Here is an 85195-nt window from a genome sequence, read left to right on the forward strand (position 1 = left end):
CCGGGCACTCGTTCGCTCACGTCGCAACGTGAGGCGTTCAAGCAACGTCTGCACGTACCGGTCGGCGAGGAGTTGGTTCTGATTGAGTGCCAGCCGAACACCGCGACGTATCCGTGGGCGGCGACCATCGAGTTCAATCCGAATCCGTATTTGCGCAAGGGCGAGAAGGCCATTGCCCAGCTCAGAAGCTTTTTCCGCTTCCTCTTCGGCTACGACGCGCAGCGTATCCTGTCGCATGCCTTCATATCGGTGCTGCACGTGAATATCGACTACAACATCAACCCGCTCGAAGGGACGCTGGTCAGCGCAAAGGGAAAGCGCAGCGGCGCGAAGGTGATGTACGACTTCGACGGTCACGGTATCCTCGGATCACTGTATGTCGGTGTGCTCAATTCTGATCGTCGGCTTGCCATCTATGACAAGGCAGCCGAAGTCCTGCACCGCAAACTGGGGCCGGACGCCAACAAGATACTCGCGGCGCTCGCGTCGGATGACAAGTGGGATATCGAGGTGAGCAAGCTGAAGGAAAAGTTGGAGACCCCGGCCCGCTGGCGTCTGGAGGTGCGTTGCAAGCGCAAGCCGGAGGACGCCGTTCCTGTTTCGCTAATCAGTGAGTTCGCATCGTGCTTTGACGGTATCCGCTTCCTCCATCTGCCGACTGACGTCCATCCCTTTAACACGTCGCTGGGTCGCCTGTTCATCACAAGCGCGCGTCAGAACGGTATTCCCCTAGCGCTGCGGGCACTCGACGAGAATGAGCGTCGCCAGTTCAACCGCAAGCTCAGCCAACTGCAGGACGTGGACTGGTTCAATGCTGAATTGTTGCGCGACGCTATCGTGCAGGTCATTAACAGACTCTCGCCACTGTTCGCACCACCGCAGGGTCGGTTGCAAGTGACACGCACCGGCGAGGATGGATCGGCACGGGGAAAGCAGTCGGTTCGCGACGAGCAGCGCCGGTTGCGACCGCAGCTATAGGAAGACCATCGTCTTATATCTTGTGTCAGCGGCGTTCACAGGCGTGGCTGACCGAACGACAAGCGGTATCTACAGAATGCGCAGATTGCGGATACGTCCGATCTGCGGCGAGCGCTGCCGGATAAGATCGGTGAGGAATTCGGGCAGTAGAGCACGCGGTATGGTCGCGGGCACGTCCGTGACCAGCTACGACGGCACATGGACGATGAAATCGTTCGGCGCGCTCGCGAGGCTGTGCTCGTAGGAAACGTTATAGTCCAAGATGGCCCTGAATCCAGTCTGGCTGCAGTGTGACCGGGCTTGCACAATCGTTGCCCAGAAGCTGCCTCCATTATTACATTGCCGGGAGATTGCCGACGACTGACTATTCTGGAGAAGCCTCGGTAAAATGGCGCGCATTGAACAGGGGGCACAGTGCGGAAACTCATTTCGTTGATCTTGCTGGTTGCGTCGGCAACGGCATTTTTCCCAACTACTGCAGAAGCGCATTCGCGTGTCATCTGCAAGCGCGTCTGGCATCGGGGACATCTGGTTCGCCGCTGCCGGTCGGTGCCGCCGCCGCACCATCGTCGACCACCGGCTCACCATGCAACATATGTTTGAGATGGTTCGAGTGGCGATGCATCGAATCTAGCGGCGTCTCCTGTCGCCTGAGTTTGGCTTGCTATCGAACGCGATTATCCAACTCCCATGATCGTCAACTTCCACACGGACCCGGTCGAACTCGACTTGGTCTGCACCGATCTCACGAACGACGGCGTTGTCGTAATCGAAACGACACGTCCGAATTTCAAAAACATTGCTTCGGCGGTCATGCAACGCATGACGGAATGTGTCCTTCCTTTATCAGTCGAAGGCATGGACCGCGACTGGCATCACTACCTGATCAATAACGACGTCGAGAGCTTTGAATCGTTGATAACAAGCGGGCGCGTCGCACAGGCTGTCGTGAAATGGCAAGCCGCCGCTTCGCCAATGCCCTACAGCACAAGAGTCTGACGCCGCGACGCGCTGTGCCGCAATTTGGGGATGGACACCGACTCGAAGTCGGTGGACGCAGGCGTCGCAGCCGAGGATGACAAGAGCGCCATTACCTGGGCTGTCTGAATGAATCTCGCGTCGGCCGGGGAAGTCACACTTTACTAGCACGGACGTTCGCAAGCGATTCATCGCGAGAGCGTCGGCCGGTGCAACTCGACATGCAGGGGGAGCGCAAAGCAGCCACTACACTGATGAAACGGCTCCCGACTGTGGCGAATCCACCTGACGCTGAGACAGCACCGAAATCTTTGCGGCACGAGGTCCGCATTGTCTTGCGCCCCAAAGGCGCTCAGGGTAACAAAGACAGCGAAGAGGGTTCGCTGCCTCGGGAGCGTAATATTGCACCTTGCCGCTGCAGCCGCAATCCGTTGCACTTTGTCGACAACCATTCCGCCGCTACGCTCGATTCGATGCGGCTGACGTCGGACCAGGTTCGGCCAATTTCGGCCAGGAAGAGACAGTCGACATCGTGGCCTAGCTCGTTGACAATCGCCGTGGATTGAACGATCCAGAGTCCAAACGCACAACCAAGAATTGAACAATCGGGCAACGCAAGAATGACATCCCAAGCAGAAGTCTATTTGCAAGATTTTCACCGGCGTCGGGCAGGAGCAACGCGCCGGGCCTTTGGCAATCTTCCTGCGCGGTCGACGCATGCAGAATACCCGTCTTCCTATCATGCGCTGGCAAAACGGGTGCCGAATGATGGTATGTCGCGCACCGAGCTCGATCTGGCATGTGGTGATGGGCCACTGCTGCAAATTCTGAACGATCGGCGCAACGCAGGAACGAAGTTGATCGGCCTCGACATGAGCGAGGGCGAGCTGAGCGCTGCTCGGGCGGTGCTGCCGCCGGACGTTCGATTGATCAATGAGCGCGCGCAAGAGTTGTCGCTCGATACCGACTCGGTCGACTATGTTCTGTCGCACATGGCTTTGATGTTGATGGACGACATAGAGCAAGTCATTCGTGAAATTCGTCGGGTATTGCGTGAAGGCGGTAGTTTCTCAGCTGTCGTCGGGCGTGCCTTTCTGACCGAGGAAGTCGGGGAGGTCTTTTTAGACGTATTCAAGCCAATTGCGAAGGCGAACCTGACGCACCTACCGCTCGGTGACGCGCGCACACGCAGCGAAACCGGTTGGAGCGAACTACTCCAGCATTGTTTCGTTAATGTAGCCTTCGAAAACATCGAAATTGACTGGACGCCTACGCCTGAGCAGTTATGGTTGGACATGTTGGACACTTACGATGCAGACAGGATGTCGGAAGCAACGCGCGCACAGTTCAAGGGCGAACTATTGTCGGCGTTCGCGCCCATGCAGCGCGAAGACGGAACGCTAAAGACGGGATGGGGGCTGCGTCTTGTCCAGGCCAGTGCTGCCTAACGGCCAGGTTCGGCCGTTCGACATCGACGTATGAACCGTCGACAATTCGGTTCGTCGCCTATATCGACATTAGCCTGGCCATCCAGTCAATGACGGGTACGAATCCAGGAGGAGTCTTCTGTGGCATGCGCTCGATGCGAGGACCTATGCGTTCGATATGCGATCAGGCATCCGCGCGAGCTACGTAAAGCGATACAGATTGCAGCGGAGAACGTCGCGGATAGAACAGTTGTAGAAGTAATTCCCGACAGCCCTTGCGTCTCCGTCTCATTCGACAAACTCGCGGCGGGTGCCGCATGGGACGACTACGTCGAGTACCATTTTCGCTGCCTGCATTGCAATGAAGCTTTCTGGTTGCACGCGGAAACGTATCACGGCAGCGGTGGCTACTGGGAACCGAAAGACGAAGCGTCGATACGTGACAACATCACCAACTAGTCGCGAACGATCACTGGGAGACAATCGACAGCGGTGGCGAGATCGTTACAATCGACCTTCCACAGACCCGGTACTTGGCACGGACACGGACGCTTGCGATGACTGAAAAATATCGACTCAGACTCATGTTCGAGTGGGGCGGTGGTTGTATTTGGGTGGGAGACGACGCTACTCGCAGCGCATACGGGGTGGGTCCGATTGAGGACTCGCTGCCGCTGGCTGACGAGACGCGCAGAAAGCTTGCGGAAATGACTGCGTGGCATGACCTATCGCTCAACTGGGAATACCCTCCAGACCCCGGACCGTGGGACGCGTACGAGTACGAGCGCTTTGACGCGACCGCGGCCGCGATGCGTGATCATCTTCAACAGGAACTGGGGGACTGCTTCGCTATCGTCTACGAGAGATTGGGGGTTCATGAGGGACGCTCCAAGGATCGGTAGCCTGGGAGCAGGCTGGACCGGAAGCTCGCCTTTCCGCGAATGACCGCTTCAGAGAAGGGCGGCTGTCCCTTTTGGGTCGGTTTGGTGCGTTGGCCGTCGGGCTCTGTGCGGCCGGGATCGGCCGTTCGACATTGCCGGCCGGATCGTCGACAATTCGGGGGGCGGGAGCGGGTGACGCTATCTCGTGTCTCGGAAACAGGCCGATGACAGAGGTTCGCGTTGACGGGCGAGGAACATGCGGCCAAATTGCGCGCCACGATTCGTAGAAGCTTGCGCGGGAACAAGCTGATCGACCCTGCGCAAGGAAAAAAACTTTCACAACATTTGTGTACAACGGGGTCAAGGATGAACTGGTTACCGGCACTCATGACAAGTGACGTCGTCGACGAAACCTATGGCGGGGTCAAGCACCCAATTTGCTGCGAACTTAGCCGTATCCGCATCGTCGCCCTACGGAAGATTTGGAACCCGACGTGCCGCTTAGGAGCAGCAGCATGACGTTCCGATCTCTGGTGGACGCGCTGCTCGGACGCAAGCGGCAGGAACCATCAACCCGCTCGGTTCAACACGTCGCAGTCACCCCAAGGCTAAGCCAGCAGTTTGAACTTCCGGCACAATGGGCCTTGCAGCAGGAAGATGAGCACATCGCCGTTTTCCGCAACGCGGTGGGCGATGTGCTGACGATCAACTTCTTTATGGCCGTGCCCGACATCGGGGCTCCAATCGACGACGTTGATGCGCTGCGTGCGTTTTACCGTCACACAACCGAGGCTGCCGGTCTCGCCTTGGTTGAGACGGAGCTGGCACAACTAACCACATTGAGCGCCGTGCGCACCCTGTTCAAGGCGCGAATGGACCCGATACATGGTTTCGCCTTTGTCGGCTCCTACACTCTGCCCTTTGCCGACCGCTCTTACGTTATCAAGGTACAAAGCGTCGAGCAGGGCGTCACCGGTATGCGCGAAGCTGCCATTATGGTTCTGATGGGGCCACCAGAGATCGACGAAATAACAGGTGAGTTAATCGGATGGACTCAGGACCCATACGACCCAGGCTATCGTGCTGAGTTCATGCGCAACCAGGCCGATGAGCAGAAGTTTGACGCCCAGTTTCCCGACCATCCTCTGAGCAAAGTTCGGCGCTATCTGGCGGAGCTTGAATCTGGCGTACGTGTCGATCCTGCCATTCGTGGACTTCAACCATTCTCCTATCCAGCACAAGAGCATTGAAGGGACGACACGTCCGCACCGAGTAAGTATGGGGGCAGCTGCAAGTATGTCCGCGATGTCCGCAGATCGACCCAGTATTGGTATATCGAGCAGGCAAAACGGCCGGCTATTCATGCGAAGCATTGGAATTCCTCGTCCTCAGATTGTCCGCTAACGGGAAAGCCAGGTGACCCTTCCGGGTCGATCACGGGCCTTCAAGAAATACCGGTTCGCAGATTCTCGTAGCAGAAACTGTGAAGCATGTCCTTGCACTTTGTCCGGAAGCATATCCTTGCACTCGCGGCAAAAAGATGCTCCCTGTTTCAACACACCACAAATATTACAAAGTCCATTCAATTTCGCATGCGAAATTCGGTTCGTTGCCGGGGTTCGGGCGTTTCGGACCGCCCCACGGCCCCGTCCGCCCCTTCCGAGCGGCTCCAGGGGGCCATTCCGGCCCGATTTACCCTGTTTTGTGCGCCGAAGGAGCGACTGATCCGCCGTCCGGATGCCGTGAAAGCCGGATAGATTGTTATTTTTGTAAGAAATACGCGACCAACCCTCCCAATTTATGGGTGGTGCGGAGCTTCCGAAATGGGATATTTGTGCTAGGATCACCAAAATTCTGCGATTTTTGGCGTATTTTTTACGAAAAATTGCGATTTTTTGCTGATGAAGTAAGTGCCTGCTCGACGGTCGCCCACCACGCAGACAACGCAGAAATTCACGCCTCGCCGCACGGATTTCCAGCTGTTTTGGCTTCACCGTCAGGCATGACCTCGGAGCGACATCTGTCCTTTCCCGGATGTGCCTGATCGCCATGCTGTCGCGGTCGACAAAGCGACGTTCCGCATCGTCTCGCTGCACCCAGTTTCGCCACCTCGCGCATCCGTTTGATTCCCCTGTTTTTCGCCGGGCTAACGCCTGTCCATCCGAGTCCATCCGGAAGCACTCGCTCGCCTGCACTTTTCGGAGACCGACCATGAATTTAGAAGCCTCGCAGGGTGTCCTGTCACACCCGTTATTTCCTCTCGGCCGCCTCCTGGCGACTCCCGGCGCGATTGATCTGCTCGACCGGACCGGCACGAACGCGACCAGCCTGCTGCATCGTCATCAGTGCGGCGATTTCGGAGACCTCTGTGCATCCGATGTTCAGGCCAATCGAGACGCCATTCTGATCGGCGCGCGCATCCTGTCGTGCTACGAAATTGACACACGACGGGCGCCGGTCTGGATAATCACAGAATCGGGCCGTCGCGTAACAACGATTCTTTTGCCGAGTGAATATTAGGATGCCTAATGTTTTCACGCAAAAACTACTGTCGAAGGACCCGAATATTTACTGCTCGCAAGGCGAAATTTCGGGCGGCTGTGCCACCCATGCAGCAGCGGCGGCGCTGAGCGTCCTGGGCATCATCGGCAAGCCCAGCCGGATATCGAACCCGCGATGCGAGACGAACGCGCGGCAGTTCTGGCTGAAGCTGAAAGACGTCTATACGGATGGCATTGGCCTGCAGGAACTTGGGCAACGGCTTGAGGAACTGGATTTCGGGCTGACTTTTGCCCACGTGGCCGGTCCTCACTACCGCGTGCTCGACTTCACCCGGACCGCCTTGCAGAAGGGACGACCGGTGATTCTAAGCTTTGCTCCGCTTAGTTGTCCCCGACAGCAACATGCCGTACTTGCGACAGGAACAGAAGGAACGATGATGGCGCGCCGCTTCGTACCCTCGGCGATCCTCATCACGGACTCTTCGCAGTCTCACCCAGGAATTGCGCCGCATAACGCCCGTCTCGAATTTTCGCCGTATGCCAAACGAGAGCGCAGCGGCCAGTACGTCACCACATGGGAACGCTACCGGATCACGCTGGCCGCCGCCATATCCTTACGGCTTGCGGGATCAACACGACGGGACTGGAAGCCGCCGTGACGGTGCAGTGACAACTCTGGCGGGCGACTATTCTCCCCGCGGCAGCGCCTTCATGGGTTGCTCTAGGACGCGGTCAATAAACTCGTGCGGATCGGCCTCCAAGGCGACTAGGACATCCAGCAACTCGATCACGTCGAGACGCCGCCCGCCGCTCTCGTATCTGGATACGTACGTTTGCGTTCGGTCAAGCCGCTCAGCTACGGCCTGCTGGTGCAAGCCACGCTGCTCGCGTAGCTCCCTGAGTCGGGCGGCGACTGCCTGGTAACGGTGATCATGGATGGGATGGACCATAGCGCAAGTCTAGATGCGCATTTAGAATATGCTATATACGCATATGATATGTTCGATAAAGGAAGAAGCATGAGGGACCTGACGATGATCTGGCTGTGTGCGGCTGTGTCTGCCGCCCTCGGCATCGCGCTCGACATGCGCCGGTTAAAAGTCAACCGGGTGGGGTTATCTGCTCCCGGCTGGGCTGTGGTGTGTGTCTGTGCGGGCGCTTTTGCAGTTGTGGCGTACCTGATCCTGCGCCGCCGCGTCTGGCGAAAGCTGATCGACGCGGCGTGGCGGTTTGTTGGCGACAGTTCGTATGCCATTGACGTCCGGCGCGAACGGCTTCACGCGCTGTGGCACTGCGGACTTATCGGCGAAGCAGCGTTTCGGGCATGCACGCGCACGCTCGATGCCCAGCACCGCTCGACCGTGAACTGATTACTGTTCGTTTTTTGTTTGTCACGGCTCGTCCAAGCTCCCGTTCCTAGATGTGGTCTGTGTATGCATCTCAAGCAATAACTTTTAACCAAGGGAATCGTCATGAAACTTTCACGTGTATTTCCGCTTGCCATCCTGTTTGCGGTCCCTGCCGTGCACGCGCAGATGAACCCGATTTTTAGCGCTCTGCAATCAGTACAAAGCGCGATCACGCAAACCAGACAGTTACTACCGCCGACGGCCGGAAGCGGTGCGCAGGGTTCGCAACCAGTCATGAATGAACAGGAAACGCAGATGTACAACGCCAGAAAGGCGGCAGACGCGCAAGCGCGACAACAAGCTCAGGACGACAGCGAAAGAATAACGGCTGCGGATCAAGCGCAGTACCAGGCGCAGAGACAACGCGCACAGGCCGCAGCTAAGCGGGCGTCCGACGAAGATGATGCAGAAGCGCTAGCGGTGGAGAACGCGAGCATCCGGCGGGATGCAGAACGTCAACAGCGGGCGACGGCGGAAGCCCAATCGATGCCGCCTCTGTGTCCGGGTCTGGATATCCACAAGCTCGGGATTGGCGGCTTTTTCGTGGCTTGCAAGAACAAGGGAGCGACCGAACCACAAATGCTTGCCCGTCTCGGCGCTCTTCCGATGATGCAGCAGGCGCTATACACCGACATAATTCAGGATATCTATGAAAATAACGTAACTGACATTAAGAAGGGCAATGCCATCGCTGCGTACGATACCCGGTGCACAGCGCAAAACAACTGCCAGCGGATCGCCTGGTGACACTTCGGCTGCGCATGTTTCACCCCGCGTTTACCCACTGGCAACGGCGAACCCGATCAATTTGAGCCCGGCTGCGTAGCTAATGAACAGACCCGCCTTTAGCACGCAGGCGCAACGACAAATTCAAGTCAAAGCGAATCAATCATGGAAAATCCATTCAACCCCGGATACTGGACCGAAGGCGAATTAATGACGTTCGGATTTGGCAAGATTGGCACGAACGTCCGCGTCGCCAAAAACTGCACCATCATCGGCATGCCAAACATTTCGTTCGGCGACAACGTGCGGATAGATGGCCCGACCGTGATGTCCGCGTCGGGCGGATACATAAAAATCGGCTCGCACGTTCACATCGGCGGCATGGCGTTTCTGGCTGGCGGCGGCGGCATCGAACTGGCCGACTTTTCTGGTTTGTCTCAAGGCGTCCGCATATACAGCACGTCGGACGACTACTCCGGAGGCGCGCTGACGAATCCAACCGTGCCGAAAGAATATCTCAACGTCAAGATTGCGCCGGTCCACCTCGGACGCCACGTCATCATCGGATCCGGGACCGTGATATTACCGGGATGCACGATCGGTGACGGCACATCGGTCGGCGCGATGTCGCTCGTAACGAAAAGTCTTGAGCCGTGGGGCGTTTATTTCGGAGCCCCCGCCCGACGCCTTCGCGCCCGCTCAAAACGACTGCTCAAACTCGAAGAGGAGTTTAAACAAAAGCCCTAGCAGCGCTGTTGCGCTCGAAATTGTTGCGGGTATGGCGGCTTCGGCCCCGAGCGCAAACCGCCCGTCCTGCTAATGGATGGCAAGTCACGGTCATTGGGCGAGGGAGACTTTACGTGCAGTCGAAGTCAGTCAGCGATGATCTCCTCCTCTTTTCCAATCGAGTTTTGTCAGGCGGTCAATGTGGAAGTCGGATATCCGTCCTCGGTCGTGGCCGGCGGCAATCGCGCCATCTCTTCAACGCCTTCCCGCTGGCGATTGTCGCGATGGCAGGGCGAGTAGCCATTCGCCTCTGAGATTCTCCCTGGCTCGCATGTCCGATCCGCGTTCTTGTGAACATCAGAATGGCGCTCCATAAACACGCATCCTATTGCTGGATGCGCGCGTCCTTCAGCAATCCCGCTACCAGACTGGCAGCCGCCTTTTCTAGTGCTATCGTTTGTAACTGCTGCCGAATCGCCCCCTTTGCCTGATCGAACGTAGGGACTTCCGTTGGCCGCCGTGCATCGAGCTTCACGAGCACGCGTGCATTGTCGACAACGATCGGCACAGACGTAACGCCACCAGGAGGTAGTTGCACCAGCGCCTGTGCTATCGGTAACGGCACACCCTGAGTATGTCCGTCAGCAACGGGCGTTCTGAAGCTGACCCAAGCCAACTCGCCCCCGACTGACTTGCTCGGCGCAATGCTGTACTCCCGGGCGAGCTGGTCGAATGCCACGCCGGATTTCAGCTTTCCAAGGACGAGAGCGGCCGTTGCGTCATCCGCAACCGAAATGATTCGGGGCTTGTATTCATCCTTGCCGAGCGACGCGACGATCTGATCGTACTGAGCCTTTACCTGCGCATCCGTGACCGGTTCCGGGTGTACGTTTTCTTTCAGGAAGAGCGCCGTTTCGGTGTTCGCCTTCGCCGCGTTCATCGCCTGCGTCACCTCGGGCTTCGTCCCATAGTGCCGTTTCTCAGCTTCCTGTCGGAACAACTCGAGTGCGACCAACTGCGATGTCAACGTCTTGCGCAGTTGCGGCGTGTCAGCCTGGCGCGATTGAAGAACGGCTTCGTCCAGCTTCGCCTGCGGGATCGCGACACTATTGACGATCGCCACTATTCCGGCCGGCATCGTCGCCGGGCCTGCGGTCGTCTGTGCATCTGCGACCGTTTGAGCCGAGACGGCTGCCGACGCCACCAGACAGGACGCGAGCATTGCATGCACCACCGTCAGAATCGTGAAAGGGGAAGTTCGTTTCATGCCTAGTAATTCCAGTTGAGTGTTGCAAGGACAAGTGTCGCCTTGGGGCCAAGTGCAGCCGGCTGCGTGAGCGCCCGCCCGACCAGCGCCTCCGCAGACAGCATCTGCCGATGCCATAACCACTGCCCGCGCAGCCCTGCTCCCGCACCGGCCAGTGTCGGGAATCCCGGCAACGCAATGAGGCTCGCTTTTCCGGCATCTATAAAAATGTACGGTTCGATTCGACCGTCGTGCCATGCGGGCGTATTCACCCACGCGACCTCGTTACGCGAGTACATGCCCCGGTCGCCCGATATCTCACCCGAGCGGAAACCGCGAACGGTATCCATACCACCGAGATACAACTGCTCGGAACCATAGAGCGCGACGTTCGTGAACTGACCGCTCAAGGTGCCGCGATAGACCAGTGCCGCCCGGCCTAACTTGGGAAGAGGAACAGTGAACGATGCCGTCGCATCCAGCTTGGTGAACTGGCTATGCGCGTCGTCACGGCCTATCCCATGTGCGTCGTGATCCGCTTCTAACCACGGCAACCCTTCCGAGACACCGGCGTCGAACGTGATATTGCCGGGGGCATCGTTCAGCACGAATTTGCGCAACCAGTTGCCGCCAATACGAAGTACCGCAATGTGCTGCGGATTCAATTCAATGTCGTTGATTTCGCGGTCGGTGCGTCGCCATGACAACGTGGCGTCGAGATTCGCAATGCCGGCCTGCGTGCGATCCAGCGTGTAGTTCCAGCCGAGAATATGGCTCAGCGTGCGCCCGTACATCAGCGCGCTCGTGCCGACTAGCTGCTGATATTCGGAATCCGAGAAGGTATAGCTGAATGTGTGACGGCCATAGGGCATCGCAAACGAACCAACGAACGCATTGCTGTCCTCGCTGTCGAGGAAATTCAGACTGATCGACTCCTGCAAACCGATCAGGTTGTCCGCTTCCACACCCGCCCGGTAGCGGGTTATTCCAGTCACAGCGCTGCCGTAATTGTCGACGCCCAAGGTGTAGTAGAGGCGGTCGCCCGGCCGGTTGTTGATCGCGACAATGGAATCTCCCGGCGATTGACCCGGCAGAATCTGGATTTCAGCCTGATTGCGCCGTAGCCGGTTGATCTGGGATACCCCCTGATCAATGTCGCCAAGGTTCAGCGCGTCGCCAGGCGCTGCCGGAAATGCCCACTCCGATCCCGCGTCTGTCAGGAGTCCACCACCGGCCGACTGTTCGTCCTTTTTGAGCCGCTGGCCTAACGGCTTGCCGTTCAACGTATAGCCCGCGATGCGGCCTACTTGAACTCTAATGTTCAATACGCCCGACTCGAGATTCTGCGGGCCGAGAAACGCACGCGTCGTGATATAGCCGGACGATACGAACGCATCCGTCAATCGCTTGAGCAGTACATTCAGACGATGCGAACCAAGCGAGTGACCGACGAACGGTGTCACGATTGCGTCGATACGCTTTTGCGCAAGCACGGTATTGCCGTCCACCGTGATGCGGTTGATCGTAAAAGCGGGTCCCGTCTCTACGATCTGATCGACCGGTGTGTCGGGAGGAACGTCGAGCGACCCCTGCGAAGCCGGTTCCGGCAGCGCGATGGATGCGGGCGGCTGATTCAGTTGCCGCTGCGTAGCCTGCTCGCGCTGCTGGTCGATGATCAATTGCGCGGGGTCCTGAATCGGTCGTGCGAACGGCTGGGGTTGAGCGGGCGGCGGTGGCGTCTGCGCGTGGACGGTGACGCTATGCACGAAGACGAGTGCAACTGCGCGCGCTATCCCCGCGCATTTCAGGCGCGGTCTGGTCGATACGGACTGCATCAATGCCACCACCACGTCGTCATGCCGAGATGCTGGCCGATCTGAACAGGTGTCGTCGCGGGCGCGCGGACCGTCGTTATGCCGCCGCTTGACGAGACGCCGTTGCTACCGTTGATATAACCGCCATCGATTACGGCGCTGCCGACTAACGAAACCGAGCCGTTTGCCGTGAAGCCTCCGCCAACATCGCTCGCGATGATCTGCGCCCACGTGCTGCCGAAAAACGCCTTGAAGCCACGGCCCTGATTGATCGCCGAGTAACCTGTTACGCCTTGTGCGTATGTCACCGGCGCCGTCACGTTAAGATTGCCGCCTGCAAAAACATTCCCCCCGATGTTGCGCGCGACGGTCCCCGCGGAAATGGCAATGTCCGTACCGGACTGGATCGTGCCGCCATTAGGCATCACATTGCTCGATGCGCTCGCATGACAGAATATCCAGCAACTACGCGAAAAACTGGCCTGGCCCGAAAACACCGCCGCGTTGGTAAAGGCCTGCTGAGCGGTAATCGATATGTTTCCCTTATTCGATTGGATCAAACCACCGGAGTTGGTGACGTTTCTGCCCGAGACCGTGACCGAGCCACCGGTCGACGCGATATAGGCCAGTTGAGCCGGTTGCACGACGGTGCCGTAATCGACGTCGAAGCCGCTGGTGTTATGCGTGAAGAGCACAAAACTACCGCCCGTACGCGAGTACGCAACCGGCTGACCGCTGTTCGTGCCGTCGGTGTGATCGATGATGTTCGAAACGTCGCCTTGCGCGGTCACGCTCGTTTTGTCGTTCGCGAGGATGCGGGCGTTCTCGTTGGTGATGTTGCCTTGCGCGCTTAGCGACGTTTGTCCATTCGCCGCGAAGACGACGCCCAGATTCGCTGCGCTCGAACCATTCAGGATGTTGCCTGTGGCGCTCAAGGTCACATCGCCGCCGACCGCTGCCCCGCTCGCGCTGATCGCGCCGGCCTGGATCAGGCTGCCGGTGTTGGAGATGTCGCCGGTACTGGTCAGCTTGATCGCGCCGTTTTGCGCGCTGAGTGTTGAGCCGCCAGTGGCTTCGTCGGCTAACGTAATGCCGTTCGCGCTGAGCGTCGTGCCATTTGCGGCGGACATCTGCGCGCCCTGCAACGAGAACGCACCGGGCGTGGTGACCTGAATATTGTTTTCGGCCTTGATCGATCCGTCGATTACGCCAATGTCACCAAGCGACGACACGATGACGTCGCCCGCGCTTGCGTATATCGAGCCGAGATTGCGAACGCCCGCGCCTTTGTCGGTGACGATGAGTTGGACACGGCCACCGGTCAGTCCGCCTAGTGCCGTGATATCGACGGCCAATGCTGAGTTAGCCGTGCCGGGTGACGTCGTGCTGACGAGCCAGTCGTGGTTGTTGTCGCTGGGGGATAGGCTCGTGTCGTAGGTATTCGTGCTGTCACCGATGATTGCTCGCACGCCGCCTGTCGAGGTCGTGAAGTCGTTTTTTACGGGGCCATTCACCGATAGCTGTTTGGCGATCAGGTCGAGATTGACGAGTGTGCCGCTCAGGCCGCCAGGGCCGATGGTAATTGCGCCGCGGCTGGTAGTTAGCACAACGTTGCGTTGGGTCACGCCGGGAGCTGGTACGAGATCGTTGAAACTAACCTGGCCGGTCGAAAGAACGACGTGACCTGCGTTGATGAAGCTGCCGCCGTCGATCGTGATGCCGTTCGGGTTCGCGAGAATCACGTTGGCACGAGGGCCCAGCACGTTGATGTCGCCCTGGATCAGCGAGGGGTTCGTGCTGGTCACCTGATTGACGATCGTGCGCGCGTTGATGCCGACGTTGTTCAGATCGGCGCCGGCTTTTGACACGTTGAATGACGTGTAGGTGTTGTTTGAGACGCCGCCGATTGTGGGAGCAAGGTTGACGGTTTGGCGGCCCGCTGCAGACGTGGTGACGGTCGTGGCTGTGCCGCCGTCGGAGACGATGCCGGCGGCGTGGGCTGCAGTTGTTGCGACTGTGAAGGTTGCGTCAACGGCGATGACGAACAGTAGGTGGGATAGGCGTGGTAAATGCCTCATTCCTCGAATGCTGGTGTTCAAGTGCTTCCTCAATTTTTGATCTTTTATTCACTGAGCGCGGTCTTTTCGCCGCTCTGTGGCGCGTCGCAGGAAACGTCATTGGGCTCCCGCTTACGCCAACCGGGCTCGTGGCCCCGCTGTTTGTGGCAACACAAACAGCCGACCTAACCGTAAATTGCGCCTCAAGTTGATATAACCGGGCAAACCCCGAAGCGAGTCGTGACCACGTAAGATTCAAGCCCGTTTCGCTCCGGGATGATCTTCAAATGCTTTCCGTCTTCGAAGTTCAATGTCAGCACTGACTCGTTATCGATTTCGGCGCTTCCTACCGTGTGGTTTAGATATTCAAACAGAAGCGAGCTGTCCGTGGCCTGCTCTCCGTGCCCATGGCGAACGTTCCCTCGCTCAATGCACTGGAACGTGCACTGCACGAGCACATGTGCCCCGCTTGCAAAAAGCAGTATCAGCGAACCGATCCCAACGGTTACTCCTGTCAGGATTGTTGCGCAGAATTCCGCCAAGTCCTTTTCCTCAATCATCCTCGACCTCTCATCGCGTAGGCGGCATCGTGTTGGGCGGCAGCGGGACATGCGTCTGGCCCCTTGGACCAGTTCCACCTGTCGCGGGATTTATCGGCTGCCCGTTTTGGATGGAGACCCAATAGCCATTCTCAAGCCCGGGCACTGGCGTCGACCCGGGCGGCATCACCCGAATGTACGTGCTTCCGGGAGCACTGGGGTCCGTTCCCGGAGGATAGTAAATGGTACTGCCTGGCGTTCTACCAGGTTGGCTGACCCAATCGGAAGGAATCACCGGACCCTGAGCGGGATTTGTGAGCGGCTGAAGGTTCGGCGGTACTTTGGGCCCACCAGCCGCCGTGTTTGTGGCAACTCAACCGAACAGACCCGCAACCCAACTCCTCACGAGGCCACAAGCGTTCCATCGTCTCCAACCCAAATCACACCAGGCATACTGTAAAGATAAGCGATCAAGTCCAGATCATCCTCGTCGCGTGCGTCCTGTGGCCATTGAGCACGAAGCTGCGCGACTATCGCCTCCGGGGAGTCATTCCACTGCGCTTCGTCATCATGAATCGTAAACCGTGGATGCGGGTTCTCTGGCGACACATAACAGTCTGCCCCCGGAGCAATGAACTTAATCTTCCCAGTTCTGAGAAGGTGCTCGATCAACCAAAAGAACGCCGCCTTGTGTTGCTCGAATGAAAGCGCTGGATTCCATCCGCCGATTGCGCTGAACAAGCCTGTAATCCAGAGGCCGAACGAGTCTTGGATAATTTCATCAATATGTTCGATCGGGCTCACGGCTTACCTCCCTTGAGGAATTTGATCTCAGGATTGTATGTTGTCCCCACCGCCCCCTTCGGGACATCGATCGTCCAAGCCGAACCCGTTTGGCCCGAAGAAGAGGAAAAATCACGCAATGTAAAGTTCCCACTCGGGGTCTTCACTACGTAGATCGTCCCTTTCCCAGGAATCGCCTGCGCCGCCGGTAGCTCCGGCGAGCCAGTCAGTTCCATGAAATATTGCTGAACCTGCGCATCCGTTGCGCCTTTGAACATCGCCGCGTTACCGGTGTTAGGCACTTCGGTGAACGTAGTCCCGCCGATCTGTAGCGTTCCCGGCTCGTTTGATGAGAAGAGCTTCGACGCCTGTTGAAGTGCAGACGCGCTGTTTGTGGCAACACACCTGCAGTACAACGCCGAGATTGATTCGTTACCGATGCCCCTATTGCCACGTCAATACAATCTCCGACTGTCCTCCGCGAGGGTCACACGCTGAGACAATAGTTCCCCAAGAGAATACATACATCGCCTTCCGAGAATCCTGGACCTGTGGAGCACCAAACTCGCTTAGGAGCACTCTGTCGTGAAGCTTTTTGACGTCCTCCGGATTAGTGATGCCTGACTCACTCAGCGCAAAATGGACTCGCTTCAGTTCGTCATTGAAAAAAGCCAATGCAAGATTGGAATTTTTCCCGAGAAGGGTATGCGGGCCGCTAGTTAAAAATTGCCAGCCGGTCTGCATATCAAAAACCTGACTTATCGACATGCCCATGGCTCGTAGCTGTTGAGCGCGAACGTCGCGAGCGAGTAGAGGTCCGCTGCTCAGGTGCACCGACCCATCATGGATGTCTATTTCATGTGCCATCACATTACTTTTTAAACGGGATTGAAAAGATCGGTTTCAGCGAATTTTGGAAATCCGGTATGAAGAGTTGCGGTGCGCCTCCTGCACCAAACTGGGGGTTCGCTGTGGTTGCAGAACTGTATGCCGCTGGAGTGCTTCCAGTGACTTGATAGATCGTCACGCCGCTTCTGTACGGAGGATACGCTGGATTTGTCAGATTCGGCTGAATCTGCAAGGCTCGATAGTAGTCTGCAGCTGTACCGTTGGTGCCGTTGAGCCCATTAAGCGTCGTGTAGTACGCCGATTGCCCCGGAGCGGCCCCGACGACATATGTACCCTTCGAAAGAGTCACGTCAGTATAGCTATCGACGCCAGGATAGGCGCCACTTCCTTGCCAAGCCTGTGCTTGCTTTGACGGACTTGCCGTTTGAGCATTTCCGTTGTTTGTGGCTCCAGCGGCCGCTCCTGCGGCCGTTCCCTTGCCGACCGTTGGAACGTCATCGGTCCCTATCGGGTCAGCCGCCCCGCCGCCTGACGGAACAATGGAGACGGTGTTCTTTTCGCCTTCGTTCTCATGTCCAGGCTTCGCAGCGTTGTTCTCATCTCCGATACCCGGATGCTGCGTCGCGTTATTCAGTGCTTCGTTTTCGGCGGATATCGCCGCGCCGGTTGCGTTCTGCCCAAGCGCACCCGCCACGCCACCGCCAGCGATCATCGCAACCGCGGTCACTAGCGCGGTCTGCTCCGGCGTCAGTGGCGCACCCGTTGGATCAATCTGCCCAATTAGATAGGACGAGATGATCGCACTCGTCGCCCCGCCAATGGCACCACTTGCACACCCGGTTCCTACGGCCGCACTGGCCGCACACCCTAACGCAGCATGCGCCAGCCAGTAGCCTGGCGTTCCCACCTGGATCGGCGATCCTTCAATGTTGGCAGCATTACCGATCGCATAAGCCCCCGCCGCCGCTACATCGGCCACGGCACTATTGCGCAGGTTCGTCAGAAAACTCCCGCCGCCCAACGCCGTTTGCACACCCGCCTGAACCGTCGCTTCACCCGCAATCGCCGCACCCTGTGCAAGCACCGTGCTCGCTGTCACCTGCCCCGCCTGCGGCACCAGCGCATTGCCAACGCTCTGCACACCCGCCAGCGATGCCAGGCTATCCTTCGAAGCTGTCCAAGTCCATCCTGGGGTACCGTCGCTGACCGTAATACCGTTCGTCAGCCCCGCGGTCACAAACGCCGTAGCGCCAGCTACAAGCATCGAGTTGAGACTGAACGTGCCGTTTGCGGCCTGCCCCAGCGCACTGCTCGTCATCCCCGCGATACCCGCCGACAGCGCGATATTTCCCAACCCCGCTGACACTGCATCCATCGCGACGCCTTCGGCCGTCGTCGTGGCAGCCGTACCGGCGGCAAACGTGCTGCCCACGGTCGCGCCCGAACCTATGACAGCCGATGCCGCTCCGGCTGTCATAATCGATGCGACCACCATCACCGCCAGCATCCCGATCGTCTGGAACATCCCCTCGCTGTCCGCCAGCGACGTCACACTCGTATGCAGATCGTTCTGCACCGTCGACTGCGTAAAGCTGCTGCCCAACTGCGCCTTCAGCGCGGCCAGTTGCTGCTGCGTCCCCGCCGCGTCAACCGTGCCATCCGCATTGAGCTTCTGCAGTACGCCACCGATCTGGTTCACCGCATCGACATTCAACTGGTAATTGCCAGCCGACATGAACCCGCCCTGTTGCGCGACGGTGCCCGTAGTCGTAATCAGCTCGTAGAGATCGGGGATGTAGGTGCTCTGCGTCCCAATGTCCGTCGACCGCTGCTGGTTCGTCAGCGAACCGGCGTTGACCGTCAACGTATCCGTCGCCGTGATCGAGCCGGTATTCGTGATCGATCCACCGTTCGACGCGGTGAGCGTGACGTTCTGCCCGCTGATCGTCCCGTCGTGCTGAACCACTGCATAGTTCTGCGGCAGATACACCTGCGGCATCAGCGCATCAACCGTCGGACAGCTCGCCGTCCCGGTGGCGGTACATCCCGGCTCAGGCACGCTCTCTTCGACATACCAAAGCATCGGCTTGTCGAGTGCGGCAATCTGGCCCTGCGTCAGTGCCGTGCCAAGCGCAATGTTGTTCGCCTCGGCATACTGGATCGCGTTACCGTACAGCGCTTTCTTTTCCTGGTCCGTGACGGACGACTGTTTCGTGTTGTCGTAAGACAGCCCACTCACGAAACTCGCCTGCCCTGTCTGCGCCAACGCAGCCTGCTGCAGCAGCTGATTTTCGGTAAACGGGTCGTAGTAGAACTGTGTGGTATTCGGCTGCAGGCTCGCCGGCAGATTGGCCAGCAACTGGCTCGGCCCGATGTTGCCCATTACCAGTGAAGCCGGGCTGTTGACCAGATAGCTGACGTTGGGGGCGCCGCTTGTGGCAGACGCGCCGGTCGCTACCGTAACGCCCGGCGATACAGGCGTCGACGGAGAACCCAACTCCAGGGCTGGGGCGGTAATCGACCCTGCTGCATTGCCGGGAGCAGTGACGCCTGCGGACGTGCTGCCCGCCGTGCCCAACGATCCGCTGGAGCCGGCTGCGATGCCACTTGCGACACCTGATGCGCCGGCCAGACCGCTTCCGATGGTCACGATACCGCCAGCCAGAATCGCCGCGTTTGACGCAACAACCGGCGTGCCCACGGGGCCGAGTGAGATGACCTGATTCGAGCCGGTCGGCTGCGGCGTATAGACAGCCGGCGATGTCAGACCGTTGACCAGCGTTGCACCCGTCAAAGCGACCTGCTGTCCCAACACGTTGCCGGAGTTCTGCAACTGGCCGCCAGCAGTCACTGATAGCGACGGTGCCTGGATCGTGCCCGACAGGCTCCTGTATGGCGTCGGTGGCTGAACATTGTCGCGACCACTGTGGTAGGCGCTACCGAACAGCGACGCGCAGTTCGCAGCCGTTGCGCAACCGAAGTTGTCCGGTGGGATGGAGGCGTCGATCACGCCGCCATAGAAGGCATCGTGCCAGTACGCATTCAGCGTCTGGTCCTGGTTGGTCACGGTCGACGCAGCGGCGATCGACGCCTGGTTGCCAGCCGTAATCAGGCTGCCGGTATTGACCAGCGTGCCCACGCTGAACGACAGGTTACGGTTTGCCGTGATCGTCGATGCGTCGCCCGACTGCTGGTCGGTGAAGGCGTCGCAATAGTGCAAATTGGCGCCGCTACAACCGGCCACGGCCGTCTTGCCGAAGTTCTGATAGACCTGAACGGCCGCGGACAGCGTGTTGGTCAACGCAGCGGTACTGATCGCGATATCGCGACCCGCCTGAATATTGCCCGACGTATTCGTCACACTCGCCGACTGCGTGAGACTGGTCTGCGGGTTGGTCGGGTCGGTGTTGCTGCGCGTGGTCCCCGTACCGCCGATCACGACGTCGCGGCCGGCGAGCAGATTGCCGTACGTGTTGTTCACGGTCGGCGCGGCGATGATCAGATCGCGGCCGGCGAACACCGTGTTGTTCGTCTGCGTGTAGCTGTAGCTTTGCGTGGTGGTCTGATCGCCGTAGACCAGCGTAGCGTCGTTGCCCGGCCCATAGGTCGCGTTAAAACTACCCGCAAGCGCCCAGAAGAATTGGGAGCTCGTCATCGCATCGGTGACATCCTGCCCCGGCCGCTGATATTCGATGTCGTTGCCACTCGGTGACGAGATAACCGTTCCTATGTAGCCGCATTGCGCCGCCGTAACGCCAGCCGCGCAGCCCGTCTTCGACGTCACGGAGTCGCTGTGGTAGCCCTGATTCGTGAAGCTGCTCGCGGTGACACGCATGTCCTGCACCGCGTAGAGACTCCCGGCGTTCGTCAGGCCGCCCGCGGTTCCGGTCAGCGACAGATCGTTGCCGGCAACAATCTTCCCGGCGTTCTGGTTCGTATAAACGGTGACCGTGGAGGTCTGCGCCGCCGGCGGGGCGCTCGTCGTGAAGATGTTCGCGGAGGTCGCGGTATAGTTGCCGGGTGCCGGGTTGCCCTGATCGTCGATGGGTTGAAGCATCGGGACCAGCGTGCCCGCTGTATAGGCCGCGTTGAGCTGCGTCAGGAAGTTTGCGTACGCAGCACTGTCGATGCTGTTGGTGATCGTCGAGGTGATTGCGTCGCCGCCGTTATCGAGCGACGCCACGTTCAACGTGATGTTGTTCCCGGCGGAGATCGTGCTGCCGTGGTTGTTCAACGCGCCGGTAGTGATCGACAGGTCGTGACCGGCGGCAATCACGCCGGCCTGCCCGGTGGGCTGGGTCGTCGTCGTGGTCTGCGTGACCGTGGGCAGCGCGATACCGTTGAACGTCCCTCCGCTCAGATCGGCCGCCGTAACATCCGTCGCCGAAGCCGGCTGGAAATCGCCAATGCGCCCGGTGAGCGAACCCGAGTAGGTGTTGGTCGAGTCGTCTATCGGGTTTGTCGTGGAACCGGAGAAGGTCAGCGATCCGATCGCCGTCGATAGAAACGCCGACCCCATCCCCGCCGCCGCGATCGTCGTACTCGACGTAGTCGTAGTCGTCGTGTTCGCGCCGGCCCGGCTGTTGTTCACATCCGCGGCCGTGATCGTGATGTCATTCTGCGCGGTGATCTTGCCGCCGATATTCGTCAGATCGCCTGACAGATTTGCAGTCAGATTGCGCCCTGCCGCTGTCGACGCCCCGCTATTGTCGTAACTGCTGCCATTGAGGTTGACGTCGCGCACGGCGCTGACCGTCCCCTGGTTGGTCGTCGCGCCGTTGAGACTGATGTCCTCGTTCGCGTGGATCGTCGCGCCTGCCTGATTGACGATCGTGCCGGACAGATTGACGTCGTTGCCTGCGCTAATCGTGCCGCTATTGATCAACGTGCCGTTGGTCGACAGCGTGATGTCGCCTGACTTGCTGATCGTGCCGCTATTGTTGAAACCCTGCGTCGCACTAATCGACACGCTATTGCCGGGCATGGCCCACGTGCCGGAATTGTTGAGTTGCAGCGTGTTGATCGTCAGCACGTTGCCGAGATTGAACGTGCCGCTCGATGCCGCCGAAGGGTCGAACGCCTGGTTCAGCAGGTTCAGCGTCAGATTGTGCTGAGCGAGAATCTGGCCGCCGGCATTGTTGAATGTGCCGTTGCCGCCGGTCACGGTGACCGTCGCGTCCCCCGGCGTGCCAGGGCTCGCAGCACTGGTGCTGCCCGCGAAGATCACGCCGTTATTGTTGCCTGCCAGATTGCCGGTCGTGACGTTCAGCGAATTCGTGCCGATAATCGCGCCGCCGTTGTTCGTGAGCGAGCCGTTCGCCGTAACAGCTGTCGTTAAGCCTGCTATCGATCCCTGGTTGTTCAGGTTCGTCGAGTTGACGGTCGTCGCTGCGGTAGAAATCAGGCTTGCGTTCGCCGTATTCGTTACGCTCGCGCCGGTAACCGCAAGTGCGCCGCCCGCAAGCACGCTGCCCGTGTTCATAACCGCGTTCACGCCCGACAACGTAGCCGAGCCTTGAACGAGCGTCTGGGCGCCAGCCGTCGTCAACTGGTTCGACGCGTTCGCACTCAGATTCCCGCCGATCAGCGCGTTGCCCGTCGTCACGTTGACGCCGGATAACGTAGCGTTTTTCACGACGTTCAGTTGCCCGGCGGACAGGTCGAGACCGTTCTGTGCGGTCGCCACGAGATTGCCCGAAACGGTGGTCGTGCCTCCCGTGCTGATGTTTGAACCGGTCAGGGTCGCGTCGCCGCCAACCTGCGTCGTGCCTGTCACCGCGAGATTGTGGGCTGCCGCCAATGTTGCGTCGCCCGCCGCGTTCAAACCGCCCTGTGCAGTGAGGTTGCCGCCTTGGGCCGTCAGAGCGGTCTTCCCGAGACTAGTCACACTCCCCGTCACGGTGAGGTTGCCCGTGGCCTGCGCATTGAGATCGCCACCGCTCAGCACCGCGCCGTTAACCGCGGCATCCCCGCCGTTGGCTTTGAGCGTCGCATTGCCCACTGCGGTTGCGGCACCCACTGTCAGGCTGGTACCAGCAGTCGCACTCAGATTGCCGCCCGTTTGCAACGACCCGGACAGGCTGATCGCCTGCCCTGCGCTCAAGGTTGCATCCGATCCAAAGCCCGCCGTGCCGCCACCCGACAGATTGCGTCCCGCGCTCAGATTTCCCGTGCCGTTGCCGGTAATCGCACCGGAGACGATTGCGTCCGTGGCAGCACTCACTATCGTGTTGCCACCGGTAGCGAGCGCTCCGTCGACCGTCACACCACCGCTTGTTGCAATCAGCGTCGTATTGCCCACTACACCCGCGCCGCCCACGGTCGCGTTATTGCCAGCCGTGACAGCGAAGTTGCCGCCGGCTTTTACCGCTGCGGCAAGATCAGCATTGCGTCCCGCCGTAACGATCGCGTCCTGCCCAAACGTCACTGTCCCGCTCGATGACACATCGCGACCACCGCTCAGGGTGCCCGTCTTGTTACCCGTAATGCTGCCGGCAACGGCCACGTCCGTTGCAGCATTAACAGCAGTGTCTCCGCCGCTTAGGATTGCACCGTTGATCGTTGCGGCGCCACCGCCGGCTGCCAGTGTTGTGTCGCCAGCCGCGGCTGCGGAACCCACGGTCAAGTTATTGCCAGCGGTCACGTTCAAGTTTCCGCCGGCCGTGACAGCGCCTGGCAGGCTGACGTTCTGACCCGCAGTAAGCGTCGCATTCTGGCCGAAGGTTACGGCGCCGTTCGCCGTGAGATTGCCACCCGCGCCCAACACGCCAAAGCCATTGCCTGCCAGTGTGCCGGAGACGCCAAGATCGGAACCCGCAGTCAGTGTAGTGTTGCCGTTTGCCGCGACGTTGCCACCCAGCGCCATCGTCTGACCGGCAGTGGCGCTGAGGTTTCCACTCGTCTGCACGTCTCCTGCGGTCGTAACGTTGCCCGTTTGACCGGCGAGCGTGAGATCACCCGACGACGACACGCGACCATTAACCGTCGCACTGCGTTGTGCGAGAACCTGCACGGTACTGCCGCCGGTGACCGCGCCATTCACTGTCGCATCGCGAGCCGCGCTCAGTGTGATCACGCCGGGCGCTGACACGGCGCCGCCGATCGTTATGTCACCATTGCCTGTGCTGCCCGTCGTCGTCATCGACAGGTTATTACCTGTCTGCACTGACCCGACAGACATGTCGGCACCGGCGCGAAGATTGACGCTGCCATTGGACTGCGCGGTGCCGACGTTCAAACCGCCGCCCGCAGTCATGTTCAGGTCCTGCACCGATTGCACGGACGCTGTGGTCGCGGCAATATCCCCGGTTGCGCTGACGGTGTATTGATTCGCAAGATTGCTGCCGGACATGGACACTTTGCCGGCGCCGGCCAGACTTGCCGCCTGTTGCGCGTAAGTAGAGTTCACGGCGATGTCGCCGTTCGACGTGACGGTGAGATTGCCTGCCGTCGCCGTCAACGCGCCCTGTGTGTTCACGCCCATGCCAGCGGCCGTCGAGACGATATAGATCTGTCCGCTCGTCACCGATCCGTACTGGTTTGCATCAATTGCTACTGCGTTGTTTCCGATCGCGGCCGCCGTATTGGCCACACCATTCGATGCCGTGCCGTAGTTCGTACCGGATGCGTCCGCGGAACTCGGGCTGACCAGTTGATTACCCGCCACGAGGTTGATGCGCTGATCGGCACGCAGCGGCGCATTCAGACTGATCGTCTGCGCGATCACATCGATATTGCCCACCGTGCCCTCGATCCCCGCGCCCGGCCCATTGACGCCGGCCGGCCCGTTGATCGACACATTGCCCGACGTCACGTTATAGGCAAGCGAGCCCGCATGCGCAAAGTCAGTCGATGTCCCGCCGACCCCGGTCAGGAATTGCGGCGTGCCGGTGGTTAACACAAGCCCCGTCGCGTTCGTCAACGAAAGCCCGTTGACGGATACGCCGTTTGGATTACTGATGATGATCGAAGCCGGACTGCCGAATACTTCCAACGGACCGACCAGCGTTGAAGCAGGCCCCGTTGTCGTGACCTGGTTGACGATCACGCTCGCAGTACGGCCGGCGAGATTCGGGTTGGCGCCAAGCGTGCCGCCCAACAGCGGCGTACCGGGTGTGAGGCTGTTGTTCAGCACCAGCCCGTTGCTGTCGATATTGAATGACTGGTAGCTATTGACGCTGATGCCGTTGGCGTTCGGCGCGGCGATATTGACCGCCGGCACACCAGTGCTCGTCTGCGTGATGCTTGGCTGAAACGGAATAGGTGCACGCGGGTCGACGATCGGTGCAGCATGTGCGACCTCGTCCAGCGTGAGCACGCCGGGAAGCAGATAAGTCACCACCGCCATGACACATGCAGTCGCCTTCATCCATAGCGGTCGCGACTGCGCCGCCACGCCGATTGACGCCGCATCAAAAATTTTTGCCTGCCGCGCTGCCTCTATTTGGGCGAGTCGCTGCCTGCTCTCACGAGCACCCCGTAGCATGGTCTTTATCCGAATTTATTTTTTCGGATTGGATCTTACCGAATCTTCCGACGAATGAATGTCAAGAAACATTCGCCTGTCTTTTTCAAGTCACAGATTTAAGGTGCATTAATTCCAGACGCATAACCTTACATTTTCATTTCTTGAAATTCTCCGATATATAAATAGCTGCCATGAGGCTTCTGTGGTCGACAGAATCGCTGCGTGCTAACTACCGATAAGCTCGGGATCGATATTTTTCTTATTAGCCGCAGTTGACCACCGACATTCCCGGATCGGATATCCGACGGTTTCCCCTGTTCGCGTCCTGGCTCAGTGGGGTACACCGTAACGGACCACTCGCCGGGGCGTTTGAACATGGATCAACAGGATCAACCGTCTATTTGAGCTATGCTACAATTGGGCCACACATCCTAATGATCCATCACCGCCATGCGCAAGCTCTATTACGGACGGATTTCGACCACGGACGGCCAGTCATCTGCAAGCCAGTACGAGGACGCTAGAACCCACGGCGTGCAGGACAAGGATGTTTTCATTGATGAGGGCGTCAGCGGCTACCACGTTGCTCCGGACGCGCGGGAACAGTGGCGCAGAGCCGAACACGATCTGCGGCACGGTGGCATTCTCATCGTGCGCTGGCTCGACCGCATCAGCCGTCGTTACGACGAGTTGCACGCCACCATGCGCCGACTGATGGAACTGGGTGTGCGGGTCGAATGCACGCTCAACGGGATGGTCTTTGATGGAAAGGCCAAAGACGCCATCGAGAAAGCGACGCGCGACGCAGTGCTGGCGTTCATGGCCGCGCAGGGCGAAGCCGATTATCTAAACCGTGCCGAAATGCAGCGGCGCGGCGTGGCGATCGCGAAAGCGGAAGGGAAATACAGGGGGCGCGCGCGATCACATGACTACGCTGCAATCAAGGCATGGCGGGCGGAACGCGGCGCGAGCATCCGGGTGACTGCCGAGAAGTTCGGCGTCGGCACAGCTACGGTCAAGCGGGCCTGCGCCGAGGACATGCCATCCTAACTGGTAGTCAACCACGGTAATCAATTCGGACGGTAATCAGCAAGCCCAGCCGCAGTTGATTACCGCGTTCGGGGGTAGAAACGGCGCGGCAATCTACCGGCGTTTGTTGACCATGCTGTCCGGTCCCGCAATCGTGGTCAATGCACTCGCTTCGTTGCCCCCAGCGGAATCCATCGGTTCCTGGGACCGGTTGGTCAACCGTCGCAGGCGGACATAGGCCATTCTGCGCGCTAGTGCACCCGTCTTGAAATACGCGCTCCAGACCCCAAGTGCGCTTTGCATAGCCGTTCAGACGCGCTGGCCGTTCGCCAGTAACCTGTGGGAGGACGGAAACACTATGAAAGAGCCAGGCCTCGATGGTCGTCATCGCAACGAAGACGGTCGCATTCGGCAGAAGCGCAGCGACACCGAAAACCAGAATCTGCCCAAGCCCATTCCGGGTTTTCCGCCCAAGACGACGCTCGACCAGATGCGACGGGAAACGGGAAAGACAAGCGAGAAGGGCATTCGCGACGCAGTCAAGCCGAAGAAGTAACCTCTACGGGTCGCCCTGCATGAGGCAAAGCGTTATCAACGAGGTCAGCGGTACGCGGCTTTAGTCGCGCACCCCCTTTCGTCCCCAACGCGCAATATTGCTAACTCGATGAGAAAGGGAGAGCAGGCGCATCTGAGCGGGCGAACCAATACTACGGGCGTGAGGGTAGAGTATGGAACATGAGTACTCAGTCGTCGGCGGATTAAATCGGGCAAAGATCGGGCACACCATCGGCGGCATTGCAGCAGCAGTTTCATCGATTATCGTTACTCTCTTTCTGGCATTGGTCAGGGTTGCTCAGACACTGGGCCTGGCGAAAAGCGTTCCATCGTTAATACTGTGGCCTGTCACAGCCGGTACCGTGTACGCGTTGCTCTATTGGTTTTTTGATCGGAGAGTGTGGAGGCTGCCATTTCTCGCCAGACTGCTGCGGGTTCCCGATCTCAGTGGTACCTGGAACTGCATTGGGCAATCAATCAAGGCGGACGGAAACGCCGGGGACACGTGGCAAGCTGAAATTGTTATCGTCCAGAGTTGGGACCGCGTCCGCATTCGGCTGAAAACTGCGCAGTCGGTTTCCAACAGCGTAACGGCTGCCATCGTCTATGACGAAGCGGACGGGTTCCGCCTAATGTACAACTACAGAAACGAGCCAAATATTGATCAGGCTGACCTGCCCGCCCACAGGGGATTCGCGGAACTTACGTTTGACCCGGGTTTGAAAACAGCCTTGGGAGAATACTTCAATGGTCACGGTCGCTTCACGTATGGAACGATGAAACTTACGAAAGGCGGCTAACATGGCTAAAACCATTGACGAACGACTCGCCCAGCTTGAATCCCGTCGCAGTGGCATGGACCGGCTAACCGCGTTAGCCCAAGATAGCAAGTACGAGGTGCTGGCGAAAAGCCTTGTCGAAGAGAGCTACAAGAAGCGCGCAAGGGCCATGCCTTATACCCAGTACGCGCTGGGTGCAATGCAGGAAGTGGATCAGGATTACACCCGCATTAGCCTTGAAGAAGCGACCCGAGTTGGCAAGCAGCTCAAAACGGGACTAACCTCGGCGGGGGTCGACGTCGATTTTCGGTTGCAAGGATCGGTTGCCGCGAACATCCATATTCGAGGTGTGAGTGACGTTGACTTGCTTGTCCTCAACAATGCATTCTTTACGTACGATGTCAACGGTCCTCGAAGTCGTGCCGGTCATTTTAATAGTCCGATCTCCTACACACCTTTGTCGGCGTTGCAATTCTTGCGAACGCACTCGGAAAGCATCCTTTCCGAAAAATTTCCCGCAGCGGATGTCGATGTTGACGGTGCCAAGGCGATAAAGATTTCAGGTGGGTCCCTTAGAAGGCCGGTCGACGTGGTGCCATCACATTGGCACGATAGTCGTGACTATCAAGCCTCGTTTCTAGAGCGTGACCGGGGCGTCTGCATTCTTGATAAGCGCCAGCAGCAGTCGATTCTAAATATGCCCTTTCGACACATTGATGAACTAAGGCAGCGCGACGAACTGACGCTCTTTGGATTGAAAAAATCAATTCGACTGTGCAAGCATGTGAAGGCAGACAGTGAGGAAGATTCGATCGACGGTCTCCCCAGCTTCGATATTGCTGCCGCGATGTGGCACGCCGATCTAGGCGGCCTTCTCGCCGGTTATCTACACGAGCTTGCCATTTTGGCCGAGACACAGCGCCATCTTGACGTGCTTGCGAGAAATCACGATTTCGCAAAGACACTGCTCGTGCCAGACGGTTCGCGGAGAATATTTGATAGCAACTCAAAATTGCAGGCATTAAACCAGTTGTCGATTGAGATGGACGAGCTGGCATTGCAGGTATCGAAGGAGCAAAATCCGATCTTTCTCTTCTATCAACCCTCTTGGTCTGAGGTCATTCAGACGCTGAAGTCAGCGACTGTTCCGGCCGGTTGATGTTCGGCGCAATGGGGCAAGCAGTAGCCCTGAATCATGCACGAAACGGCTAGGGCGCAGCAAACGACCGAAGATGCGCGAAATTGTTTTGATAGTCGTTTTGCGAGCTAGAAAACAAAAAACCCCGCAAGTCATTGACTTTACGGGGTTTTTTGAACAATTCTGGCGGAAAGGGTGAGATTCGAACTCACGGTACCCCTAAAGGTACACTGGATTTCGAGTCCAGCGCATTCGACCACTCTGCCACCTTTCCGGGTCTTCCGACTCACAACAACAAGGTTACCTGGCTGTTATTTCGTCAGATCCAAGCGGGTCGTTGCTTGGGAGAGAAAGATTATAGAACAGCTGAACCCGATTTCCAAGTCCCTCGTCGAAAAAATTTCAAGGAAACCTGGCAATCGGCAACGGCATCAACGGCGGGCATCAATCGCGCATCAACCCGCGTCAATCAAGCCGCCGGCACGTCCAGCCGTTCCACGCCGCCAAGGTAAGGCCGCAATGCCGCCGGCACCGTCACCGAACCATCCGCGTTCTGGAAGTTCTCCAGCACTGCCACGAGCGTGCGGCCAACGGCCAGACCCGAACCGTTCAGCGTATGCACCAGCTCCGGCTTGCCTTGCGCATTGCGGAAGCGCGCCTGCATCCGGCGAGCCTGGAACGACTCCGTGTTCGAGCAGCTCGATATCTCGCGATAGGTATTCTGCGCAGGCACCCACACTTCCAGGTCGTACGTCTTGGCAGCCGAGAAACCCATATCGCCCGTGCACAGCGTGATCACGCGGTACGGCAGTTCAAGCTTCTGCAGAATCGCCTCAGCGTGACCGACCATCTGCTCCAGCGCGTCATACGACGCTTCCGGCGCGACGATCTGCACCATTTCGACCTTGTCGAACTGATGCTGGCGGATCAGGCCGCGCGTATCGCGGCCATATGAGCCCGCTTCCGAGCGGAAGCACGGCGAATGCGCGGTCAGTTTGATCGGCAACGCGTCCGCTTCGAGGATGCTGTCGCGCACCGTGTTCGTCAGCGAAATTTCCGATGTCGAAATCAGATACTGCGTGACCGTGTTCTCGTCACCGCCCTTCTCGACGCGGAACATGTCGTCGGCGAATTTCGGCAGTTGGCCGGTGCCGTACAGAATTTCCGGATTCACGATGTACGGCGTGTACACCTCGGTGTAGCCGTGGTGCAGCGTATGTGTGTCGATCATGAACTGCGCCAACGCGCGATGCAGCCGCGCAATCTGGCCGCGCAGCAACGTGAAACGCGCGCCCGACAGTTTCGCGCCGGTCTCGAAATCGAGGCCGAGCGGCGTGCCGACGTCGACGTGGTCCTTCACCTCGAAATCGAACTGGCGCGGCGTGCCCCAGCGGCGTACTTCGACATTCCCGGTTTCATCGTTACCCATCGGCACACTTTCGTGCGCCAGGTTCGGCACGCCAAGCAGCAGGTCGGACAGACGCTTCTGGATATCGTCCAGTTTGGCCGCCGACGCCTTCATCTCGTCGCCAATTCCGCCCACTTCGGCCATCAGCGCCGACGTATCCTCGCCCCGCCCTTTCATCCCGCCGATCTGCTTCGACAGCGTGTTGCGGCGCGCCTGCATCTCTTCGGTACGGGTCTGGGTGTCGCGGCGTTCCGCTTCGAGCGCGGTAAAGGCCGCCACGTCGAGGGTATAGCCGCGGTCGGCGAGGCGCTTGGCGACGCCGTCGAGGTCTTTGCGCAGCAGCTGAATGTCGAGCATGGGATGGGGCGGAAGTTCGTTGTATGAGGGTGAGATTTTAGCGCACCGGCGCGGGCGGCCGGTGCGTTAGATGGTCAAGGCACGGTCAAGGCGTGCGCATTGGCGACACGGCATCCGAAACGGCCGCAGCAGCACATGCCAGCACGCTCAGCCCTTTTTAGGCTTGTTCTCGCTGCGCCACTGCGCGTCGAGCTCGGCGAGGCGCGCCATCTTGTCGCCGATCTTGCCTTCAAGACCGCGCGGCGTCGGCTCGTACCAATGCGGATCGCGCATGTTGTCCGGCAGATAGGTCTCGCCGGCCGCGTAGGCATCGGGTTCATCATGCGCATAGCGGTATTCGTGACCGTAGCCGAGTTCTTTCATGAGCTTGGTCGGTGCGTTACGCAGATGCACCGGCACGCCGCGCGACTGGTCCTTGCTCACGAATCGCCGTGCCTCGTTGTACGCGTTGTACCCGGCGTTCGACTTCGGCGCGACCGCCAGATACATGATCGCCTGCGCCAGCGCCAACTCGCCTTCGGGCGTGCCGAGGCGCTCATAGGTTTCGGCGGCGTCGAGCGCGATGCGGGCCGCGCGCGGATCGGCGAGGCCGATGTCTTCCCATGCCATGCGCACGATACGCCGCGCGAGATAACGCGGGTCCGCGCCGCCGTCGAGCATGCGGCAGAACCAGTAGAGCGCACCGTCCGGGCTGCTGCCGCGTACCGATTTATGCAACGCGCTGATCTGGTCGTAAAATGCGTCGCCGCCTTTGTCGAAGCGGCGCAGATTTTCCGCGAGCGCGCTGCCGAGCAAAGCGCTGTCGATTTCGGTGCTCTTTTGCTGTGCCGCCGCGCGCGCGACGATTTCCAGGTTGTTCAGTAGCTTGCGGCCGTCGCCGTCAGCGGAACCGATCAGGGCGTCGCGGGCTTCGTCGGTGAACGTGAGGCCGCCGAGTTCTTTCTGCGCGCGGTCGAGCAGTTCGCGTTGTTCTTCGTCGGTGAGGCTTTTCAGCACGTAGACGGCGGCTCGCGAGAGCAACGCACTGTTCACCTCGAACGACGGATTCTCAGTCGTCGCGCCGACGAACACGAACAGCCCCGATTCGACGTGCGGCAAGAACGCGTCCTGCTGGCTCTTGTTGAAGCGATGCACTTCGTCGACGAACACGAGCGTCTGATGCCCGTTCGCGCGATGAATCTGCGCGGTCTCGACGGCTTCGCGAATATCCTTCACGCCCGACAACACCGCCGACAACGCGATGAACTCAGCGTGAAACGCGTCGGCCATGAGCCGCGCGAGCGTGGTTTTGCCGACGCCGGGCGGGCCCCACAGGATCATCGAATGGGCTTCGCCGGATTCGAAGGCGACCCGCAGCGGCTTGTTCGGACCGAGCAGGTGCTTCTGGCCGATTACTTCGTCGATATTGCGGGGCCGCAGGCGTTCGGCGAGCGGAACATTGGCACGGGTTTCTTCAAACATGACGTTTTGGGGATAATCTCGGCTTTTCCGGACGCGGTCCGTGTGAAGGCGGCGTGCTGCCGGATGAACTAAGCCGGCACGCAAGAGTGCGGGCAACGTCCCGCATTATGACAGTGACGGCGCGCGGACGATGGCCGCACGGTGTGCCGGAGAGATTCAGGCAATACGGTTCGAACAAGATTCGCGCGCAGATTCGCAAGCAATACCCACAGGGACACGATTAGATGGCACAAGATCCACTCGCCGGCGACGCCGGCTCCACCTACGCACCGCTCACGCCGGTGCCCGACGCGCGCCGCGCATTCCGCACCGGCGACGCTTTCGCGCTCTGGTTTTCGCTCGGCATCGGCCTGCTGGTTGCGCAGGCGGGTGCGCTGCTGGTGCCAGGCCTGTCGCTGCCGCACGCGTTGCTGGCGATCGTGATCGGCAGCGTGATCGGTGTCGTCTTGCTGGCATTGGCCGGCGTGATCGGCACGGATACCGGCCTTGCGGCCATGTCGTCGCTGCGGCCGACGCTCGGCGTGCGCGGCGCATCGGTGCCGGCGGTGCTGAACGCGGTGCAACTGGTCGGCTGGGGCTCGTTCGAGGTGATCGTGATGCGCGATTCCGCCGATGCGCTCGCCAAGCAGGCCTTCGGTTTCCCGATGCCGCTGATCTGGACCGTGATCTTCGGTTTGCTCGCCACGCTGCTGGCCATTAGCGGCCCGCTGTCGTTCGTGCGCCGGTTTCTGCGCACGTGGGGCATCTGGCTGCTGCTGGCGGGCGCCGCATGGCTCTCGTGGAATCTGCTTGCCAAGCATGATCTGGCCGCGCTGATGCGCCGTCCGGGCACCGGCGAGATGTCGTTCGGCGGCGCAATCGATCTCGTGGTCGCAATGCCGCTCTCGTGGTTGCCGCTGATCGCCGACTACACGCGTTTCGGCCGACGCCCCGGCGAAACCTTCCGCGGCACGCTGCTCGGCTATGGCATTGCGAACATCTGGTTTTACGCGCTCGGCGCGATTTACGGTCTCGCGGCAGGCGGTGGCGACGCGCTGCTGACCGGCGCGCTGGCGCAAGCGGGCGGCGGCCTCGCCCTGCTGCTGATCCTGATCGACGAAGTGGACAACGCGTTCGCCGACATCCACTCGGCCGCGGTCTCGACCGGCACGTTCTGGACGCGCGGCAGCGTGCCGTTGTTGTCGGCGGCGTTTGGCGCGCTGTGCACGGCGATCGCCTTGCTCGTGCCGATGGCGAAGTATCAGAACTTCCTGCTGTTGATCGGCTCCGTATTCGCGCCGCTATTCGGCGTGGTGCTGGTGGATCACTTCGTCGTGCGCAAGCGTCGCATTGAAGCCGCCGTACTCGCCGACGTTCGCGGCCGTTACGGCTTCTCGGGCGGCTGGCATCTGAGCGCGTTCGCCTCGTGGGCAATCGGGATTGTGTCATATCAGGTGATCAATCAATGGCTGCCGAATCTGGGCGCCACGTTGCCCGCTCTGGCGATCGGCGCGGTGTGTTATCTGGCGCTGGTGTCGGTTCGGAAAACTGCTTACGCCTGAGTCGCGCAAGTATCCTCGTCATACAGAAAAGGCCTGCAAATGCAGGCCTTTTCTCTTCATGCGCCGTCAGCCTTGGTCAGTCCACCGCGCAGTCCAACACGCAACTCAACGCGTCGATGCCCGATACTCGACACCCGGCAACACGCACAGCAATTCGAACGCGAGATTCGCGCCGAGCAGCGCGGTCGTGCCGAACGGATCGTACGGCGGCGCAACCTCAACCAGATCGCAGCCGACGATGTTCAAGCCATGCGAGCCACGAATGATTTCCAGCGCCTGCGGCACCGTCAAGCCAGCGATTTCCGGCGTGCCCGTACCCGGCGCGAAGGCTGGATCGATACCGTCGATATCGAACGTGATGTACACCGGACCGTCGCCCATGCGTTCACGCACGCGCGCCATCAGCGGCGCGAGCGACTGGTTCCAGCATGCTTCGGCCTGCACGACTTCAAAGCCCTGATCGCGGCACCAGTCGAAATCTTCCGCCGCGTAACCCGTGCCGCGCAAACCGATCTGCACGACGCGGTCGCAATCGAGCAAGCCTTCTTCCACCGCGCGGCGGAACGGCGTGCCGTGCGCGATCTTTTCGCCCATCATCGTGTCGTTGACGTCGGCGTGCGCGTCCACGTGAATCAGGCCGACCTTGCCGTGCTTGCGATGAATCGCGCGCAGGATCGGCAGCGCGATCGTGTGGTCGCCGCCCAATGTGATCGGCTTGCAGTTGTGCTGGAGGATTTCGTCGTAAGCGGTTTCGATGCGCGCGATCGAATCGTGCAGGTTGTACGGATTGATCGCCACGTCGCCGAGATCGGCCACGCGCAGCGAATCGAACGGCGCGGCGCGGGTCGCCATGTTGTACGGGCGCAGCAACACCGATTCGCTGCGGATCTGGCGCGGCCCAAAGCGCGCGCCGGTGCGGTTCGAGGTGCCGAGATCGAACGGCACGCCGACGAAGCAGGCGTCGAACCCTTCGGCCGAGCCGACGTTCGGCAGCCGCATCATCGTCGCAATGCCGCCGCAGCGGGGCATGGCGTTGCCGGACAGCGGTTGCGGCCGTTCACCGGCTTCGGGGGAAATGAAGGAAGAGGTATTCATCGTGTCTCGGCAATGAAAAGGGGGCAGTAAGCAAAATCGTGCAACCGGCCGAGGAATCAATAAAAAAGCGCACCTTGCCGGGCGAGTCTCGATTCTTGAGCAGTTTCCTTCAAGTTAAAATACGAACAGAATAAACTTCACATTGATTCGTAGCGATGTATCCTGACGCATGTTCTCCCAACTCACCGATCTCGACCTGCGGCTGATCCGCGTCTTCCTCGCCATTGTCGACGCAGGCGGCGTTTCGCCGGCTCAGGCCACGCTCAACGTCGGCCAGTCGACCATCAGCACGCAACTCGCCACGCTGGAAACGCGCCTCGGCTACCGGCTGTGCGAGCGCGGCCGCGGCGGCTTCAGTCTAACCGCGCGCGGCGAGCAATTCATCGACGCGGCGCGCGCCCTGCTGTCCGCCGTCGATACCTTCGGCATGCAGGCGCGCAATGTCGGCCGCAAGCTGGTCGGCACGCTCGATATCGGCATGATCGGCCACACGCCGGTGTCGGCGAGCGCACGCATCAGCGACGCGATCGGCCGGTTTCGGGCACGCGATCAATCGGTACGATTTTCGATTCTGGTGCGCTCGCCTGGCGAGCTCGAAGAACTGCTGTTGAACGGCCGGATTCAGATCGGCATCGGCTATTTCTGGCATCGCGTGCCGTCGCTCGAATACACCGAGGTGTTCGCCGAAGATCAGTTCGCGTATTGCGCCAAGGGGCATCCGCTGTTCGCTTCAGCCGGCGAGGTGTCGCCCGCCGAAGCCGCGGCTCACGAATGGGCGTGGCGCAGCTATCCGCTCCCTGAAGCCGAAAGTTCGACCACGCCGCAGAACGTGACCGCCGTCGCCGACAACATGGAAGCGGTCGCGATGCTGGTGCTGTCAGGGCATCATCTCGGCTATCTGCCGGGGCATTTCGCGGCGCCGTTCGTGAAGCAGGGCTTGCTGGCCGCGTTGAATCCCGCACAGATGCGTTACCGCGTGGCATTTCATATGGTCACGCGCGCGCGGCAGCATCGAACGGATATTGTCGAAGCGTTTATCGACGACATGAAGGCCGCGCATCCGGTGCAGGTGCTGGAAGTGGATGAGTAGCGGTTCGGCGTTGCACGCGCCGCCAAAAGAAAAGCCGCGCAATTGCTGCGCGGCTTTTTCATTCCAGAGGCAAGCTGGGCAGCTTATCCGTTGATCACGTCCGCGCCCTTCGGCACCGTGAACTTGAACGCATCGGCCGGTAGCGACGGGTTCTTCTGAATGTTCGAGAAGGTCAGCAACGTCACGTTGCCGAACACGTCGTGCAGTTCCATCGCTTCAAGATTGCCGTCCTTGAAGCCGATGCCGACGCGCTGAAACTGCGTGTCTTTCGCTTTCGGCGTGAGTTCAAGCCAGTCGATGCCGGCCTTCACGCCCGCATCGCGCAACGTGAAGTTCTTGTCCAGATCGTTGCTGCCGAACAGGATCGCCGCCGGGCTCGCGCCGAGGGCGCCGCCGAGACTGCGCACCGTTACCTGGTTCAGATCCTTGTCGTACACGTAGAGCTTGTCGCCGTCGGCTTGCAGCAGTTGTGCGTAGGGCTTCTCGTATTGCCAGATGAACTTGCCGGGACGCGCGAACGTGAACGTGCCGCTCGATGTGCCGGTCTTGCCACCCGTGGACAGCACGCCGCTCGCGCCCTGTGCCTTGCTCGGCGCGCGCACTTCCTGCTGCACAAAGGTACCGCGCGCGGAATGCACCTGCGCGACGAACGCCTTCAGTTGCTCGGTGCCGCTCGCGAATGCCTGCGACGCGACGAGCATCGACGCACCGATCGCCACGCTACCGACGCCACGTGCGATCGTGCGAGCGAGTTGGCCGAAACGGCGGGATTGAGCACTCTGTCGGGCGTGCTGCTGCGCGAATAGTTGCATGGTGTTTTTCTCCCTTGATTGAATTTGTTGAACGGTCGTGGCGGCGGGCTTTGAAGGCTGCGGCCGGGGACCGTGGCGGCTAGCTTGAACCGCACAACCGAGGGAGGAGCCCTCGGCCTTGGGTTACAGCTTAAGCAAGAAGCCTTAAGCGGGGCTTATAGCGGAACTCTTAGGCCGGGTTGATAAGCGGTGCTTGCGGCCGATTCAGTGGCATCGCCGCAAGAACCGCCTATTCCGCTTCCCGCGCTGGCGCAAGAATTTCGCGATTGCCGTTCGACGACATCGCCGACACCACGCCCGAGTTCTCCATCTGCTCGAGCAAACGCGCCGCGCGGTTATAGCCGATCCGCAAATGCCGCTGCACCAGCGAGATCGACGCGCGGCGGTTCTTCAGCACCACGTCGACCGCCTGGTCGTATAACGGGTCCGATTCGCCGTCGCCCGAGCCGGTTCCGCCGGCGCCCGCGGAGCCTTCGTCGCCCTCGCCCGTTACGCCGCCTTCGAGAATGCCCTCGATGTAGTTCGGCTCGCCCTGCTCCTTGAGCTTGTCGACCACGCGATGCACTTCTTCGTCCGACACGAACGCGCCGTGCACACGCACCGGCAAGCCGCTGCCCGGCGGCAGGTACAGCATGTCACCCATGCCGAGCAGCGATTCCGCGCCTTGCTGATCGAGAATCGTGCGCGAGTCGATCTTCGACGACACCTGGAACGCCATGCGCGTCGGCACGTTGGCCTTGATCAGGCCGGTAATCACGTCGACCGACGGACGCTGCGTTGCCAGAATCAGATGGATGCCGGCCGCGCGCGCCTTCTGTGCGATCCGCGCGATCAGTTCTTCGACCTTCTTGCCGACCACCATCATCAGGTCGGCCAATTCGTCGATCACGACGACGATGTTCGGCAGGCGCGCGAGCGGTTCCGGATCGTCCGGCGTCAGGCTGAACGGATTCGGCAGCTTTTCTTCGCGCTTCGTGGCTTCGTCGATCTTGTTGTTGTAGCCGGCGAGGTTACGCACGCCGAGCTTGCTCATCAGCTTGTAGCGGCGCTCCATTTCGGCCACCGCCCAGTTCAGCGCGTGACCCGCCTGGCGCATGTCCGTCACCACCGGACACAACAGATGCGGAATGCCCTCGTAGACGCTCATTTCCAGCATCTTCGGATCGATCAGGATCATGCGGACCTGGTCGGCGCTCGCCTTGTAGAGCAGCGACAGGATCATCGCGTTGATACCCACCGACTTGCCCGAACCGGTCGTACCGGCCACCAGCAAGTGGGGCATTTTCGCGAGGTCGGCGCATACCGGCTTGCCGCCGATGTCCTTGCCAAGGCCCATGGTGAGAGGCGAAGCCGCATCCGCATAAACCGCCGAGCCGAGAATCTCCGAGAGACTCACGGTTTGACGGCGCTGGTTCGGCAACTCCAGCGCCATAAAATTCTTGCCGGGAATCGTCTCGACCACGCGAATCGACACCAGCGACAGCGAACGCGCGAGGTCTTTCGCGAGACCAACGATCTGGCTGCCCTTCACACCGGTGGCCGGCTCGATTTCGTAACGCGTGACGACCGGGCCCGGATACGCGGCGACCACACTCACTTCGACGCCGAAGTCCTTGAGCTTTTTCTCGATCAGGCGCGAGGTGAATTCGAGCGTATCGGCGGAAATGGTTTCCTGCGCGGCCGGCGCTGCGTCGAGCAGCGAGATCGGCGGCAAGGTGGAGTCGCCCGGCAGATCGGTGAAAAGCGGCACTTGCCGCTCTTTCTCGACGCGCTCCGATTTGGCGGGCGTGACGATCGGCGGCACGATCATGACCGGCTCGTGCTCCTCGATCCGCACGCGACCCTTTTCGACCTTGCCTTCGCGCTTCACGGCGGCGGCTTCGCCCAATTTGCGGTCGCGACCGGCCTCGCGGCGCAGTTTGGCGAACGTGACCGCCGAAATGATCGATTCACCGACCTTTTCCGACACCGACAGCCACGAAAATCGGAAATACAGCGACAAACCGATGCCCAGCACGATCAGCAGCGCCAAGGTGCCGCCCGTAAAGCCCAGCGCATGCGAAATACCGCGCGCAACCGCTTCGCCGATCACGCCGCCCGGCGCGCGTGGCAATTGCACTTTCAGCGACCACATGCGCAACGCCTCGATACCGTCGCACGCGAGCAACACCAGCATGAACGCGAACGCGTCCGCGAGCCAGCCGGCATCGCGCGGCGCATCTTCAGGCACTGTCTCGTGACGGGTGATGCGGCGGTAATTGGCGGAGATATGGCGGCCAAGCAGCACGATCCACCAATAGGCGGACAGGCCGAACAGCAGTAGCAGGATGTCGGACGTCCACGCGCCGACGCGGCCCGCCCAGTTGGCGATGTGGTCGACCTGCGCGGCATGCGTCCAGCTCGGATCGTGCCGGCTGTAGCTGACGAGCGCCATGAGCAGGAACACGCCGAGCGCGACCTGCAAGATCCAGCGGATTTCGGTGAAGAGGCGCGACATGCGGTGCGGCAATGCCTGCGCGCTCGCGGAATAGGGAGCTTTTGCCATTGATCCTGTTGCTTGTGTGGCCGATCTGCCGCCAGATTTGCGGCCCGAAGCGCCCCTTGGAGCGGCTCCGGACCCGGTCCCGGCTGCCGGGTCCATCGATGCGGCCTATTGTAAACGCAGTGCCTCACGCGAGGCTGTAAATGACGGTAACTTAGCCGATTGGCCTCACGAAACTCGCGAAAGGCCGCCGGAGCCCGCGGCAACGCTATCGCCGCGATCGGAAAGCTTCATGGAGCAGGCCGGCGTGCCGCCCTTTATAATGCCGCTCTGATACCCATCTATAGTTTCAGCTCAAGTCGCGCGGCCTCGCATGGGCGAGCCGGGCGCCGTAAAAGGATTTCGATCATGCCCGCAACTTCCACGAAACACGCCAAGGTTCTGATTCTCGGTTCCGGTCCCGCCGGCTACACGGCAGCGGTCTACGCGGCACGCGCCAACTTGTCGCCGGTGCTCGTCACGGGCCTCGCCCAAGGCGGCCAGCTGATGACCACGACCGACGTCGAAAACTGGCCTGCCGACGCCCATGGCGTGCAAGGCCCGGAACTGATGGGGCGCTTCCTGGAACACGCCGAGCGCTTCAACACGGAAATCATTTTCGACCACATCCATACGGCCAAGCTGGATGAGAAGCCGATTCGCCTGATCGGCGATTCGGGCGAATACACCTGCGACTCGCTGATCATCTCGACCGGCGCATCGGCGCAGTATCTCGGCCTGCCGTCTGAAGAAGCGTTCATGGGCAAGGGTGTGTCGGCTTGCGCCACCTGCGACGGCTTCTTCTACAAGCAACAACATGTGGCCGTGATCGGCGGCGGCAATACCGCGGTCGAGGAAGCCCTCTATCTCGCCGGCATCGCCAAGAAGGTCACGGTGATCCATCGCCGCGACAAGTTCCGTGCCGAACCGATCCTGATCGACCGTCTGCTGGCGAAGGAAAAGGAAGGCGTGGTCGAGATCAAGTGGAACAGCACGCTCGAGGAAGTGACCGGCGACCAGACCGGCGTGACCGGCCTGCGTATCAAGAATACGAAAAACGGTGATACGACGGACATCGCGCTGCAAGGCCTCTTCGTCGCGATCGGCCACAAGCCGAACACGGACATTTTCGAAGGTCAGCTGGAGATGAAGAACGGCTACATCATCACCAAAGGCGGTCTGAACGGTTTCGCAACGGCAACCAGCGTGCCGGGCGTGTTCGCGGCGGGCGACGTGCAGGATCATGTCTATCGTCAGGCGATCACCAGCGCGGGCACGGGCTGTATGGCCGCGCTCGACGCGCAGCGTTACCTGGAAAGCATTGAAGATATCGGCGAGCACGTAATGAGCGCCGAAGCCGACCGCTGATCTGCGACCGCATCTGCAACCGCATCTGCAACCGCATCTGCAACCGCATCTGCAACAATAAGCATGACGGTAAAATGGCGGCTGGGCATGGCCCGGCCGCTTGCTTGAAAGAAGGCCGCGGCTGAGAAGCTGGCGGCCTTTTTTGCGTCGTGGCGCGTGTCGTCTGCGTCGCGCGATCGATCTACTTTTCTGTGTATTGCCAATATGCCGAAGAATCAGCCCCACCCCAGCGAACCGAAGCGCGTCCGTGCCGTTGCCCGGCCCGCGCCCGAGCCGGCCGCACCCGCCGTCAAACCGAAGATCGAACCGGCCGCAGGCCTGGCCGGCCTCGGCGCGCTGCGCGATACGTTAAAGGGCGAGACGCAACGGCGTGAACGCGAACGCGCGGCAGCGGCGGTAGCGCAGCGCGAAGCGTCGGCGGATGCCGATCTGTTTCGCCGCGAGATCGGCGCCGTCGCGCCGCTGGCGGTCCCGCCGCGCGCCAGCTTGGCGCGCAATCCGCCGTCGCCGCTGCCGGTGCAAACCAGACTCGACGAAGAAGCCGTGCTGCACGAAGCGATCTCCGACGAATTCGATCCCGAGGTCCTGCTCGAAACCGACGAAACGCTGTCCTATTGCCGGCCCGGCGTGAGTCAGGAAGTCGTGCGAAAACTGCGTCGTGGCGATTGGATCGTGCAGGCGCAAATCGATCTGCACGGGATGCGTCGCGAGGAAGCGCGCGAGGCGTTGGCCGAGTTCATCCGCGAGTCGGTGAAACGCGGCCTGCGGTGTTTGCGCGTGATTCACGGCAAGGGCCTTGGGTCGATCGGTAAAGAACCTGTATTGAAGGGCAAAGTGCGCGCGTGGCTCGTGCAGAAGTCCGAGGTGATCGCGTTCTGTCAGGCGCGCCCGCATGACGGCGGCGCGGGTGCGGTGGTCGTGCTGTTGCAGCCGGGCGTCGTGACGGCTTCCCCCAAGTCCTGACGGAGCACCGGTGATCCATCCGAGGCTGACGCTGGCGCTGACCATCATGGAGGCGCTGGCTATTTTCGCGTACGCGATTTCCGGGTTTATCGAAGCCAGAACCCGACGGCTCGATGCGGTGGGCACCTTCCTCGTGGCGATCGCGACGGCCTTCGGCGGCGGCACGTTGCGCGACGTGCTGCTCGAGCGGCGGCCCTTCTACTGGGTCGAGCATCAGGCTTATCTGATCGCGATCTTCGTGATGTCGCTGTTTGCGCCGACCCTGTTGAAGATGACGTCGCGCCTGCTCTCCGAACGGGTCTTGCTGGTGGCCGATGCCGTGGGACTCGGCCTGTTCAGCATTGCCGGCACGTCGATCGCGCACGACGCGCAGATGCCGTGGTTCACGTCAGTGATGATGGGCGTGTTGACAGGTGTATTCGGTGGCGTGATTCGCGACGTGCTGTGCAACGAGGTGCCGCTGATCTTGCGCGATTCGCGACCGTACGCGACCTGCGCTTTTGTGGGGTGCTGGCTGTACGTGCTGCTGGACTACGTGAACGTCGATACGGTGTACAGCGTGTTGATCGCCACCGCCTTTATCCTGCTCGCAAGACTGGTGACGTTCAGATTCAACGTGCGCTTGCCTCATTAAGCTTGCCTCAGTGGGCTTGTTCAACTGAGCTCGCTTTACCAAGGCCGCCTCGCCAAATAAAAAAAGCGCGCCGCCCGAAACCAGGCGGCGCGCTTTCTTTTAGCGAAACAGCCTTACTTGTTGGTGGCTAACGCCCCCGCACTCTTCGAGCCGCCAAACAGTGCCGTCAGATACTGCGAGTTGTTGTTCATCGTCGCCATCAGCGTATTGAGCGCGGTGAACTGGTTCTGATACTGCTTCGTCAACTGCGCGCTGTAATTGGCGAGCGTGGCCTGCTGCGTCGTGATGCTCTTCAGATCGGCATTCAGCGCCGAACTGCGGGTGTCGATAATGCCGCCCGTCTTCACGAAATCCGTAATGCTCCTGTTCAGCTTGGCGCCAATGCCGTTGGTCGAGTTGAACAACGTGGCGACCTGCGCCGGGCTGCTGGTGAGCGATGTGCTCAGCTTCTTGCTGTCGATAACCAGTGTGCCGTCCGCCGGATCGCCCTTCAGCGTAATGCCGATTGAAGCGAGACCGACCGTTGACGTTCCGGCGCCGACGCCACCGCCGACGATCGACGCCAACGTATTCTTGATCGTCATCAGCGTCGAATCGCCGAGCAGCGCGCCGCCGGTCTTCGACGACTTGTCGTACGAGGACAGCGAGTTGACGGTCGTGACGACGGTGTTGTAGAGATTGGCGAAGTTGGTGATGGCCGTGCTCTGCGCGGTCGTGTCCGGCGCGATCGTCAGCGTCTGCGTGGTGCCGACCGCGGCGCTCGACAGATTCAGCGTGACGCCGGAAATCGCCGATGCGACCGCGTTCGTGGAACTGCTCGCTGCAATCCCGCCGATGGTGAATAGCGCGTCCTGAGCGGCTTCGCTTTGCCGCCAGGCCTTGTTGGTATCCGATGAGACGATCGTGGACGCCGTCCCGTTCGCACCTGGCGTGGACGTCACGCCGAGACTCGACAGGCCCGCGTCGTTCTGAACATTGCTCGCGGACACGTTGATGGTGTTGGCCGCGCCGGTGGTCGTGGAGCGCAGCACCAGGTGAGCGCCGCCCGTGCCGGTCACGATCGTGGCGGTCACGCCCGGGTTGTTACCCGCTTTGTTGATTGCGTTGGCGATACCGCTCAACGTGTTGTTGGCGCCGTCGACCGTGACATCCATCGACTTGCCGCCGACCGCGATAGTCAGCTTGCCGGTGCCCAATTTGGCGGTGGCGTCGAACGCCGAGGACGACAAACTCTGCGACGCGGCGATTTGCGTGACGTCGATCGCGTAGCTGCCGGCGACCGCGCCGGGACCGGCCTTCGGGTCGATGCCTTTGCCGCTCGCGGTGGCGCCGAAGGTCGACAGCGTGGTGCCGTCGGAGAGATTCTTGATCGCCGCCTGCAAGGCATTTAGCGCGGAGCTCAAGGCGCCATAAGCGGACAGGACGGTGGTGTCGCTCGTCTGTTTGGCCTTTAGTGCCGCCGTCTGGCCGGCCGTCTTCGCATTCACGAGCGCCGACACCAGCGACGCCACGTCCATGGTCGAGTTGCCGGTGGAACCGCTGATAATCGATTGCGCCGCCTGCTGCAATTGACTCTGCGCGTCCGAGGTCGCGCTATTCACAGACGTAGTCGTGATCGTTGACATGCAAAGGCTCCGTGCGTCGAATTATTCGTTATTCATTGCGTGACGCCCCGGTGGTCATTCTTATTACGGCGACAACCCGGTTACGTCGTGGTCACGTCGGTTTTCTTACAAATTTTTCAAATGTTACACCATGTTTCTTTGAAAGTTTGTGACGTTTTGTCGTAACAAATCACGGCGCATAAGCTTTTGTAGCGTCGGGGCTTCTCCCCGAAAACGGCTGACCATCTGTCTTCCGCCAGAATTTTTGCGGCTGCCGGTTGGTGCGGGGTTGTTGCGAAGTTGTCGCGAAGTTGTCGATTCTTCCCGCCTTCGTTCGTCGTCAGGTAAACGGCCCGTGCGGCCGTCATCGCGCCACAGCGCTCCTCGCAACCGCCCCAGGTGACCACGATGACCTTGAAGCTCTACGCCCACCCCTTCTCCTCGTACTGCCAGAAGGTGCTGACCGCGCTTTACGAGAACGGCACGCCGTTCGAACTGCGTCTCCTGTCGCACGACGACGCGCAGGTCATGGCGGAATTCGCCGCGCTGTGGCCGATCAAGCGCTTTCCTGTGCTCGTTGACGGCAGCCGGACCGTGACGGAGGCGAGCATCATCATCGAATATCTCGGCCTGTATCACCCAGGACCGGCGCCGCTCCTGCCGACCGATCCCCGCGCCGCGCTGGAAGTGCGCAGCATGGATCGCTTCTTCGACAATTACATCTCCACGCCGCAGCAAAAGATCGTGTACGACAGCCTGCGCCCCGAGCAGGAGCGCGATCCGCGCGCCGTGGCCGACGCCCGCGACATGCTCGACACCGCCTACGGCTGGCTCGACAAGGTGATGGCCGGGCGCGAATGGGCGGCCGGCGATACGTTCAGCCTCGCCGATTGCGGCGCGGCGCCGTTCCTGTTCTATGCCGACTGGACGCACCGCATCGGCCCTGCTTTCGAGCACGTGCTCGCCTACCGGAAGCGGCTGCTGGCCCGGCCATCGTACGCCCGCGCGGTCGACGAAGCGCGCCCGTACCGCCCGCTGTTCCCGCTCGGCGCGCCCGAGCGCGATTGATCCTACGAACCCACACGGACTCAACATCACCGCGCGAGCGCGCCAACACTATTTTCAAGCGATACACTTCTGTTCGAAACCCACTTCAGCCCATCACTCATAAGGCAAAACATGGACCGTTTCGAAGCGATGGAGATATTTACGCGTGTGGTCGAAGCGAACAGCTTCACCAAAGTATCCGAGTCGCTCGACCTGCCCCGCGCCAAAGTCAGCCGCACCATTCAGGCTCTGGAAGAGCATGTCGGTGTGCGGCTCCTGAACCGTTCGACGCGGCAAGTCAGCGTGACCGAAGACGGCGCGCTGTTCTACGACCGTTGCGTGCGTATCCTCGCGGAAGTCACCGATGCCGAATCGTCGCTGTCGAACAAGCGCGAGCATCCGAGCGGCACGATTCGCGTCGATACCTCCGGCACGCTCGCCCGTGCGCTGCTGCTGCCCGCGCTCGACGATTTCTACCGGCAATACCCCGAGATCGACGTTCGGCTCGGCCTGGCGGACCGCAATATCGATCTGATCCAGGACGGCGTGGATTGTGTGATCCGCATGGGTACGCCGGAAGAGTCGAGTCTCGTCGCGCGACGCATCGGCGACGCGCGGATCGTGACCTGCGCGTCGCCGGCCTATCTGGAGAAATTCGGCACGCCGACCACGCTCGACGAACTCAGCGAACACCGCGCAGTCAACTACGTTTCCGCGCGCAGCGGCAAGACCTTTCCATTCGAGTACCAGGTGGACGGCGAGATCGTCAAGGTCACATTGAAGAGCGTGCTCGCGGTCAACGACGGCAGCGTCTACATCGGCGCGGCTGCGCTCGGCCACGGCATCATCCAGCCGTCGCGCTTCATGGTCGCGGATCTGATCGCGCAAGGCGCGCTCAGGGAAATCCTCACGACCTACACGAGCCCTGGCGCGCCGCTGTCGATTTTGTATGCGCATCGCCGCAATCTGAGTTCACGGCTTCGCGCCTTCACCGAGTGGGTCACCGAACTGGCGCGAAACAATCCGGATCTGCGCATCACGGACGGTTGACACCACGGCGCGGGAGCGCTGTGTTCATGTTCCGGCTCTGAAGCAAGCGGTACCCGGTAAACGAAGAAGGCCCCATGCGTCTCACAACGCATGGGGCCTTCTTCATCTTCAACGCGAATCGCCCGGCGAATTAGCCGCCTCAAGCAATCCGTTCTTCATTGGACGGATCGAACAACACCGCCTTCGATGCGTCGAACAACAGCGTCGCATTCGTCAGCGGCTGCGGGTTCGAAGCCGGGTGCACACGGCTCACAATGCGCTTGCCGTTGACCTGCGCGAACACCAGCGTGTCCGGTCCGGTCGGCTCGATCACGTCGACCTTCACGTCGATCGACTGCAGCTTCGCGTGGTCACCATGCGCGCCGCGTGCGTCCGTGATCCGCTCAGGGCGCAGGCCGAGAATCACGTCGCGCCCAACGTGCGACTTCACCTTCGCCGACTCGAACGGCAGGTTCAACACATTGCGCGCGGCGCCCGTATCCAGCTCGATGCCGACGCCCGAACCCTGCTCCACCAGCTTGCCCTGGATGAAGTTCATCGGCGGCGCGCCGATGAAGCCTGCCACGAACAGATTAGCCGGCGAGTCGTAGATTTCCTGCGGCGCACCGAACTGCTGGACGATGCCGTCTTTCATCACCGCGATGCGGTCGCCGAGCGTCATGGCTTCGATCTGATCGTGCGTCACGTACACGATCGTCGTGCCGAGGCGTTGATGCAGCAACTTGATTTCCGAACGCATCTCGATACGCAGTTTCGCGTCGAGGTTCGACAGCGGTTCGTCGAACAGGAACATCACCGGATCGCGTGCGAGCGCACGGCCCATGGCCACGCGCTGACGCTGACCACCGGAGAGCTGACCCGGCTTGCGGTCCAGCAGGTGCGTGATCTGCAGCGTATTCGACACGCGATCGACGATCTGCGCCTGCTCCTGCTTCGGCACCTTGCGGATGTTCAGACCGAACGAGATGTTCTCGCGCACCGTCATCGACGGATACAGCGCGTACGACTGGAACACCATCGCGATGTCGCGATCTTTCGGCGAGAGGTTGTTCACCGTCTTGCCGTCGATCTGAATCTCGCCCTTGGTCACGGTTTCGAGGCCGGCGATCATGTTGAGCAGCGTCGATTTCCCGCAGCCCGAGCCGCCGACGAGAATCAGGAACTGGCCGTCTTCGATGTCGATGTTGACACCCTTCAGAACCGGCACCCCGTTCGGGTAAGTCTTGTACACGTCACGGATGGAAAGGCTTGCCATGCTGTGAATCCTCTTGTCTCTGGTGCAACTTGGAAGCGCCCCCGAACCTGGCTCTTCGCGCCAGGCCCCCCCGAGGGGGGCTGAGAAAACTTGGGGCGGCCCGGCGTTTTCTCAGGAGCGTCTTGTCGGATGACGGCGGCGCACTATCGAAGACGCCCCGCCGCGATGCGAATGGTTTAACCCGGGTTTAGCCCTTAACCGCGCCCGCCGTCAGACCGCGCACGAAATAGCGGCCGGCGACGATATAGACGAGCAGCGTCGGCAACGCGGCGATGATCGCGCCGGCCATGTCCACGTTGTATTCCTTCACGCCGGTCGACGTGTTCACGAGGTTGTTCAGCGCCACCGTGATCGGCATCGAATCGACACCGGAGAACACAATCCCGAACAGGAAGTCATTCCAGATCTGCGTGAATTGCCAGATCAGGCACACCATGAAAATCGGCAACGACACCGGCATCAGAATCTTCGTGAAGATCGTGAAGAAACCCGCACCGTCGATCCGCGCGGCCTTCACGAGTTCAGCCGGAATGCTCACGTAGAAGTTGCGGAAGAACATCGTGGTGAAGGCGATACCGTAGATCACGTGCACCACCACCAGACCGGTCGTCGTGTTCGACAGGCCAAGGAAGCCTTCGAAACGCGCCATCGGCAGCAGGATCGCCTGGAACGGAATGAAGCAGCCGACCAGGATCATCGTGAAGATCGGATCCGCGCCGCGGAAACGCCAGTGCGTGAGCACATAACCGTTGAACGCGCCGATGATCGACGAAATCAGCACGGCCGGAATCACCATGCGCACGGAGTTCATGAAGAACGGCTGCATGCCGTCGCAGCGCACACCCGTACACGCACCGCTCCATGCCTTGATCCATGGATCGATGGTCCAGTGAGTCGGCGGCGTGAGCAGGTTGCCGGAGCGCAGCTGGTCGATGTCCTTGAACGACGTGGACAGCATCACGTACAACGGGAACAGGAAATACAGGGCGAACAGAATCAAGGCCGCATAAATGACGGCACGGCTGATCGTCATCTTAGGCTGCATTGCGGGTGCTCCTCGATTCCAGATACATCAGCGGCACGAGCACGGCCACAACGGTAGCGAGCATCATCATCGACGAAGCCGCGCCGACGCCCAGCTGCCCGCGATTGAACGAAAACGTGTACATGAAAATAGCCGGCAGCGAGGAAGACGTACCCGGGCCGCCCGCGGTCAACGCGACGACCAGGTCGAAGGTCTTGATCGTGATGTGGCAGAGAATCAGCAGCACGGAGAAAAACACCGGGCGCATGCTCGGAATCACGATCTTGCGGTAGATGGTGGGCAAGCCCGCGCCGTCCATCTGCGCGGCCTTGAAAATTTCACCGTCGACGCCGCGCAAACCCGCGAGAAACAGCGCCATCACGAAGCCGGTGGATTGCCACACCGCTGCGATCACGACGCAGAAAATCGCCTTGTCGGGGTCGCCGAGCCAACTGAACGAGAAGCTTGTCCAGCCCCAGTCGTGAAACACCTTCTCGAGGCCGACGCTCGGCGTCATGATCCATTGCCACGCGGTACCCGTCACGATGAACGAAAGCGCCATCGGGTACAGGAACACGGCGCGCAGCGCGCCTTCGTTGCGGATCTGCTGGTCGAGCAGGATCGCGAGGAACAGGCCGAGGCCAATACAGATACCGATAAACGGAATGCCGAACCAGCCGAGGTTGGCAGCCGAGGTCCAGAACACATCGTTATCGAACAGTTCGCGATAACGGTCGAGACCGACAAATTCATAACGTGGCATCAGCCGCGAATTCGACAGCGACAGATAACCGGTAATAGCGATGAAGCCATACACGAAGATCAGGCTGATCACGACGCTGGGTGCGAGCACCAGCTTCGGAATCCAGCGATCGGCAAGGGCCGCCATCGGCGACGTGCGGCGGGTCACGGAAGCCGTGGATTTCCCGTTTCCGCTGATAGAAGCAGTCACTACTCGACTCCTGCTGAAACTGTACCGCCGGGGTGCGCGCGCATGGACAACGCGAGACCGCAACGGCCTAGGTGTGACTCGATGAAACCAGGGGTGAAGACGCTCGCCCTAAGTAACGCAACTGCCGCAAGCAATCTGAGGCGCGCACCCGGTGCTCTCAAGGAGAACAGCCAGGCGCGCCACTTCGCTTAACGCTGCTTACCTGGTCTTCGCTGCCTTCGCGAGTGCGGCAACCGCGCTCTTCGAATCTTGCTGCGAGTTCATGAACTTCGTGACCACGTCCGAGATCGCACCGGCAGCTGCATCCGGTTGCGCCATGCCGTGTGCCAGCGAAGGCACATAGCCGCCGGACTTGATCGCCACTTGTTCATCCGCGTACGACTTCTTCGCACATTCGTCGAACTTGGCCATCGAAACGCCCAGACGAACCGGGATCGAACCCTTGTTCAGGCTGAACTGTTCCTGGAAGTCCGGCGACATGATCGTCTTGGCCAGTGCCAGTTGACCCGGCGTTGCAGCCTTCTGGCCCTTCTGCTGGAAGAACACGAACGAGTCGACGTTGAACGTGTAAGCCTTTTCCGTGCCCGGCACCGCAGCGCAGACGTAGTCCGAACCCGCCTTCTTGCCGGCGTTGGCGAACTCGCCCTTCGCCCAGTCGCCCATGAACTGCATGCCGGCCTTGCCGTTGATGACCATGGCCGTTGCCAGGTTCCAGTCACGGCCCGTGCGGCCCGCGTCGAAGTAACCCTGGATCTTGCGGACCGTGTCGAACACACCGACCATCTGGTCCGACGTCAACGTCTTCTCGTCGAGGTCGACCAGCGCCTTCCTGTAGAAGCCCGCGCCTTGCGACAGAACGACGTCTTCCCACAGCGTCAGGTCTTGCCACGGCTGACCGCCCATCGCGATCGGCTGGATGCCCGCGGCCTTCATCTTGTCGGCCACCGCGAAGAACTCAGGCCACGTGGTCGGCACCTTGCCGCCTGCCTTGTCCAGCGCTGCCTTGTTGATGTACAGCCAGTTCACGCGGTGCACCGAGAACGGCGCGGCAACGTAATGGCCGTCTGCGTGCATGATCTTGTCGATTTCCGGCGGCAGGTTCTTTTTCCAGTCGCCTGCAACCGAATCGATCGGTACCAGCACGCCTTGCTCCGCCCAGTCCTGGATCAGCGGACCCTTGATCTGCGCAGCGCTCGGTGCATTGCCCGAGATCACCTGCGTCTTGAGTGCCGTCATGGCAGCCGCACCTGCGCCGCCAGCAACCGCGAAGTCCTTCCACGTGTAACCTTCCTTCGTCATGTCGTCCTTGAGGACGCCGACGGCTTTCGATTCGCCGCCCGAAGTCCACCAGTGCAACACTTCGATCGACTCGGCAGCCTGCACGGCCGAGACGCCACACATCAGACCCGCGGCGCACAAAGCGCCCATGATCGCGCGAAATTTCATTGCTTATCTCCTCCAGACACCTGAACAAAAAACAAATGGCCCCTGATGTCGCCAGGGTGCTGTGGTTGGTTCAAACAGGCAAAACACTGGGCGATCGAGCACGGTCGGGCGCATGCATCAAACATGTGCCGGCGGACCGATATCCGGCCGCTGGAAGCTCAAGAGATGAGTGGTTCGGGATGCAACTGACTGTCTCCTCTTTTGATTTTTGCCTGCCCGCGTCGCGCGCGGCAGACTCGAGGTGCCTCGCACGTTAACCCTGACGCCAGACCTGCCTTCCGGCTTTCCGTAAGGGCTGCCGGGGGCATGCTGGCACGTGTCCGCACGCGATGTCCGTTAACATGCAGGGGGCGCCTGCCGATTCGGGAAAACGCGCATCTAGCCTCACAGCGCACGCTTTTTTCATCGAATTAGCGCTACCTCTTGATTTGGATTGTAGTTAAACTACAATTCAGTGTCAAAAAATATTTTATCGGACTACGGTCGCCCTTTCCGGTCACCACGGCGGCCCCAGGACATCGACGGAGACTCATGCAAACCGAATCAAGCTTCACCTTCGTTCTCTTCGGCGGAACCGGCGATCTGTCGATGCGCAAGATTCTCCCGGCACTGTTTGAAGCGCACCGTGCAGGTGGCATGCTGGCCGACAGCGGCAAGATCGTCGCGGTGGCGCGGCATGTGGCTGATCGTGCTGACTACCTCGACTGGGTCAATGAGCACGTCAAGCCGCACGTGTCGAAGAACGGCCTGGATGAGTCCGCGTGGGCCAGTTTTCTTGAACGCATCGAGTTCGTAAAGATCGATCTCGGCAAGCCGGAAGACTTTGCGCTGCTGCGCGACGCCATCAAAGACCTGCCGGGCATCCGGGTGTTTTATCTGGCAACCGGTCCGTCGTTGTTCGTGCCGATCTGCCACGCGCTCGCCTCGGTGGGGCTCAATGAAAATTCGCGCATCGTGCTGGAAAAGCCGCTCGGCTACGACCTCAAGTCGTCCAACGCAATCAATGATGCGGTCGGCGAAATCTTCGCTGAAGAACAGATCTACCGGATCGACCACTACCTCGGTAAGGAGCCGGTGCAGAACCTGCTCGCGCTGCGTTTCGGCAACGTGCTGTTCGAACCGTTGTGGCGCCGTGAGTGGGTGGAAAGCATTCAGATCACGATTGCGGAAGAGCTCGGCGTGGAAGCGCGCGGCGACTTCTACGACAACACCGGCGCATTGCGCGACATGGTGCAGAACCATCTGCTGCAACTGCTTTCCATCGTGGCGATGGAACCGCCGCATTCGATGGATTCCGACTCGGTACGCGACGAAAAACTGCGCGTGCTACGCGCATTGAAACCGATCGATCCGCGCGATATTGGCAAGGTCGCGGTGCGCGGCCAGTATCATGCGGGCGTGATCCGCGGCAACGCCGTGCCGGCGTATGCAACCGAACCTGGCGTGAAGCCGGAGAGCACGACTGAAACCTTCGTCGCGCTGAAGGTGGAAATCGAAAACTGGCGCTGGGCCGGCGTGCCGTTTTTCCTGCGCACGGGCAAGCGTCTCGCGGATCGCGTCGCGGAGATCGTGGTGAATTTTCGTGCGGTGCCGCATTCGGCTTTGGGTGCGTCCGCGTTGCGCGGCGGTGCGAACCGTCTCGTGATCCGTTTGCAGCCGAACGAAACCATTCGCCTCTACTGTCTCGCGAAGCAGCCGGGTGAAGGCATGAACCTCGCCAGCGTCCACCTCGACCTCGCCTTCGACCGGTTCTTCCGCGAAGGGCAGATGGAGGCGTATCAGCGTCTGTTGCTCGATGTGATCAATGGCCGCCTCGCATTGTTTGTGCGGCGCGACGAGCAGGAAGCGGCATGGCGTTGGGTCGAACCGATCCTCAACGAATGGGCGGCGTCGAACAAGCCGCCCAAGCCGTATGCAGCAGGCACGTGGGGACCGGCCGCGGCGAGCGCGATGTTGGCGCAGCACGGCACCTGCTGGCTCGAAGAAGAAAATTGAATCATGGCGCCGCGCCTGCCCCTGACCGCGATCGCGATCGTGATCCCGATCGAAGCACAGCGCAGCGCCTGCAAGACCCACCGACGAACTGAACGGAATGGCGCCGGTATCACGAAGGCGCCTGCAAGTCATCCCGCTTGCAGGCATCGCGTGAGAACAGTACGGCACGTTCCGCAGATCTAACAAGAAAGCAGCACGGAGGAGAAGTGATCGAGCTTCACGCTTTCGACGATCAACGCGCCCAATCCGACGCGTTGGCGAAGGCGGTTGGCGACGCGTTACATGCGTCGCTCGCCGCACAGGCGGCCACGGCCGCAACCGGCACGTCCGCAACCGGCACGCGCCCAGCCATGCTTGCAGTGTCCGGCGGCAGCAGTCCGCGTCCGTTCCTGCAGACGTTGTCCACGCAGACCTTCGACTGGGCGCGCATTGCCGTGACGCTGGTCGACGACCGCTGGGTGCCGGAAACGGACAGCGCGAGCAATTCGCAACTCGTGCACGACACGCTGTTGCAGAACGCCGCGAAGCACGCCGCATTCTGGCCGCTGGCCGACACGACGCAAGACCTGAATGCGCACGTTGCCGCGCTGAACGCCGACCCGCGCTTTAGCGCCGTGCCGGACGTCGCGATTCTCGGCATGGGCGAAGACGGCCACACCGCCTCGATTTTCGCGGATGCGCCCGAATGGGACTACGCGATCACTACCCCTGAGCGCTTCGTTGCCGTGCATCCCGGCAGCGCGCCGCATGCGCGCGTGAGTTGGTCACTCTCGGCGCTGAAAGAAGTGAAGCATCTGTTTTTGCTGATCGCAGGACCGCGAAAGATGGACGTGCTGAATGCCGCCGCCGCTTCGCTACAAAAAAATGCCATCTCGCAGTTGGCAAACGACAAGGGAGTGAGACTCGATGTCTACTGGTGTGCAAACTAAGGCTGTTCCGGGCGCGGGCCAGCACGCCGATGGACCAAGGCTGCTCGCCGACATCGGCGGCACCAATGCGCGCTTCGCGCTCGAAACCAGCCCCGGCGAAATCGGCTCGGTGCAGGTCTATCCGTGCGCGGACTATCCGGGCGTTGCCGAAGTCATCAAAAAGTATCTGAAGGACACCAAAATCGGCCGCGTGAATCACGCGGCGATTGCAATTGCTAACCCGGTCGACGGCGATCAGGTCAGCATGACTAATCACGACTGGAGCTTTTCGATCGAAGCCACGCGCCGCGCGCTCGGCTTCGACACGCTGCTGGTGGTGAACGACTTTACCGCGCTGGCCATGGCCCTTCCCGGTCTGACCGATGCCCAGCGTGTACAAGTAGGCGGCGGCTCGCGTCGTCCGAACAGCGTGATCGGCCTGCTCGGCCCGGGCACCGGCATGGGCGTGTCCGGCCTGATCCCGGCCGACGATCGCTGGATCGCGCTCGGCAGCGAAGGCGGCCACGCCACGTTCGCACCGGCCGACGAGCGCGAAGACATCGTGCTGCAGTACGCCCGCAAGAAGTGGTCGCACGTTTCGTTCGAGCGTGTGGCGGCCGGCCCCGGCATCGAAGTGATCTACCGTGCGCTGGCGGGCCGCGACAAGAAGCGCGTGGCGGCAAACGTCGACACGGTCGAGATTGTCAAACGCGCGATGGAAGGCGAGCCGCTCACGGCCGAGTCCGTCGATGTGTTCTGCGGGATTCTCGGCACCTTCGCCGGCAATATCGCGGTGACGCTCGGCGCGTTGGGCGGCATCTACATTGGCGGCGGCGTGGTGCCGCGGCTCGGCGAATTCTTCGCGCGTTCGTCGTTTCGCAAGCGGTTCGAGGCAAAGGGCCGCTTCGAGGCGTATTTGCAAAGCGTGCCGACCTACGTGATTACCGCTGAATACCCGGCGTTTCTGGGGGTTTCGGCGATTCTCGCGGAGCAGTTGTCGAACCGCGCGGGCGGCAGTTCATCGGCCGTGTTCGAGCGGATTCGCCAGATGCGCGATGCGTTGACGCCGGCCGAGCGCCGCGTGGCCGATCTCGCGTTGAATCATCCGCGCTCGATCATCAACGATCCGATTGTCGACATCGCACGCAAGGCCGACGTGAGCCAGCCGACGGTGATCCGCTTTTGCCGCTCGCTTGGCTGCCAGGGTTTGTCGGATTTCAAGCTGAAGCTGGCGACGGGTTTGACCGGCACGATTCCGGTGAGTCATAGCCAGGTGCATCTGGGCGATACCGCGACCGACTTCGGCGCGAAGGTGCTCGATAACACCGTGTCCGCGATTTTGCAGTTGCGCGAGCATTTGAATTTCGACCAGGTCGAGCGGGCGATCGATCTGTTGAACGGCGCGCGGCGGATTGAGTTTTATGGGCTCGGCAATTCGAACATTGTCGCGCAGGACGCGCATTACAAGTTCTTCCGGTTTGGTATTCCGACGATTGCTTATGGCGATCTGTATATGCAGGCCGCGTCTGCTGCGTTGCTGGGCAAGGGTGATGTGATTGTTGCCGTGTCCAAGTCGGGACGCGCGCCTGAGCTACTGCGTGTGCTGGATGTCGCCATGCAGGCGGGGGCTAAGGTGATTGCCATTACGTCTAGCAATACGCCGCTGGCCAAGCGGGCTACGGTGGCTTTGGAGACCGATCACATTGAGATTCGCGAATCGCAGTTGTCGATGATTTCGCGGATCTTGCATCTGGTGATGATTGATATTCTTGCTGTGGGTGTGGCGATTCGGCGTGCCATGCCTAGCGAGGATGTGGCTGAGACGGTCGCTAAGGCGCGACAGGGCGCGGATGATGATGGTACTGCTGTGCTTGATTGGTTAAGTCATGGGGCGGCTTCTTCGCCGCGGGATTAAGGGGTGTTTTTGGCCTTCGCGGCGGGGGTTTTTTTGGCTGCCTGCGGTGGGCTTTTTCCTTGGGCTTGAATTCTTGGCCTTTCCTTGCTTTGTTAGTGGTCTATTGGCGCTCCCCCTGTGCGGGGGGCACCTACTTTTCTTTGCCTGCAACGAAAAGTAGGCAAAAGAAAGCGGCTTAGCCCGCTAGCTCATAAGCGGGTCCCCCGCACAGTTGCGGTAGTGGTGCATCTGGAATCTGTGTTCCCGCACACTCCGCGTTAGTGACAAGGCGCTCATACTTCCGGCGGCGCTGCGCGCGCCGTCGCGTCATTCATCGAACCGATCCCTGCATTTTTTTGCATTTTAATCGGCACCGCCGCTGCTTGCGGAACCGCCTTTTGAGCGCGTGGGCGCCTCGCCGAGGCGAAGCCGATGGCTTCCGCCATGCGCAAAACAAAATCTTAGGCTTCCCAGGCAAACCCTTCCGGCGAGCACGTAGTGCGAGGCGGGAAGTATAACTGCCTTGTCACTCACGTCGAATGTGCGAGGGCACGGATTCCAGATGCACCACTACCGCACCTGCGCGGGGGACCCGCTTAAGCATTAGCGGTGTGAGCCGCTTTCTTTGCTTATCTTTCTTCGCGGGCGGCGGCAAAGAAAGTAAGTGCCGCCCTGCACAGGGGCAACGCTAATAGACCACTAACAAAGCAAGGAAAGGCCAACACCGTAGGCACACAGACGAGCAAGCGCCCCACAGGCAAAAAAACTCACGCAAAGCCAAACAGCGATAATAGATACTCCACCGCCGAAGGCAGAAAGCACAACGCCATGATCATCCGCCCACATCTCCATTGGTTCCGCATGCTGCTTGCGTGGAGGGGCTCCGTCCTCCCACAACTCCTGCCGCGCCTCTTCCTGATCTTCTGCATTTCGATCGTCGCTGTGGCCGCTCACGACCACCTGCTGCCGGTCTCGCTCAATCTCAACACCACCACCCCATTCTCGCTAGTCGGCATCGCCTTGGCCGTCTTTCTGGGCTTCAGAAACAACGCTAGCTACGACCGCTGGTGGGAAGCCCGCAAACTGTGGGGCCAACTGCTGAACGAAGCACGCTCGCTCACCCGCCAGGCAATCACGCTGCCAAACAAGCCATTGCCCAAAGCAGAAATCGAGACATTCACAACCGTCCTCAGTACGATCCCCCATGCGTTGCGTCACCAGCTTCGCAAAAGCGACCCGAGCGAAGACCTCGTCGCACGCCTGCCGAAACCGTTATTTGACCGCGTCATGGCGTCGCGCTACAAACCGGCAACGCTCATGCTCTGGCTAGGCGAATGGGTCAAGCGCCACGCGCAAGCGGGCGCAATCGATCCCGTGGCTGTGCTCGCCTTCGATCGAAACCTGAATGGCCTGTCGGATGTGATCGGCGGCTGCGAGCGCATCGTGTCGACGCCGCTGCCCTTCGCCTACTCAGTGATGATTCACCGCACGGTGTATTTCTTCTGCGCATCGCTGCCGTTCGGATTGGTCGACAGCATCGGGATCTTCACACCGGTCTTCGCAGTGTTCGTCGCGTACACCTTCATGGCGCACGAAGCAATCGCATCGCAGATCGAAGAGCCGTTCGGCACCGATGACAACGACCTCGCGCTCGAAGCGATGTCGCTCGCTACCGAAGACGCCATGCGCGACCTGCTAGGGGAGCCGGCACTGGCTCGGCCCTTGTCGAAAACCGAAGCCTATGTGCTCACGTAAGGCCCGAGCACTCAGTCGTTACCGACTGTCTCCGACAAACGCTTGAGCGTGGCCACCCGCGCACCGATGATATCGACGCGGCCGCGCTCATCGACCAGCGTCGCAGTCGCATTCAGATACGCAGTCCATGCCTTCTGCGCACGCGTAAGAGTAGAACGCGACCGCACCGGCATCTTCGCCTGCAAGCGCCGGTAATAGCGGTTCAAATCAAACATCGCGTGTTCGCACTGCGCGTCTGCGTTACAGGCTCGCGGACGGTGCGGCGGATCGCCGCCCGCGCTTATCTTCGCCGCCGCGCTGCGCAGCGCCAGCGCCCGATCACGCACCGGCTGCAATTGCATATCGGCTTCGGCCAGCGCATACATCGTGCCGTGCGTTGTTGCGAACACCGCGCCCAACAAAGGCTTCTCGGCATCGCGCGAGGCCTGCCAGCTAGCCTGGCTCCTCTCCCACTGCTTGCGTTGCGCGGGCGGCAACTTCGTCTGAAGCTGCTGCCACGCAGCGTCCAACGCGGACTTCCAGCCAATTCGCGCGTTGTCCATGCACTGCACCTGACCCACCGTCGACGACATGTCGCTGCGCGCCAGACACGTGCGCATAGACGCATCGATCGGATCGGCGGCGGCGACCTCGGCATGCGCCTGAAGCGGCACGATGCCAAGTCCCGCCACCGACATCGCCGACGTCAGGGCCAGCGCGCCAAACGCACGCCGCCAGCCCTCAGCGTCCAGCAGGGACCTCACTGCCCGCATCGTCAGGCGCGCACGCAATCGACGAAGTATTCGATGCGCCCATTGATGGTTTCGCCAACCAGCCCATGGATGTCCGTGTGGAAACCCGGGAAGCGCTCGTTGAACTCGCGCGCGAAACGCAAATAGTTGACGATGGTCTTGTTGAAGCGCTCGCCCGGAATCAGCAGCGGAATGCCCGGCGGATACGGCGTCAACAGGATCGACGTGACACGGCCTTCGAGTTCGTCGATCGGTACCCGGTCGATCTCGCGGTGCGCGAGCTTGGCGAACGCATCCGACGGCTTCATGGCCGGTTCCATGCTCGACAAATACATCTCGGTCGTCAGGCGCGCAATGTCGTTCGCGCGGTAGACGCTGTGGATCTGCTGGCACAGATCGCGCAAGCCCACACGCTCGTACATCGGATGATGCGCAACGAATTCGGGCAGCACGCGCCACAGCGGCTGATTGTTGTCGTAGTCGTCCTTGAACTGCTGCAGTTCGGTGACCATCGAGTTCCAACGGCCCTTGGTGATGCCGATCGTGAACATGATGAAGAACGAATACAACCCCGTCTTCTCGACGATGATGCCGTGCTCGGCCAGGTACTTCGTGACGATCGCGGCCGGAATGCCGGTCTCGCCGAAGCCGCCGTCCATATCCAGACCCGGCGTGACGATGGTCGCCTTGATCGGGTCGAGCATGTTGAAGCCATCGGCGAGCGGGCCGAAACCGTGCCACGCGTCGTTCGGGCGCAGCATCCAGTCTTCGCGCGAGCCGATACCCTCTTCGGCGAACTGGTCCGGGCCCCACACCTTGAAGAACCAGTCGTCGCCGTACTCGGCGTCGACCTTGATCATCGCGCGGCGGAAATCCAAAGCTTCCGCAATCGATTCTTCCACCAGCGCGGGGCCGCCCGGTGCTTCCATCATGGCCGCGGCCACGTCGCACGAGGCGATGATCGCGTACTGCGGGCTGGTGGACGTATGCATCAGATACGCTTCGTTAAAGCGGTGCTTGTCGAAGCGGCTGTTCTTCGAATCCTGCACAACGATCTGCGAAGCCTGCGAAATACCGGCCAGCAGCTTGTGCGTGGAGTGCGTCGCGAACACGAGTGCGCCAATGCGCGGACGGCCGGCGCCAATCGCATGCATGTCCTGATAGAACTCGTGGAATTCCGCGTGCGGCAGCCACGCTTCGTCGAAGTGCAGCGTATCGAGCCAGTCGCCCAGCATTTCCTTGATCATCTCGACGTTGTAGATCACACCGTCATAGGTGCTCTGTGTGATGGTCAGGATACGCGGCTTCAGGTCCGGATTCTTAGCCATCGCTTCGCGGGCGAACGGATTCGCCAGAATCTTCTTGCGAATGTTTTCCGGCTCGAATTCGCTGCGCGGAATCGGGCCGATGATGCCGAAGTTATTGCGCGTGGGTGTGAGGAACACCGGAATCGCGCCGGTCATCGTGATCGCGTGCAGGATCGACTTGTGGCAATTGCGGTCCACCAGCACGATATCGCCCGGCGCAACCGTACCGTGCCAGACGATCTTGTTCGAGGTCGACGTGCCGTTGGTCACGAAGAACACGTGGTCGGCGCTGAAAATACGCGCGGCGTTGCGCTCGGAGGCAGCAATCGGGCCGGTGTGGTCGAGCAGCTGACCGAGTTCGTCAACGGCGTTGCACACGTCGGCGCGCAGCATGTTCTCGCCGAAGAACTGGTGGAACATCTGGCCAAGCGGGCTCTTCAGAAACGCGACACCGCCCGAGTGCCCCGGGCAATGCCATGAATACGAGCCTTCGTCCGCGTACTGCACCAGCTCCTTGAAGAACGGCGGCGCGAGCGAGTCCAGGTACACCTTGGTCTCGCGGATGATGTGGCGCGCGACGAATTCCGGCGTGTCCTCGAACATGTGGATGAAGCCGTGCAGTTCGCGCAAGATGTCGTTCGGCAGATGGCGCGAGGTGCGCGTTTCACCGTACAGGAAGATCGGAATATCGGCGTTGCGGCGGCGCACTTCGGTCACGAACGCGCGCAGCGCGATGATCGCAGCCGCCAGTTCCGGCGTCTCGCCTTCCACCACGACGTTATCGACGTACGGCAGCAGCTCGTCGTCGTCGATCGACAGGATGAAGCACGACGCGCGGCTCGACTGCTGTGCGAACGAGGTCAGATCGCCGTAGCTCGTCAACCCGAGCACTTCCACACCTTCTTTCTCGATGGCCTCGGCCAAAGCCCGGATGCCGGAACCCGAGATGTTCTCGGAGCGAAAATCTTCGTCGATGATGACGACGGGAAAACGGAACTTCATGGGCGATTCTCCAAAAAGAACGACCGCTGCATTTGACTAAGCAGCGGTCACCCGAATAGTGCTGGTGGGTCAGTGCTGCCGGGCGTCACGTCTTGGGCAACGTGACGCCGTGCTGACCTTGATATTTGCCGCCGCGATCCGCGTACGACGTTTCACAAATCTCGTCGCTTTCGAAAAACAGTACCTGGGCGACGCCTTCGTTCGCGTAGATTTTCGCAGGCAAAGGTGTCGTATTTGAGAATTCGAGCGTAACGTGCCCTTCCCATTCCGGCTCGAACGGCGTGACGTTGACGATGATCCCGCACCGCGCGTACGTGGATTTGCCCAGACACACGGTCAGGACGCTGCGCGGAATGCGGAAATACTCGACCGTGCGGGCCAGCGCGAACGAGTTCGGCGGGATGATGCAAACATCGCCCTTGAAGTCGACAAACGACTTCTCGTCAAAGTTCTTCGGATCGACGATGGTCGAGTTGATGTTGGTGAAGATCTTGAATTCGTCGGCGCAACGGATGTCGTAGCCGTAGCTCGACGTGCCGTAGCTGACAATCTTCCGGCCGTCTTCGGCGACACGAACCTGATCGGGTGCAAACGGCTCGATCATGTTGTGCGACGCGGCCATGCGCCGGATCCACTTGTCGGATTTGATAGTCATAGATGAACGCTGCTCGACTTGAGTGACAGGTGTGTGACGAATGTGTGACGGGTAGCAACCCGGCAAGTCCCTGGGCGGGTGCCGTCGCTACGCGCCTCGGGCTGGGCGCCCCCGGCTACGGGCCCGACGCCCCAACGAAAGGCGCTTATTTTACGCGATCGCGAGATTGCTGCTGCAGTATGGCCTGAGCGGCCCCTGCGCCGCCCTCACTGGCGAATCAGCCCGCATGCAAGCGCGGGGCCTGCGCCATGCTGCGGATATGCATAGGGGTCGGTCGCGTCGTGATGCAACAGGACCGCGCGTTGCAGCACCGAACGGATACCGTCGAGCGACACGTCCGGCGCAACGATGAAGCCGGTGGCCACGCCATTCGAATCCGCGTGGATGTTGCCAAGATCGCCTTCGACCCGGGCACCTGCTTTCAGACGCTCGGCTGCCGGCGAGAACACCTGCCCGGCGCTCGAGCCGTCGGCGGCATTGCAGTCGCCGCGCTCATGCACTTGCAAGGCGTGGTCGCTATTGGGCGGCAAGCCCGCAAGATTGTAGGTGACCTGCACGCCGTCCGAACGCTCGATGAACGTGACGAGGCCGCGCGCCTGATTGCCCACGGTGGGCAGCAACTGCGCGTCGGCACGCTTTTCCTGTGGTCTCAGGAACGTGCTGCAGCCGCATAACAGCACGCTGCTGGCAGCCAGGACGATGAACGCATACACCGCCTGCCCGTCGATTCGTTTTCCCATGCGATCCTCTTGCCGGCCTGGCGGCCGCCCCTGCGGCCGCCGAGCCGAACTTGTGAAGTCGACATGATACCGCGAGACCAGGCGCATATTGACGCCTTGGCCCCGCTTTGGCCCCTCATCCGAATGGCTACTCAGGTGTTCTGCACAACGATGCTGGGAAACTTCGAGGTCATGTCGCGAGCCCGCTCGGCGATATGGATCGCCACCTTGCGCGCGATCGAGCGGTAGATCTCCGCGATACGCCCTTGCGGATCCGCCACGACGGTGGGTTTGCCCGAGTCGGCCTGCTCACGGATGGCGATATCGAGCGGCAGGCTGCCGAGCACGTCGACGCCGTATTCCTTGCCCATCCGCTCCCCGCCGCCCGCGCCGAAGATATGCTCTTCGTGACCGCAATTCGAACAGATATGCATGCCCATGTTCTCGACGATCCCGAGGATCGGAATGCCGACCTTCTCGAACATCTTGAGGCCCTTCTTCGCGTCGAGCAGCGCAATGTCCTGCGGCGTCGTGACGATCACGGCGCCCGTCACCGGCACGCGTTGCGACAAGGTCAATTGAATGTCGCCGGTGCCCGGTGGCATGTCGACGATCAGGTAGTCGAGATCTTGCCAGTTGGTCTGCCGCAGCAGCTGTTCGAGCGCCGAGGTGGCCATCGGGCCGCGCCACACCATCGGGTTGTCCTGCTCGATCAGAAAGCCGATCGAATTGGCCTGCAAGCCATGGCCGGTCATCGGGTTCATCGACTTTTCGTCGGGCGATTCGGGACGGCCGGTGATCCCAAGCATCATCGGCAGCGAGGGGCCGTAGATATCCGCATCCAGAATGCCGACCGACGCGCCTTCGCTCGCCAGTGCCAATGCGAGGTTCACGGCGGTCGTGCTCTTGCCGACCCCGCCCTTGCCCGACGCCACGGCGACGATGTTCTTAACGTTCGGCAACAGTTTGACGCCGCGCTGCACGGTGTGCGCAGCGATGTTCTGAGACACCTCGACGCGTGCGTTCGCCACGCCGGGAACGGCCTTCAGCGCGTCGGCGAATTGCGTGCGGACCGCTTCAAATTGCCGTTTGGCCGGATAGCCGAGTACCACTTCGAGGCTAACCGTGTCACCCTCCACGGCCACGTTCCTGATGTTCCTGGCAGCCGCGTAGGACTTGCCTGTGTTGGGGTCAGTGACGGCCGCGAGGGCAGCGTCGACCAAAGCCCGATCGATACTCATTGACACTCCGTGGGAACACTTGCGGCGCGGTGGAATCCAAGTTTCGGGCACGCGCCGGAATTGAAAAAAATTGTTAGGCACCATTGCTAAAACCAGGCGCCCCGTGCACCCTTCGGGCAGGCGGAACGCCATGGGGTCGCATCGCTGCGTACTTCAGTCATCATTGTAGTGGCTGGCGCCAAGCCTTGCCGGAAGACCCTTCTCCACTGTCGGACCGGGACCCGGAAAGACGCGGGATTCTCGTATTATCGACTTGCGCGCTTTACTGCCGTCACGTCCGGCAGATAGATTTATCGCTTCCACCGCTTCACTCAAGAGGAATCAAAAAATGAATGCAAAAATCATGACTCGCCTTGCCGTTTTCGCCGTTGCCGGCTCGTTGCTGGCCGGCTGCGCAAGCCAACAGGGCACTGACACGGCAGTTGGCACGGGCGTGGGCGCCGCCACCGGCGCGGCGATCGGCGCGATCTTCGGCGGCGGCAAGGGCGCGGCGATCGGCGCGGGCGCCGGCGCAGCGGTCGGCGGCATCACCGGCTACAACTGGCAAGCCATTCACAACAAGCTGTCGGGCGCCACCAAGGGCACCGGCACCCAAATCACCGAGCAGCCGGACGGCTCGCTCAAGCTGAACATCCCGAGCTCGGTCACGTTCGACACCAACAGCTACGCGGTCAAGCCGTCGTTCGCACCGGTGCTGGATCAACTGACGCAGACCATGCAGCAGAATCCGGAACTGATCGCTCAAGTGATCGGCTACACGGATAGCACGGGGCAGCCGGCTTACAACCAGACGCTGTCGGTTAACCGCGCGCAAAGCGTGACGGGCTACCTGGGGCAACGCGGCGTCGCGCCGCAACGCCTGTCGGCACAAGGCATGGGCCAGAACCAGCCGGTTGCTGACAACAACACCGAAGCCGGCCGTGCAGCAAACCGTCGCGTGGAAATCTATCTGCGCGCCACGGCTCAGCACACCACGCAATAAGGGCACAGCCTGAAGAGGAAGTAGTCACTGGATGCCGGTCGGCGCTTGCCGCCGGCTCCTGACGCCTTTTGTCACTTTTTGCCACCGGCGTCCGGCAAGCCGTCAAGCGCCGAGGAAAAAATCTCGCGCGAGAGCGAAAAAAATTTCGAACTCTGCCGAAAATCCACGGTCTGTCTTTACGGTACGTGGCTGGCGAAGCCGCCGCGTCACCATTCTCCTCTTGTCGTTGTTGCTCCGGGGTTAATAGCCCCGGTTTTTTTTGGGCGCTCGGTTTTCGCCCCGCAAGAAGTCCCCCTTCAGAACGAAGTCCCCTTGAGGATTGAGGGACGCACCGTCTTGCCCCGACACCGGCCCAATCGTGGCCGAGGCCGCCCAGCCCGCGCTGGGCGCCTGCCCTGCTAGAATCAACGTTTCGTCCCACCGCAGGCTCCCATCATCCTTATGTCAGCACCCGCAACCGATCTCTCCGCAGGCGCGCCGTCAGGCCGTCGCCAGATTCTCGTCACGTCGGCCCTTCCGTATGCGAACGGGCAAATTCATATCGGCCATCTGGTCGAATATATCCAGACGGACATCTGGGTCCGGACGTTGCGAATGCACGGGCACGAGGTCTACTACGTGGGCGCCGACGACACGCACGGCACGCCGGTCATGCTGCGCGCGGAAAAAGAAGGTCTGACGCCGAAGCAGCTGATCGACCGCGTCTGGCAGGAACACAAGCGCGATTTCGACAGCTTCGGGATTTCGTTCGACAATTACTACTCGACCGATTCCGAAGAGAATCGCGTGTTGAGCGAATCCGTCTATCTGGCGCTCAAGGAAGACGGTCTGATCGAAGCGCGCGACATCGAACAGGCATACGACCCGGTCAAGGAAATGTTCCTGCCGGACCGCTTCATCAAGGGCGAATGCCCGAAGTGCGGCGCGAAAGATCAATACGGCGACAGTTGCGAAGTATGCGGTTCGACCTATCTGCCGACCGACCTGGTCAATCCATACTCGGTCGTCTCGGGCGCCACGCCGATTCGTAAGACCTCGACGCACTACTTCTTCCGTCTGTCCGATCCGCGCTGCGAAAATTTCCTGCGCGAATGGGTCAGCGGTCTCGCGCAGCCGGAAGCCACCAACAAGATGCGCGAATGGCTGGGCGACGCCGGCGAAGCCAAACTCGCCGACTGGGATATTTCGCGCGACGCGCCGTATTTCGGCTTCGAAATTCCGGGCGCGCCGGGCAAATATTTCTACGTGTGGCTGGACGCGCCGGTCGGCTATTACGCGAGCTTCAAAAACCTTGCCGAAAAACGCGGCCTCGACTTCGACGCGTGGATTCGCCGCGGCTCGACCGCCGAGCAGTACCACTTCATCGGCAAAGACATTCTGTATTTCCACACGCTGTTCTGGCCGGCCATGCTCGAATTCTCGGGCCACCGCACGCCGACCAACGTGTTCGCGCACGGCTTCCTGACGGTGGACGGCGCGAAGATGTCGAAGTCGCGCGGCACGTTCATCACCGCAGAAAGCGTGATCGACACGGGTCTGAATCCGGAATGGCTGCGCTACTACTTCGCGGCCAAGCTGAACAGCACGATGGAAGACCTCGACCTGAACCTCGACGACTTCCAGGCGCGCGTGAACAGCGATCTGGTCGGCAAGTACGTGAACATCGCGAGCCGAGCGGCCGGCTTCCTGATCAAGCGTTTCGAAGGCCGCGTGCAGGACAGCGCCATGCAGCATTCGTTGCTCGCCACGCTGCGCGCCGCCGTACCGCAAATCGCCTCGAATTACGAGGCGCGCGAGTACAACCGCGCACTGCGCCAGACCATGGAACTGGCCGACGCGGTCAATGCGTACGTCGACACCGCCAAGCCGTGGGATCAGGCGAAAGACCCGGTCAATGCGGTCGCGTTGCACGAAACCTGCAGCGTGAGCATCGAGGCATTCCGCCTGCTGTCGCTGGCGCTCAAACCGGTGTTGCCGAAGCTGGCGGAAGCGGTCGAAGCCTTCCTCGGCATCGAGCCGCTGGTGTGGGCCGACGCGAATGCGCCGCTCTCCTCCACGCGTCCGATCAACGCGTACAAGCATCTGATGACGCGCGTCGATCCGAAGCAGATCGAGGCACTCATCGCCGCGAATCGCGATTCGCTGCAAGCTACGCCTGAAGCCGCGGCGCCGGCGGATGCGAAGGCCAAGTCGAAGGCAGCGAAAGCAGCCGCCGCCGACAAGGACGAAACGCCCGGCGTCATCTCGATCGACGACTTCGCCAAGATCGATCTTCGCATTGCGAAGATCGTCGACTGCAAGGCGGTGGAAGGCTCGGACAAGCTGCTGCAACTCACGCTCGACGTGGGCGAAGAAAAGACACGCAACGTGTTCTCGGGCATCAAGTCGGCTTATGAGCCGGAGCAACTGATCGGCAAGCTGACGGTGATGGTCGCGAACCTCGCGCCGCGCAAGATGAAGTTCGGCCTGTCCGAAGGCATGGTGCTGGCGGCCTCGGCAACTGACGAGAAAGCCGAACCAGGCCTCTACGTGCTCGAGCCGGATAGCGGCGCGAAACCGGGCATGCGCGTGAAATAAAGCGCGGCGTCGAACGCTGCAGGCATCAACAAAAACGGTACGCTTTAAAAGGCGTGCCGTTTTTTTATGCCGTGGCGCGACTCAGACCACTGCCACCGCTGTCACTGCCATCAACGCCATCACCACCGGATCCGGTCGAAGCGCCGTGTGTAGAGCAGTTCCATGCCGTCGAACGTGCCGCCATATGCCGCGACCGACCAATAGCGCGTCAGGTTCACCGTCGCCTTGATGGCATTGCTCGCCGACTGCAGACCCTGCTCGTAGCCAACCACGAGCCACTCGTTGATTGCCTTCGACACCATCACCACCTGCGGATCGGTCAGCCCGACTTCGCTTCGCCCGATCGAAAATTCGTCGAGCCCGAAGGTCTGCGCGATCCGCTTGCCGCTCGCGCTGCCGAGCAAGGCAAGTGCGGTCGTCATGGTGCTTTGCTGACCGAGATTATTGCCCTGATCCGTGCCGTGTCCGAACAGCAGCCACGAGAGCTTTTCGTTGTCCGCCACGTTCGGCTCGGACACCAGCTTCGCGACCGGGAACTGAACGGTGCCCGTAACCTGCACGCCCGCCTCGATCTGCTGATTGCGGCGCATGGCCAGGATGTTGATGCCCGGATTGGCGACCGGACCGTTGAACGTAAAGAAGCCGTTCTCGATGTTGAGCTTGCGGCCGAACGCGGTGTAGGTGGAGCCCTGCGTCACGCGGACATTGCCGACCGCGCGCAGCGGCAGGTTCGGCGCGCTCATCGCAGTGATCGTGCCGCTCAGGCCGAGATCGGCGCCCATCCCGCGGAAACGGAAACTGTTGCCGAGACTGAGGTCGATATTGGCGCGCGGTGCGAACGGACCGATCGGCTTGTTGGTGCCCGCCACCGGTGGCGGCTTCTCGCCGGCCACGGTGCCGTCCGGACGCACCACCACCACGTCGTCGCCAAGCTTCGGCGCGGATTGCTCGGGCATGTCGAATAGCGCGTGATCGACCACGAATTTGCCGTTGATCGCCATGCCGCCCTCGGCCCCGGCATTCGCCACGCTCGCGCTGCCCGACAGCGACAGATTGCGGTCCGGCGCGGCGAACAACTCCAGCTTATCCGCGACGATGCTCGCGGACAGATCCGGCTCCGCGCCGTCCAGACGCACCCGGCCGGTGGCGCGCAGCGTGCCGCTCGCACCGTGAAACTCGACCTGCTGGAAGTCCACCAGATTTTGCGAGAGCGCGATGCGGATCACGCCGTCCTTCAACTGCACGCCCTGGTCAACCATCGTCGCCGACAAACCGTCGCCGAGCAGCGACCCCGTCAGGTTCGGCTTGGCGACCGTGCCACCGAGGGCAAGTTTCAGCGCGAGGTGGCCGTCGAGGAGATAGCTCGGCCCGAACAGACCGCCGGTCGTTTTCAGCGACGGCACGTTCGCATTCACATTGCCGCTAAGCGCGCCCTCTTCGTTGACGGTCAGGAAGCCGTCGCGCGTCACGAGGGTGGTGCGCGCGTCGGCGTCGATCACGCCGATCCGGCTGGCCTGCGCATGGACGGTCGCGTTTAACTGGTTCCCGCCGCTGAACTCGGCGCGCGCGCTCATATCCGTGATACCCAGCGACGCCAGGCCACGGCCGATTTCGACCGTCACGTCGCCGCCGCGACGCTTCAACTGGACGTGACCGCTCGCGGTGCTGCCGAGCGCAAAGTCCCAGTCGCCGTCGAACACCAGATCGGTTTTGACGGCCGGCGGCTCGCCGGTGATCTGGCGCCGCAGGTCCTGGAGACGCGCTAGCGAAATGCCGGTCAAGCTGCCCGCGGACTGGATCTTGCCGTGGTCGAAGGCGAACGATTTCAGGCTCAGCACCGCGCCTTCGAGCGTGAGACGTGTCGCGCCGAGCGTCAGGTGGCTCGGTCCGGCGCTCACGGCGAGCGGCGATTCGAGATTCAATGCCGGCGTGCCGCGGTTCTGCAGGCGGGTCACGGTGCCGTCCCAACGCGTTCCGTCGCGTGCTTCGGTCAGCTTGCCGTTGGCCGCGAGCGTCAGATCGAGCGGACGGTCCTGCAGCTTGCCGGTGGCGGCTGCCTCAAGCGTGTGGTTTGCACGCGTGCCGGACAGGCGTGCCGTGAGTGTGGTCAGATCGACGCCGCCGGCGCTGAGGTTGCGCGCGTCGGTCGTGAAAACGAGCGCACCGTTCGCGCCGTCACGCAGTTCGGCGTGACCTTCCGCATGACCGATGCGGTTGCTGCTGAACACCACACTGTCTGCCTTGTAGTTCAGCACGACATTCGGATGCGCGAACGAGCCGGTGACGTCGCCATCCGCCGCGATGAGGCCGGCGAGGCCGAAACCGAGGCGCTCGAGTTCCGGCGCATCGACACGGAAACGCAGCCGGTCGCCGCGCGCGCCGAAGCTGCCTTGCAAGTCCACCTGATTGCCCGCCACCGAGAGATTCGCGTGGCTCGGCAGAATCCGCGAGCCAGCCAACTGGACCACGCCGCCGCCCGTCAACGGCAGGCCGTCGTAGACGCTCGGGCCGAGTTTGAATTCGGCCTTGGTGGTGAAGACCGGGCCGAGCATGCCGGCCGCCGTGAGCGTGCCGTTCACGCGTGCCTCGATCTTGCGGGCCGGCACCGCGCCGCGGTTGGGTGGTGGCGCCTTGCGTTGAACAACTTCGCTCCGCACCGCGGCCTTGGCGGTGTTCTTTACCGCGGCGGCGGTTTTGTCGGCGGGGGCCGCGCTTTTCGCGCCGGCCGTGCTGCCCGCTTCTGCCTCGCCCGCCTTGGCTTTCGTGTTGGCCGAGGCCGGCGCCTGGCCCGCGACCGGTGCCCGCGACGGCATCTGCGAAGTGAGCGTCAGCGGATCGAAATCGGTCAGTTGCGCTTTCAGGTTGTAGGTGGAATTCGCGTCGTGCTTGAGTGCTCCGGACAGATCGATGCGGCCTTTGCCCGACGTGACACGCACGTCGTTGAAACTCATGCGCGCGGGATCGAACGTCACCTTGCCTTGCGCGCGCAATCCTGCTTTCGGGTCGGCGAGGTCGAGGGTCAGGGCTTGCACGTCGTCGTTCAGACGGACACCAATCGGACCGGAAAGCTGGGTCGGCCGCACGGTCGCTTCGAGCGCGTTCAGGTCGAGCCCGGCGACTTGCAGATCGAACTGGCCGTGCTTGCCGGTCAGCACACCGCCGCCGGTGAGCGTGGCGCTCTTCACAAGCCGCACGTTCAGGTTCGAGATGCGCTGCGCGTGAGCGTCGAGGTGCACGTCGGTTTGTGCGTCGATCAAAGGCAACAAGTTCTGGTCGATCGCACCTGGTTTAGCGTTGACAATCGAGACATGGCCGGCAACAGCGAAACCCGCTGCGCCAGATGTGACGGCGGGTTTCGCCGTACTCGCTGAACCGGAAGCGGCTGTGGGTTTCGCCATGCTTGCTGCGCCGGAAGCGGCCGTGGATTTCCCCATGCTCGCTGCGCCGGAAGCGCTCGCCCCGCTCGCCGCGCCCAACGTCGCGGCGCTCGCCGCATCCTGTCCCACCGGTTGCAACTCAGCGCGCACCGCCAGATCCGCCAGCGGCGCGCCGGGCGCAAACGCCTGCGGATTGATGTGGTCGAAAGTCAGCGTGGCGCGTTGCAACGGTACGTCGCTAAACGGCGTGGCCTCGACCCGGGCATGGCCCGCGAGCTTCATGCCACTGGCATCGAGTTCGGCGATCAGATTCTCCAGCGAGCCGCTCAGATGACCGCCCACCTGCACGGCCTCGTTGTTGACCTTGCCGGAATAGCCGAGATCGCCGGTCAGCGGAAACGGCCGCATTCCGTCGAGCTTTGCCGCCGCCGTCACCGCGCCGAACGGCGTATCGAGCCGCTCGATCGCCGCCTCGTGATGCCGGCCGTCGCTGCGGCCATGGAACATGAAACGGGACAGCTCGGTCGTCGAGCCACCCTCATGCAGCAGCAGCTTGTCGACCTGCAGGTCGCGCACTTCGAGTTGCATCGGCAAGCGCAGGTCTTGCGGCAGCGTCACCGGTCCGCTACTGCTCGACGACGAGCCGACACGGGCGTCGATCGTACCAATATGCAGATAGTCGATCGCGAAGCGCCAAGGCTTGTGCGTCAGTCCCCAGCGGCCGGCCGCGCGGTCGATCTGGATATCGGTGCCGCTGCCGTCGAGACTGCGCCAGCGCACCTGCCGGAGTTGCACACCGCTGGCGATGGTGCCGCTCTCGAGCGTGCCCGTCAGCTTGCCGCCGAGCAGTTTGACCGCCGCCTGCCACGCGTAAGACGTGCCACGCTCGGTGGTCAGCGCGCCGTACAGCAAGCCGATTGCCACGGCGATCAGCAGCACGAGCACGGCGACCATCCACGCAAGCGTTTTCAGCAGCAAGCGGCCGCGACGGCGCTTAGGCGGCGGCCCGTCGGGCGAAGGCTGCTGTCCGGGCGGATTCGCGCCGGGCGGCTGCGCGGGTGGCTGAGCGGGTGGCTGAGCGGAAACGTCCGTGGTCATGCGTGGTTCATGCGAGGTTCATGTAAAAGCAGGTTTTCATCAGAAGGCGATGCCGAGGGTCAGGTACGGCCGCACGCTCCTGTTGCGGATCCCGTAGGCGACATCGACATTGACCGGGCCGACCGGACTGCGCCAGCGCGCCCCGACACCGACACCAGGATAAAAGACTTTCTCGCCCCAGGTATCGGTTGCGGTGCCGACGTCGAAGAACGCGGCTGCGCCCCAGTCATGATTGAACCAGTGCTGATATTCGGCCGACGCCGTCACGAGATACTTGGTGGGCAGCACCGAACCGTCGACGTTGTTACCGATGCTCTGATAGCTATAACCGCGCACCGAATTCGAACCGCCGGCGCGGAACAGCAGCGAAGCCGGAATCCCGCTCGAACTGCCGCTCGTAAACACGCCGCCGAGTTCGGCGCGGAACAGCACAAGGTCCTCCCTGCCGATCGGCAGGTACTGCTGGCCACGGGCGTAGCCACGCGCGAAGGTCTGGTCGGTCAGCGCACCTTTGACCGCGAAGCCCGCTTCAACGTGGATCAGGTTGCCCGAACGCGGGAACAACGGATCGTCGGTATTGCGACGGGTCCACGACCATGACGGCACCAAGGCGCGGCTGGTGGTCGGCGCGCCCGCGTTCTGGTTGAGCCGGTCCTGGTAGTAAAGAATCGCGTAGTTGTAGTCGATGAATTGCGACGTACGGGCCCGCTGCAGGCCACCGCGGGCACTGTAAATGCGCGTGTCGGACACGTCGGTCGTCGTGTAGGAAGCCAGCACGCTATTGGTCCACGCGCGCGGCCCAGGCGGCATCGCGAGCTGAATTTGCCCGTACTTCTGGACCTGGTCGATCCGGCCGTCTACCGTGAAGGGCCATGCTTTGCCGAAGGTGTCGAGATAGGAGTACGAACCCTGGATCAGCGGGCCGTTGTCGGTTGAATAACCCACCCCGCCGCGAATACTGTTGTACGGATATTCCGACACCTTCACGTGCACCGGCGTATCGACCGGCTTGTCCGGGTCGCTATCCACGTCGATTGCCACGCTCGCGTAGTACGGCGTGTTCTGCAACTGCCGCTGCAATTCGGCGACGCGCTGCACGTCGTAGATATCGCCGATTGAAATCGGATTGACGTTGTCGACGATCTGTTCCGGATAGCGCCGCGTGCCCGATACGTCGAGCTTGCCCATGGTGAAGGTCGGGCCGCTGTCATACGTCACCGACAATTTCGCGTCGTGCGTGCGCGGGTCGATCCGTGCCTCGGAGTGGTAGATCTTCGCGCCCAGGTAACGGCGCGCCTGCAACGCCTTGAGCGCCGCGTTTTTTGCGTCGTCCCAGTCGCTTTGCGAAAACGGATCGCCTTCATGCAGTGAAAACGCGAAGCGCGCGGCGTTTTCCTGCGCGGGGTCTTCGGTCAGCACCGGACCCTGAAACGTCAGCGAAATCGACTTGATGAGGGTTTGCGGGCCGGGGTCGACGCTCACTGTCACGTGCTTTTTATCGTCGACAGTTCGCACGTCGGTCCGCACGACCGGCGTGAAATAGCCCTGCGTGGCGGCCAGATCGCGTACCTGCTGAGGCGTGGCGGTAATCAGAAATTCGAACTGGTCGTCGCTGATATCAGGACGTTTGGCGAAACGCGCCACGTCCAGGTGCGCTTCGAGCAGCTTGCGCAGCGAGCGCGGCGTGGCTTCGATATCGACCTTATAGCTGGCGGACGCGCGCCGCGCCGCGTGTGCGTCGACCGTGGCAAGCATGAGCATGACGATGCCGAACGCGAGCCACGCGCGCAGCCAGCGCCGAATGGGCATCAGATGCCCGGGCTCGTCACCGGTTTTGCCGCGCCGCACACGCGGCGCTTCGATCGCACACCCCGCCAAACAGGACCTCCGGCCGTGGTTGATGAATTCTGTCGCTCGGGCCCGCCGCGGCGGCCGAAGCTCGCTATTTGACCACATCGGCAAAGCCGCGCCATCTCTAAAAGGGGCAATTCCGGCGCCAGGCACGGCGAGAGCTTCGGCTGCTGAGCCGCGCCCCATGCGGCATACGTAATCATGTCCGTTCGGAAGCACAATTCAGACTCACACACCGCTTGCCGATGACGCGCCCGCCTTTGACGCATCGCAACAGCACGGGTTCCGGGTATTTTTTCAGGCCGGCCGCATGCCCCGCCCACCGTTTTTCGACCACGCGCGGCGCATGCGGTAAAATTATGAAATAGCAGCGATGCCGCGCGAATTTCCGCCGGGCAACCGCGATTCCCCACACCACGGACGTCTAGCCATGTATCAATCGGACATCACCCAGTTCCTGAACCAGCTCAAGCAACAGAAACCGAATCTGGAAGCTGAGCAGCGCCGTGGCCGGTCGCTGCTGTGGGATAAACAGCCGATCGACCTCGAAGAACGCGCCGAGGAGAAAGCCTCGCGCGTAGAGCAGACGCCTTACTCGTACTATCAGAACTTCTAAGCGCGTGAGTCACGCCGACGAGGCAAAAGGCGCCACGCCGGCGCCCGACGCCGCGCTTGCCGCGCCCGCCACCGATTCGACGCCGGACACGGTCGACGGCATCGCTTTCGCACGCCTGTACGGCGAGCCGCTCTTCAAGCTGCCGACCGATCTGTACATTCCGCCGGATGCGCTCGAGGTGTTCCTCGAAACGTTCGAAGGCCCGCTGGATCTGTTGCTGTACCTGATCCGCAAGCAGAACTTCAACGTGCTCGACATCCCGATGGCGGATGTCACGGTGCAATACCTCGGTTACGTCGACCAGTTGCGTCAGACCAATCTCGAACTCGCGTCCGAGTATCTGCTGATGGCCGCGATGCTGATCGAGATCAAGTCGCGCATGCTGTTGCCGGTGAAGAAGGCCGACAGCGGCGAGGAAGCCGAAGACCCGCGCGCGGAACTGGTCCGTCGCCTGCTCGAATACGAGCAGATGAAGCTCGCCGCACAGCGCATCGATCATCTGCCGCAGCTTGGCCGCGATTTCCTGCGCGCCGAGGTGTATATCGAGCAAAGCATCACGCCGCGCTTTCCCGATGTGGATAGCGAAGACTTGCGCGCCGCGTGGGCCGACGTGATCAAGCGCGCCAAGCTCGTTCAGCATCACAAGATTTCGCGCGAGGAATTGTCGGTGCGCGAGCATATGAGCACGATCCTGCGGCGACTGCAGAACTTGCGCTTCATGGAGTTCTCCGACCTGTTCGACACGAGCAAAGGCGTGCCGGTGGTCGTGGTGAATTTCATCGCCATGCTCGAGTTGTGCCGTGAATCGCTCATTGAAATCACTCAGGCCGAGCCGTTCGCACCGATCTATGTGCGCCTCGCCTATCTGCCGGCCTGAAGCCGCGAAACGGGGCTTGCGTGCGCAATCGCTGCCGCAAACGCCTCGTTTCGGTGCGGCCCCTGAACAAATCCACTACAATCCCGCGCTCCAAACCTGTCATTACCAGTGAGGCCGCGGGTCGCGCAAACCCTGATTTTTTGCGCCGACCGGGTCTCGCGCCGCGCAAGGAAATCCCAGTCCGATCATGAAAGTCATCAGCTCGATCCATGAATTGCGCGACCAGTTGCGCGGCCAGAATCGCACCGCCTTTGTGCCGACCATGGGTAATCTGCACGAGGGCCATCTCTCGCTGATGCGCCTCGCGCGTCAGCACGGCGATCCGGTGGTGGCGAGCATCTTCGTCAATCGCTTGCAGTTCGGCCCGAACGAAGATTTCGACAAATATCCGCGCACGATGGAAGCCGACATCGAGAAACTGCAGAAAGAAGGCGTCTACGTGCTGTTCGCGCCCACGGAAAAGGATCTGTATCCGGAGCCGCAGGAGTACCGCGTGCATCCGCCGCACGATCTGGGCGACATTCTCGAAGGCGAGTTCCGGCCTGGCTTCTTCCAGGGTGTGTGTACGGTGGTGATGAAGCTGATGTCGTGCGTGCAGCCGCGCGTCGCGGTGTTCGGCAAGAAGGATTACCAGCAACTGATGATCGTGCGCAGCATGTGTCATCAGTTCGCGGTGCCGACCGACATCATCGCCGCGGAAACCGTACGTGATACCGACGGCCTCGCGCTCAGTTCGCGCAACCGCTTTCTGCAAACGGCCGAACGTGCCGAAGCGCCGATGCTGGCCGCCGAACTCAATCGCGTGCGCGATGCGGTGCTCGCCGGCGATCGCGACTTCGCAAAACTCGAACGGGCGGCGATGTCGGCACTGGCCGCGCGCGGCTGGCAGCCTGATTACATCGCGGTGCGCAAGCGCTCGAATCTGCTGGCGCCGGGCGCACAAGACACGAACGCGGAGTTGGTTGTGCTGGCAGCCGCCAAGCTCGGCACCACCCGTCTCATCGACAACCTCGAAATCTGAAACCGTCTGAGTCTGCGCAAACGCGCATCAGAAGCCACAAGGGATTGGTCATGCAACGCAACATGCTGAAGTCGAAAATCCACCGTGTCGCGGTCACGCACTGCGAACTGCACTACGAAGGCTCGTGCGCGATCGACGAGAACTTGCTCGAAGCCGCGAACATCGTCGAAAACGAGCGGATCGACATCTGGAACATCAACAACGGCGAGCGTTTCTCGACGTACGCGATCAAGGGCGAACGGGGCAGCGGCATGATTTCGCTGAACGGTTCGGCCGCGCGGCGCGCGCAGCTGGGCGATCTGGTGATCATCGCCGCGTTCGCTGTGGTCGACGAAGCGGAACTGAAGGCAGGCTGGAAACCTGATCTGGTGTTCGTCGACGACAACAACAAGATCAAAGGCAGCCGCGATCACGTGCCGACCCAGAATTGGACCTAAGCTAGACCTGAGCTAGACCTGAGCCGGGCTTTCGCCGGACGGTTCCATGCAGCGGGCGGCCACGCCGCCTGCTGATTCAGTTCAAGCTTTCTTGCTCGCGCCGTTGGTCCATTGGATGATCGGCTGCCACTGCTCCAGATCCTTATCCACGCGGCTTTTCGCGACGTCCCACAAGGTCAGGCCGTGCGCCGCCAGTTGCACGTAATTTTGCGTGTCGCGCAGGTAACCCAGCACCGGTAGCTTCAACCCCTCGACAAATCGATGCAGCTGCTCCGCCGAGCGCGTGCGCGCGTCGACGCGCATGCCCACCACACCGATCTCGATCGCGCCCTTCCTGACCGCCTTCTCCTTGGCCAGCCGCTCGAGAAAATCCTGGGTGGCGAGAATATCGAACATTGACGGCTGCAGCGGCACGATCACCTTGTCGGCCAGATCCAGCGCGATATTCAGGCGGTTGCCATGCAACCCGGCCGGTGTGTCGACAACCGCGTGTTCCAGACCTCTGGGCGGTTTGGCGGGGTTTTCGAGGTCCACCTCCCAGGTCTCGATGGGCGGCAACGCAGGCGGCCGCAGCGATAGCCACGCGTGCGAGGACTGCTGTTTGTCCATGTCCGCCAGCGCGATCCATTCCCCTTGCGACGCGAAATAGCCGGCCAGATTGGTGGACAGCGTGCTTTTGCCCACGCCGCCCTTCGGATTCGCCACCACGATCACCGTCATGAATTCTCCCGGAAAGAAGGCTGGGCGCCGCCAGCCGGTTTACCGCGCAGTTTGCTCTGTCTTGCGCCGACGTGTCCTGATCCCTGCCGGTTTCAGGTTCACCCGTCGATCCAGCCGTTGATAATATCGACAAATACGCCGTGGCCGAAGCCCCCAAACGGCTATTGACTGCCCTACCCCCCTGATTTTTCCACCGAGGACCCCAATCTCATGAGCAAACTCCGCCCGGAATACACCATCGAGCGCCTGCACGAACGTCAGCAGGGCAAGCTTCCCGGCTTGCTGGGCGTGCATGTTCTGGCGCTGGAGGAAGGCGCCCTGACCGCGGAATTGACCGTGCGCGAGGAGTTGCTGGCGCCGAACGGCTTTTTGCACGCCGCCACCGTAATCGGTCTCGCCGATACCGCTTGCGGCTATGCGTGCCTCGCGCATTTGCCCGAGACGGCGCGCAATTTCACGACCGTGGAGCTGAAAAGCAATTTTCTCGGCACGGCGACGGAAGGCACGATTCGCGCGGTCGCCAAGGCCGTGCATCTGGGCCGCAGCACGCAGGTGTGGGACGCTACCGTTACCGATTCGAACGGGAAGGCGATGGCGCTGTTTCGCTGCACGCAGATCGTGTTGTATTGAATGATGCGAGGGGCCGCGGCGAGGGGCCCGAAAGGCCTTACATGCCAAGAGATAAGAGATGGCTCGCCACAAGGCAAATTTAACACCTAAGTCAATGAATTATATATATTTTCGGTATATAATTTAAAAACGTTGATTTATACCGAACAGCACATGCTTGAGCTCGCAGATGACGTAATGAGGCAGTACATTGATGCCTCGTCCGCCTTTACCGCCCTGGAGGAAGCAGAACTGGAGCGGTCGCATGTGCGGGGAGGAATGTACTGGCACAAAGGGCACAACTCCGCGCCCGATGGCTGCTATCTCGTGCGTACCACGCCGTCTGGCGGCGAGAAAAGCCTTGGCCCCCGGTCCGAGGATACCGACCGGATTTACAACACGTTCCAGGCGCGCAAGCGTGAGGCGCAGACGCGGGTGTCCGGCTTACGCAAAGCTGTGGAAAAGCAGAGCCGGATGAATAGGGCTCTGCGCGTGGGGCGAGTGAACCCGTTGATTGTCGACCTGCTCAACCGGCTCGTTACTTCGGGGTTGCACGACCATTTTCGGGTAGTTGGCACCCACGCTCTTTACGCGTATGAATCAGCGGCGGGTGTACGTGTCGATAACGCGACTATTGCGACCCAGGATATTGACCTGCTGTGGGATGTCCGCAAGCGTGTCCAGTTCGCCACAGCATTGAAGAAGCTCGATAGCTCAATGCTCGGGGTCCTGCGCAAGGTGGACCCCACCTTCAGGGTACGGGACTCGCAAAAATACACGGCAGTCAACAAGGATGGCTTCGAAGTGGACATCCTCCGGCGAGAGTCGACGGCCGATGACCCACATCCGGTGCAACTCAGTGATGACGAAAACGACTTCTGGGTGACCCAGGCACCACGTGCGCAAGAGTTGCTCGATTGTGCGGCTTTTTCTGCTGTGATTGTGGCGACCAACGGCAACATGGCCCGAATGGAAACGCTCGAGCCGATGGCCTTTGTCCGGTTCAAGCGCTGGATGGGTGGTCCAAAAGACCGCGACACCCTGAAGCGCCGGCGGGATGCCTCACAGGCGGAGGTGGTTGAGGAGATGGTTCGGGAATATCTTCCCCAATGGGATAGAAACGCGAGCCCCGAAAAAGACTCGCAATAACATTAGTTCGAGCCGTGCCCAGCAACCGCCCACCCCGACCACTCGTATATATCAAGCCGCCACTGCACGCGGCGCCTTCGCACCGCTCAGCGCCAACGCGCCACCGCCGAGCAGCGATTGCACCACCAACGTCACCGCCCAGAAGGCCGGATATTCCCAACCGCCATTCGGCGACGCGAAGCCCCAGCCGTTATGCAGATGCTGCGACGTGGCGCCGAGCATGAACGGCAGCAGCACCAACGCGACCCAGCGGACCTGCACGCCGAGCACCAGCGCGATCCCGCCGAACAGTTCGACGAACGCCGTCACGTAACCGAGCCAGCCCGGCAGGCCGAGCGAAACGAAAAACTGCGCCGTTCCCGGCAGCGTAAATACAAAAATCTTCTGCAAGCTGTGCGCGAGATACAGAACGCCCAAGGCCAGACGAAGGATCAAGGCGGCCAGATCGGCGGAGCGGTTTGAGTTCATGACGAGTCCTTTAGTAGATAGACGGCCCGCGTCGGGCGTCGACGTCAAAACTGTATTCGAACCAGATGAGGTGAAAAACCGCTTCTTGAGCTTTGATTATTTCCTGATGGGATTTAATCGCCGCCATCTGTTGCTCTTCATCACCCGATCGCAGCAAAAAGCTTCGCAAGATCGAGATGTTCGGCAAGCGTGTCGGCCAGACGATCCAGTGAAGCCTCACGCAACGCCGGGTAGTCGATTTTCTCAGCGTCGCTTAGGCCCGCCCACGCGAGCAATGCCGCGCACGCGGCCGGCGTGTCGAACAGGCCGTGCACGTAAGTGGCGAGGATCTGGCCATCGGCCGACATCGCGCCGTCGGGGTGAGCGTCTTGCACGCCGCCCAATTGCAGCGCCGGCGAGTTCAGCGCCGGACCTTGCGTCTCGCCCATATGAATCTCGTAACCGGTGACCTCGGGCGAGCCTGGCAATGCGAGACGCCCTGTCACGTTCTTGAGCGTTTTTTCTCGCGTCAGCACCGTCGAGTAATCGAGCCAGCCGAGGCCTGCGCTCGTTCCAGGCGCGCCCTCCACGCCGTGCGGATCGGCCACTTCGCGCCCGAGCATCTGCATGCCGCCGCAAATCCCGATGACGCGGCCGCCGTAGCGGAGATGCCGTCGCAGCACCGCGTCCCAGCCTTGGGCACGCAAAAAGGCCAGATCGCCCGGCACATTCTTCGAGCCTGGCAGGATGATCAGATCGGCAGGCGGAGGCGGCGTGCCGCTTCGCACGTAATGAAAATCGACCTGCGGATGCGCGCGCAGCGCGTCGAAATCGGTGTGATTGCTGATGTGCGGCAGCACCGGCACGACCACCCGCAAGGTCCGGCGGGTATCACCACTATGCGCAGCGCGCAGTTCGGGTGGCAGCATATCTTCGGCGTCGAGCGTCAGACCGTGCAGGTAAGGCACCACGCCGAGCACCGGCTTGCCGGTCTTCGCTTCGAGCCAATCGAGCCCGGGCTTGAGCAAACTGACGTCGCCGCGAAAACGGTTGATGATGAAGCCGCGCACACGCGCCTGCTCGCTTTCCGACAGGCACGCGAGCGTACCGGTCAGATGCGCGAACACCCCGCCGCGGTCGATGTCGGCCACCAGCACGACCGGACAGTCGACCGCTTCGGCAAAACCCATATTGGCGATATCGCGGTCGCGCAGATTGATCTCGGCGGGACTGCCCGCGCCTTCGACAAAAATCGTGTCGTACTTGGATTGCAGACGCGCATACGATTCCAGCACCGCCTCGAAGGCGACCGGCTTGTACTCGTGATACGCGCGTGCATCGAGATTCATGCGCGCCTTGCCATGAATGATCACCTGCGCGCCGCGGTCGCTCGTCGGCTTGAGCAGCACGGGGTTCAGATCCGTGTGCGCGGCGATGCCCGCGGCCACGGCCTGCAACGCCTGCGCGCGACCGATCTCGCCGCCGTCGACCGTCACCGCGCTGTTGAGCGCCATGTTCTGCGGTTTGAACGGCGCGACCCGCACGCCGGCGCGGCGCGCCAGCCGGCACAACCCCGCGACGAGCGTGCTCTTGCCCGCGTCGGACGTGGTGCCCTGAATCATCAGCGTGCCACGCGGCACGGGTACGGTGTCATGCGGGTTCGAAGTGGTGGTCACGGAAGGTCGGGTTCGGCGGTGAATTTGTCATAAACGCGGGCAATGAACGCGGCATTATCCCATCGTGCCGGCACGCGCTGCACGCCGGTACAATCACGCGATGATTCCTCGCGACCTCACCTTCGTTCTCGGCGGCGCCCGTTCGGGCAAGAGCGTGCACGCCGAACAACTGGCGAACCATAGCGGCCTCCCCGTCACGTACGTCGCCACCGCGCGCGCGTCGGACGACGCCGAATTCAGCGCGCGCATCGCGCATCATCGCGAGCGGCGTCCGGCGCATTGGCAGTTGTATGAAGCGGGTGTCGATCTCGCCGGCGCCGTGACGCAAATCGATGCGCCGGGTCACTGCATTCTGATCGACTGTCTGACGCTGTGGCTTGCCAACCTGCTGTGCCCGCCCGACGGAAACGGCTTGCCGCTCGATCAATATCAGGCGCACTTTACCGCGCTGGAAGCGGCGCTCATCAACGCCAAAGGGAAGATCATCGTGGTCAGCAATGAAATCGGCCTCGGCGTGGTGCCGCTCGGCGCGGCAACGCGCCTCTATGTCGACGAACTCGGACGGCTCAATCAGCGCGTCGCCGCGTTGAGCACCCAGGTCACAATGATGGTCGCGGGCTTGCCGCTCGCCTTGAAAACAGCGGGTAGCGCGTAATGCTGTCGCTTCCGCTGATCGTTACGCTGGCAACGGCGGGCGTCGCCATCGACCGTTGGCTCGGTGAGCCGCGCACCGCGCATCCGCTGGCCGGCTTCGGCAAATGGGCGCTGCGCCTCGAAGCGCGCTACAACACCGGCCGGCGCTTGCGGCTCAAGGGGCTGCTCGCGTGGTCGCTGGCGGTCATGCCGCCGGTGCTGATCGCCTGGTGGCTCGTCTCGGTGCTGCCGTTTTTTTGCGGCCTGTGCGGTGCATGTCGTGTTGCTGTGGTTCGCGCTCGGCGCGCGCAGTCTGCACGATCACATCGAGCCGATCGCGCAGGCGTTGGCGCGACGCGATCTGGCGCAGGCGCGTCTGCTGACCTCGCGCATCGTGTCGCGCGAAACCGCTCATGCCGACGAAGCGGCGCTGTCGCGCGCAGCCGTCGAATCGGCGCTTGAAAACGGCAACGACGCGATCTTCGGCGCGCTATTCTGGTTCGCCATCGCGGGCGGTCCAGGCGCGCTAGGGTTCCGTCTGGCCAACACGCTCGATGCCATGTGGGGCTACCGCACGCCACGCTATTTGCGCTTCGGCTGGGCCGCCGCTCGCCTTGACGATGTGCTCAACTGGATTCCCGCGCGCCTCACCGCGGCAAGCTATGCCGTGCTCGGCGACACACGCACGGCGCTGCGTTGCTGGCGCGAACAGGCGCCGCGTTGGGACAGTCCGAACGCCGGGCCGGTCATGGCGTCGGGCGCGGGCAGTCTGAACGTGCTGATCGGCGGCCCCGCGATGTATCACGGCGCGCTGGAACACAGGCCGACGCTCGGTTTCGGCCACCCGGCGAAGGCCACCCATGTCACGGCGGCGTTGATGCTGGTTGAACGGACGGTCATCCTCTGGCTGGCGGTACTGATTGTGCTGGCCTTGCTGAGTGTGCCGTTTCATGGTTGATCGAATGGCGGGTCGCCACGCTGATACCGGCATCACGCTCCACGACGTGGTCCACGGCGGCAATCTGCACGAAGCGGCAGAACGTTACGGCATTCCGTACGCGCAATGGCTCGATCTTTCGACGGGTATCAATCCACACGGCTATCCGGTGCCGCCGGTTCCCACCGATGCCTGGCGCCGCCTGCCCGACGAGGGTGACGGTTTTGCCGCCTGTGCCGCGCGTTACTATGGCGCGCCCGGCGCTGCGTATGTGCTGCCCGTAGCAGGAAGCCAGGCAGCGATTCGCGCGCTACCCTCGCTGCTGCCCCGTGCCCAGGTCGGCATCGCGCCGCTCACGTATAGCGAATATGCGCCTGCGTTCGAGCGGACAGGACATGAAGTCGCGCCACTGGATACGTCGTGGGACACCTTGCCCGACGCGCTCATTCATGTGGTCGTCGTGAATCCTAACAATCCGACTGCGGAGTATCTGAGCACCGACAAACTGCTGCACTGGCATGCGCAACTCGTCGCGCGCGGTGGCACGCTGTTGATCGACGAGGCTTTCGCCGATGCGATGCCTTCGGCCTCGCTCGCGGCAAGCACCCATCTCGATGGGCTGATCGTGTTGCGTTCGCCGGGAAAATTCTTTGGGCTCGCCGGTGTGCGCGCAGGTTTCGTACTCGCTGCGCCGGTTTTGCTCGAAGCATTGCGTCGCAAGCTCGGGGCGTGGACTGTCAGCGGCCCGGCCCGACATGCGGTCAACGCCGCATTCGCAGACGAAGCGTGGCAACAGCAGATGCGTACGCGGCTCGATGCCGAAAGCGCCCGTCTGGTGAGTCTGTTGCAGGCACACGGTCTCGCCACACACAGCACGCCGCTCTTTGCGTGGACCGACGACGCGCGCGCCGCCGCGCTGCATGAAGCGTTAGCGCAACGCGGCGTGTGGACGCGGCTGTTCGCGGCATCGGGCAGCGTGCGCTTCGGGCTGCCTGCGAGCGACGCCGAATGGACGCGCTTCGAAGAGAGTTTGCGCGAGGCTGTTCGATGATTCGACTCTCGCGCTTCACCATCGTCGCGGCATTGTGCGCGAGCGTACTGCACGCGCACGCCTCCATTACCGTCACCGACGACACCGGCGCAACCGTCACTCTGCCCGCGCCCGCACAGCGCGTCATCAGTCTTGCGCCGCATGCCACCGAACTGCTGTATGCCGCGGGCGGTGGCGCGAAACTGGTCGGCGCCGTGTCCTACAGCGACTATCCGCCAGAAGCGAAGGAACTGCCGCGCGTTGGCGACAACAAGGCGCTCGACCTCGAACGGATCGTCGCATTGAAGCCCGATCTGATCGTCGTCTGGCGGCATGGCAATGCGCAGCGGCAACTCGATCGCCTGCGCGAAATGCATGTGCCGTTATTCTTCAGCGAGCCGCATCATCTCGACGACATTGCCGTGTCGCTGACGAAGCTCGGGCAATTGCTCGGCACTTCGCCGAGCGCCGACGCAGCGGCGGTGGCATACCGTCAGGACATCGCACGATTGCGCGCGCAATACACGAGCCGGCCGACTGTCAGTGTGTTCTATCAGGTGTGGGATCAACCGTTGATGACGCTCAACGGCGACCATATGGTCAGCGACGTAATTGCGTTATGCGGCGGACGCAATGTGTTTGCGAAACTCGAACCGCTGGTGCCGACCGTCTCCACCGAAGCGGTGCTCGCCGCGAATCCGGAAGCGATCTTCACCGCCGCACCTGGCGCGACGCATCCGGATACGCCCCTGCCGCAACTCGATACATGGCGTGCGTGGCCGAGCCTGAAGGCGGTGGCGAACAACAATCTATTTGCGATCGACGGCGATCTGATCAACCGGCCGGCGCCGCGTATTGCGCAAGGGGCGAAGCAGATGTGCGAAGACCTGGATCTCGCGCGCTCGCGAAGGAAAAAGCGGCGCGCAGTGACGCCGCTGCGAAGGTTGTGAAGCGGGAAGTGCCGCGTTAGCGTGAGACGGCATCTGCCCGCTTGAACGGCCAGTGCTCGAATTCGGAAAGCCGCAACCGATAGCGCGCGACATTGCCCAGATACAGTTGATCGAGATCGGACTGGATCGCATCGACAAACGAAGATACATCGGCCGCGTCCACCCGATCCTGCGCAAACGTTTCGACCTCGCCGCGCGTGCCGACAAGGCCGGCGCGAATCACTTCCTGCACCACCTGTATCAACGCGTTGCGATACTTGAGACGGAACGCGTCCGGCTCGCCGATCGATTGCCGAATCGCCAGATAACGCTGACACGAGCGCTCGTACGCCCAGATAAAAACATCGCGCAACAACTCGACGCGATTGGTTTCGTACACGCCGAGCGTGCCGTCTACATAGGCTTTTTCGGGGAACGTCGATGAACGACAGCGGACACAGATTCTGCCGGATCAGCGGGATATTCGCGGTCAAACGCGAGACCCGCTTGTTGACGTCTTCGAACGGCTGCAAATACGGCAGGTGCACCATGCCGAAGAAGGCCTGCTCGAAGGGATCGTCGATCTGGGCGGCCTTGTTCAGCACCGCCTCGAAGCACTCCGCGATCTGCTGCGGCACGGCGAGCGGAAAAAATACCGTGCCGCTGATCTCCACTTCGCGCGAGCGCAAACGGCCGCTGGAGAACGGGTCGGACATCAGGTTGTCGGAAAGAATCGTCATGAAGGTTCAGTACGGTGAACCGGTTGAAGCCCACTTCGTCCCGCGCTCTCGACGATCATTTCGATCGCGGCCTTGTGATTCAGGATCAATCTGCGTTTCCTGGGCGTCCTTGCCTTCGCAATGTGCCCTTTGCTCGATCAGCCGTACTTGTATCGAGCCGCGTGTACGTATTGCCCTCGAGCCGCGACGACGCCCACGACAAATCGATCAGAAGCCGGCTCATGATGTCGCGCGCGTAGGTACCGGCGGCCGTATATCCGCCGACGTGCGCCCCCCATCTCATTGCAGACCGCCACACGACTGGCGCTTGCGAATAAATTACATGTCCTGGATTCGGACGGCAATAGCGTTTCGAGAAAGCGCGCGGTTATAGCCGACCGGCCGGCGCTCGTGCAGCGGGCCTGTTTCACTTCCGTACGCACCCTCGGAGACCGCACTCGATATCGGGTACGTAGGCCTCAACCCGAGGTGCTTGCACCAACGATGAGGCCTGTGCGGGTAAAACAGCCGCGCTGGAAGCGGCAACCTGCTTGTAGGCCACTGCGCGACCCGCGCCTTCCGAGATGATCCGCCCGCTTCGAGCAATACGTCGAGGCGACGTTGCAGCGTACGGCGCTGCATGGGATGGCAACGCGTGGCAATGCCGATGCCAGCGCGCGTATGCTCCGCCCCTCGGCGCTTGCAGCAATAAGCTGCTCGATCAGATCCAATTCTTGCTTGATGCCATTGCTGTTCATGCGCGCCACCCCAAGGTCCATGTGTCGCGATAAAT

At 61.2% G+C, this 85195-nt stretch carries 66 protein-coding genes, 1 tRNA gene and 3 pseudogenes; 37 read left to right on the plus strand and 33 right to left on the minus strand.

The genetic code is table 11. The annotated features are described in order from the left end of the window. The first annotated feature begins 72 nt into the window (after positions 1–72). On the plus strand, positions 73–978 hold the full coding sequence (locus B0G76_RS40780) for a hypothetical protein (RefSeq protein ID WP_183082327.1): 906 nt from the start codon (positions 73–75) through the stop codon (positions 976–978). A 69-nt stretch (positions 979–1047) separates the two neighbouring features. On the opposite strand, the pseudogene B0G76_RS44465 reads toward B0G76_RS40780, so the two are convergent. Continuing rightward, positions 1048–1239 (minus strand): annotated as a pseudogene (locus tag B0G76_RS44465) (hypothetical protein). Between the two features lie 429 nt (positions 1240–1668). On the opposite strand from B0G76_RS44465, the gene B0G76_RS40790 reads away from it, so the two are divergent. The 6 genes from B0G76_RS40790 (at position 1669) to B0G76_RS40820 (ending at position 7424) form a co-directional block, all read left to right on the plus strand. Beyond that, the gene (locus B0G76_RS40790) at positions 1669–1977 is read left to right on the plus strand and encodes a hypothetical protein (RefSeq protein ID WP_120298359.1); all 309 of its coding nucleotides are present in this window, start codon (positions 1669–1671) and stop codon (positions 1975–1977) included. A 599-nt stretch (positions 1978–2576) separates the two neighbouring features. Next, complete coding sequence (locus B0G76_RS40795) at positions 2577–3404, plus strand: class I SAM-dependent methyltransferase (protein ID WP_120297819.1); 828 nt, start codon at positions 2577–2579, stop codon at positions 3402–3404. Positions 3405–3940: 536 nt separating this feature from the next. After that, complete coding sequence (locus B0G76_RS40805) at positions 3941–4285, plus strand: hypothetical protein (RefSeq protein WP_183082295.1); 345 nt, start codon at positions 3941–3943, stop codon at positions 4283–4285. Positions 4286–4779: 494 nt separating this feature from the next. Then, the gene (locus B0G76_RS40810; protein WP_120298360.1) at positions 4780–5514 is read left to right on the plus strand and encodes a hypothetical protein; all 735 of its coding nucleotides are present in this window, start codon (positions 4780–4782) and stop codon (positions 5512–5514) included. 961 nt (positions 5515–6475) lie between these two features. Beyond that, positions 6476–6784, plus strand: a complete 309-nt coding sequence (locus B0G76_RS40815) for a hypothetical protein (protein WP_120298361.1) — start codon at positions 6476–6478, stop codon at positions 6782–6784. A gap of 1 nt (position 6785) precedes the next feature. Next, positions 6786–7424 (plus strand): hypothetical protein, encoded by a 639-nt coding sequence (locus B0G76_RS40820; RefSeq protein ID WP_120298362.1) that lies wholly within the window; start codon positions 6786–6788, stop codon positions 7422–7424. A gap of 27 nt (positions 7425–7451) precedes the next feature. On the opposite strand, the gene B0G76_RS40825 is transcribed toward B0G76_RS40820, so the two are convergent. Beyond that, positions 7452–7715, minus strand: a complete 264-nt coding sequence (locus tag B0G76_RS40825; RefSeq protein WP_120298363.1) for a helix-turn-helix domain-containing protein — start codon at positions 7713–7715, stop codon at positions 7452–7454. A gap of 48 nt (positions 7716–7763) precedes the next feature. Between B0G76_RS40825 and B0G76_RS40830 the strand changes: the two genes are divergently transcribed. From B0G76_RS40830 to B0G76_RS40840, 3 genes are all read left to right on the plus strand, one after another. Beyond that, positions 7764–8135 (plus strand): hypothetical protein, encoded by a 372-nt coding sequence (locus B0G76_RS40830; protein ID WP_259460983.1) that lies wholly within the window; start codon positions 7764–7766, stop codon positions 8133–8135. A gap of 102 nt (positions 8136–8237) precedes the next feature. Continuing rightward, positions 8238–8921: a hypothetical protein gene (locus tag B0G76_RS40835; protein WP_120298364.1), complete on the plus strand. Its 684-nt coding sequence runs from the start codon at positions 8238–8240 to the stop codon at positions 8919–8921. A gap of 144 nt (positions 8922–9065) precedes the next feature. Beyond that, positions 9066–9647 (plus strand): acyltransferase, encoded by a 582-nt coding sequence (locus B0G76_RS40840; RefSeq protein ID WP_120298365.1) that lies wholly within the window; start codon positions 9066–9068, stop codon positions 9645–9647. A 364-nt stretch (positions 9648–10011) separates the two neighbouring features. Here B0G76_RS40840 and B0G76_RS40845 read toward each other — a convergent pair whose 3' ends face one another. From B0G76_RS40845 to B0G76_RS40885, 7 genes are all read right to left on the minus strand, one after another. Beyond that, on the minus strand, positions 10012–10893 hold the full coding sequence (locus B0G76_RS40845; RefSeq protein WP_120298366.1) for a peptidyl-prolyl cis-trans isomerase: 882 nt from the start codon (positions 10891–10893) through the stop codon (positions 10012–10014). Positions 10894–10895: 2 nt separating this feature from the next. Beyond that, on the minus strand, positions 10896–12707 hold the full coding sequence (locus tag B0G76_RS40850; protein ID WP_259460984.1) for a ShlB/FhaC/HecB family hemolysin secretion/activation protein: 1812 nt from the start codon (positions 12705–12707) through the stop codon (positions 10896–10898). Beyond that, positions 12707–14764 carry a filamentous hemagglutinin N-terminal domain-containing protein gene (locus B0G76_RS40855; RefSeq protein ID WP_120298367.1) on the minus strand — a complete coding sequence of 686 codons (2058 nt, stop codon included), beginning with the start codon at positions 14762–14764 and terminating at the stop codon, positions 12707–12709. Before B0G76_RS40855 ends, B0G76_RS40850 begins: the two co-directional genes overlap by 1 nt. A 182-nt stretch (positions 14765–14946) precedes the next feature. Then, positions 14947–15303, minus strand: coding sequence for a hypothetical protein (locus B0G76_RS40860; protein ID WP_120298368.1), 357 nt, complete (start codon positions 15301–15303; stop codon positions 14947–14949). 381 nt (positions 15304–15684) lie between these two features. Then, positions 15685–16086 (minus strand): hypothetical protein, encoded by a 402-nt coding sequence (locus B0G76_RS40870; protein WP_259460985.1) that lies wholly within the window; start codon positions 16084–16086, stop codon positions 15685–15687. After that, positions 16083–16343: a hypothetical protein gene (locus tag B0G76_RS40875; protein ID WP_120298369.1), complete on the minus strand. Its 261-nt coding sequence runs from the start codon at positions 16341–16343 to the stop codon at positions 16083–16085. Before B0G76_RS40875 ends, B0G76_RS40870 begins: the two co-directional genes overlap by 4 nt. Positions 16344–16936: 593 nt before the next feature. Then, positions 16937–25261 carry an S-layer family protein gene (locus B0G76_RS40885; protein ID WP_183082328.1) on the minus strand — a complete coding sequence of 2775 codons (8325 nt, stop codon included), beginning with the start codon at positions 25259–25261 and terminating at the stop codon, positions 16937–16939. 570 nt (positions 25262–25831) lie between these two features. Here B0G76_RS40885 and B0G76_RS40890 point away from each other — a divergent pair. The 4 genes from B0G76_RS40890 to B0G76_RS40905 all read left to right on the plus strand — a co-directional run bounded on the left by B0G76_RS40890 (position 25832) and on the right by B0G76_RS40905 (position 28903). Continuing rightward, the gene (locus B0G76_RS40890) at positions 25832–26431 is read left to right on the plus strand and encodes a recombinase family protein (protein ID WP_120298372.1); all 600 of its coding nucleotides are present in this window, start codon (positions 25832–25834) and stop codon (positions 26429–26431) included. Between the two features lie 337 nt (positions 26432–26768). Further along, complete coding sequence (locus tag B0G76_RS40895) at positions 26769–26966, plus strand: hypothetical protein (protein ID WP_120298373.1); 198 nt, start codon at positions 26769–26771, stop codon at positions 26964–26966. A 172-nt stretch (positions 26967–27138) separates the two neighbouring features. Continuing rightward, positions 27139–27765, plus strand: coding sequence for a hypothetical protein (locus tag B0G76_RS40900; protein WP_120298374.1), 627 nt, complete (start codon positions 27139–27141; stop codon positions 27763–27765). Between the two features lies 1 nt (position 27766). Continuing rightward, a complete protein-coding gene (locus B0G76_RS40905; protein WP_120298375.1) occupies positions 27767–28903 on the plus strand; it encodes a hypothetical protein in 1137 nt (378 codons plus the stop codon). A gap of 163 nt (positions 28904–29066) precedes the next feature. Here the strand turns inward: B0G76_RS40905 and B0G76_RS40910 are convergent. From B0G76_RS40910 to B0G76_RS40920, 3 genes are all read right to left on the minus strand, one after another. Further along, positions 29067–29156 (minus strand) — tRNA-Ser (locus B0G76_RS40910). Positions 29157–29351: 195 nt separating this feature from the next. Then, positions 29352–30647: a serine--tRNA ligase gene (serS, locus tag B0G76_RS40915; RefSeq protein WP_120298376.1), complete on the minus strand. Its 1296-nt coding sequence runs from the start codon at positions 30645–30647 to the stop codon at positions 29352–29354. Positions 30648–30794: 147 nt separating this feature from the next. Beyond that, entirely contained in the window at positions 30795–32108 is a 1314-nt protein-coding gene (locus B0G76_RS40920; protein ID WP_120298377.1) for a replication-associated recombination protein A, read from the minus strand. Positions 32109–32332: 224 nt separating this feature from the next. On the opposite strand from B0G76_RS40920, the gene cytX reads away from it, so the two are divergent. Next, positions 32333–33649 carry a putative hydroxymethylpyrimidine transporter CytX gene (cytX, locus tag B0G76_RS40925; RefSeq protein ID WP_120298378.1) on the plus strand — a complete coding sequence of 439 codons (1317 nt, stop codon included), beginning with the start codon at positions 32333–32335 and terminating at the stop codon, positions 33647–33649. 105 nt (positions 33650–33754) lie between these two features. On the opposite strand, the gene speB is transcribed toward cytX, so the two are convergent. Beyond that, positions 33755–34744 carry an agmatinase gene (speB, locus tag B0G76_RS40930; RefSeq protein ID WP_120298379.1) on the minus strand — a complete coding sequence of 330 codons (990 nt, stop codon included), beginning with the start codon at positions 34742–34744 and terminating at the stop codon, positions 33755–33757. 169 nt (positions 34745–34913) lie between these two features. On the opposite strand from speB, the gene B0G76_RS40935 reads away from it, so the two are divergent. Beyond that, entirely contained in the window at positions 34914–35834 is a 921-nt protein-coding gene (locus tag B0G76_RS40935; RefSeq protein WP_120298380.1) for a LysR family transcriptional regulator, read from the plus strand. A gap of 83 nt (positions 35835–35917) precedes the next feature. Here B0G76_RS40935 and lolA read toward each other — a convergent pair whose 3' ends face one another. Together lolA and B0G76_RS40945 are read right to left on the minus strand one after the other, a co-directional pair. Continuing rightward, the gene (gene lolA, locus B0G76_RS40940) at positions 35918–36646 is read right to left on the minus strand and encodes an outer membrane lipoprotein chaperone LolA (protein ID WP_120298381.1); all 729 of its coding nucleotides are present in this window, start codon (positions 36644–36646) and stop codon (positions 35918–35920) included. A gap of 229 nt (positions 36647–36875) precedes the next feature. After that, positions 36876–39191 carry a DNA translocase FtsK gene (locus B0G76_RS40945; RefSeq protein ID WP_120298382.1) on the minus strand — a complete coding sequence of 772 codons (2316 nt, stop codon included), beginning with the start codon at positions 39189–39191 and terminating at the stop codon, positions 36876–36878. A gap of 345 nt (positions 39192–39536) precedes the next feature. On the opposite strand from B0G76_RS40945, the gene trxB reads away from it, so the two are divergent. The 3 genes from trxB to B0G76_RS40960 all read left to right on the plus strand — a co-directional run bounded on the left by trxB (position 39537) and on the right by B0G76_RS40960 (position 42132). Further along, a complete protein-coding gene (gene trxB / locus B0G76_RS40950; RefSeq protein WP_120298383.1) occupies positions 39537–40535 on the plus strand; it encodes a thioredoxin-disulfide reductase in 999 nt (332 codons plus the stop codon). A 204-nt stretch (positions 40536–40739) separates the two neighbouring features. Beyond that, on the plus strand, positions 40740–41498 hold the full coding sequence (locus B0G76_RS40955) for a Smr/MutS family protein (RefSeq protein ID WP_120298384.1): 759 nt from the start codon (positions 40740–40742) through the stop codon (positions 41496–41498). A gap of 13 nt (positions 41499–41511) precedes the next feature. Beyond that, entirely contained in the window at positions 41512–42132 is a 621-nt protein-coding gene (locus B0G76_RS40960) for a trimeric intracellular cation channel family protein (RefSeq protein WP_120298451.1), read from the plus strand. 113 nt (positions 42133–42245) lie between these two features. Here the strand turns inward: B0G76_RS40960 and fliD are convergent, their stop codons facing one another. Beyond that, positions 42246–43757 carry a flagellar filament capping protein FliD gene (fliD, locus tag B0G76_RS40965; RefSeq protein ID WP_120298385.1) on the minus strand — a complete coding sequence of 504 codons (1512 nt, stop codon included), beginning with the start codon at positions 43755–43757 and terminating at the stop codon, positions 42246–42248. Positions 43758–44144: 387 nt separating this feature from the next. On the opposite strand from fliD, the gene B0G76_RS40970 reads away from it, so the two are divergent. Further along, positions 44145–44804 carry a glutathione S-transferase family protein gene (locus B0G76_RS40970; RefSeq protein WP_120298452.1) on the plus strand — a complete coding sequence of 220 codons (660 nt, stop codon included), beginning with the start codon at positions 44145–44147 and terminating at the stop codon, positions 44802–44804. A gap of 111 nt (positions 44805–44915) precedes the next feature. Further along, positions 44916–45833, plus strand: coding sequence for a LysR family transcriptional regulator (locus tag B0G76_RS40975; RefSeq protein WP_120298386.1), 918 nt, complete (start codon positions 44916–44918; stop codon positions 45831–45833). Positions 45834–45972: 139 nt separating this feature from the next. Here B0G76_RS40975 and B0G76_RS40980 read toward each other — a convergent pair whose 3' ends face one another. From B0G76_RS40980 to B0G76_RS40995, 4 genes are all read right to left on the minus strand, one after another. Beyond that, a complete protein-coding gene (locus B0G76_RS40980) occupies positions 45973–47088 on the minus strand; it encodes an ABC transporter ATP-binding protein (RefSeq protein WP_120298387.1) in 1116 nt (371 codons plus the stop codon). A gap of 187 nt (positions 47089–47275) precedes the next feature. Next, positions 47276–48133: a carbohydrate ABC transporter permease gene (locus B0G76_RS40985; protein WP_120298388.1), complete on the minus strand. Its 858-nt coding sequence runs from the start codon at positions 48131–48133 to the stop codon at positions 47276–47278. Beyond that, positions 48123–49064: a carbohydrate ABC transporter permease gene (locus tag B0G76_RS40990; RefSeq protein ID WP_120298389.1), complete on the minus strand. Its 942-nt coding sequence runs from the start codon at positions 49062–49064 to the stop codon at positions 48123–48125. The genes B0G76_RS40985 and B0G76_RS40990 overlap by 11 nt, the downstream gene beginning before the upstream one ends. 198 nt (positions 49065–49262) lie before the next feature. Next, the gene (locus tag B0G76_RS40995) at positions 49263–50510 is read right to left on the minus strand and encodes an ABC transporter substrate-binding protein (RefSeq protein WP_120298390.1); all 1248 of its coding nucleotides are present in this window, start codon (positions 50508–50510) and stop codon (positions 49263–49265) included. Positions 50511–51041: 531 nt separating this feature from the next. Between B0G76_RS40995 and zwf the strand changes: the two genes are divergently transcribed. The 4 genes from zwf to B0G76_RS41020 all read left to right on the plus strand — a co-directional run bounded on the left by zwf (position 51042) and on the right by B0G76_RS41020 (position 57062). Next, positions 51042–52505, plus strand: coding sequence for a glucose-6-phosphate dehydrogenase (zwf, locus tag B0G76_RS41000; RefSeq protein WP_120298391.1), 1464 nt, complete (start codon positions 51042–51044; stop codon positions 52503–52505). 206 nt (positions 52506–52711) lie between these two features. Continuing rightward, entirely contained in the window at positions 52712–53434 is a 723-nt protein-coding gene (gene pgl, locus B0G76_RS41010; protein WP_120298393.1) for a 6-phosphogluconolactonase, read from the plus strand. Next, a complete protein-coding gene (locus tag B0G76_RS41015) occupies positions 53412–55328 on the plus strand; it encodes a bifunctional transcriptional regulator/glucokinase (protein ID WP_120298394.1) in 1917 nt (638 codons plus the stop codon). The genes pgl and B0G76_RS41015 overlap by 23 nt, the downstream gene beginning before the upstream one ends. Positions 55329–56135: 807 nt before the next feature. Next, positions 56136–57062, plus strand: a complete 927-nt coding sequence (locus B0G76_RS41020) for a bestrophin family protein (RefSeq protein ID WP_120298395.1) — start codon at positions 56136–56138, stop codon at positions 57060–57062. Between the two features lie 11 nt (positions 57063–57073). Here B0G76_RS41020 and B0G76_RS41025 read toward each other — a convergent pair whose 3' ends face one another. From B0G76_RS41025 to apbC, 5 genes are all read right to left on the minus strand, one after another. After that, on the minus strand, positions 57074–57814 hold the full coding sequence (locus B0G76_RS41025) for a lysozyme inhibitor LprI family protein (RefSeq protein WP_120298453.1): 741 nt from the start codon (positions 57812–57814) through the stop codon (positions 57074–57076). Positions 57815–57816: 2 nt separating this feature from the next. Then, positions 57817–60102, minus strand: a complete 2286-nt coding sequence (locus B0G76_RS41030; RefSeq protein WP_120298396.1) for an arginine/lysine/ornithine decarboxylase — start codon at positions 60100–60102, stop codon at positions 57817–57819. A gap of 85 nt (positions 60103–60187) precedes the next feature. Then, the gene (gene dcd, locus B0G76_RS41035; RefSeq protein ID WP_120298397.1) at positions 60188–60757 is read right to left on the minus strand and encodes a dCTP deaminase; all 570 of its coding nucleotides are present in this window, start codon (positions 60755–60757) and stop codon (positions 60188–60190) included. A gap of 206 nt (positions 60758–60963) precedes the next feature. Then, on the minus strand, positions 60964–61497 hold the full coding sequence (locus B0G76_RS41040; protein ID WP_120298454.1) for a superoxide dismutase family protein: 534 nt from the start codon (positions 61495–61497) through the stop codon (positions 60964–60966). A gap of 131 nt (positions 61498–61628) precedes the next feature. Beyond that, on the minus strand, positions 61629–62717 hold the full coding sequence (gene apbC, locus B0G76_RS41045; RefSeq protein WP_120298398.1) for an iron-sulfur cluster carrier protein ApbC: 1089 nt from the start codon (positions 62715–62717) through the stop codon (positions 61629–61631). Between the two features lie 328 nt (positions 62718–63045). Here apbC and B0G76_RS41050 point away from each other — a divergent pair, with 328 nt between their 5' ends. Both B0G76_RS41050 and metG read left to right on the plus strand, forming a co-directional pair. After that, positions 63046–63699 (plus strand): OmpA family protein, encoded by a 654-nt coding sequence (locus B0G76_RS41050; protein WP_120298399.1) that lies wholly within the window; start codon positions 63046–63048, stop codon positions 63697–63699. 441 nt (positions 63700–64140) lie between these two features. Beyond that, positions 64141–66276 carry a methionine--tRNA ligase gene (gene metG / locus B0G76_RS41055; protein ID WP_120298400.1) on the plus strand — a complete coding sequence of 712 codons (2136 nt, stop codon included), beginning with the start codon at positions 64141–64143 and terminating at the stop codon, positions 66274–66276. Positions 66277–66395: 119 nt separating this feature from the next. On the opposite strand, the gene B0G76_RS41060 is transcribed toward metG, so the two are convergent. Further along, complete coding sequence (locus B0G76_RS41060) at positions 66396–70751, minus strand: translocation/assembly module TamB domain-containing protein (RefSeq protein ID WP_120298401.1); 4356 nt, start codon at positions 70749–70751, stop codon at positions 66396–66398. Between the two features lie 39 nt (positions 70752–70790). Beyond that, positions 70791–72629, minus strand: coding sequence for an autotransporter assembly complex family protein (locus B0G76_RS41065; RefSeq protein WP_120298402.1), 1839 nt, complete (start codon positions 72627–72629; stop codon positions 70791–70793). Positions 72630–73032: 403 nt separating this feature from the next. Between B0G76_RS41065 and B0G76_RS41070 the strand changes: the two genes are divergently transcribed. From B0G76_RS41070 to panD, 4 genes are all read left to right on the plus strand, one after another. After that, positions 73033–73218: a DUF3460 family protein gene (locus B0G76_RS41070; protein ID WP_120298403.1), complete on the plus strand. Its 186-nt coding sequence runs from the start codon at positions 73033–73035 to the stop codon at positions 73216–73218. A gap of 4 nt (positions 73219–73222) precedes the next feature. Then, positions 73223–74095: a ScpA family protein gene (locus B0G76_RS41075; RefSeq protein WP_120298404.1), complete on the plus strand. Its 873-nt coding sequence runs from the start codon at positions 73223–73225 to the stop codon at positions 74093–74095. A gap of 187 nt (positions 74096–74282) precedes the next feature. Continuing rightward, on the plus strand, positions 74283–75116 hold the full coding sequence (gene panC, locus B0G76_RS41080) for a pantoate--beta-alanine ligase (RefSeq protein ID WP_120298405.1): 834 nt from the start codon (positions 74283–74285) through the stop codon (positions 75114–75116). A 50-nt stretch (positions 75117–75166) separates the two neighbouring features. Further along, the gene (panD, locus tag B0G76_RS41085) at positions 75167–75553 is read left to right on the plus strand and encodes an aspartate 1-decarboxylase (RefSeq protein WP_120298406.1); all 387 of its coding nucleotides are present in this window, start codon (positions 75167–75169) and stop codon (positions 75551–75553) included. Positions 75554–75634: 81 nt separating this feature from the next. Here panD and B0G76_RS41090 read toward each other — a convergent pair whose 3' ends face one another. Next, positions 75635–76273, minus strand: a complete 639-nt coding sequence (locus B0G76_RS41090; protein WP_120298407.1) for a ParA family protein — start codon at positions 76271–76273, stop codon at positions 75635–75637. Between the two features lie 210 nt (positions 76274–76483). Between B0G76_RS41090 and B0G76_RS41095 the strand changes: the two genes are divergently transcribed. Together B0G76_RS41095 and B0G76_RS41100 are read left to right on the plus strand one after the other, a co-directional pair. Beyond that, entirely contained in the window at positions 76484–76903 is a 420-nt protein-coding gene (locus tag B0G76_RS41095; RefSeq protein ID WP_120298408.1) for a PaaI family thioesterase, read from the plus strand. Between the two features lie 153 nt (positions 76904–77056). Continuing rightward, positions 77057–78031: a GSU2403 family nucleotidyltransferase fold protein gene (locus B0G76_RS41100; protein ID WP_120298409.1), complete on the plus strand. Its 975-nt coding sequence runs from the start codon at positions 77057–77059 to the stop codon at positions 78029–78031. Between the two features lie 51 nt (positions 78032–78082). Here B0G76_RS41100 and B0G76_RS41105 read toward each other — a convergent pair whose 3' ends face one another. Continuing rightward, entirely contained in the window at positions 78083–78499 is a 417-nt protein-coding gene (locus B0G76_RS41105) for a DoxX family protein (protein WP_120298410.1), read from the minus strand. A 140-nt stretch (positions 78500–78639) separates the two neighbouring features. Beyond that, positions 78640–80100, minus strand: a complete 1461-nt coding sequence (locus B0G76_RS41110) for a cobyric acid synthase (RefSeq protein ID WP_120298455.1) — start codon at positions 80098–80100, stop codon at positions 78640–78642. 154 nt (positions 80101–80254) lie between these two features. On the opposite strand from B0G76_RS41110, the gene cobU reads away from it, so the two are divergent. The 4 genes and pseudogenes from cobU to B0G76_RS41130 all read left to right on the plus strand — a co-directional run bounded on the left by cobU (position 80255) and on the right by B0G76_RS41130 (position 83704). After that, on the plus strand, positions 80255–80809 hold the full coding sequence (gene cobU, locus B0G76_RS41115) for a bifunctional adenosylcobinamide kinase/adenosylcobinamide-phosphate guanylyltransferase (RefSeq protein WP_120298411.1): 555 nt from the start codon (positions 80255–80257) through the stop codon (positions 80807–80809). After that, positions 80809–81745, plus strand: a pseudogene (cbiB, locus tag B0G76_RS41120) (adenosylcobinamide-phosphate synthase CbiB). Before cobU ends, cbiB begins: the two are co-directional and overlap by 1 nt. Further along, on the plus strand, positions 81738–82775 hold the full coding sequence (gene cobD, locus B0G76_RS41125; protein ID WP_120298412.1) for a threonine-phosphate decarboxylase CobD: 1038 nt from the start codon (positions 81738–81740) through the stop codon (positions 82773–82775). Before cbiB ends, cobD begins: the two are co-directional and overlap by 8 nt. Then, positions 82772–83704, plus strand: coding sequence for a cobalamin-binding protein (locus B0G76_RS41130; RefSeq protein WP_120298413.1), 933 nt, complete (start codon positions 82772–82774; stop codon positions 83702–83704). The genes cobD and B0G76_RS41130 overlap by 4 nt, the downstream gene beginning before the upstream one ends. 16 nt (positions 83705–83720) lie before the next feature. On the opposite strand, the gene B0G76_RS41135 is transcribed toward B0G76_RS41130, so the two are convergent. The 3 genes and pseudogenes from B0G76_RS41135 to B0G76_RS43415 all read right to left on the minus strand — a co-directional run. After that, the gene (locus B0G76_RS41135; RefSeq protein ID WP_120298414.1) at positions 83721–84083 is read right to left on the minus strand and encodes a hypothetical protein; all 363 of its coding nucleotides are present in this window, start codon (positions 84081–84083) and stop codon (positions 83721–83723) included. 139 nt (positions 84084–84222) lie between these two features. Continuing rightward, positions 84223–84423 (minus strand): annotated as a pseudogene (locus B0G76_RS45065) (Fic family protein); the annotation flags it as partial. Positions 84424–84881: 458 nt separating this feature from the next. Next, a partial coding sequence (locus B0G76_RS43415; RefSeq protein ID WP_220700826.1) for a hypothetical protein occupies positions 84882–85195 on the minus strand: 314 nt, incomplete at its 5' end.

The organism is Paraburkholderia sp. BL23I1N1 (assembly GCF_003610295.1).
Taxonomy (GTDB): Bacteria; Pseudomonadota; Gammaproteobacteria; order Burkholderiales; family Burkholderiaceae; genus Paraburkholderia.

Bases quoted from the DNA above. Each gene is read 5' to 3' on its own strand.
- B0G76_RS40920 (WP_120298377.1), bottom strand. From the start codon at position 32,108: ATGTTTGAAGAAACCCGTGCCAATGTTCCGCTCGCCGAACGCCTGCGG.
- B0G76_RS40975 (WP_120298386.1), top strand. From the start codon at position 44,916: ATGGACCGTTTCGAAGCGATGGAGATATTTACGCGTGTGGTCGAAGCG.
- B0G76_RS40820 (WP_120298362.1), top strand. From the start codon at position 6,786: ATGCCTAATGTTTTCACGCAAAAACTACTGTCGAAGGACCCGAATATT.
- B0G76_RS40900 (WP_120298374.1), top strand. From the start codon at position 27,139: ATGGAACATGAGTACTCAGTCGTCGGCGGATTAAATCGGGCAAAGATC.
- B0G76_RS41105 (WP_120298410.1), bottom strand. From the start codon at position 78,499: ATGAACTCAAACCGCTCCGCCGATCTGGCCGCCTTGATCCTTCGTCTG.
- B0G76_RS40875 (WP_120298369.1), bottom strand. From the start codon at position 16,343: ATGTTCAAAGGCGCAACGGATGCGCAGGTTCAGCAATATTTCATGGAA.
- B0G76_RS41040 (WP_120298454.1), bottom strand. From the start codon at position 61,497: ATGGGAAAACGAATCGACGGGCAGGCGGTGTATGCGTTCATCGTCCTG.
- B0G76_RS40860 (WP_120298368.1), bottom strand. From the start codon at position 15,303: ATGATTGAGGAAAAGGACTTGGCGGAATTCTGCGCAACAATCCTGACA.
- B0G76_RS40890 (WP_120298372.1), top strand. From the start codon at position 25,832: ATGCGCAAGCTCTATTACGGACGGATTTCGACCACGGACGGCCAGTCA.
- B0G76_RS41020 (WP_120298395.1), top strand. From the start codon at position 56,136: ATGATCATCCGCCCACATCTCCATTGGTTCCGCATGCTGCTTGCGTGG.
- fliD (WP_120298385.1), bottom strand. From the start codon at position 43,757: ATGTCAACGATCACGACTACGTCTGTGAATAGCGCGACCTCGGACGCG.
- serS (WP_120298376.1), bottom strand. From the start codon at position 30,647: ATGCTCGACATTCAGCTGCTGCGCAAAGACCTCGACGGCGTCGCCAAG.
- B0G76_RS40810 (WP_120298360.1), top strand. From the start codon at position 4,780: ATGACGTTCCGATCTCTGGTGGACGCGCTGCTCGGACGCAAGCGGCAG.
- B0G76_RS40855 (WP_120298367.1), bottom strand. From the start codon at position 14,764: ATGAGGCATTTACCACGCCTATCCCACCTACTGTTCGTCATCGCCGTT.
- B0G76_RS40835 (WP_120298364.1), top strand. From the start codon at position 8,238: ATGAAACTTTCACGTGTATTTCCGCTTGCCATCCTGTTTGCGGTCCCT.
- cobD (WP_120298412.1), top strand. From the start codon at position 81,738: ATGGTTGATCGAATGGCGGGTCGCCACGCTGATACCGGCATCACGCTC.
- speB (WP_120298379.1), bottom strand. From the start codon at position 34,744: ATGAATACCTCTTCCTTCATTTCCCCCGAAGCCGGTGAACGGCCGCAA.
- B0G76_RS40980 (WP_120298387.1), bottom strand. From the start codon at position 47,088: ATGGCAAGCCTTTCCATCCGTGACGTGTACAAGACTTACCCGAACGGG.
- panC (WP_120298405.1), top strand. From the start codon at position 74,283: ATGAAAGTCATCAGCTCGATCCATGAATTGCGCGACCAGTTGCGCGGC.
- apbC (WP_120298398.1), bottom strand. From the start codon at position 62,717: ATGAGTATCGATCGGGCTTTGGTCGACGCTGCCCTCGCGGCCGTCACT.
- B0G76_RS40840 (WP_120298365.1), top strand. From the start codon at position 9,066: ATGGAAAATCCATTCAACCCCGGATACTGGACCGAAGGCGAATTAATG.
- B0G76_RS40995 (WP_120298390.1), bottom strand. From the start codon at position 50,510: ATGAAATTTCGCGCGATCATGGGCGCTTTGTGCGCCGCGGGTCTGATG.
- B0G76_RS40970 (WP_120298452.1), top strand. From the start codon at position 44,145: ATGACCTTGAAGCTCTACGCCCACCCCTTCTCCTCGTACTGCCAGAAG.
- B0G76_RS40805 (WP_183082295.1), top strand. From the start codon at position 3,941: ATGACTGAAAAATATCGACTCAGACTCATGTTCGAGTGGGGCGGTGGT.
- B0G76_RS40935 (WP_120298380.1), top strand. From the start codon at position 34,914: ATGTTCTCCCAACTCACCGATCTCGACCTGCGGCTGATCCGCGTCTTC.
- metG (WP_120298400.1), top strand. From the start codon at position 64,141: ATGTCAGCACCCGCAACCGATCTCTCCGCAGGCGCGCCGTCAGGCCGT.
- zwf (WP_120298391.1), top strand. From the start codon at position 51,042: ATGCAAACCGAATCAAGCTTCACCTTCGTTCTCTTCGGCGGAACCGGC.
- trxB (WP_120298383.1), top strand. From the start codon at position 39,537: ATGCCCGCAACTTCCACGAAACACGCCAAGGTTCTGATTCTCGGTTCC.
- panD (WP_120298406.1), top strand. From the start codon at position 75,167: ATGCAACGCAACATGCTGAAGTCGAAAATCCACCGTGTCGCGGTCACG.
- B0G76_RS40815 (WP_120298361.1), top strand. From the start codon at position 6,476: ATGAATTTAGAAGCCTCGCAGGGTGTCCTGTCACACCCGTTATTTCCT.
- B0G76_RS41025 (WP_120298453.1), bottom strand. From the start codon at position 57,814: ATGCGGGCAGTGAGGTCCCTGCTGGACGCTGAGGGCTGGCGGCGTGCG.
- B0G76_RS41060 (WP_120298401.1), bottom strand. From the start codon at position 70,751: ATGACCACGGACGTTTCCGCTCAGCCACCCGCTCAGCCACCCGCGCAG.
- lolA (WP_120298381.1), bottom strand. From the start codon at position 36,646: ATGCAACTATTCGCGCAGCAGCACGCCCGACAGAGTGCTCAATCCCGC.
- B0G76_RS40830 (WP_259460983.1), top strand. From the start codon at position 7,764: ATGTTCGATAAAGGAAGAAGCATGAGGGACCTGACGATGATCTGGCTG.
- B0G76_RS40985 (WP_120298388.1), bottom strand. From the start codon at position 48,133: ATGCAGCCTAAGATGACGATCAGCCGTGCCGTCATTTATGCGGCCTTG.
- B0G76_RS40850 (WP_259460984.1), bottom strand. From the start codon at position 12,707: ATGCAGTCCGTATCGACCAGACCGCGCCTGAAATGCGCGGGGATAGCG.
- B0G76_RS40825 (WP_120298363.1), bottom strand. From the start codon at position 7,715: ATGGTCCATCCCATCCATGATCACCGTTACCAGGCAGTCGCCGCCCGA.
- B0G76_RS40885 (WP_183082328.1), bottom strand. From the start codon at position 25,261: ATGGCGGTGGTGACTTATCTGCTTCCCGGCGTGCTCACGCTGGACGAG.
- B0G76_RS41070 (WP_120298403.1), top strand. From the start codon at position 73,033: ATGTATCAATCGGACATCACCCAGTTCCTGAACCAGCTCAAGCAACAG.
- B0G76_RS41100 (WP_120298409.1), top strand. From the start codon at position 77,057: ATGCTTGAGCTCGCAGATGACGTAATGAGGCAGTACATTGATGCCTCG.
- cytX (WP_120298378.1), top strand. From the start codon at position 32,333: ATGGCACAAGATCCACTCGCCGGCGACGCCGGCTCCACCTACGCACCG.
- B0G76_RS40905 (WP_120298375.1), top strand. From the start codon at position 27,767: ATGGCTAAAACCATTGACGAACGACTCGCCCAGCTTGAATCCCGTCGC.
- B0G76_RS40945 (WP_120298382.1), bottom strand. From the start codon at position 39,191: ATGGCAAAAGCTCCCTATTCCGCGAGCGCGCAGGCATTGCCGCACCGC.
- B0G76_RS40790 (WP_120298359.1), top strand. From the start codon at position 1,669: ATGATCGTCAACTTCCACACGGACCCGGTCGAACTCGACTTGGTCTGC.
- B0G76_RS41090 (WP_120298407.1), bottom strand. From the start codon at position 76,273: ATGACGGTGATCGTGGTGGCGAATCCGAAGGGCGGCGTGGGCAAAAGC.
- B0G76_RS41015 (WP_120298394.1), top strand. From the start codon at position 53,412: ATGTCTACTGGTGTGCAAACTAAGGCTGTTCCGGGCGCGGGCCAGCAC.
- cobU (WP_120298411.1), top strand. From the start codon at position 80,255: ATGATTCCTCGCGACCTCACCTTCGTTCTCGGCGGCGCCCGTTCGGGC.
- B0G76_RS41050 (WP_120298399.1), top strand. From the start codon at position 63,046: ATGAATGCAAAAATCATGACTCGCCTTGCCGTTTTCGCCGTTGCCGGC.
- B0G76_RS41095 (WP_120298408.1), top strand. From the start codon at position 76,484: ATGAGCAAACTCCGCCCGGAATACACCATCGAGCGCCTGCACGAACGT.
- B0G76_RS40845 (WP_120298366.1), bottom strand. From the start codon at position 10,893: ATGAAACGAACTTCCCCTTTCACGATTCTGACGGTGGTGCATGCAATG.
- B0G76_RS41110 (WP_120298455.1), bottom strand. From the start codon at position 80,100: ATGATTCAGGGCACCACGTCCGACGCGGGCAAGAGCACGCTCGTCGCG.
- B0G76_RS40955 (WP_120298384.1), top strand. From the start codon at position 40,740: ATGCCGAAGAATCAGCCCCACCCCAGCGAACCGAAGCGCGTCCGTGCC.
- dcd (WP_120298397.1), bottom strand. From the start codon at position 60,757: ATGACTATCAAATCCGACAAGTGGATCCGGCGCATGGCCGCGTCGCAC.
- B0G76_RS41030 (WP_120298396.1), bottom strand. From the start codon at position 60,102: ATGAAGTTCCGTTTTCCCGTCGTCATCATCGACGAAGATTTTCGCTCC.
- B0G76_RS41130 (WP_120298413.1), top strand. From the start codon at position 82,772: ATGATTCGACTCTCGCGCTTCACCATCGTCGCGGCATTGTGCGCGAGC.
- B0G76_RS40895 (WP_120298373.1), top strand. From the start codon at position 26,769: ATGAAAGAGCCAGGCCTCGATGGTCGTCATCGCAACGAAGACGGTCGC.
- B0G76_RS40795 (WP_120297819.1), top strand. From the start codon at position 2,577: ATGACATCCCAAGCAGAAGTCTATTTGCAAGATTTTCACCGGCGTCGG.